Source organism: Aliihoeflea sp. PC F10.4, assembly GCF_054612275.1.
In genome coordinates this window covers 3,717,595-3,830,683 of the sequence record NZ_JBTSWH010000001.1, presented here as the reverse complement: position 1 = coordinate 3,830,683, position 113,089 = coordinate 3,717,595, and the positions used below count along the sequence as shown (strand labels likewise).

At 62.3% G+C, this 113,089-nt stretch carries 106 protein-coding genes, 2 tRNA genes and 2 pseudogenes (1 of these 110 cut by a window edge); 73 read left to right on the top strand and 37 right to left on the bottom strand.

Features of this window, described 5'->3' with window-relative positions:
• From ACX82Z_RS19190 to ACX82Z_RS19175, 4 genes and pseudogenes are all read left to right on the top strand, one after another.
• On the top strand, nt 1-1,428 hold the 3' portion of the coding sequence (locus ACX82Z_RS19190; RefSeq protein ID WP_459911889.1) for an ABC transporter ATP-binding protein. Its footprint begins 303 nt before the window's first position; the window shows 1,428 of its 1,731 coding nt (coding positions 304-1,731); its start codon lies off the left edge, out of view; its stop codon occupies nt 1,426-1,428.
• A complete protein-coding gene (gene dapB, locus ACX82Z_RS19185) occupies nt 1,425-2,240 on the top strand; it encodes a 4-hydroxy-tetrahydrodipicolinate reductase (RefSeq protein WP_459590633.1) in 816 nt (271 codons plus the stop codon). The genes ACX82Z_RS19190 and dapB overlap by 4 nt, the downstream gene beginning before the upstream one ends.
• Nucleotides 2,241-2,360: 120 nt before the next feature.
• Nucleotides 2,361-2,445 (top strand) — tRNA-Leu (locus tag ACX82Z_RS19180).
• Between the two features lie 123 nt (nt 2,446-2,568).
• A pseudogene (locus tag ACX82Z_RS19175) lies at nt 2,569-2,733 on the top strand (ester cyclase); the annotation flags it as partial.
• A 57-nt stretch (nt 2,734-2,790) separates the two neighbouring features.
• Here ACX82Z_RS19175 and ACX82Z_RS19170 read toward each other — a convergent pair.
• From ACX82Z_RS19170 to ACX82Z_RS19145, 6 genes and pseudogenes are all read right to left on the bottom strand, one after another.
• Entirely contained in the window at nt 2,791-3,450 is a 660-nt protein-coding gene (locus ACX82Z_RS19170) for a class I SAM-dependent methyltransferase (RefSeq protein WP_459590631.1), read from the bottom strand.
• Between the two features lie 10 nt (nt 3,451-3,460).
• The gene (locus ACX82Z_RS19165) at nt 3,461-4,123 is read right to left on the bottom strand and encodes an RluA family pseudouridine synthase (RefSeq protein ID WP_459590630.1); all 663 of its coding nucleotides are present in this window, start codon (nt 4,121-4,123) and stop codon (nt 3,461-3,463) included.
• A gap of 334 nt (nt 4,124-4,457) precedes the next feature.
• Nucleotides 4,458-4,772, bottom strand: coding sequence for a hypothetical protein (locus ACX82Z_RS19160; protein ID WP_459590629.1), 315 nt, complete (start codon nt 4,770-4,772; stop codon nt 4,458-4,460).
• A 154-nt stretch (nt 4,773-4,926) separates the two neighbouring features.
• A complete protein-coding gene (locus ACX82Z_RS19155; protein WP_459911887.1) occupies nt 4,927-6,018 on the bottom strand; it encodes an ATP-binding protein in 1,092 nt (363 codons plus the stop codon).
• A gap of 192 nt (nt 6,019-6,210) precedes the next feature.
• Nucleotides 6,211-6,963, bottom strand: a pseudogene (locus ACX82Z_RS19150) (PAS domain-containing protein); the annotation flags it as partial.
• A gap of 2 nt (nt 6,964-6,965) precedes the next feature.
• Nucleotides 6,966-8,462 carry an ATPase domain-containing protein gene (locus ACX82Z_RS19145; RefSeq protein ID WP_459590628.1) on the bottom strand — a complete coding sequence of 499 codons (1,497 nt, stop codon included), beginning with the start codon at nt 8,460-8,462 and terminating at the stop codon, nt 6,966-6,968.
• A gap of 491 nt (nt 8,463-8,953) precedes the next feature.
• Between ACX82Z_RS19145 and kdpF the strand changes: the two genes are divergently transcribed.
• From kdpF to ACX82Z_RS19110, 7 genes are all read left to right on the top strand, one after another.
• A complete protein-coding gene (gene kdpF, locus ACX82Z_RS19140; protein WP_459590626.1) occupies nt 8,954-9,043 on the top strand; it encodes a K(+)-transporting ATPase subunit F in 90 nt (29 codons plus the stop codon).
• Nucleotides 9,044-9,153: 110 nt separating this feature from the next.
• On the top strand, nt 9,154-11,226 hold the full coding sequence (gene kdpB, locus ACX82Z_RS19135) for a potassium-transporting ATPase subunit KdpB (RefSeq protein ID WP_459590625.1): 2,073 nt from the start codon (nt 9,154-9,156) through the stop codon (nt 11,224-11,226).
• 124 nt (nt 11,227-11,350) lie between these two features.
• Nucleotides 11,351-13,021: a potassium-transporting ATPase subunit KdpA gene (gene kdpA / locus ACX82Z_RS19130; RefSeq protein WP_459590623.1), complete on the top strand. Its 1,671-nt coding sequence runs from the start codon at nt 11,351-11,353 to the stop codon at nt 13,019-13,021.
• A gap of 17 nt (nt 13,022-13,038) precedes the next feature.
• The gene (locus tag ACX82Z_RS19125) at nt 13,039-13,593 is read left to right on the top strand and encodes a potassium-transporting ATPase subunit C (RefSeq protein ID WP_459590622.1); all 555 of its coding nucleotides are present in this window, start codon (nt 13,039-13,041) and stop codon (nt 13,591-13,593) included.
• A gap of 57 nt (nt 13,594-13,650) precedes the next feature.
• Nucleotides 13,651-16,353, top strand: a complete 2,703-nt coding sequence (locus ACX82Z_RS19120) for an ATP-binding protein (RefSeq protein ID WP_459590621.1) — start codon at nt 13,651-13,653, stop codon at nt 16,351-16,353.
• Nucleotides 16,350-17,057: a response regulator transcription factor gene (locus ACX82Z_RS19115; RefSeq protein WP_459590620.1), complete on the top strand. Its 708-nt coding sequence runs from the start codon at nt 16,350-16,352 to the stop codon at nt 17,055-17,057. Before ACX82Z_RS19120 ends, ACX82Z_RS19115 begins: the two co-directional genes overlap by 4 nt.
• Before the next feature lie 291 nt (nt 17,058-17,348).
• Complete coding sequence (locus ACX82Z_RS19110; protein WP_459590618.1) at nt 17,349-20,054, top strand: DUF2339 domain-containing protein; 2,706 nt, start codon at nt 17,349-17,351, stop codon at nt 20,052-20,054.
• Between the two features lie 27 nt (nt 20,055-20,081).
• Here ACX82Z_RS19110 and ACX82Z_RS19105 read toward each other — a convergent pair whose 3' ends face one another.
• Both ACX82Z_RS19105 and ACX82Z_RS19100 read right to left on the bottom strand, forming a co-directional pair.
• The gene (locus tag ACX82Z_RS19105) at nt 20,082-21,197 is read right to left on the bottom strand and encodes a Gfo/Idh/MocA family protein (protein ID WP_459590617.1); all 1,116 of its coding nucleotides are present in this window, start codon (nt 21,195-21,197) and stop codon (nt 20,082-20,084) included.
• A gap of 13 nt (nt 21,198-21,210) precedes the next feature.
• Nucleotides 21,211-21,915 (bottom strand): GntR family transcriptional regulator, encoded by a 705-nt coding sequence (locus tag ACX82Z_RS19100; RefSeq protein WP_459590616.1) that lies wholly within the window; start codon nt 21,913-21,915, stop codon nt 21,211-21,213.
• Between the two features lie 111 nt (nt 21,916-22,026).
• Here ACX82Z_RS19100 and ACX82Z_RS19095 point away from each other — a divergent pair, with 111 nt between their 5' ends.
• From ACX82Z_RS19095 to ACX82Z_RS19065, 7 genes are all read left to right on the top strand, one after another.
• A complete protein-coding gene (locus ACX82Z_RS19095) occupies nt 22,027-23,184 on the top strand; it encodes an LLM class flavin-dependent oxidoreductase (RefSeq protein WP_459590615.1) in 1,158 nt (385 codons plus the stop codon).
• Complete coding sequence (locus ACX82Z_RS19090; protein ID WP_459590614.1) at nt 23,184-24,077, top strand: aldo/keto reductase; 894 nt, start codon at nt 23,184-23,186, stop codon at nt 24,075-24,077. Before ACX82Z_RS19095 ends, ACX82Z_RS19090 begins: the two co-directional genes overlap by 1 nt.
• Nucleotides 24,078-24,088: 11 nt before the next feature.
• Nucleotides 24,089-24,595 (top strand): flavin reductase family protein, encoded by a 507-nt coding sequence (locus ACX82Z_RS19085; protein ID WP_459590613.1) that lies wholly within the window; start codon nt 24,089-24,091, stop codon nt 24,593-24,595.
• A gap of 232 nt (nt 24,596-24,827) precedes the next feature.
• Nucleotides 24,828-26,096 carry an ABC transporter substrate-binding protein gene (locus ACX82Z_RS19080; protein WP_459590612.1) on the top strand — a complete coding sequence of 423 codons (1,269 nt, stop codon included), beginning with the start codon at nt 24,828-24,830 and terminating at the stop codon, nt 26,094-26,096.
• An 84-nt stretch (nt 26,097-26,180) separates the two neighbouring features.
• Nucleotides 26,181-27,257 (top strand): ABC transporter ATP-binding protein, encoded by a 1,077-nt coding sequence (locus ACX82Z_RS19075; protein WP_459911885.1) that lies wholly within the window; start codon nt 26,181-26,183, stop codon nt 27,255-27,257.
• Nucleotides 27,258-27,266: 9 nt separating this feature from the next.
• Complete coding sequence (locus ACX82Z_RS19070) at nt 27,267-28,193, top strand: carbohydrate ABC transporter permease (RefSeq protein WP_459590611.1); 927 nt, start codon at nt 27,267-27,269, stop codon at nt 28,191-28,193.
• Nucleotides 28,194-28,198: 5 nt separating this feature from the next.
• Complete coding sequence (locus ACX82Z_RS19065; protein WP_459590610.1) at nt 28,199-29,059, top strand: carbohydrate ABC transporter permease; 861 nt, start codon at nt 28,199-28,201, stop codon at nt 29,057-29,059.
• A 15-nt stretch (nt 29,060-29,074) separates the two neighbouring features.
• Here the strand turns inward: ACX82Z_RS19065 and ACX82Z_RS19060 are convergent, their stop codons facing one another.
• Together ACX82Z_RS19060 and ACX82Z_RS19055 are read right to left on the bottom strand one after the other, a co-directional pair.
• Entirely contained in the window at nt 29,075-30,316 is a 1,242-nt protein-coding gene (locus tag ACX82Z_RS19060; protein ID WP_459590609.1) for an AGE family epimerase/isomerase, read from the bottom strand.
• Nucleotides 30,313-31,326 (bottom strand): LacI family transcriptional regulator, encoded by a 1,014-nt coding sequence (locus tag ACX82Z_RS19055; protein WP_459590608.1) that lies wholly within the window; start codon nt 31,324-31,326, stop codon nt 30,313-30,315. The genes ACX82Z_RS19060 and ACX82Z_RS19055 overlap by 4 nt, the downstream gene beginning before the upstream one ends.
• 219 nt (nt 31,327-31,545) lie before the next feature.
• On the opposite strand from ACX82Z_RS19055, the gene ACX82Z_RS19050 reads away from it, so the two are divergent.
• Genes ACX82Z_RS19050 through ACX82Z_RS19035 form a run of 4 tightly spaced genes read left to right on the top strand, consistent with a single transcriptional unit; the run spans nt 31,546 to nt 35,721 of the window.
• The gene (locus tag ACX82Z_RS19050; RefSeq protein ID WP_459590607.1) at nt 31,546-32,793 is read left to right on the top strand and encodes an ABC transporter substrate-binding protein; all 1,248 of its coding nucleotides are present in this window, start codon (nt 31,546-31,548) and stop codon (nt 32,791-32,793) included.
• Nucleotides 32,794-32,851: 58 nt separating this feature from the next.
• Nucleotides 32,852-33,757 (top strand): carbohydrate ABC transporter permease, encoded by a 906-nt coding sequence (locus ACX82Z_RS19045; protein WP_459590605.1) that lies wholly within the window; start codon nt 32,852-32,854, stop codon nt 33,755-33,757.
• Complete coding sequence (locus ACX82Z_RS19040) at nt 33,754-34,641, top strand: carbohydrate ABC transporter permease (protein WP_459590604.1); 888 nt, start codon at nt 33,754-33,756, stop codon at nt 34,639-34,641. The genes ACX82Z_RS19045 and ACX82Z_RS19040 overlap by 4 nt, the downstream gene beginning before the upstream one ends.
• A gap of 3 nt (nt 34,642-34,644) precedes the next feature.
• Nucleotides 34,645-35,721: an ABC transporter ATP-binding protein gene (locus ACX82Z_RS19035; protein WP_459590603.1), complete on the top strand. Its 1,077-nt coding sequence runs from the start codon at nt 34,645-34,647 to the stop codon at nt 35,719-35,721.
• Nucleotides 35,722-35,736: 15 nt separating this feature from the next.
• On the opposite strand, the gene ACX82Z_RS19030 is transcribed toward ACX82Z_RS19035, so the two are convergent.
• Complete coding sequence (locus ACX82Z_RS19030) at nt 35,737-36,135, bottom strand: winged helix-turn-helix transcriptional regulator (RefSeq protein WP_459590602.1); 399 nt, start codon at nt 36,133-36,135, stop codon at nt 35,737-35,739.
• Nucleotides 36,136-36,234: 99 nt separating this feature from the next.
• Here ACX82Z_RS19030 and ACX82Z_RS19025 point away from each other — a divergent pair, with 99 nt between their 5' ends.
• From ACX82Z_RS19025 to ACX82Z_RS19010, 4 genes are all read left to right on the top strand, one after another.
• A complete protein-coding gene (locus ACX82Z_RS19025; protein WP_459590601.1) occupies nt 36,235-37,170 on the top strand; it encodes an NmrA/HSCARG family protein in 936 nt (311 codons plus the stop codon).
• Nucleotides 37,171-37,308: 138 nt separating this feature from the next.
• Nucleotides 37,309-37,668, top strand: coding sequence for a hypothetical protein (locus ACX82Z_RS19020; protein WP_459590600.1), 360 nt, complete (start codon nt 37,309-37,311; stop codon nt 37,666-37,668).
• 69 nt (nt 37,669-37,737) lie between these two features.
• Complete coding sequence (locus ACX82Z_RS19015) at nt 37,738-38,226, top strand: copper chaperone PCu(A)C (protein ID WP_459590599.1); 489 nt, start codon at nt 37,738-37,740, stop codon at nt 38,224-38,226.
• The gene (locus ACX82Z_RS19010) at nt 38,198-38,833 is read left to right on the top strand and encodes an SCO family protein (RefSeq protein WP_459590598.1); all 636 of its coding nucleotides are present in this window, start codon (nt 38,198-38,200) and stop codon (nt 38,831-38,833) included. Before ACX82Z_RS19015 ends, ACX82Z_RS19010 begins: the two co-directional genes overlap by 29 nt.
• A gap of 37 nt (nt 38,834-38,870) precedes the next feature.
• Here the strand turns inward: ACX82Z_RS19010 and cueR are convergent, their stop codons facing one another.
• Nucleotides 38,871-39,272 (bottom strand): Cu(I)-responsive transcriptional regulator, encoded by a 402-nt coding sequence (gene cueR, locus ACX82Z_RS19005; protein WP_459590596.1) that lies wholly within the window; start codon nt 39,270-39,272, stop codon nt 38,871-38,873.
• Nucleotides 39,273-39,418: 146 nt separating this feature from the next.
• Between cueR and copM the strand changes: the two genes are divergently transcribed.
• Entirely contained in the window at nt 39,419-39,805 is a 387-nt protein-coding gene (gene copM, locus ACX82Z_RS19000; protein ID WP_459590595.1) for a CopM family metallochaperone, read from the top strand.
• Between the two features lie 33 nt (nt 39,806-39,838).
• Entirely contained in the window at nt 39,839-40,603 is a 765-nt protein-coding gene (locus ACX82Z_RS18995) for a MauE/DoxX family redox-associated membrane protein (RefSeq protein WP_459590594.1), read from the top strand.
• A 50-nt stretch (nt 40,604-40,653) separates the two neighbouring features.
• Here the strand turns inward: ACX82Z_RS18995 and ACX82Z_RS18990 are convergent, their stop codons facing one another.
• Nucleotides 40,654-42,972: a DNA translocase FtsK gene (locus ACX82Z_RS18990; RefSeq protein WP_459590593.1), complete on the bottom strand. Its 2,319-nt coding sequence runs from the start codon at nt 42,970-42,972 to the stop codon at nt 40,654-40,656.
• A 198-nt stretch (nt 42,973-43,170) separates the two neighbouring features.
• Between ACX82Z_RS18990 and minC the strand changes: the two genes are divergently transcribed.
• From minC to ACX82Z_RS18970, 4 genes are all read left to right on the top strand, one after another.
• Nucleotides 43,171-43,911 carry a septum site-determining protein MinC gene (gene minC, locus ACX82Z_RS18985; protein ID WP_459911884.1) on the top strand — a complete coding sequence of 247 codons (741 nt, stop codon included), beginning with the start codon at nt 43,171-43,173 and terminating at the stop codon, nt 43,909-43,911.
• Between the two features lie 112 nt (nt 43,912-44,023).
• Nucleotides 44,024-44,839 (top strand): septum site-determining protein MinD, encoded by an 816-nt coding sequence (gene minD, locus ACX82Z_RS18980; RefSeq protein WP_459590592.1) that lies wholly within the window; start codon nt 44,024-44,026, stop codon nt 44,837-44,839.
• Entirely contained in the window at nt 44,836-45,114 is a 279-nt protein-coding gene (gene minE / locus ACX82Z_RS18975) for a cell division topological specificity factor MinE (protein ID WP_459590591.1), read from the top strand. Before minD ends, minE begins: the two co-directional genes overlap by 4 nt.
• A 49-nt stretch (nt 45,115-45,163) precedes the next feature.
• Nucleotides 45,164-45,352, top strand: coding sequence for a hypothetical protein (locus tag ACX82Z_RS18970; protein WP_459590590.1), 189 nt, complete (start codon nt 45,164-45,166; stop codon nt 45,350-45,352).
• Nucleotides 45,353-45,391: 39 nt separating this feature from the next.
• Here the strand turns inward: ACX82Z_RS18970 and ACX82Z_RS18965 are convergent, their stop codons facing one another.
• Nucleotides 45,392-46,183, bottom strand: a complete 792-nt coding sequence (locus ACX82Z_RS18965) for a LysM peptidoglycan-binding domain-containing protein (protein WP_459590589.1) — start codon at nt 46,181-46,183, stop codon at nt 45,392-45,394.
• 160 nt (nt 46,184-46,343) lie between these two features.
• Here ACX82Z_RS18965 and ACX82Z_RS18960 point away from each other — a divergent pair, with 160 nt between their 5' ends.
• Together ACX82Z_RS18960 and ACX82Z_RS18955 are read left to right on the top strand one after the other, a co-directional pair.
• Nucleotides 46,344-47,735, top strand: coding sequence for a M20/M25/M40 family metallo-hydrolase (locus ACX82Z_RS18960; protein WP_459590588.1), 1,392 nt, complete (start codon nt 46,344-46,346; stop codon nt 47,733-47,735).
• A 61-nt stretch (nt 47,736-47,796) separates the two neighbouring features.
• Nucleotides 47,797-48,411 (top strand): ribonuclease D, encoded by a 615-nt coding sequence (locus tag ACX82Z_RS18955; RefSeq protein WP_459590587.1) that lies wholly within the window; start codon nt 47,797-47,799, stop codon nt 48,409-48,411.
• A gap of 35 nt (nt 48,412-48,446) precedes the next feature.
• On the opposite strand, the gene ACX82Z_RS18950 is transcribed toward ACX82Z_RS18955, so the two are convergent.
• From ACX82Z_RS18950 to ACX82Z_RS18935, 4 genes are all read right to left on the bottom strand, one after another.
• On the bottom strand, nt 48,447-49,553 hold the full coding sequence (locus tag ACX82Z_RS18950; protein WP_459590586.1) for an acyltransferase family protein: 1,107 nt from the start codon (nt 49,551-49,553) through the stop codon (nt 48,447-48,449).
• A 156-nt stretch (nt 49,554-49,709) separates the two neighbouring features.
• Nucleotides 49,710-50,396 carry a ribulose-phosphate 3-epimerase gene (rpe, locus tag ACX82Z_RS18945; RefSeq protein WP_459590585.1) on the bottom strand — a complete coding sequence of 229 codons (687 nt, stop codon included), beginning with the start codon at nt 50,394-50,396 and terminating at the stop codon, nt 49,710-49,712.
• A 49-nt stretch (nt 50,397-50,445) separates the two neighbouring features.
• Nucleotides 50,446-51,138, bottom strand: coding sequence for a GntR family transcriptional regulator (locus ACX82Z_RS18940; RefSeq protein WP_459590584.1), 693 nt, complete (start codon nt 51,136-51,138; stop codon nt 50,446-50,448).
• Nucleotides 51,135-52,502, bottom strand: a complete 1,368-nt coding sequence (locus ACX82Z_RS18935) for a formimidoylglutamate deiminase (RefSeq protein WP_459590583.1) — start codon at nt 52,500-52,502, stop codon at nt 51,135-51,137. The genes ACX82Z_RS18940 and ACX82Z_RS18935 overlap by 4 nt, the downstream gene beginning before the upstream one ends.
• A 76-nt stretch (nt 52,503-52,578) precedes the next feature.
• Between ACX82Z_RS18935 and hutI the strand changes: the two genes are divergently transcribed.
• From hutI to ACX82Z_RS18910, 5 genes are all read left to right on the top strand, one after another.
• Nucleotides 52,579-53,775, top strand: a complete 1,197-nt coding sequence (hutI, locus tag ACX82Z_RS18930) for an imidazolonepropionase (RefSeq protein ID WP_459590582.1) — start codon at nt 52,579-52,581, stop codon at nt 53,773-53,775.
• Nucleotides 53,772-55,307 carry a histidine ammonia-lyase gene (hutH, locus tag ACX82Z_RS18925; RefSeq protein ID WP_459590580.1) on the top strand — a complete coding sequence of 512 codons (1,536 nt, stop codon included), beginning with the start codon at nt 53,772-53,774 and terminating at the stop codon, nt 55,305-55,307. The genes hutI and hutH overlap by 4 nt, the downstream gene beginning before the upstream one ends.
• Complete coding sequence (gene hutG, locus ACX82Z_RS18920; RefSeq protein ID WP_459590579.1) at nt 55,304-56,095, top strand: N-formylglutamate deformylase; 792 nt, start codon at nt 55,304-55,306, stop codon at nt 56,093-56,095. Before hutH ends, hutG begins: the two co-directional genes overlap by 4 nt.
• Before the next feature lies 1 nt (nt 56,096).
• Entirely contained in the window at nt 56,097-57,770 is a 1,674-nt protein-coding gene (gene hutU / locus ACX82Z_RS18915) for a urocanate hydratase (RefSeq protein WP_459590578.1), read from the top strand.
• Nucleotides 57,771-57,841: 71 nt separating this feature from the next.
• A complete protein-coding gene (locus ACX82Z_RS18910; RefSeq protein WP_459590577.1) occupies nt 57,842-59,170 on the top strand; it encodes a YjiH family protein in 1,329 nt (442 codons plus the stop codon).
• Between the two features lie 67 nt (nt 59,171-59,237).
• Here the strand turns inward: ACX82Z_RS18910 and ACX82Z_RS18905 are convergent, their stop codons facing one another.
• A complete protein-coding gene (locus ACX82Z_RS18905; protein WP_459590576.1) occupies nt 59,238-60,755 on the bottom strand; it encodes a TadE/TadG family type IV pilus assembly protein in 1,518 nt (505 codons plus the stop codon).
• Nucleotides 60,756-60,882: 127 nt separating this feature from the next.
• A complete protein-coding gene (gene gndA, locus ACX82Z_RS18900) occupies nt 60,883-62,298 on the bottom strand; it encodes an NADP-dependent phosphogluconate dehydrogenase (protein ID WP_459590575.1) in 1,416 nt (471 codons plus the stop codon).
• 211 nt (nt 62,299-62,509) lie between these two features.
• On the opposite strand from gndA, the gene ACX82Z_RS18895 reads away from it, so the two are divergent.
• From ACX82Z_RS18895 to ACX82Z_RS18885, 3 genes are all read left to right on the top strand, one after another.
• Nucleotides 62,510-63,484, top strand: coding sequence for a complex I NDUFA9 subunit family protein (locus ACX82Z_RS18895; protein WP_459590574.1), 975 nt, complete (start codon nt 62,510-62,512; stop codon nt 63,482-63,484).
• A gap of 6 nt (nt 63,485-63,490) precedes the next feature.
• Nucleotides 63,491-64,258, top strand: coding sequence for a sulfite exporter TauE/SafE family protein (locus ACX82Z_RS18890; RefSeq protein ID WP_459590573.1), 768 nt, complete (start codon nt 63,491-63,493; stop codon nt 64,256-64,258).
• Nucleotides 64,259-64,408: 150 nt separating this feature from the next.
• Nucleotides 64,409-65,572, top strand: a complete 1,164-nt coding sequence (locus ACX82Z_RS18885; protein WP_459911883.1) for an MFS transporter — start codon at nt 64,409-64,411, stop codon at nt 65,570-65,572.
• On the opposite strand, the gene ACX82Z_RS18880 is transcribed toward ACX82Z_RS18885, so the two are convergent.
• Together ACX82Z_RS18880 and ACX82Z_RS18875 are read right to left on the bottom strand one after the other, a co-directional pair.
• The gene (locus ACX82Z_RS18880; protein WP_459590572.1) at nt 65,573-65,812 is read right to left on the bottom strand and encodes an Lrp/AsnC ligand binding domain-containing protein; all 240 of its coding nucleotides are present in this window, start codon (nt 65,810-65,812) and stop codon (nt 65,573-65,575) included.
• A 40-nt stretch (nt 65,813-65,852) separates the two neighbouring features.
• Nucleotides 65,853-66,683 carry an alpha/beta hydrolase gene (locus tag ACX82Z_RS18875; RefSeq protein ID WP_459590570.1) on the bottom strand — a complete coding sequence of 277 codons (831 nt, stop codon included), beginning with the start codon at nt 66,681-66,683 and terminating at the stop codon, nt 65,853-65,855.
• A gap of 132 nt (nt 66,684-66,815) precedes the next feature.
• Between ACX82Z_RS18875 and ACX82Z_RS18870 the strand changes: the two genes are divergently transcribed.
• The 16 genes from ACX82Z_RS18870 to ACX82Z_RS18795 all read left to right on the top strand — a co-directional run bounded on the left by ACX82Z_RS18870 (nt 66,816) and on the right by ACX82Z_RS18795 (nt 82,399).
• The gene (locus tag ACX82Z_RS18870) at nt 66,816-69,110 is read left to right on the top strand and encodes a bifunctional salicylyl-CoA 5-hydroxylase/oxidoreductase (RefSeq protein WP_459590569.1); all 2,295 of its coding nucleotides are present in this window, start codon (nt 66,816-66,818) and stop codon (nt 69,108-69,110) included.
• Nucleotides 69,110-69,859 carry an SDR family NAD(P)-dependent oxidoreductase gene (locus tag ACX82Z_RS18865; RefSeq protein WP_459590568.1) on the top strand — a complete coding sequence of 250 codons (750 nt, stop codon included), beginning with the start codon at nt 69,110-69,112 and terminating at the stop codon, nt 69,857-69,859. The genes ACX82Z_RS18870 and ACX82Z_RS18865 overlap by 1 nt, the downstream gene beginning before the upstream one ends.
• Nucleotides 69,853-70,329, top strand: coding sequence for a MarR family winged helix-turn-helix transcriptional regulator (locus ACX82Z_RS18860; protein WP_459590567.1), 477 nt, complete (start codon nt 69,853-69,855; stop codon nt 70,327-70,329). The genes ACX82Z_RS18865 and ACX82Z_RS18860 overlap by 7 nt, the downstream gene beginning before the upstream one ends.
• The gene (locus ACX82Z_RS18855) at nt 70,326-71,138 is read left to right on the top strand and encodes an enoyl-CoA hydratase family protein (protein ID WP_459590566.1); all 813 of its coding nucleotides are present in this window, start codon (nt 70,326-70,328) and stop codon (nt 71,136-71,138) included. Before ACX82Z_RS18860 ends, ACX82Z_RS18855 begins: the two co-directional genes overlap by 4 nt.
• Nucleotides 71,138-72,283 (top strand): acyl-CoA dehydrogenase family protein, encoded by a 1,146-nt coding sequence (locus ACX82Z_RS18850; protein ID WP_459590564.1) that lies wholly within the window; start codon nt 71,138-71,140, stop codon nt 72,281-72,283. The genes ACX82Z_RS18855 and ACX82Z_RS18850 overlap by 1 nt, the downstream gene beginning before the upstream one ends.
• Before the next feature lies 1 nt (nt 72,284).
• Nucleotides 72,285-73,904 (top strand): AMP-binding protein, encoded by a 1,620-nt coding sequence (locus ACX82Z_RS18845; RefSeq protein ID WP_459590563.1) that lies wholly within the window; start codon nt 72,285-72,287, stop codon nt 73,902-73,904.
• Nucleotides 73,901-75,097: a kynureninase gene (gene kynU / locus ACX82Z_RS18840; RefSeq protein ID WP_459590562.1), complete on the top strand. Its 1,197-nt coding sequence runs from the start codon at nt 73,901-73,903 to the stop codon at nt 75,095-75,097. Before ACX82Z_RS18845 ends, kynU begins: the two co-directional genes overlap by 4 nt.
• A gap of 50 nt (nt 75,098-75,147) precedes the next feature.
• Nucleotides 75,148-75,927 carry a tryptophan 2,3-dioxygenase gene (gene kynA, locus ACX82Z_RS18835; protein WP_459911881.1) on the top strand — a complete coding sequence of 260 codons (780 nt, stop codon included), beginning with the start codon at nt 75,148-75,150 and terminating at the stop codon, nt 75,925-75,927.
• Nucleotides 75,928-76,001: 74 nt separating this feature from the next.
• Nucleotides 76,002-77,138 (top strand): ABC transporter substrate-binding protein, encoded by a 1,137-nt coding sequence (locus ACX82Z_RS18830; RefSeq protein ID WP_459590561.1) that lies wholly within the window; start codon nt 76,002-76,004, stop codon nt 77,136-77,138.
• Nucleotides 77,139-77,209: 71 nt separating this feature from the next.
• On the top strand, nt 77,210-78,130 hold the full coding sequence (locus tag ACX82Z_RS18825; RefSeq protein ID WP_459590560.1) for a branched-chain amino acid ABC transporter permease: 921 nt from the start codon (nt 77,210-77,212) through the stop codon (nt 78,128-78,130).
• Nucleotides 78,131-78,135: 5 nt separating this feature from the next.
• Nucleotides 78,136-79,116, top strand: a complete 981-nt coding sequence (locus ACX82Z_RS18820; RefSeq protein ID WP_459590559.1) for a branched-chain amino acid ABC transporter permease — start codon at nt 78,136-78,138, stop codon at nt 79,114-79,116.
• Nucleotides 79,109-79,855, top strand: coding sequence for an ABC transporter ATP-binding protein (locus ACX82Z_RS18815; protein ID WP_459590558.1), 747 nt, complete (start codon nt 79,109-79,111; stop codon nt 79,853-79,855). Before ACX82Z_RS18820 ends, ACX82Z_RS18815 begins: the two co-directional genes overlap by 8 nt.
• Nucleotides 79,855-80,541, top strand: coding sequence for an ABC transporter ATP-binding protein (locus ACX82Z_RS18810; protein WP_459590557.1), 687 nt, complete (start codon nt 79,855-79,857; stop codon nt 80,539-80,541). The genes ACX82Z_RS18815 and ACX82Z_RS18810 overlap by 1 nt, the downstream gene beginning before the upstream one ends.
• Before the next feature lie 52 nt (nt 80,542-80,593).
• Entirely contained in the window at nt 80,594-80,989 is a 396-nt protein-coding gene (locus ACX82Z_RS18805) for a RidA family protein (RefSeq protein WP_459911879.1), read from the top strand.
• Between the two features lie 164 nt (nt 80,990-81,153).
• A complete protein-coding gene (locus ACX82Z_RS18800) occupies nt 81,154-81,900 on the top strand; it encodes a cytochrome c oxidase assembly protein (protein WP_459590556.1) in 747 nt (248 codons plus the stop codon).
• Between the two features lies 1 nt (nt 81,901).
• Nucleotides 81,902-82,399 carry a CopD family protein gene (locus ACX82Z_RS18795; protein WP_459590554.1) on the top strand — a complete coding sequence of 166 codons (498 nt, stop codon included), beginning with the start codon at nt 81,902-81,904 and terminating at the stop codon, nt 82,397-82,399.
• Here the strand turns inward: ACX82Z_RS18795 and ACX82Z_RS18790 are convergent.
• Complete coding sequence (locus ACX82Z_RS18790) at nt 82,377-82,877, bottom strand: DUF2231 domain-containing protein (RefSeq protein WP_459590553.1); 501 nt, start codon at nt 82,875-82,877, stop codon at nt 82,377-82,379. The genes ACX82Z_RS18795 and ACX82Z_RS18790 overlap by 23 nt on opposite strands.
• On the opposite strand from ACX82Z_RS18790, the gene coxB reads away from it, so the two are divergent.
• The 4 genes from coxB to bglA all read left to right on the top strand — a co-directional run bounded on the left by coxB (nt 82,791) and on the right by bglA (nt 88,291).
• Nucleotides 82,791-83,639 carry a cytochrome c oxidase subunit II gene (gene coxB / locus ACX82Z_RS18785; protein ID WP_459590552.1) on the top strand — a complete coding sequence of 283 codons (849 nt, stop codon included), beginning with the start codon at nt 82,791-82,793 and terminating at the stop codon, nt 83,637-83,639. The genes ACX82Z_RS18790 and coxB overlap by 87 nt on opposite strands.
• Nucleotides 83,636-86,158, top strand: a complete 2,523-nt coding sequence (gene ctaD / locus ACX82Z_RS18780) for a cytochrome c oxidase subunit I (RefSeq protein WP_459590551.1) — start codon at nt 83,636-83,638, stop codon at nt 86,156-86,158. Before coxB ends, ctaD begins: the two co-directional genes overlap by 4 nt.
• Nucleotides 86,155-86,520 (top strand): hypothetical protein, encoded by a 366-nt coding sequence (locus ACX82Z_RS18775; protein WP_459590550.1) that lies wholly within the window; start codon nt 86,155-86,157, stop codon nt 86,518-86,520. Before ctaD ends, ACX82Z_RS18775 begins: the two co-directional genes overlap by 4 nt.
• Nucleotides 86,521-86,617: 97 nt before the next feature.
• A complete protein-coding gene (gene bglA / locus ACX82Z_RS18770; protein ID WP_459590549.1) occupies nt 86,618-88,291 on the top strand; it encodes a beta-galactosidase BglA in 1,674 nt (557 codons plus the stop codon).
• On the opposite strand, the gene ACX82Z_RS18765 is transcribed toward bglA, so the two are convergent.
• The 4 genes from ACX82Z_RS18765 to ACX82Z_RS18750 are packed head-to-tail and all read right to left on the bottom strand — an operon-like array spanning nt 88,264 to nt 91,734.
• Nucleotides 88,264-89,112, bottom strand: a complete 849-nt coding sequence (locus tag ACX82Z_RS18765; protein WP_459590548.1) for a metal ABC transporter permease — start codon at nt 89,110-89,112, stop codon at nt 88,264-88,266. The two genes, bglA and ACX82Z_RS18765, sit on opposite strands and share 28 nt — an antisense overlap.
• A complete protein-coding gene (locus ACX82Z_RS18760; RefSeq protein WP_459590546.1) occupies nt 89,109-89,969 on the bottom strand; it encodes a metal ABC transporter permease in 861 nt (286 codons plus the stop codon). Before ACX82Z_RS18760 ends, ACX82Z_RS18765 begins: the two co-directional genes overlap by 4 nt.
• A complete protein-coding gene (locus ACX82Z_RS18755; RefSeq protein ID WP_459590545.1) occupies nt 89,966-90,853 on the bottom strand; it encodes a manganese/iron ABC transporter ATP-binding protein in 888 nt (295 codons plus the stop codon). Before ACX82Z_RS18755 ends, ACX82Z_RS18760 begins: the two co-directional genes overlap by 4 nt.
• Nucleotides 90,850-91,734: a metal ABC transporter substrate-binding protein gene (locus tag ACX82Z_RS18750; protein ID WP_459590544.1), complete on the bottom strand. Its 885-nt coding sequence runs from the start codon at nt 91,732-91,734 to the stop codon at nt 90,850-90,852. The genes ACX82Z_RS18755 and ACX82Z_RS18750 overlap by 4 nt, the downstream gene beginning before the upstream one ends.
• Before the next feature lie 151 nt (nt 91,735-91,885).
• Between ACX82Z_RS18750 and ACX82Z_RS18745 the strand changes: the two genes are divergently transcribed.
• Nucleotides 91,886-92,332: a Fur family transcriptional regulator gene (locus tag ACX82Z_RS18745; RefSeq protein WP_459590543.1), complete on the top strand. Its 447-nt coding sequence runs from the start codon at nt 91,886-91,888 to the stop codon at nt 92,330-92,332.
• Nucleotides 92,333-92,336: 4 nt separating this feature from the next.
• On the opposite strand, the gene ACX82Z_RS18740 is transcribed toward ACX82Z_RS18745, so the two are convergent.
• Genes ACX82Z_RS18740 through ACX82Z_RS18730 form a run of 3 tightly spaced genes read right to left on the bottom strand, consistent with a single transcriptional unit; the run spans nt 92,337 to nt 94,388 of the window.
• The gene (locus tag ACX82Z_RS18740; protein ID WP_459590542.1) at nt 92,337-92,735 is read right to left on the bottom strand and encodes a Fur family transcriptional regulator; all 399 of its coding nucleotides are present in this window, start codon (nt 92,733-92,735) and stop codon (nt 92,337-92,339) included.
• On the bottom strand, nt 92,732-93,538 hold the full coding sequence (locus ACX82Z_RS18735) for a metal ABC transporter permease (RefSeq protein WP_459911877.1): 807 nt from the start codon (nt 93,536-93,538) through the stop codon (nt 92,732-92,734). Before ACX82Z_RS18735 ends, ACX82Z_RS18740 begins: the two co-directional genes overlap by 4 nt.
• On the bottom strand, nt 93,531-94,388 hold the full coding sequence (locus ACX82Z_RS18730; RefSeq protein ID WP_459590541.1) for an ATP-binding cassette domain-containing protein: 858 nt from the start codon (nt 94,386-94,388) through the stop codon (nt 93,531-93,533). The genes ACX82Z_RS18735 and ACX82Z_RS18730 overlap by 8 nt, the downstream gene beginning before the upstream one ends.
• 106 nt (nt 94,389-94,494) lie before the next feature.
• Between ACX82Z_RS18730 and ACX82Z_RS18725 the strand changes: the two genes are divergently transcribed.
• A complete protein-coding gene (locus ACX82Z_RS18725) occupies nt 94,495-95,559 on the top strand; it encodes a zinc ABC transporter substrate-binding protein (protein WP_459590540.1) in 1,065 nt (354 codons plus the stop codon).
• Nucleotides 95,560-95,647: 88 nt separating this feature from the next.
• Here the strand turns inward: ACX82Z_RS18725 and ACX82Z_RS18720 are convergent, their stop codons facing one another.
• The 4 genes from ACX82Z_RS18720 to aroA form a co-directional block, all read right to left on the bottom strand.
• Nucleotides 95,648-95,845, bottom strand: coding sequence for a CsbD family protein (locus ACX82Z_RS18720; protein ID WP_459590539.1), 198 nt, complete (start codon nt 95,843-95,845; stop codon nt 95,648-95,650).
• A gap of 144 nt (nt 95,846-95,989) precedes the next feature.
• On the bottom strand, nt 95,990-97,693 hold the full coding sequence (gene rpsA, locus ACX82Z_RS18715) for a 30S ribosomal protein S1 (RefSeq protein WP_459590537.1): 1,704 nt from the start codon (nt 97,691-97,693) through the stop codon (nt 95,990-95,992).
• A gap of 196 nt (nt 97,694-97,889) precedes the next feature.
• The gene (gene cmk, locus ACX82Z_RS18710) at nt 97,890-98,537 is read right to left on the bottom strand and encodes a (d)CMP kinase (protein WP_459590536.1); all 648 of its coding nucleotides are present in this window, start codon (nt 98,535-98,537) and stop codon (nt 97,890-97,892) included.
• Entirely contained in the window at nt 98,534-99,874 is a 1,341-nt protein-coding gene (gene aroA / locus ACX82Z_RS18705; RefSeq protein ID WP_459590535.1) for a 3-phosphoshikimate 1-carboxyvinyltransferase, read from the bottom strand. Before aroA ends, cmk begins: the two co-directional genes overlap by 4 nt.
• 250 nt (nt 99,875-100,124) lie before the next feature.
• On the opposite strand from aroA, the gene ACX82Z_RS18700 reads away from it, so the two are divergent.
• The 3 genes from ACX82Z_RS18700 to ACX82Z_RS18690 all read left to right on the top strand — a co-directional run bounded on the left by ACX82Z_RS18700 (nt 100,125) and on the right by ACX82Z_RS18690 (nt 101,317).
• A complete protein-coding gene (locus ACX82Z_RS18700; RefSeq protein ID WP_459911875.1) occupies nt 100,125-100,502 on the top strand; it encodes a TIGR02300 family protein in 378 nt (125 codons plus the stop codon).
• A gap of 105 nt (nt 100,503-100,607) precedes the next feature.
• Nucleotides 100,608-100,683, top strand: a tRNA-Ala gene (locus ACX82Z_RS18695).
• A 274-nt stretch (nt 100,684-100,957) separates the two neighbouring features.
• Entirely contained in the window at nt 100,958-101,317 is a 360-nt protein-coding gene (locus ACX82Z_RS18690; RefSeq protein ID WP_459590534.1) for a septal ring lytic transglycosylase RlpA family protein, read from the top strand.
• On the opposite strand, the gene ACX82Z_RS18685 is transcribed toward ACX82Z_RS18690, so the two are convergent.
• Complete coding sequence (locus tag ACX82Z_RS18685; protein WP_459590532.1) at nt 101,310-102,587, bottom strand: putative bifunctional diguanylate cyclase/phosphodiesterase; 1,278 nt, start codon at nt 102,585-102,587, stop codon at nt 101,310-101,312. The two genes, ACX82Z_RS18690 and ACX82Z_RS18685, sit on opposite strands and share 8 nt — an antisense overlap.
• 206 nt (nt 102,588-102,793) lie before the next feature.
• On the opposite strand from ACX82Z_RS18685, the gene gshB reads away from it, so the two are divergent.
• Together gshB and ACX82Z_RS18675 are read left to right on the top strand one after the other, a co-directional pair.
• Nucleotides 102,794-103,735 (top strand): glutathione synthase, encoded by a 942-nt coding sequence (gshB, locus tag ACX82Z_RS18680; protein WP_459590531.1) that lies wholly within the window; start codon nt 102,794-102,796, stop codon nt 103,733-103,735.
• A 123-nt stretch (nt 103,736-103,858) separates the two neighbouring features.
• Nucleotides 103,859-105,391: a YifB family Mg chelatase-like AAA ATPase gene (locus tag ACX82Z_RS18675; protein WP_459590529.1), complete on the top strand. Its 1,533-nt coding sequence runs from the start codon at nt 103,859-103,861 to the stop codon at nt 105,389-105,391.
• Between the two features lie 516 nt (nt 105,392-105,907).
• Here ACX82Z_RS18675 and ACX82Z_RS18670 read toward each other — a convergent pair.
• Together ACX82Z_RS18670 and ACX82Z_RS18665 are read right to left on the bottom strand one after the other, a co-directional pair.
• Complete coding sequence (locus tag ACX82Z_RS18670) at nt 105,908-106,531, bottom strand: transglutaminase-like cysteine peptidase (RefSeq protein WP_459590528.1); 624 nt, start codon at nt 106,529-106,531, stop codon at nt 105,908-105,910.
• Nucleotides 106,532-106,823: 292 nt separating this feature from the next.
• Nucleotides 106,824-108,266 (bottom strand): aldehyde dehydrogenase family protein, encoded by a 1,443-nt coding sequence (locus tag ACX82Z_RS18665; protein WP_459590527.1) that lies wholly within the window; start codon nt 108,264-108,266, stop codon nt 106,824-106,826.
• Nucleotides 108,267-108,522: 256 nt separating this feature from the next.
• On the opposite strand from ACX82Z_RS18665, the gene ACX82Z_RS18660 reads away from it, so the two are divergent.
• From ACX82Z_RS18660 to ACX82Z_RS18645, 4 genes are all read left to right on the top strand, one after another.
• A complete protein-coding gene (locus tag ACX82Z_RS18660) occupies nt 108,523-109,626 on the top strand; it encodes an ABC transporter ATP-binding protein (RefSeq protein WP_459590526.1) in 1,104 nt (367 codons plus the stop codon).
• Between the two features lie 77 nt (nt 109,627-109,703).
• Entirely contained in the window at nt 109,704-110,810 is a 1,107-nt protein-coding gene (locus ACX82Z_RS18655; RefSeq protein WP_459590525.1) for an ABC transporter substrate-binding protein, read from the top strand.
• 79 nt (nt 110,811-110,889) lie between these two features.
• Nucleotides 110,890-112,167 (top strand): ABC transporter permease, encoded by a 1,278-nt coding sequence (locus ACX82Z_RS18650; protein ID WP_459590524.1) that lies wholly within the window; start codon nt 110,890-110,892, stop codon nt 112,165-112,167.
• Between the two features lie 10 nt (nt 112,168-112,177).
• The gene (locus tag ACX82Z_RS18645) at nt 112,178-113,029 is read left to right on the top strand and encodes an ABC transporter permease (protein ID WP_459590522.1); all 852 of its coding nucleotides are present in this window, start codon (nt 112,178-112,180) and stop codon (nt 113,027-113,029) included.
• The last annotated feature ends 60 nt before the right edge of the window (nt 113,030-113,089 follow it).

Below are 113,089 nucleotides of genomic sequence, written 5' to 3'. Positions count from 1 at the left end.
GCCGCGCAGATCAGCCAGAACGTCACCGGCATTCGCGACATGCTGTCGATTACGCTGACATCCATCGCGCGCGATGCGGTGTCGCTGATCGCGCTTGTCGGGGTCATGATCATGCAGGACCCGCTCCTGTCGATGATCGGGCTTCTGATCGGCCCGCCTTTGGTCTACTCGGTCAACTATCTGATGCGCCGCTTGCGCCGTGTCACACGTGAATCGGTCGAGGTGAATTCGCATCTGTTCGGCGCCATGCAGGAGACCGTACAGGGCATATCCATCGTCAAGGCATTCACGATGGAAGAGCAGCTTTCGGCCAAAATGGCCGATCTCGCCGCCTATGCGGAAAACCGCGCCAACCGGATCGCGCGCGTGTCCGAGCGCCTGACCCCGATCACCGAGATGCTGGCCGGCTTCGCCATCGCCGGCGTCATAGGCTATGCGGCCTATCGCGCCGCATCGGCCGGCCAGTCGCCCGGCTCCGTCTTCGCCTTCATCACGGCGCTGCTTCTGGCCTACGATCCGGCACGCCGTCTTGCGCGCGTTCAGGTCAATCTGGAGCGTTCGCTGGTCAATGCGCGCATGATCTACGAGCTTCTCGACATGGAACCGCCGCAGCGCGACGCGCCCGGCGCGGTGCCTCTCGATGTAGCTGCCGGCGGCATCGCGTTCCGTGATGTGTCCTTTTCCTATTCGCGGGAAAAGCCGGTTCTGCGCGATGTTTCTTTCGAGGCGGCGCCCGGCAAGGTGACGGCCATCGTCGGCTCCTCCGGTGCGGGCAAGTCGACGCTCGTCGCGCTCGTCCAGCGCTTTTACGATCTGGATTCGGGTCGCATCGAGATCGACGGGCAGGACATCGCCCACGTCACAAAATCGTCGCTACGCGCGAAGATCGCCTATGTCTCGCAACATCCCTACCTCTTCGAAGGCACGATCCGTGACAATATCCGCTACGGCCGCCCCGACGCCTCGGATGCGCAAATCGAGGAAGCCGCGCGGCTGGCCAACGCGCAGGATTTCATCGCCGGAACCGCAGCCGGCTACGACACGCTCGTGGGCGAAAACGGCGTTACCTTGTCTGGCGGCCAGCGCCAGCGCCTGTCGATCGCCCGCGCCATCGTGCGCAATGCGCCGATCCTTCTGCTCGACGAGGCAACCTCGGCGCTCGATAATGAATCTGAGGCACGCGTGCAGGAAGCGCTGGAGACGGTTATGAAGGGGCGCACGACCATCGTCATCGCGCACCGTCTGTCGACAGTCGTCAATGCGGACACGATCGTCGTGATGGAGGAAGGCCGCGTCGTCGAAAAGGGCGCGCACCGCGAACTGATCGCCGATGCTGCCGGGCTTTACGCGCGCTTCCATCGGCTTCAGGGCGAGCGCAGTCTCGAACTCGTCGACGATACGCACAAGGCCGGGGAGAAGCAGGCATGAGCGAGATGGGCGTGGTCGTGGTCGGCGCTGCCGGCCGGATGGGACAGGCGATCCTTCGCACCATAGTCGAAACGGATGGTGTCGTTGTCGTCGGCGCACTCGACCGGAAGGGCTCCGATCATATCGGACGGGATGCGGGCGAGATCGCCGGGCTCGGCTCAATCGGCGTTTCGATCACCGACGATCCGCTGCCGCTCTTCGCCAAGGCCGATGGCGTGATCGACTTCAGCAGCCCTGCGGCGAGCGTCGAATATGCCGGCTACGCCGCGCAGGCGCGCATCATCCACGTGATCGGCACGACCGGATGTTCGCCGCAGGACGATGCGGCGATCCTCGCTGCCGCCCGCCACGCCACCATCGTCAAGTCGGGCAATATGAGCCTTGGCGTCAATCTTCTCGCGGCGCTGGTCGAAGACGCCGCCCGGGCGCTTGCCGCATCCGATTTCGACATCGAAGTGCTGGAAATGCATCATCGCCATAAGGTCGACGCGCCGTCAGGAACCGCGCTTCTTCTGGGCGAGGCAGTAGCGAAAGGACGCGGCGTCGATCTTGCCGAAAACTCCGTGCGCGTACGTGACGGGCATATGGGCGCGCGCGAAGCCGGAACGATCGGTTTCGCAAGCTTGCGTGGCGGCTCGGTGGTCGGAGACCATTCGGTGATTCTCGCCGGCACAGGCGAGCGTGTGACGCTTTCCCATCAGGCGGAAGACCGCGCGATCTTCGCGCGCGGCGCGGTTCAGGCCGCGCTTTGGGCGCGCGAGAAGAAGCCCGGGCTTTACTCGATGCGAGATGTTCTGGGCCTTTCCCGCTAATTTGCCGGCGGTCCCCGTTTTGACGTTGACACGATACGCGTCCCCGCTTACATCGGCGGCGCGCTAGGAGACCTCTTGCCAATCCTCCAAGCGTTCGCGGGCGTGTTCCAACGCGCTCCGGCCCAGGTGGCGGAATTGGTAGACGCGCACGGTTCAGGTCCGTGTGCCGCGAGGCGTGGAGGTTCGAGTCCTCTCCTGGGCACCACCTTTCTGAAAGTGAATTATCCTTTATATTGCTGAAATAGCTGCCGTTTTCACTTCATCAGTTGATGGATGGGGTGGCTGAGAATCAGCCTGACTTCGGGTAACATTTTCGAGCGACAGGCAGTTTCTCGGCCTTCCAGTCGATGGTCAGCGCGTGTTGTTTGCCGAGCATGCCTTTTATGAATTCAGGTCGAACAAGATTGTGTCGGTCAGGTCGATTATCGACAAGGCTGCGATTGAAGCGCAGATCGGGAGCAGTTTGAACGCAAAACACCCGCCGCAGCCATAATCCGTCGCCGCGCCGGCCTGCCGACCCCGGTCCCGCATGTCCGTCATCATAGTGCGTTCAATGCTTACCGGTCTGTTGTATTGGCAAGACCGGCTGCACCTCGTTTGCAAGGTTGGCTTTGACGAAGACATCGTATCGGGTGCTTTTCCCCGCGATTTGATAGGACGGCCGAGGGAGCGAAGCCATTGCGTCGGCGCGCTGTGGCCATTTCAGAACAACGCGATTGCGCGCGCTCGAAATAGCAACGCGCATCAGTTCTTCAGCGTCTTCATCGACCCCGACGACTTCGCGGATCAGCCGCATTTCCTTCTTGACGAGTGCGGTGTTTTTGCGAGGTGGATGCATGGGATCGACGAGCACGACCTGGGGAGCGATTTCAGGGAGCAGGCTGCGTGCGTCACCATAGATCAGCGTCATGCGCCTAATCACCTCGGCCACCTTTCCCCCCACCGTGCTCGCGTGCTCCATCCCCTCGGCCAGAAGGCGGTGCATCGTCTGCGACCTTTCTATCAAGGTCACCTCCGCTCCGAGAGAAGCCAGCAAGAACGCATCCCTGCCAAGCCCGGCCGTTGCATCGACGATTTTGGGTGTTGAGCCGGCAGTCAGTCCCACCGCCTTTGCAAGAGGCTGGCGCCGGCCTTCACCCACGCGCAGCCGATGTCCGACCGAACCACCCACGAAATCGACAACAAGCGATGACAGGTCGAATTTTTGCATAAGCGCGCACTCAAAATGGAACCGGGGCCGAATAACTGACGTCAGAGCCGTTCGGATGCTGAAAGCTCAGTGTCTCGGCATGCAGGAGCAGACGGCTCGCCGCGTGCAGCGCTTCTCCTTGTGCATAGAGCTCATCGCCGAGGATCACATGTCCGATCGCCTTGAGATGGACGCGCAGTTGGTGGGTACGGCCGGTCACGGGGGTTAGCTGTAAGCGTGTGCTGTTGGGTCCATAGGAAAGAACACGCCACCTGGTCAGCGCCGGTTTGCCGTGCTGATGATCGACACGATGCCTGGGCTTTGCGTCAGGGTCTAATGCCAGCGGGAGATCGATGTCTCCCTGCGTTTCGGTCGGTCGCCCCCAAACCTCAGCAACATACGACTTACGGGTAGTCCGCGCTTCGAATTGTGCAGCCACCTTCGAGTGAGCATTCCGCGTGAGGGATGCCAGCACCACCCCGGATGTATCCTTGTCCAGACGATGAATAAGTTTGGCATGAGGAAATGCCTGCTGAACCCTTGAGGTCAGACTGTCGGCAAGCGCCGGATGCCGGCCGGGCACAGATAGAAGGCCACTCGGTTTGTCGAGGACCAACACATCGTCGTCGCGATGGAGGATGGAAAGGTAAGGATCCAGAGGCGGATGATAAACGGGATCGTCGCACATGCTCATGTCACCAGATAACACGGCTGCCGTTGGAAGTATCCGCTCTCGACCGGACTGGGCAAAAATGATCGCAGAACGTCGATGGACCGTACCATGCGGCACGATTTGCCGGATTGGTAGGCGTTGGGCCACACTCACGCCTTGGATGGGCTATGTCGGGTGCCGGACTTCCCTCACGCGATGAAACCGACGTTTTGGGCCTATTTACGAGCGTCTCAGATCGCTCAGGCGCGATGGATCGGTGCCAGACTGTAACTAAGAACAGGGTTCCGCAAGCGACACAAAAGCGCCCGCCACCTGACGGCAGCGGGCGCAATAGCTAGCGCTAATCAGTCATCGATTAGTTGCTGGTCAGGCCAGCGGCCTCACACTCGGCAAGCGTGATGACTTCGACGTCGACCACACCACTTGCACCTTCGGCAGTTTCAGGCCCTGCACCGGTTGCAGCGGCGGAATTGTCGACACCGACATTCGTATCCGTCAGCGGCTGGTCGGCAGGCGCGTTGCTGGAAGCCAATGTTTCGCAGTGAGTGGTTACGGCAGGCATGTCGGCATCCGACACTTCCTGCGAGCCAACCATCGTTTGCGCAAAGGCGACAGAACCAAACGACAGAGCGGCGGTCATCGCAATGGCGGCTGCAGATTTCTTGAACATGATAATCTCCGTTGTTGCACTGAGGTGAATTCTCAACGGATCGGAAACGACATGCGTTCCTGATTATCTTTTCTGGTTTCGACGGAACCAAAACGCACGTCGATGAGGTAATCAGCGTACTTGGCTCACTTCACTCATCTTCTGTGGGTGGCTTTCACCGGGATGTCACCATTTCGATCTGTGCCTCGAGCTGCTGCTGAGTGTAAGGCTTGCCGAGTCTTGGCAGATCGATCTCGGAACCGTCGGGAAGTTCCGCATATCCCGTCGCGAGGATTATGGGCAGATTTGGCCTTAGCTCTCGTGCAGCTTTCGCCAACTGCGCGCCGTTCATCCGGGGCATCGAAAAATCGGTGATCATCAAATCGAACACTTCGTTCTCGGCCAGATAACGTAGAGCCGCCTCCCCGGAATTAGCCTCCACGACCTCGTGTCCGAGATCTTCGAGCATATCGACGCTGCTCATCGCGATGAGCACATCGTCATCGACCATCAGTATGCGCAGCTTGGATGACAACGCCGGGGTCGGAGTGGCGGTCACAACTTCGGTGGATGCCGTAAGCTGCTTGGTGGTTTCGGGAAAGAACAGTTCGGCCGTCGTCCCGACGCCAACCTTGCTCGACAGTTTGAACTCTCCGCCCAATTGAACGACCAGTCCATGGATCATGGAAAGGCCGAGGCCCGTTCCCTTGCCCACGCCCTTGGTCGAGAAAAACGGTTCGGTCGCTTTTTCGAGCGTGGCGTTATCCATCCCATGGCCAGTGTCAGTTACCGACAATCGCACGAAGCGCTCGGCCATGTCGGCGTTTGACGGCGAATGCCCCGTGTCGACCTTGATGGAGAGACTTCCTCCCTCCGGCATTGCATCGCGCGCATTCACGACAAGGTTGAGAAGCGCAAGTTCAACCTGATTGATGTCGAGTTCGGCGTGCGCGCGCTCCGCTGACAGGTCGAATTTGAGTTCGATCATCGAGCCGGTCGTGCGCTCGATCAGCTGGGTCATATTGTAAACGAGTTCGCCAAGGTCGGTGACCGCCAGGCTGAGATCCTGACGTCGGGCAAAGGCTAAAAGACGTTGTGTGAGGGATGCGCCCCGTTGCGCGCCTTGCAAGGCCCCGTCGATCAACCTTATGGCGCGCGGGTCGGACGACAAATGTTTTTTCAGAAGGTCAAGGTTGCCCAGGACAGCCATCAGCAAATTGTTGAAGTCGTGAGCGACACCACCGGTCAATTGGCCGATCATTTCCATTTTCTGGGACTGACGAAGCTTTCCTTCGGCCGCTTCGCGTTGGGCTATCTGCTCCAGTGCGATGCTATGTGCCTTTTCAAGCTCTCTCGTGCGCTCGGCGACGCGGGCTTCGAGAGTCTCGTTTTCGAGCAGAAGTCGGCTCTCCGCAGCCTTTCGCGCAGTAATGTCCGCAGAGACGCCGACCATCCGCGTTCTTCCTCCCGAACGAACCAGACGCGCACGAATTTCGGCCCAGTGATGCGAGCCGTCCGGCCAGATCGTGCGATACTCGATCGCATAGTCTTCGCCTGTTTCGATAGTACGCCGTACAGAAGCTCGCATCCGATCACGATCATCTGGATGAACGCTGGACAGGAGATGGTCATAAGTGAACAATTGTTCGGACGAACGGCCGAAAGTCGCTTTGCAGGAGTCGGAAACACTGAGTTCCAGTCGCTCTACGTCCAGTTCCCACGAGCCGAGCCTGCCAGCGACCAGTGCGGTCGACAAACGCTCTCCACTTTCGCGCAACTCGTCCAGCGTTGTCCTGCTCTGGAACTGTCGGCGACGTCCCCTCAACGCCGTTTTGGCAACACTGAGGAAAGTGGTCGGATGAAAGGGACGTTCGACAAAAGTGACGTTTCCGAGCGTCTCGGATATTCGCGCGGCTGCGGGGTTCCGCTCGGGCCCGCCACCATGATTTGTCAAAATGATGAAAGTCAGGTCTGACCAGCTCGGCTGATTTTGCGCCCAATTTTGAAGCGAACGAAGATCGCTGGTTCGCAGCGTTTCTTCGGTGAGAACGACGAAAAGCACGTTGTCCGCAAGGCTTTCGACAAGGCCGAAAATGTCTTTAACCTGCTTGGACGTGACCGCGATTTCCTTGAGCAGGGAGGATGCTATTTCGGAATCGCGACCGACCGGTGCCAAAATTAACGCATGGGGATTGAGGACGGACCCTGGCATTGTCAGCGCGCCGCATTATCCAAAAGATTGTCGGTGCCTTTACCTACAAAAGTCGGGACGCCTCTCAAAACGCCCTGAAACTGTTCCAGGGGTTGGCCGACGGTCAGGCCGTTATCGCCGATGCTATACTCACGGATGGTATCTTCGTGGCGGCCCGCACGCTTCTTCACCACGGATATGGCGCGTCGCATTTTACCGATCGCTTCGAAGTAGCGAAGCAGGACGACGGTATCGGCAAGATAGGTTATGTCGACCGGCGATTTCATGTCGCCTACCAATCCATGCTGCGCGACCGTCAGTATCGTGGTCGCGCCCTGCCTGTTCAGAAACTGCAAAAGTTCATGCATGTGGAGGATCAGCGAATTTTCTTCCGGCATCGAAGCCTGATAGCCATTGAGGCTGTCGATCAAGACCATCTTGGCCTGGGTTTTGGAGACATGGTAGCGAACGCGGTGCGCAAACTCCCCGGGTGAAAGTTCGGCCGCATCGAGTTGTTCGATGTGGAGCATGCCGCGATCAATTTCGGCCGGAAGGTCGAAACCCATGGACTTCATGCGATCGAAGAGCAGTCCAAGCTCTTCGTCGAAAAGGAACATCGCGGCTTTTTCGCCGCGCGCTATAGCCGACATGATGAACTGTATGGCAATGAGCGACTTGCCCGCGCCTGCTGGTCCCAGAACAAGAGCACTCGTTCCCTGTTCGATGCCGCCGCCGAGCAATGCATCCAACTGTGCGACGCCGCTGCTCATCGTCCGACGATCGAAATCCGTGCGGTGTTCGAGCGCGATGAGACGCGGGTAGACCTCCACCCCGCCCGTCACGATCTTCATATCGTGATATCCGCCACGATAGGCCGTGCCACGATATTTCGTGATCCTCGCCCGACGGCGCTCTGAGCCATATTCGGGGGCCAGTTCCTCAAGATGAACGACGCCATGCACGACGCTGTGAACGGTCTTGTCGGCACTTTCCGCCGTCAAATCATCAAGCATGATGACAGTGCCGCCACTACGCGCAAAATAGTGTTTCAGCGCGAGGATTTGTCGTCGATACCGCAACGAGCCTTGGGCAAGCAGCCGTATTTCGGAAAGACTGTCGAGCACGATGCGCTTCGGTTTCACGCGCTCCACGGTCTCAAAGATCAGTCGCGTCGTCTCGCCCAGCTCCAGATCGGACGAGTACAGCAGGCTTTGCTGCTGGTCGGCGTTGAGCAGGCTTTCGGGCGGCACGACTTCAAAGACACTGATCAACGGACCGAGTTCCCAGCCATGCGAGGCCGCGCCAGCCCTGAGCTCATCTTCAGTTTCAGAAAGTGTTATATAAAGACCGGGCTCGCCGAGCTTTTCTCCCTCGATCAGAAAATTGAGGGCAATGGTCGTCTTGCCAGTTCCAGGGCTCCCTTCGAGCAGAAACACATGCCCTTCGGTCAGGCCACCACTTAAAATATCATCCAGGCCTTCAACGCCGGTTTTGGCACGTATCGTTTCAAGTTTCGTCATGCCATCACCTTGCACTGCAGCTTCCGTTTATCAAAGACGCCGGCAACTGTGAAATGGTGCATGCTCCATTCGGTGCCAGTGGTCGTACTGAAGTGCTTGAGTACAATGATTTGAGCCGGGAGGCAGCCCCCGACGGGCTGGATGTCTTCATTTTACCGAGATCGTTGCGGTGTCGCAGTGGGCGAAGCGCGGGTCCGGATGGTCCTGCATCTTCATTTTCCTGCCACCTCGCGGTAGGCACAACCATCGCAGCCACTGGCTCATATGCGATGCGCAAGAGCGCGTCGGGGCCTCTTCAACGACAGAAATTCCTATAGGATTTTTATTTCTTCGCCGCGCACTCTCTCTCGAACCTTTATGCGGTTCGAGACCATATTCCGGCAGCTTCTGAACGGCATGGCCTGTCGCCCGAAACGGGCGCTCCGCTTGCCTCAAGGGAAGCATCATCCGAAAGCGCCGCACTGCTTTCAGGCAACGATGAGGCCGGACACATGATCCTCGAATACATTCTGGGCGGGGCGGTGACGTTGTTCGTCACCGCCTATCTGACCTACGCGCTTTTGCAGCCCGAGCGATTCTGAATCGCCTGCGGCGCCCAACGCGATCCCTCAAAACCTGACCGCATTACGGCGCGCCTGATGACTGGCGTGTCGCAGTGATGCGTCATTCTGCCGAAAAGCTGGAGTCTCTTATGAGCCAGTCGAAATCCGCGAGCATCTTCGATGCGCGCATACTTGTCCCCGCGATCGGGGGCGCATTCCAAAAACTCTCACCTGCCGCGCTGGCGAAGAACCCCGTGATGTTCGTCGTCGCGGTGGTTTCCCTGCTGACGACAATTCTGTTTTTGAAAGACCTCGTAACCGGAGCGGACGGCCTTGGCTTTTCCTTCCAGATCATCCTGTGGCTTTGGTTCACGGTGCTGTTCGCCAATTTTGCCGAAGCCGTGGCCGAGGGCCGCGGCAAGGCGCAGGCAGAATCCCTGCGCAAGACACGCACGGAAACCGAGGCCAAGCTTCTGGCGGATGCCGCCCGCGACGACTTCAAAATCGTGCCAGGCAACAGCCTCAAACTCGGCGACGTCGTGCTCGTCGAGGCGAGAGACATCATCCCCTCCGACGGCGAGATCGTCGCGGGCGTCGCCTCGGTCAACGAAGCGGCGATCACCGGCGAATCCGCGCCCGTCATCCGCGAGTCTGGCGGTGACCGATCGGCTGTGACCGGCGGCACGCAGGTCCTGTCCGACTGGATCAAGGTGAAGATCACAGCCGCCCCCGGCTCGACCTTCATCGACCGGATGATCTCGCTGGTCGAAGGGGCCGAACGCCAGAAGACGCCGAACGAAATCGCGCTCAACGTGCTTCTCGCCGGCCTGACGCTGATATTCGTGCTGGCAACCGCCACCATTCCGGCTTTTGCCGCCTATGCGGACGGCTACATTCCGGTGGTCGTTCTGGTGGCGCTGTTCGTCACGCTCATCCCGACAACCATCGGCGCGCTCGTCTCGGCCATTGGCATCGCGGGCATGGATCGTCTCGTGCGTTTCAACGTGCTGGCCATGTCCGGCCGCGCCGTTGAGGCGGCGGGCGACGTCGACACGCTGCTTCTCGACAAGACCGGCACGATCACGCTCGGCAACCGCCAGGCGACGGAGTTCCTGCCGGTCAAGGGCGTCAGCGAAGAGGAACTGGCCGATGCGGCGCAGCTCGCCTCGCTGGCCGACGAAACGCCGGAAGGACGTTCCATCGTCGTTCTGGCGAAGGAGAAATACAACATTCGCGCCCGCGACATGGCCAGCATCCATGCGAGTTTCGTGCCGTTTACGGCGCAAAGCCGCATGAGCGGTGTCGATCTCGACGGTTCTTCAATCCGCAAGGGTGCAGTCGAGGCGGTGTTGAAGCATGTGGATCTTGCCACGGTCGCAACAGGTAGCCCCGGCACGGCGGCGCAAAGCGTGCGCGATCTTCAGGTCATCGCCGACGATGTCGCAAAGAAGGGCGGCACGCCGCTCGCCGTCGTGCGCGACGGGCAGCTTCTCGGCGTCATCTACCTGAAAGATATCGTCAAGGGCGGCATAAGCGAGCGTTTCGCCGAGCTTCGCCGCATGGGCATCCGCACGGTGATGATCACCGGCGACAACCCGATGACGGCGGCGGCCATCGCGGCCGAAGCGGGCGTCGACGATTTTCTCGCCGAGGCGACCCCGGAAAACAAGCTCTCGCTGATCCGCGAGGAGCAGGCCAAGGGCAAGCTCGTCGCCATGTGCGGCGACGGCACCAACGATGCGCCGGCGCTTGCGCAGGCCGATGTCGGCGTTGCGATGAACACGGGCACGGTTGCCGCGCGCGAGGCGGGCAACATGGTCGACCTCGACTCGGACCCGACCAAGCTCATCGAGATCGTTGAGATCGGCAAGCAGCTTCTGATGACGCGTGGCGCGCTGACGACCTTCTCCATCGCCAACGACGTGGCCAAGTATTTCGCGGTCCTGCCGGCGATGTTCGTCACGCTCTATCCGCCGCTTTCGGCACTGAACGTGATGGGCCTTTCGACGCCGCAAAGCGCGATCCTGTCGGCCATTATCTTCAACGCTCTGATCATCGTCGCGCTGATCCCGCTGGCGCTCCGGGGCGTCGCCTACAAGGCCGTCGGTGCCGACGCGCTCCTGCGCCGCAACCTCCTGATCTACGGCCTCGGCGGCCTGATCGTGCCGTTCATCGGCATCAAGATCATCGACGTCATCATCACCGCCCTCGGCCTTGCCTGAACGAAGGACACCAAACCATGACACTCGTCTTTTTCCTCCTCGGACTGGCGGTTTTCGGCCTTCTTCTGGTCCTGACCAACGCCGCCGACCGGACCTGACGCCCGCGCGATGACGGAGTAATCCAATGACTATTCAACCGATACTGTTTGTGCTCCTGATCGTGGGCGGCACGGCGCTTTTATCCTGGCCGCTTGGCCGATACATGAAATGGGCGATGGACCCGGCGGGAGGCGTCAATTTTGCTACCCGCGCATTCCAGGGCATCGGCGGCGCGCTGGCCGCCAAGGACCAGGACTGGAAGCGCTACATGGTTTCCATCCTGGTCTTCAACGTGGTCATGTTCACGCTGACCTTCGGCATCCTCGCCTTCCAGCAATATCTGCCGCTCAATCCCGACGGCAAGGAAGGGTTGAGCGCCGATCTGATCTTCAACACGGCTGCGTCCTTCACCACCAACACCAACCTCCAGCACTATTCGGGTGAGGTTTCGCTTTCCTACCTGTCGCAGCTCGGCGCACTGATGTGGCTCCAGTTCGTTTCGGCAGCCACCGGCATCGCGGCTCTTGCCGCGCTGGCGCGCGGTCTGGCCGGGCGCGGCTTCGGCAACTTCTTCGTCGACCTTCAGCGCGCAGCGTTCCTCGTGCTCCTGCCGCTGGCGCTCGTCTTTGCCGCACTTCTCGTCCTCGGCGGCGTGCCGATGACGTTCAACGGTGCGGCGGTCGCCACGACGCTCGAAGGCGCGCAGCAGATCATCGCGCGCGGACCGGTCGCCGCCTTCGTTACCATCAAGCAGCTCGGCACCAATGGCGGCGGCTTCTTCGGCCCGAATTCGACCCATCCGCTGGAAAACCCGACCTTCTGGACGAATATCGTCGAGATGGTCGCTATCCTCCTGATCCCGATGGCGTGCGTGTGGATGTTTGGCCGCATCATCGGGCGCATCAAGCACTCGGCGGTCATCTTCGCCGTCATGCTCGCCTTTCTTGCGGTCAAGATCACCGGCGCGGTGACATTCGAGACGGCTCCGACGCAGGCCTTCGCGAACCTGCCGATCGAGCAGAATGTCGGCAATCTTGAAGGCAAGGAACTGCGCTTCGGCGCAACCGGCGGTCCGCTCTGGTCCGTCCTGACGACCTCGACCTCCAACGGTTCGGTCGGCTCCATGCATGACAGCCTCAACCCGATGACCGGCATGATGCCGATGGTCGGCATGTGGCTCAACGCCACCTTCGGCGGCGTCGGCGTCGGCATGATCAACATGTTCCTCTACATCGTTGTCGGCGTTTTCATCGCCGGCATGATGATCGGCCGCACGCCCGAATATCTGGGCTGGCGCGTGGAGGCCAAGGAGGTGAAGTTGTCGCTCTTCGCGCTTCTGGCACACGGCCTCTTCATCCTCGGCGGTACGGCGATCTTCGCGGCGACGCCATGGGGCATCGACGCCCTGAACAATGCCGGGTCGCACGGCTTTTCGGAAATTCTCTACGAGTTCTCGTCGGCCGCAGCCAATAACGGTTCGGGTTTCGAGGGTCTCGGCGACAACACCGGTCCGTGGAACACCTTCACCGGCATCGTGATGCTGCTCGGACGCTTCATCCCGATCATCCTGCCGCTCGCCATCGTCGGCTCGCTCGCCTCCAAGCGGCGCAGCACCGAATCCTCCGGCACGCTCAGTGTCGAAGGCGGCACATTCGCCACCATGCTGGGTGCCACGGTCGTCGTGGTCGGCGCGCTGACCTTCTTCCCGGCAGCTACGCTCGGCCCGATCGCCGAACACCTGATGTTCCCGAATTAAAAGAGCTGGAGACAAAAATGCTGAACGCTCTTCTTGCAAGCCTGCGCATAACCGTCGCGACGATGGGTATCTGCGTCGTCGGCTACGCCACAGTGGTCTGGGCTTTTGCCCAGGCCGTCACCCCGGACACCGCCGAAGGCTCGCTGATCGTCGCCGAGGCCGGCACGGTCGTCGGCAGCCGCCAGATCGCCCAGGCCTTCACTCAGCCGGGTTATTTCTGGCCGCGTCCGTCTGCCGTCGATTATGACGGTGCGGGCGCTGGCGGCTCCAACTGGTCGCCGACCAGCCCGGACGTTGCGGCGCGCGGCGAGGATGTCGTCGCGACCTATGGCGCAACAGCGGACAACCCGCTCCCCGCCGATCTGGCGGCCGCATCGGGCGCGGGGCTCGATCCGCATATCTCCGAGGCCGGCGCGCTCTATCAAGTGCCCCGGATCGCCGAGGCGCGGGGTTTCAAGATCGGCGCAGTGGAGGATCTTGTCCGGCGCGAAGCCTCCGCTCCCGGCGGGTTTCTCGGACCTGACCGGATCGTCAACGTGCTGGAACTCAATCTGGCGCTCGACGCGTTATAAGGCGACAATGGCGGCGGGCCTCACACGGGGACGCCGCCCCTTCTTGTGAAACAGACCATGGCCAAGACCGATCACGCGAGCGATACCCGCCCCTCCCCGGACGCGCTCCTGGCGCGCGCCCAGCAGGAAACGCGTGGCCGCCTGAAGATTTTCCTCGGCGCGGCACCCGGCGTCGGCAAGACCTATGAGATGCTGATGTCCGGCCGGGCGCGCAAATCGGACGGCGTGGACGTCGTGATAGGCGTCGTCGAGACGCATGGCCGCCGCGAAACCGAGGGCCTGACCTTCGGCTTCGAGACCATCTCGCGCGCGAGGATCGCCTATAAAGGTCAGGACCTCGAGGAGATGGACCTCGACGCGCTCATCGCGCGCAAGCCGAGCCTCGCTCTCGTCGACGAACTTGCGCATACCAATGCGCCCGGCAGCCGCCATCCCAAGCGCTATCTCGATGTGCTCGAACTGCTCGACAACGGCATCGACGTCTATACGACGCTCAACGTCCAGCACATCGAAAGCCTCAACGATGTGGTGGCCCAGATCACGCGCATTCGCGTGCGCGAGACGGTGCCGGATTCCGTCATCGACCGGGCCGACGACATCGAGATCATCGACCTGACGCCGGACGACCTCATCAAGCGGCTGAGTGAGGGAAAGGTCTACCTGCCGAAGACGGCCAAACGCGCGATCCAGAACTATTTCTCGCCCGGCAATCTGACCGCCCTGCGCGAACTTGCCCTGCGGCGCACGGCCCAGCGCGTCGACGACCAGCTTGTCAGCCACATGCAGGCGCATGCCATTCGCGGGCCATGGGCGGCAGGCGAGCGCGTTCTCGTCTGCATCGATGAAGACCCGCGAGGCATCTCGCTGGTGCGCAGCGCGCGCCGGCAGGCCGACAGGTTGCGCGCGCCGTGGACCGCGCTTTACGTCGAACGTCCGCGCGCGGTGGACCTGACGGACGCGCAAAAGGACAATGTCGCCGCCGCCCTTCGCCTTGCCGAACAACTCGGCGGCGAAGCGACAACCATTCCCGGCGAGAACGTCGCCGGCGAAATCCTGCGTCATGCGACGGCGACCAACGTCACGCATATCGTCGTCGGGCGCAGCGACAAGCCGCGCTGGCGCGAACTTCTGCAAGGCTCGGTCGCGCACGATCTCATCCGCAATTCCGGCGATATCAGCGTTCACGTCATTTCCGGCACCGAGCGCAGCAACGCCGTCACTGCCCGCCGCATCAGCCTTGCCACACCGCGCCGCTTCAAAGTGCAGCCCTATCTTCTGAGTCTTGCCTATGTCGCCGTGGCATTCGGCTTCGGCAAGCTTCTGTCGCAGATACTCGATGTCCAGAACATCGCGCTCGCCTTCGTCATGGCCGTGCTCGCCTCGGCTGCGACAGCGGGTCTCTGGCCGGCGCTCTTCGGGTCGCTCGTTGCCGCTATGGTGTTCAACTTCTTCTTCCTCGACCCGCTCTACAACTTCACAATCCGCGACCCCGAAAGCGTCATCGCGTTCTTCTTCTTTCTCGGCGCGGCTGCGATCACCAGCAATCTGACGGCACGCGTTCACCGGCAGGCGTCGGCGGCCCGCCAACGCGCCCGGACCACGGAAGACCTTTATCTTTTTGCCAAGAAGCTGGCCGGCGCGACCACGCTCGACGACGTGTTGTGGACCACGGCCTACCAGATGGCGTCCATGCTCAAGCTTCGTGTTGTCCTGTTGTTGCCCGAAGAAGGCACCGTCGCGGTCCGCGCCGGCTATCCACCGGACGACACGCTGGTCGATGCCGATATCGCGGCTGCGCGCTGGGCATGGGAGCACAATCGTCCGGCCGGTCGCGGCGCGGACACGCTGCCGGGTGCAAAGCGCCTCTATCTGCCGCTCATCACGGGCAAGACGCCGGTCGGTATCGTCGGCCTCGACAACGACAGGGACGGCCCGCTCCTGACGCCGGTCCAGCAACGGCTGTTCGATGCGCTTGCCGATCAGGCAGCGGTGGCGATCGAGCGCATCCAACTCGTCGCCGATGTCGACAAGGCCAAGCGCGCAGCGGAAGCCGACAAGCTGCGCTCGGCGCTTTTGACGTCCATCTCGCACGATCTGAAGACGCCGCTCGCCGCCGTCATGGGCGCGGCCGGAACCCTCAAGGACTATGGAAGCGCGATGGATGCTGCCGATCGTGAAGACCTCCTGTCGACCATCGTCGACGAATCCGAGCGTCTCAATCGCTTCATCGCCAATCTGCTCGACATGACGCGCATCGAATCCGGCGCGACATCGCCGAATATGTCGCCCCAATATCTCGACGATGTCGTAGCGTCCGCCGCACGCCGCGCGGCAAAGATCATGTCCGCGCACAAACTATCGGTTTCGATCCCACCCGAACTGCCGACGGTGAAGATCGATCCGGTCCTCTTCGAACAGGTGATGTTCAATCTGTTCGACAATGCAGCCAAATATGCCGCTGAAGGGACGACGATCACGGTGCACGGGTGGCAGGATGGCGCGCGCGCCGTTGTCGAGGTTCTGGACGAGGGACCAGGCATTCCCCCGGAAGACCTGCAGCGGATATTCGACAGTTTCCATCGCGTGCGAAAGACCGATCAGGTCCGCGCGGGAACCGGGCTCGGCCTGGCGATCTGCAAGGGTTTCGTCGAAGCGATGGGCGGGACGATAACGGCGGGCAACCGCAGCGGGCGGCCAGGCGCAGTGTTTACGATCCGTGTGCCGCTCGCGGCGGAACCACGCAAGGATGACGCACCATGAACCAGTCATCGGTCAAAATCCTCATCGTTGATGACGAACCGCCGATCCGCAAGCTTCTTCGCGTGGGGCTGACCGCCGAAGGCTATTCTGTGATCGAAGCTTCGAATGCGAAAACCGCGATTGCCCTGATGGAAGCCGAACGCCCCGATCTCGTCCTACTCGATCTCGGCCTGCCCGACATGCAGGGCCATGACCTTCTCGCCCGATGGCGCGATGCAGCGATCGATCTGCCGATCGTCATCCTGTCGAGCCGTACCGATGAGGCAGGCATCGTCAAAGCGCTGGAACTGGGTGCGGACGACTATGTCACCAAGCCGTTCGGAACGCGCGAACTCGTCGCGCGCATTCGCGTGGCGCTGCGCCACCAGCTGCAGCAGCAAGGAGAGCGGGCGATCTTCCAGACCGGCGACCTTTCGGTCGATCTGGTCCGCCGCATCGTCAAGCTTGGCGAGAACGAGATCAAGCTGTCGCCGAAGGAATACGACATATTGCGCGTGCTCGTTCAGCATGCCGGCAAGGTCATCACCCACAGGCACCTTCTCGAACAGGTCTGGGGCGGCTCGACCGATGTTCAATATCTGCGCGTTTATGTTCGTCAGCTCCGCCAGAAGCTGGAGGCGAGTGCCGACGAACCGCACTACATCACGACGGAAACCGGCGTCGGCTATCGCCTGCGTGAGGCCGACCCGATCGCCAGCGAGTAATGGCAGCGCGCCGGAAGAATCGCGTGCAAGTCGCAAGATGACGCTCGTTGGTTTGGAAAACGGCACGATCGCCGCCGCCGATTTTCTCGAGCGGCGCCTGGAAGCGAGATTGATACCAGGATGACTTTCCAGCCTTCCCGTGACGTTGTTGGCCCGAGTGCCTCGTTCCGTTAACGCTCGGCGCGCTTGGCTCTCGCCCATTTCGACAGTTTGAACTACAAATCGGATCGTCCAGACAGATAGCGGTCGTCGTTTCGCGCGGTGTCGGCTCGAACGGTTAGGGGAACCGCGTTGGAACTTCTCATAATCATTGCCATCGGCGTGGCATTCTTCCTGCTGAACAAGCAGAACGCGCGCCTTCAGGCTCTGGAGCGCAGCATCGCATCGTTACGGCAGCAGGTTGCAACGTCGAATGCTGGAACGGCCACACAGACTGCACTGGTGGAAGTTGCCGATGCTCCCGCGAAGCCTGAGCCAAGCGCTCCGACTCTAAAAGAAGCGGTTTTTGCCGGCCCTTGGCAGTTGTCAACTTCGACGCCGTCGCTTCAGACGGAGCAGGCGACGCCGTCGTCACCGCCAGCCGACAAACTGAAAGCCGGCAAGCCGGATATCGAGACGGCGCTCGGCACACGCTGGGCAGTCTGGGTGGGTGGATTGGCCCTCGCGCTCGGCGGCATCTTTCTCGTGCGTTATTCGCTCGAAGCGGGCATTTTCGGCCCGGGCGTGCGGCTGACATTCGCTGCGCTTTTCGGCGTCATGCTGGCGGTTGCCGGCGAGTTTGCGCGCCGAAGAGGCTTTCAGGCACCGGTCGCGGGCGTAAATGGTGCGTATATACCTGCGATCCTCACGGCCGCCGCCGCCTTCACCTTGTTTGGCGCGGTCTATGCGGCGCATGCGCTTTACTGGTTCATCGGTCCCGCCACGACGTTTGTGCTGCTTGGCGCAGTCGCCATCGCGACGGTCGTCGTCGCGCTGGCACACGGGCAGGTGCTGGCAGGTCTCGGTCTGATCGGCTCCTATCTGACACCGATGCTCGTCTCGTCCGACGCGCCGAACCCATGGGTGCTCTTCGTCTATCTGGCCATCGTGCTCGCCGCGACGGTGAGCGTGGCTTCCATCCGGCGTTGGCATGCCCTTGCAGCAACAGCCTTTGCTGGTGCGGGTCTGTGGAGCATTGCCTATCTGCTGGTGATGTTCGAGCCGTCCGCGGGGCCGGTGGCATTCCTGCATCTGGTCGGACTGGCCGCGATCGCCGGCATCTGGCTGAGACGGGCCGACGATGAAGCACCGAACCGCCCCGATATGCCCTCGGTGATGGCGGGCGTGATGACCGGAATAGTGACGGCGCTGCTCGTTCGGGAACTCGCGGGACTGGTCTCAGCGCGCCTTCTGGCGACGACGCTTCTCGCGGCCATGGTCGGCATCGCCATGTGGCGTCCGCGCGCGATCGAGTTGCTTCATGCGGCGGGCGCGACCGCTATCCTCATTCAGGTTTGGGATTATCTCGACGGAAGCTTTTACATGCTTCTGGAGCGTGGAACGATCGCGCTCGATGGCGCGTGGCCGCTCACGGTCGGAATGATCTTCGCGCCCTATTCGGCGGCAATCGCCATCCTCGTCCTCATCGCAGGCGTCTTCATGGCCCGCAAATTGGCAGCCGAACGCGCCTTGCATGCTGCCGCATGGGCGTTCTGGGCTGCCGCCTTGCCGCTCGTCACCGTGGCTGCGACATGGGTTCTCGTCGGCAATCTCAATATCGACTGGCGTTTTGCACTCCTTGCCCTTGGTCTTGCCGGTGTTCTCGCAGCCAGTGCCGAACTGGTCGGCCGGGCTGAAGAACGGCCGCAGAGGGGTGGTTCTGCCGTTTCATTCCTGGCGGCGGGTGCCGCCGCCGCCTTCTGCCTGGCATTGCTTGCCGGTTTCGGTCCCGTGATGACCACGATCCTGACCGGGCTGGCAGCAGCCGTGCCGGCAGCCGCAACACGGCTGCGAAGCTGGCCAGTACTCGGCTGGCTCTCGGTTGGCATAGCCGCCGTGACGCTGGCGAGGATCGGCGTCGATCCCACGATCGCCGGTTCGCAATGGCTGTCCACGACACCGGTTCTCAATGCGCTGACGCCCGGCTATCTGCTTCCGGCGGCCGCGTTCGCCTATGCGGCATGGCAGCTCGCCCGAACTGCCGACGGCCGGGCTCGCCTTGCCATGGAAGCCTTTGGCGCATTGTTTGCCCTGCTCGGTGTCGCCATGCTCGTCCGCCACGCGATGAATGGCGGCGTGATCGACGCCAGTGAGCCGGCGCTGGCCGAGCAGGCGATCTACACGCTCATCATGATCGGCGGCGGCGGGATTCTTCTGGCGCTCGACCGGCGCGCGCCAAGCCCCGTCTTTCAGTGGGGATCGATCGCGCTCGGTATGCTGTCGTTGCTGTTCATCGTGTCGTCGCACCTGATCACGCTGAACCCGCTTTTCACCAACGCGTCGACCGGCTCGATTCCAGTCTTCAACCTGTTGCTGCTGGCTTACCTCATCCCGGCCGCCGCCATGGCGGCGCTCGCATGGCGTGCGCGCGACATTCGTCCCGACTGGTACGTTACTACCCTTGCCATAGGCGCATCGGCGCTGGCCTTCGCCTATGTCGGCTTTTCGGTCCGGCGCATCTTCCAGGGCGAGTTCATCGGAGCATGGAAAGGCATGGGCGAACTCGAAACCTACACGCATTCGGCGATCTGGCTGCTGCTCGGCGTCGCGCTGCTCGTCGCGGGGCTGCGGTTCGGATCGCGCACGCTTCGACTTGCATCCGCCGCACTGGTGGTGCTCGCCGTCGCCAAGGTGTTTCTCTACGATATGCGCCAGCTCGAAGGCGTGTTGAGGGCCCTGTCCTTCATGGGGTTGGGCGGCGTCCTGATAGGCATCGGGCTTTTCTATCAGCGGATGCTGGGAAAGGCCCCGGACTTGCGCCGGCCAGATGAAAGTGCCGGGGAAGCGAGCCCGTCCTGATCGGATTCTCGTTCGCCGGATCGTGACCTATTCTTTGCCGAACGCCGGGCCGTCGAGTGATACCGCCTTGCCCGTAATGGCCGATTGTTGCGCGGCAAGGCCCATTGCGACGGCCCACAGGCCGTCTTCGGCGGTCACCTCGACCGGACCCGTTCCCGCGATTGCGCGCGCAAAGCGCATGTGCTGGTAGAAGGTCGAGCCATTGTGGTCTCCTGCTTCCAGAAGTTGCGGATCGACCGGGATGGTGACGACGCGTGGCCCCTTCGACGCGCGGGGCGAGACAATCACCTGCGCGACGGGCGGCTCGCCCAGATGCTCCGGCCAGAACCTCGCTGGCCCGGGAACATGGCACTCGATTTTGCCAGCGGGACCGATGGCGCAGATTTCTTCTTGATAACGCGAGCCTTCGGCGAACATGCAAAGTTCCAGCATGGCGCGCGCACCGGAGGCGAAATCGACGATCACATAGGCGTTGTCCCAAATGTCGGCCGGCGCGCCTTCATAGGTCTCGCCCTTGTGATTGACCGCTTGCGAACCGGACGCCATGACCCGCACCGGGTCCGATTTGAGGATATGTCGCATCAGGTCGAAGAAGTGGCAGCATTTTTCGACGAGCGTACCGCCCGTGCGCCGGTTCGTCCGGTTCCAGTTTCCGACCTTCGTCAGGAAGGGGAAACGGTGTTCGCGAAGTGTGAGCATGCAGATGCCGCCGGTGGCCGCGTCGGCCTCTTCGATCAGCCGCGCGACCGGCGGCATGTAGCGATATTCCATCGCGACCCAAAGCGGCGCGGGGTAGTCGCGCCGAAGAATTGCCAGGTGGCCGATTTCATCCTTCGAGACAACGAGGGGTTTTTCGACGAGAACGGGAAGGGGGCGCATTCTGGCGATCGTTTCCAGTTGCGACATATGCATGTCGTTCGGGCTGGCGATCAACAGGCAGTTCACCTCGGGCAAAGCCAGAAGCGCCTCGATTGAGGCGACCATCTCTGCGTTTGGTGCTATCTGCGCGGCCCTGTCGCGCATCTCGCCGTCCGGCTCGAAGATCGCAACGACCTCGCCGCCGGGCACGAGTGCGATGTTGCGCAGATGCTCGCGCCCCATCATGCCGCAGCCGATCACGCCATATCGCGGGTTGTTCTGCATGTGTCGTCTCGTCCTATTTCAATCGGGTGACGTAGCGGGCGACGGCGTGGTCGAACCATGTTCGCGAGACTTCCGCGCGCCGCCCGACGGCGTCAACGCTGATGCGAAGCACGTGCGGGATCGGCGCACCTGGAGCAGGGCCGAAGTCCGGCGGCGACCAGTCGGGCACATGGTCGAGGCCGATCTGGTCCTCAGCCCGCGCGATCCAGAGATTCAGCCGTGTGCGATAGAAAAGGTAGAGGCTTTCCGAAAGGTCGGCGCGCGAGATCGCGGCGGCATAGTCGCCATCGAGCCAGATTTCCTCCACCGCCGCCGGCCTGTCGTTCAAAAAACGCAGACGCCGGATGCGGTGCCCCTCCGGCGATGTCCCGAAATCCGGCAAATCATCGGGCTTGGCCATTCGGTCCACCGATAGCACCTTCGCCGTCGGCAGGCCGCCGCCTTCGATCAACTCGATGCGGAACATGGCATAGATGCTGCGCGTGTCGGCAATCGCGCGCACATAATTCCCCGACCCCTGCACCCGCTCCAGAAGGCCGCGCTCCTCGACCTCGGCGAGTGCCTTTCTGAGCGTGCCGACGGCGACGCCAAGCTGTTCGGCCATGTCGCGCTCCGGCAAAAGCTTTTCTCCGTCGATCAGCCGGCCGGCGGCAATATCGCGGGCGAGAAGCTCGGCGATCTGGAGGAAGCGCGGCAGGCTGCCAATCGGGTCGGACATCGGACGAGGCGAAGCTTTCCGAAAATTGATACACTATTGCTTCACATATATTCATGGTGTAGTTCAAGAGGGCAATGGCTGAAATGTTTGAAGAAAAGGGAGCAGAGGTTCATGTCCGTCGTTCCGGTGCGATCGCAGGATCTCGACAGCGCGGAAGTGTCCTGGTTCTCGGCGCTTTGCTCTGACGATTATGCGCTGCTCGGCGTTCCGGACGGTTCGCTGCGCTCCAGTTTCGAACATTGCTCGAAAATCGCCCTGAAGGCGGAAGAGCTCGGGTTTCGCAATATATTGTGCCCGTCCTCCTATCAGGTCGGACAGGATACGCTCAGCTTCGTCGCGGGCTGTGCACCGCTGACGGATCGGATGAACTTTCTTGCGGCGATCCGCTGCGGCGAGATGCAGCCGATCATGCTCGCCCGCACGGTCGCGACGCTCGACCATATGCTCAAGGGCCGTCTGACGCTGAACGTCATCTCGTCCGATTTTCCCGGCGAAAAGGCCGACAGCGCATATCGCTACCGGCGCAGCCATGAAGTGGTGGAGATTCTTCGTCAGGCGTGGACGCGTGAGACGATCGACCATGACGGCGAAATCTATCAATTCAGCGGCGTGCCCACCGATCCCGCGCGCCCCTATCAGCAAAATGGCGGCCCGCTGCTTTATTTCGGCGGCTATTCACCCGACGCTCTCGAGCTTTGCGGGGCGCAATGCGACGTCTATCTGATGTGGCCCGAGCCGAAGGATATGCTGGCCGAGCGCATGCGCGCGGTGAACGAGCGCGCGGCAGCGCATGGGCGCGTCCTCGATTATGGTCTGCGCGTCCACGTGATCGTGCGCGACACCGAACAGGAGGCGCGCGACTATGCCGAGCATCTGGTCTCCGGGCTCGATGACGAATATGGCCGCCTGATCCGCGACCGTGCGCATGATTCCATTTCGCTCGGCGTTGCGCATCAGGCGCGGGCGCGCGAACTCGCCGACGAGTACGGCTATGTCGAGCCGCATCTCTGGACAGGTATCGGACGTGCGCGTTCGGGCTGCGGCGCGGCGATCGTCGGCTCGACGGATCAGGTTTTGTCGGAACTCGAAGTGTACCGGAACATGGGAATTCGCGCCTTCATCCTGTCCGGCTATCCGCATCTTGACGAGGCCGAGCATTTCGGCACCAAGGTCCTGCCGCAATTGAAGACATGTTCGCTGCCGCATGAATATGGTCGTGTGCCAGCCCAAGCGCCCGCAACACCGCTCGGAAACGGAGAGCGCCGCTGATGGAACGCGTATCGATCGCGCCCGATCTGTCATTCTCACGCCTCGTCTACGGCATGTGGCGGCTGGCCGATGATGAGGATACCTCGCCGGCCCATGTCGCCGCGAAGGTCGAGGCTTGTCTGGCACAGGGCATCACCACGATGGATCATGCCGACATCTATGGTGGCTATATCGGCGAAAAAATCTTCGGCGAGGCGTTGCGCCACGCGCCGGAGCTTCGCGACCGGATCGAGATCGTCACCAAATGCGACATCGTCGCGCCGATGGGCCGGCACAAGGGCGCGCGGGTCAAGCATTACGACACGTCCAAGGCGCATATCCGCGCTTCGGTCGAGCAGTCCTTGCGCGACATGAACGTCGAGCGCGTCGATCTTCTTTTGATCCACCGCCCCGACCCGCTGATGGATCATGTCGAAACGGGCGAGTTTCTCGACGAACTCGTCGCCTCCGGCAAGGTCCGGGCGGTCGGCGTTTCGAATTTCCGCCCGTGGGATTTCACGCTCCTGCAATCGGCGATGTCGCAAAAGCTCGTCGCCAACCAGATCGAAATCAGCCTCGTCGAACACCGTCCGTTCAACAATGGCGACCTCGCCTTCATCCAGGAGCGCGGCATCGTGCCGATGGCATGGTCACCGCTCGGCGGCGGTTCCCTCTTTGCCGGCGAACGAACGGATTTGATGCAGGCGATCGATCGCATCGCCAGGGAGCAGGGCGTAGACGAAGCTGCGGTTGCCGTCGCGTGGCTCTTGCGCCATCCCGCGCGCATTCTTCCCGTTCTGGGAACCAACCGTCCGGACCGGATCGCGCGCATTGGCGATGCTGCGAAGGTCGAGATCGACCGCCAGACATGGTTCGAACTCTATACCCTTGCCCTCGGTCACGAGGTGCCGTGATGCAGGTTGTCATGTCCCGACACGAAACGCTCTTCATTCCCGAACTCGCCAACCAGCGCAGCCTGCGGACGGCTCTGGGCAGTTTCACGACCGGCGTGGCCGTCGTCACCGCGGCGACCGGGAACGGGCCGATTGGCATGACCGCCAACAGTTTCGCATCCGTCTCGCTCGATCCGCCTCTGGTGCTGTGGTCGCCCGCCAAAAGCTCGCGCCGTCATGCACCCTTCGTTTCGGCCGAACACTATGCGATCCATGTGCTTGGGGCCGAGCAGCACGAGATCGGCGAACGTTTCGTGCGCCATGCCAACGATTTTTCGGGGCTGGACTGGACTGAAAACGAGGAAGGCGTTCCGGTAATCGCCGGCGCGCTCGCCCGTTTCGAATGCGCGCGCTGGACCGTGCACGATGGCGGCGATCATTCGATCGTCATCGGGCGCGTGCTGCGCGCGGCGCATCGGGAGGGGGAGCCCCTGTGCTTTTCGCGCGGCAGCTTCGGTCACTTCGCCGGCAGGAACTGACGCGAAGCAGGGTTTGCGGAGGAGGCGCATGACCCAGCGGAATGCAGGAAATCTGGCAAACGATGCCTTAGCATCGACGGGAGGAGGAATGGTTTGCTCGACTTTTCAGTGATCCGGCCCGGCGGATGCTTGCCAGCGCATCGCGCGCGCAACACTATGCGCGCAACGGCGACCCGGCCGCCTGCCGCCAACCAACAAGAGTGAACGCTCAATCGTGAGGAGGAACTTTCGGATGTTCGATATCAAGGCGGCTCTGGCTGCGACAACGGCTCTTGCCACGCTTTTCCTGACGCCAATGGCTGCATTTTCGCAAGATGGCGCGAATCTGCGCGTCTTCGTCGGTGCGCAGCAAAGGCCGGACCTGATGGAGCAGCTCTTCGACATGTATGAAGAGCAGAATCCCGGCGTGACCGTCGAACTTGAGACGGGCGGCGCGACGTCCGAGTTGCAGAGCAACTATCTGTCGACCGTGCTTTCGGCGCAGGATTCGGCGATCGACATCATGCTGATCGATGTCGTCAACCCGGCTCAGTACAAGGCGGCCGGCTGGCTCGAACCCTTGAACGAGCACATCGACGGCGATGTCGACACGTTCATGTCGCAATATCTGCCGGCCTATGCCGAGGCAGATGTCATCGACGGCGAACTCGTCGCACTGCCTGCCTTTGCCGACGCCATGATGCTTTTCTACCGCACGGACCTCTTCGAAGCGGCCGGCATCGAGCCGCCGACGACATGGGAAGAAGTCGAGACCGCCGCCGCCGCGATCAAGGGAACCGAAGGCAATGCCGACATTCAGGGCCTGTCCTTTCAGGCCCGCGCGATCGAAGGGGCGGTCTGCACCTTCCTGATGCCGTACTGGAGCCAGGGCGGAGAGCTGGAAGCCGGCAGCCGGCAGCCGCTCAACGAGGACTATGCGGTCAGCAGCTTCAACGTGTGGCTCGACATGGTCGAGAGCGGCACGTCGAAGGCGAATATCGCTGAAGTCGGTACCGACGACACGCGCCGCGAATTCCAGGCGGGCGATGTCGCAATGGCAGTGCTGTGGCCCTATGGCTGGGCGCATTTCCAGGGCGACGAATCGGAAGTCGTCGGCAAGGTCGGCGTCGCGACCCTGCCGACAACCGAAGGTGGGGAAAGCACGAGCTGCCTCGGCGGTTGGCAGTGGGCCGTTTCGGCCTTTTCGGAAAGCAAGGATGAGGCAGCGGGCCTCATCCAGTTTCTGGCGAGCGAGGAAGCCTCGAAATTCCTCGCCGTCGAGGGTTCGATGCTGCCGACGCGATCCGCGCTTTACGCAGATGCCGACGTGCTTGCCGCGAACGCATGGTTCGAGCAGGCGCTGCCCGTGATGGAAACAGCGCGCGCGCGTCCGACTTCGCCAAACTATCCGCGCGTGTCCGACACGATCCGCTCGCGCGTCAATGCCGTTCTGGCCGGGGCCGAGACGCCGGAGGCGGCGGTTTCGACCATGCAGGGTGAACTCGCACGCGCTCTGCGCTGATCCCAAGGGCGTCGGCACGGCCGCGACCGATGCGTCGCGGCCGGATTGTCGTCTTCGGCGGTCGAAGAAAATCGGGAGGCGGCTCTGGCCACAGTCAGTTTGAAAAAGCTCGGCAAGAGCTATGGTGTGGTCGATGTCGTCAAGGGCATCGACTGCGAGATCAGGGATGGCGAATTCGTGGTTCTCGTTGGACCTTCGGGTTGCGGCAAGTCCACGACGCTGCGGATGATCGCCGGGCTGGAGCCGATCTCGTCGGGCGAGGTGCATATCGGCGAGCGGCTGGTCAACGCGTTGCCTCCGCGCGCGCGCGACGTGGCGATGGTGTTTCAGGACTACGCGCTTTATCCGCACAAGACCGTCTACGAGAACATGGCGTTCAGCCTCAAGGTGCGCGGCACGCCGAAGCATGAAATCCGCCCGCTCGTCGAACAGGCGGCCGCAATGCTCGGTATCGAGGCGCTTCTGGAGCGGCGGCCGGGGCAATTGTCCGGTGGTCAGCGGCAGCGCGTGGCCATGGGTCGGGCGATCGTCCGCCGTCCCCAGGTGTTCTTGTTCGACGAGCCGCTTTCGAATCTGGACGCCAAGTTGCGCGGCCAAGTCCGGGCCGAGATCAAGAAGCTCCACCAGACCATCGGAACCACGACCGTCTACGTCACGCACGATCAGGTCGAGGCCATGACGATGGCCGATCGCATCGTCATCATGCGCGACGGATTGATCGAGCAGGACGGTACGCCCGACGAACTCTACAACCAGCCGGCCAGCACTTTCGTCGGCGGCTTCATCGGCGCGCCCGCGATGAATTTCGTCGATGTGACGATCGAGCATGGCGCTGCCCGTCTGGGTCCGGAAACGACGTTGCCGCTCGCGACCCGCTACGGATCGGTCGCTTCAAATCTTGAAGGTCGCCGCGCCGTATTGGGCATACGCCCCGAACATTTTCGTCCGGCAGAGCGCAGCACGGACAAGATCGGGGGGATCGTCCAGATCGTCGAGCCGCTCGGTTCCGATACATTGCTGCACATCGAAACCACTGGAGGAACAGTGACGGCGCGACTGCCGCCCGAAGCGCGGCCTTCTGTCGGAGAACGCGTGGAAATCGGCGTCGATATGGCCCGGACGCATCTTTTCGATGCGGAAACGGGCCGGGCGCTGGTCTAGGGGATGGCGATGGATGTGAACCATGCCCTGTCCGGCAAAGAACCGCAGCCAACCCGCTGGAGCCGGCTTCTCGACCCGGGCGACACGGCGCTCGCATTCGTGCTTCTGCTGCCGGCCGCGCTGCTTTTGTCGCTGGTCGTGCTCTATCCGATCGGACGCCTCGTCTATACGAGCTTCACCGATCTCGCCTTGACCTCGGGCGTGCCCGCATCCTTCGTCGGCATCGAGAACTATTTATGGATTCTGGATGACGACACGTTCTGGCAAACGACATTCAACACGATCCTGATCACCGTGATCACGGTGCCCGGCGCGCTTGTCGTGGGGCTGGGAATGGCGCTGCTCGCCAATCTGCCGTTCCGAATGAAATGGCCGGTCCGGCTGTCGCTGCTTATTCCCTGGGCGCTTCCCCTGTCCTTCGCGGGCCTGATCTTCGCCTGGTTCTTCCATTCCGAATATGGCGTCGTGAACGACACCTTGGGCCGGCTCGGCTTTGCCGGAATCATCTGGTTCAACTCCCCCGGTTGGGCGATGGCGGCCATCTGCCTGACGATCATCTGGAAGACCTCGTCCTTCATGGCGCTGATCATCCTCGCCGGCCTTCAGACGATCCCGCGTTCGCTCTACGAGGCAGCCGATGTCGATGGCGCGGGACGTTGGCGTCAGTTCGTCGAGATCACCTTGCCGCTCCTGAAACCGGCGATCGTCGTCGCGCTCATCTTCCGCACGATCACCGCGCTTCAGACTTTCGATATCCCCTATATGATGACGCGCGGGGGGCCGGGTTCGTCCACGGCGACACTCGCCATGTATATCCACCAGAACACCGTCTCGTTCCTCGATCTCGGTTATGGCTCCGCGCTGGCGGTCGTCATGTTCGCTATCTCGATGGTGTTCACCGCGCTTTATCTGCGCATGATCCGAACGCGAGGGTGACCGGCATGGCGAACGCTGTTTCCAACCGCCCCTTGCTCGGCTTCTCGTTGTCGGGACGGCCGTTGCGGGCCATCGCGGCTCTGGTACTTCTGGTCAACGGCCTGTTCCCGGCGATCTGGATCCTGCTGACCTCGCTGAAGAGCGAGCCGGAACTGACCCGCAGTCCGATCACCTATCTGCCTGAAAACCCGACAGTTCAGAACTATATCGTCGCGTTTTCGGACCAGCCGCTCCACCTGTTCCTGTTCAATTCCTTCATGGTAGCGACGCTCTCGACGATCGCCACGTTGTTCGTTTCCACGCTTGCCGCTTACGCCCTCGCGCGGCTCAATCTTCGATATCGCGATCTGATCCTGGCGGCGATCATCGGCATCTCGACATTTCCGCTGGTCACGCTGCTCGTGCCCCTTTTCGAGATCATGCGTGCGCTCGGCCTTCTCAACACGTGGGCGGCGCTCGTCATTCCGTACACCGTTCTGAGCCTGCCGGTATGTACGCTCGTGCTCGCCGCATTCTTCGAGGGCGTACCGAAGGATTTGGAAAACGCCGCGATGATCGACGGCTGCACGCGTGTCGGCGCGCTGTTCCGCGTCATCGTGCCCCTGTCGGCGCCCGGCGTGTTTACCGCCGCCATCCTCGCCTTCGTCAACGCATGGGACGAATTCCTCCTGGCGTTGTCCTTCAATTCCAACCCGGCTTTGCGAACCCTGCCGGTCGGCATCCAGCTTTATCAGGGCGAATTCAACTTCCCCTGGCCGGTGATTTCGGCGGCCTTGGTCGTCGGCATCGTGCCGCTCGCAATCCTGATTGTCCTGTTTCAGGAAAGGGTGGTTTCAGGCCTGATGACCGGCGGCGTGAAGGGCTGACCGTTAGAACGCAGCTTATGCCTGAAGCGTACGCAGGGCGGTAGGTGTCACAGAAAGGGTCGGCAAAAGCGGATAAAGCGCCGCCTGAAGCGAGTGATATATATCCGGTTTGCCGATGAATTGCGTGTCATCCGGAAGTCCGGCAGCATCGACCTCGGGCAGCCACGCACCGTTTTGCTTGTCGATGAACAGCCGTTCGGCTGCCTGCCAGAACATGAGGTAGTCATCCGACCGATCCTGTCCGGCCTTGATCATGGCCGCAGCCGCGCCGATCGCTTCCGTGACCGGCCACCAGTAGCGGTTGGGTCGAAGCGTTGCACCGGTCGAAGGATCGATCGTGTAGACGATGCCGGTTCGCTCGCGGTCCCAGCCGTCGGCCAGCGCACGGTCGTATAGATTGGACGCCCAGATCGTGAGCCTTGAATCCGATCCGCCCTCCATTTCGTTCAGTTGAAGTAGGAGGCGGGCAAGTTCGAACGAATGACCGGGCGTCGCGCCGCGCGGCCGGAACATCGGATTTCCTTCATAGTCGGAATCGACCTTCCATTTTGATGTGAAATGTTCGGGCAGTCGCCAGCCATTGGCGGCCCCGACCTCACCGATAAAGAACTCGAAAATGCCACGCGCCCGGGCAGCCAATTCCATGTCGCCCGTCGCCTCGGCGGCAGCCAGCAAGGCCTCGGACATATGCATGTTGGCATTCATGCCCCGGTAGTCCGAGAACGGTTGCCAGTTTCGCGAAAACTCTTCCTTCATGCGGCGGCGATCATGGTCCCAGAAATGTCGGTCGATGACGTCCAGCACATCGCCGATCAGCCTGTTGGCATCCGGATGCCCGGCCATTTTCGCGCTTGCGCCTGCCAGAAGCACGAATGCGTGGCCATAGGCCAGTTTCCTGTCGTCAGCGACGGTTCCGCCGGGCGCAAACGACCACACATAGCCGCCATGAACCGTATCCCGATGGTTGCGCCACAAGGTCGCCATGCCGTGGTCGATCATGTCGCCGGTATCTGCGAAGCCGGCCATGCGGGCCAGCGAGAAGGAATGGACCATGCGCGTCGTCGCGTGAAGTTCGCGCTCGGCGCCGGCGATCGGCTCGCCATGGAAATCCTGCGCATGAAATCCACCGGCACGATCGAGGCTGGGCCGGAAAAAGTCGATCTGGCGATTTGCGTCGGCAAGGAGATAGGCTTTGTGCGCCGCTGTGCCCCACCATGCGCCCGCATTCGGCATTGTCGGGTCGTTCGTCATGGTCATGAGGTTTCGCCGATGGAAGGTTCGATTTCGGGCACTGTTTGCAGATGGTTGAGCGTGTCGGCTCCCTCGCCCTTGATCGCGCGCAGGAGAAGATCGCCCATGCGTTCGCCCGCGCCGCTCAGGTCTTCGAAGATGCTCGTGATCCGGGGGCGGAACATCGCCGCTGTCCGCGAGGTGCTTTTCATGATCAGCGTGCAGTCGCCGGCGCGCCCTGAATCGGCACAGGCGGCACGAACCGCCAGCGCGCTCGTCTCACCCGGGCAGACCATGCCCTCCGGCAGGTCGCCCTGTGCGATCAACTGGCTGAAATACGCGTAGATGTCGTCCGCCGAACTGTCGAGCGTAACCGCTTCGACGATTTTGCCGACGACACCCGTTTCGGCGCAACCGCGCAGGAATCCCATGCGCAGATGCTGGGCGAACGTGAAGCGTGACGGCGGCGCGATGAGACCGGCGCGGCGCACGCCGGTTTCCGCGAGCCGTCTTACGGCCGCATGCGCAAAAGCGAAATTGTCGTAGTCGACATAAGGATGCGCCGTCGCCAGTTCCGTGCGCCCGTGCGAGACGAACGGGAAGTCCCGCTCCAAAAGAAGGCGCACACGCAGATCGTGCGGCTCCGTTCGGGAAATGATGACCCCGTCGGCCAGCCGGTTTCGCAAAATGTTCTCGATCTGCTCGACCGGTTCGCGGTCGGCAAAATTGGGCATGACGACCAGATGATAGGGTGTCGCGCGCAAAGATCGGGTCAGGCCGGCTATCAGCGAGGAACCGAAGCCGATGATTTCCTCATGCGGATTGAGGACGAGCGCGATCACATTGGTGCGCCCGGTTCGCAGCCTTTGGGCCGCGCGGTTCGGCAGATAGCCGATCTCGCGCGCCACGTTCGCCACGCGGCTGCGCGTTTCCGGTGCGATCTGCTGGTCGCCAGCCAGCGCGCGTGAAACCGTTGCCACGGCCAGACCCGTCATCGATGCCAGCGTCCGCAATGTCGGCCGTTCCTGCCTGATCATCCCATACCTTCATCCAGACGGTAGTCTGAAATTTAAAACGTTATAACAACCGCTTTGCATACGCCTTCCACGGCGCGGAGGCGATTTGATACAGGTTGAGACACGATTTTCAACAGATTTTGGCGTTAGCCGCGATCTCGTCGGGGATTGACACGAGCGATATTTGAAACGTTATAAATAGAAATCTGCGGGATGGTTCGCCCGCTCAGGGAGGATTTGATGAAAAAGTTTCTGATGGCCGGTACGGCCGTTTTCGCGATCGCCGCCGGAACGGCGCATGCGCAGGAGAGCGTCGAGGTTCTCCACTGGTGGACGGCAGGCGGCGAAGCTGCCGCCCTCAACGTCCTGAAGGAAGATCTCGCGGAAAAGGGCATCGGCTGGAACGATATGCCCGTAGCTGGCGGCTCCGGCGTTCAGGCGATGACGGCGCTGCGCGCCCGCGTGACGGCCGGAGACCCGCCGACCGCCGTTCAGATGCTCGGCTTCGACATTCGCGACTGGGCGGAAATGGGCGTTCTGGGAAATCTCGACGATCTTGCAGCCGAGCAGGGGTGGGACGGCGTCGTGCCGCCGGCTTTGCAGGAGTTTTCCAAATATGACGGGAGCTGGATCGCCGCCCCCGTCAACGTGCACTCGACCAACTGGCTCTGGATCAACAAGGCTGCGCTCGATGAGGCAGGCGGGCAGGAGCCGGAAAACATCGAGGACTTCTTCGCAATGCTCGACAATTTCCGCGAGCAAGGCATCACGCCGCTCGCGCATGGCGGCCAGCCCTGGCAGGACGGAACGCTCTGGGAATCCGTGGTGGTCTCGGTCGGCGGCCTGGATTTCTACAAATCGGCCGTTCTGGAAGCCGATCCCGAAGCACTCGGCGGTGAAACGATGCGCGAGGTGTTCGACACGATGTCGCGTCTGCGTGAATATTTCGACGACAGCTTCTCCGGCCGCGACTGGAACCTCGCTTCGGCCATGGTCATCGAGGGAACTGCCGGCGCGCAGCAGATGGGCGACTGGGCCAAGGGCGAATTCCTGCGGGCCGACCAGACGCCCGGCGAGGATTTCGTGTGTATCCGTTTTCCCGGAACGCAGGGCACCGTTCTGTTCAATTCGGATCAGTTCGTGATGTTCGAACTGGGTGACGGGGAAGAGCGCAACGCGCAGGTGGAAATGGCCTCGGCCGTCATGGACCCGGCTTTCCAGGTCGCCTTCAACACCGTCAAGGGCTCGGTGCCCGCGCGAACCGACATCGAGGACACCGAATTCGACGATTGCGGCAAGAAGGGCATGGCCGATCTCGCCGAGGCATCGTCGGGCGGCACGCTCGCAGGCTCGCTCGCCCACGGACATGGGCAGCCCTCAGCCGTGAAGGAAGCCGTGTTCGACGTGGTCACGCAGCACCTCAACGGACAGATCAGCACCGACGACGCGCTAACGCGCCTGCCGCAGGCAGTCGCCGCCGCGCAGTAAAAAACGAAGCGCGGGAGCGGACATCCATCCGCTCCTGCTCGCAAGACAGGCGCAACGCATGTCCGTTTTCTCGCCCGCATCACCCGGATTGACGCGCCGCCTGCAGGACTGGTTGCCACGCATGGTGCTGGCGCCGTCCTTCGCGCTGGTGCTTTTGTTCGTCTACGGCTTCATCGTGTGGACGGCGGTCATCTCGATGACCAATTCGCGCATCCTGCCGGTCTATAACTGGGCCGGATTCGATGCCTATCGCCGGCTTTTCGCACAGCCGAACTGGTATGTGGCGTTGGAAAACCTCGCCATTTTCGGCTCGCTCTACATCGTCGTCTGCATCGTGCTCGGACTGACGCTGGCGATCCTGCTCGACCAGAAAATCCGCATCGAAGGCTTTTTGCGTCCGATCTATCTTTATCCGATGGCGCTGTCCTTCGTCGTCACCGGCACCGCATGGAAGTGGTTCCTCAATCCCGGCATGGGCCTGCAGAACGCCATGCGTCAGCTTGGTTGGGAAAGCTTCACCTTCGACTGGCTCGTCAATCCGAACATGGCGATCTACACGGTTGCGATCGCCGGCATCTGGCAGGCATCCGGCTTCGTCATGGCGATGTTCCTGGCAGGCTTGCGTGGCATCGACAGTGAAATGCTGAAAGCGGCGACCGTCGACGGTGCATCGACATTCACCATCTATCGTCGGATCGTCATTCCGCTTTTGCGCCCCGCTTTTCTTTCCGCGATCGTCGTTCTGGCCCATATGGCCATCAAATCCTATGACCTTGTCATCGCGCTGACGGGCGGCGGTCCCGGCAATGCGACCGAGCTGCCATCGACGTTCATGTATTCCTACACGTTCACGCGCAGCCAGATGGCGGTGGGCTCGGCCTCGGCGATCATCATGCTGATGGGCATCGCCGCGATCATGGTTCCCTATCTCTACTCCGAACTGAAGGAGCGGGATCACCGATGAGCGCGACCGATACGGCCATCGCCACAGCTGGCGCGCCTTCGCGGGCAAGCCGCACCGTGATCTACGCGATCCTCCTCGTGTTCGCGGCGCTCTATCTTTTGCCGCTCTTCGTGATGCTGACCACATCGTTCAAGGATCTCGCCGAGGTGAGGGCCGGCAACATTCTGGCGTTGCCGGAGCAGCCAACCGCGCAGCCATGGCTGCGTGCCTGGGGCGAGGCGTGCATCGGCGTGACGTGCGAAGGCATCAAGGGGTATTTCTGGAATTCCATCAAGATGGTGGTTCCGGCGGTTCTTGTTTCGACGATCCTCGGCGCGCTCAACGGCTACATCCTCACCAAATGGCGCTTTCCGGGCCACAAGATCGTCTTCGGGCTGATGCTGTTCGCATGCTTCATCCCGTTCCAGGCGGTGCTGATCCCCATGGCGCGCGTTTTGGGAATGCTCGGCCTTTCCAACTCCACCGCAGGACTGGTGCTGGTGCATGTGGTCTACGGCATCGGCTTCACGACGCTGTTCTTCCGCAATTACTACGACGCCTTTCCGTCCGAACTGATCCATTCGGCCCAGATGGACGGAGCGGGGTTCTTCACCATCTTCCGCCGGATCATGCTGCCGTCCTCCGGGCCGATCATTGTCGTCACGGTGATCTATCAGTTCACGAATATCTGGAACGACTTCCTGTTCGGCGTCTCGTTCTCGTCGGGCGCGTCGGCGCCGATGACCGTCGCGCTCAACAATCTCGTCGCCTCGTCCACCGGGGTGAAGGAATACAATGTCGACATGGCCGCGGCGGTGATCGCCGCCCTTCCAACCCTCATCGTCTATATCGTTGCCGGGCGCTATTTCATGCGTGGCCTGATGGCAGGCGCGGTGAAAGGATAGCGCATGGCATTCATCGAACTCGAACAGGTCGAGCGTCAGGTCGGCTCGCTCAAAATCCTGAAGGGCGTCGACATCTCGCTCGACAAGGGCGGCTTTCTCGTACTGCTCGGCCCGTCGGGATGCGGCAAGTCGACCTTGCTCAACGCCATCGCGGGGTTGCAGCCGCTCACCGCCGGCGACGTCCGCATCGACGGGCACAGCGTCACCGGGCTGCACCCCTCGAAACGCGATATCGCGATGGTCTTCCAGTCCTACGCTCTTTATCCCAACATGACCGTGGCGCAGAACATCGCCTTTCCGCTGGAAATGGCGGGCACGGCGAAAGCGCAGCGCGACAGCGAGACGAAGGCCGTCGCGAAGACCTTGCAGATCGAGCATCTTCTCGAGCGCCGCCCCGCGCAATTGTCGGGCGGTCAGCGTCAACGTGTGGCGATGGCGCGCGCGCTGGTGCGCAAGCCGCGCCTTTTCCTGTTCGACGAGCCGCTTTCCAACCTCGACGCAAAGCTGCGCGTGGAAGTGCGCGCCGAGATCAAACGGCTGCATCAGGATACCGGCGCGACCATCATCTACGTGACCCACGACCAGATCGAGGCGATGACGCTTGCAACGCAGATCGTCGTCATGAAGGACGGAATCATCCAGCAGGCAGGCGCTCCGGCAGAAATCTACAACCGGCCCGCAAACATGTTCGTTGCCGATTTCATGGGTTCGCCGTCGATGAACATGATCGAAGGCACGGTGACACCAGATGGAAGAGGTCTCGTGCCAGACGCGGCACCGTCGCATGTGCTTCGCCTGCCTGCGCCTCTCGATGCGGGCCGACGGGTCGTTCTGGGCCTGCGGCCGGAAAATGTCGGCGGCGAAGGTGTCGGGCGCGAGGCGCAGCGGCTCGAACTGCCGGTCGAGATCGTCGAGCCGACCGGATCGGACGTTTTCTTATGGCTGAAACTCGGCGACATACAGCTTTCGGCCCGGCTTCCAGCGGCGGCGAAAGTCACGCCGGGGGATACGATCCCGATCTGGCTGGCATGGGAGACGGGCGTCGTTTTCGATGCCCAGTCCAAGGAGCGGATCGTCTGAGCGAGGTTTCAGCTTTCAGACAGTTCCCGATCTCCACTGCCCTTTGATGGCCGATTGATGTTCCCTGTCGGCGAAGTCGCGCCTGGCGGCTTCGATAGCCGCCTTGTTTACCGCCGCCCACTCCAAAATGCCGCGCGTGTGCGGTTCCAGCGAAGCGCCAAGTGGCGAAACCTCGTAGACGACCGCAACGGGAGACGTGCTGACGACCGATCGAAAGATCAGTCCGCTGGCCTCGAGCCTGCGCAGGCATTGCGTCAGCGCCTTTTGCGAAATGCCAAGGTGAGCGCGCTTGAGCGCGTTGAAGCGCGCCGGTCCGTCGCAGAGCGTGTTGAGGATCAGCAACGCCCATTTGTTCGTCAGTTCCTCGAGGACAGAGCGAATGAGTTCGAGATCCTCGATCTTTTGGATCGGCATGCAGAGATACTTTCGGTTACCTGGTGACATACCAGTGCGTTATTGCATGCAGGTATATTATTTATACTTATGTCGCTTTCAAGGATGAAGGAAAGCGATATGCCGGCAAGCGAACGCACACACGAAACGATTGGCGATATGGATAGGCGCGTGTTGGTTCTTGGTGGAACCGGGCAGCAGGGCGGCGCCGTCATTTGTGCCTTGAAGGCGCGCAACAGGCCCGTCCGCGCGATGGTCCGCAATCCCGATACGGCTGCGGCCAAAACCCTGGTGTCTCTCGGTGTAGAGGTCGTGCGTGGCGACCTCTCCGACCCAGCGTCTCTTCGTTTCGCCATGGCCGGCATGGCGGGTGTGTTCAGCATCCAGCCCAATTCCGGCAACCAAAATGCGCAGCTTACCGATGCCGAAGAGGTTCGTTACGGCAAGGCGGTCGCGGACATCGCCGTCGAAACCGGCGTCGACCAACTCGTCTACACGTCAGCGTCGATCATTCGTGGAGGTCCGACGGGCGTCGCCAATCTCGATTGCAAGCTGGAGATCGAGGACCACATACGCGCCCTGCCGATCTCGTCGACGATCGTCCGGCCGGCGACGTTCATGGAACTGCTCATGCTTCCCGCCTTCGGGCTGGCGCAACGCAATATGTCGTTTTTCCTGCAGCCGCATGAGGCGGCGGAGTTCATTGCCGTCGATGACATTGGCAACATCGTCGCCCAGATATTTGAAGATCGAACCCGCTTCGCCGGTCGGACGATCGAAATTGCAGGTGACGAAATCACTGGCGCGGACCTGCAACGCGAGATCAGTGCGACCGCCGGCAAGCCGATCGGCTATCAGCGCTTTCCGGAATCACTTCTGGGCAAGCACGAAGCTTTGCGCAAAACCACCCGGCTGTTCGGCGATGGTCGGGCGAAAGACAATGCGGACATGGCCGCCCTGACCGACGAATTCGGTCATCTCATGCGGTTCAGGGAGTGGCTGTCCAAAGCGGGTGGGCCGCTGGTGCGGGAGGCGCTTGCGGCCGGCGGAAATTAGAACGCTTCGCCAAAGTCGACGCCCGGCGTCAAATGCGCGCAACGGGTAAAGCCGCGTTCCAATGTCCTGCGGAGCCTGATATCGGTGACGCGGTTCGGAGGGCATTGCGTGCCGCTTTTCGTGGGACAGCGCTGGAAAATGAGGACCGCGATTTTCGCGGCCTTCATGCTGTTCGTCCAGTTGCTGGTCGGCGGTTTCGCGCTCGGGACGGCGGCCGCCGCGCCGCCGATGCTCGACATCTTCGGCAACCCGCTTTGTATCACCAGCGCGGATCACGATGGTGACGAGGACGGGAAAGGCCACACCGGCCTGCCTGATTGCTGCGCTCCCGGCTGCACGATGTTCGCGCCCGTCAAGTCCGCCGATCGCGCGCCGCTGGCGCTTTCGAATCCGCTTGAGGCTCCGGTCGCTTGCCGTCCCATGGCCGTTGCCATCGTCGGCCCGGCCGACGCCGAACACGAACCCGGCAATCCTCGTGCGCCGCCTTTGCACGCCTGACATCCGTTAGCCCATAATTGTCAGATTGCGCGCGATCTGCGGATCGCCCGCGTGCATGAGGAACTATCCATGTCATTCAATCTTCGTATTGCTGCTTGCATCGCAGCTCTTTTCCTTGCCGGCGCGCAAGGTGCCTTCGCCCACGGTTTCGAGGTCGGCGACATCGAGATCGCCCATCCCTGGTCTCGCGCGACGCCCGAGGGCGCACGTGTGGCGGCCGGATATATGGTCCTGAAGAACAACGGCTCGGAGGCCGACCGTCTCGTCACGATCACGAGCGAAATTTCAGGCCGCGCCGAAATCCACGAGATGAGCGTCAATGCCGAGGGCGTCATGACGATGCGCCCGCTCACCGAAGGGGTCGAAGTGCCTGCCGGCGGTGAAGTCGCTCTTGAGCCCGGCGGCTATCACATCATGTTCCTCGATCTCGAAAAGGGCCCCGTGGAGGGTGAAAAATTCTCCGGCACGCTGACCTTCGAAAAGGCCGGCGAGGTCGAGGTCGAATATGCCGTCGAGGCGATGGGCGGCAATGACGGTCATAGCGGCCATGGCAACTAAGATGCGCCGGCGCGGTCTTCTGGCCGCGATCGTCGCTCTGTCGGCTCTCCTGGGGCTGCTTCTTGCGGTGACGATCCATGTGCTCGTTTCGCCGCAGGGAGGCCCGGAGCCGGCGCAGGCGACAGTCGATATCGGCGGGCCGTTCGAACTTGCCACGCATGACGGCGGCACGCTGTCGAATGCGGATCTGGCCGGCGAGCCTTTTGCCGTGTTCTTCGGCTTCACCAACTGCCCGGACGTGTGTCCGACCACGCTTTGGGAAATGTCGGAGGCGCTTGACGAACTGGGCGAGGATGCCGATCGCCTGCGGGTTCTGTTCATCACGGTCGATCCTGAACGGGACACGCCCGAATTCATGGCGCGGTATCTCCAATCTTTCGATTCCCGGATCGTGGGACTGACGGGAAGCGAGGAAGAGATCGCGGAAATCGCCCGGTTGTACCGAGCCTATTTCGAGAAGGTTCCGACGGGCGACGACGACTATACGATGAACCACACTGCGCTCGTCTTCCTGATGAACGGGCGAGGTGAGTTCGCCGGCACGATCGCCTATGAGGAAGACCAGCAATCGCGCCTGGCGAAGTTGCAAAACCTGCTTCGAGGCTGATCTTCGCCGCCGAGGTCAAACGACTTCGGCGGCACATTCAACGCACCGGCTTGGCGGTCTCCAGGTCGGAGAGGATCGGACAATCGGGTCGGTCGTCGCCCGCGCAGCAATCGGCGAGCGTTTCGAGCGTATCGGCCATCTGTTTCAGCTTGTCGATCTTGCCGCGCAACTCGTCGATATGCGCTCTGGCGATCTGCTTCACGTCAGCGCTCTTGCGGCTTCGGTCCTGCCAAAGGCTGAGCAGTTCTTCGATCTCCGCAACGGAAAAGCCCAGATCGCGCGCGCGGCGGATGAAGCGCAGGACGTGAACATCGGACGCGCTGTAGTCGCGATATCCCGACGCCGTTCGCTCGACGGGCCGCATCAGGCCGGTCTGTTCGTAATAGCGGATCATCTTGGCCGAAACGCCGGACGCTTTCGAAGCATCGCCGATAATCATTGTGTTCTCCATTCGAGGCAGGGCGTCGCAAACGCCGCCGATCAGCCATACATAGATAAAAGTTCTTGACCTTCCAATGATGGGAAGGTGTAGGCCGTTGCAGCGATATGGCGACAGTGCCTGCATTCTTATCGAAGGAGCATTTCATGAAAGAACGAATTCGGATTGCGGCGATAGTCGTCCTTGCGGCGGGCGTCGGCCTGACGGGTGCGCAGGCGCAAATGGGCGGACATGGCGGCCACGGCACGCATTCCGCACCGGCTTCCGATGCGGCGGCCACGCCCGCGACCGAGGCTTACCGTGCCGCCAACAGCCGCATGCATGAAGACATGGCGGTCGAATTTTCCGGCGACGCGGATGTGGATTTCATGCGCGCGATGATCCCGCATCATCAAGGCGCGGTCGACATGGCGCGGATCGTTCTCGAACACGGCTCGGACCCTGAGGTCCGTGCGCTGGCGCAGGAGGTCATTTCCACGCAGGAGGCCGAAATCGCGATGATGGAAAACTGGCTCGCGCAACACGATCGTTAAGACGGTCACGAAACGAGCGGCAAGAATGGACATATGATAATGACGGCAACGAAACGGGCCGAACTTCACCGCATGGTGATGCCCGAACATATCTGCCCTTCGGGGCTGAAGGCGCTCGATCTTCTCAAGCGTGAGGGCTACGCGGTCGACGATCACGAACTGACCTCGCGCGCGGAGGTCGACGCCTTCAAGGAAAAGCATGACGTCAAAACGACGCCTCAGGTTTTCATAGGGGGGCAGCGGATCGGCGGTTATGACGATCTGCGCGTCCATCTGGGCAAGGATACGAAGGCCAAGGACGCGCCGACCTATACGCCGGTGATCGCGCTCTTCGCCATGGCCGTGCTGATGGCGCTGGCGGCGAGCTGGGCAGCCTTCGGAAGCATTCTTACGGTCGCCGCCGCCGAATGGTTCATCGCCATATCGATGTGTCTGTTGGCGCTTCAAAAACTAAAGGACGTGGAAGCCTTTTCCACGATGTTCCTCAACTACGACCTGCTGGCACGGCGCTGGGTCCGCTACGGCTATGTCTACCCGTTTGCCGAAGGGCTGGCAGGCGTTTTGATGATGTCCGGCGCGCTGATGTGGGTGTCGATTCCCGTCGCGCTCTTCATCGGCACGGTCGGTGCGGTTTCGGTGTTCAAGGCTGTCTATGTCGACAAGCGCGAATTGAAATGCGCCTGCGTAGGCGGCGACAGCAAGGTGCCGCTCGGCTTCGTCTCGCTGACGGAAAACCTGATGATGGTGGCCATGGCCCTTTGGATGCTCTTCAAGCCGATGGGCATCGGCCTCGGCTGATAGCAAGCTTCAAGACGAGGACGGCGGCGAAATCTCGCCGCCGTTTTTGTTTATTTGCCGATGAGGATTTCGCGCTTGCCGACATGGTTGGGTGCGCCGACAAGCCCTTCCTGCTCCATGCGCTCGACGAGCGATGCGGCCCGGTTGTAGCCGACACCGAGACGGCGCTGGATGTAGGATGTCGAGCACTTCTTGTCGCGCGTGACGACCTTGACCGCTTCGGAAAAGAGTGCGTCGCCGTCATCTGAATCCACGGACGTCATCTCGACGGCGTCGGTCTCGTCCGAGGCAATTTCGTCCTCGTCTTCCGTTACCGTTTCCAGATATTCGGGTGCCGCCTGCGTCTTCAGATGCGCGACGACCTTTTCGACCTCGGCATCCGAGACGAAGGGGCCATGAACACGCGCCAGACGCCCGCCGCCGGCCATGTGGAGCATGTCGCCCTGGCCGAGGAGCTGTTCGGCTCCCTGTTCGCCGAGAATGGTGCGGCTGTCGATCTTCGAGGTGACCTGAAAGGAAATGCGGGTCGGGAAGTTCGCCTTGATCGTGCCGGTGATGACGTCGACCGACGGACGCTGGGTCGCCATGATAAGGTGGATACCAGCGGCGCGTGCCATCTGCGCGAGGCGCTGGATCGCGCCCTCGATCTCCTTGCCGGCGACCATCATCAAATCGGCCATCTCATCGACGATGACGACGATGAACGGCATATGCGAGAGGTCGATCTCCCGCTCCTCGAAGGTCGGCTCGCCGGTTCCCTTCTCGAAGCCGGTCTGCACCTGCATGACGACTGTCTCGCCGGCCTCGCGGGCGCTTGCGGCGCGGGAGTTGTAGCCGTCTATGTTGCGCACGCCGAGCCGCGCCATCTTGCGATAGCGGTCCTCCATCTCGCGTACCGCCCATTTAAGCGCCGTCACGGCCTTGTGCGGGTCGGTGACGACGGGCGTCAAAAGGTGCGGGATGCCGTCATAGACGGACAGTTCCAGCATCTTCGGGTCGACCATGATGAGCCGGCATTCCTCCGGCTTCAGCCGGTAGAGCAGCGACAAGATCATGGTGTTGATGGCGACGGACTTGCCGGAGCCGGTCGTACCCGCGACGAGCAGATGCGGCATGCGGGCAAGATCGGCGATAATTGGTTCGCCGCCGATATCCTTGCCGAGGCAAAGTGCGAGCTTGGCCGTCGACCGGCCGAATTCGTCCGATTCGATCATGTCGCGGAAATAGACGGTCTCGCGTTCCTCGTTCGGCAGCTCGATGCCGATGACGTTGCGGCCGGGCACAACGGCCACGCGTGCCGAAACGGACGACATCGAGCGGGCAATATCGTCGGCGAGGTTGATGACGCGGCTCGACTTGACGCCTGGCGCAGGCTCAAATTCGTAGAGCGTGACGACGGGGCCAGGGCGCACATGGATGATCTCGCCCTTGACGCCGAAATCCTCCAGAACGCTTTCCAGAAGGTCGGCGTTCTGCTCCAGACGCTCCTGCGTCATGTAGAAGCCCTGCCCGGATGGCGGCAGTTGCAAAAGGTCCGGCGAGGGCAGTTCGTAACCGTCGATCGAGGCGGTTGTTGTCATAACCGCGCCTGCGGGAAGCGAGGGCATGGTGGGCCGATGGGCAGGTGCCATAACCGCGCGAGCGGGACGGGTAGGCTCGGGCGTGGCAACAGGCGCTGCCACCTGGATGACCGGCGTTACCGCCTCCCGGCTCGTCGGCGTGGCGCCCGCGCCGCAATCGATAACACGGTAGAGGTTCGAAACGTCGTCTGTCGTGGCAGGGGCGGGAGCCGGGGTGGCGACAACCGGATGCTTCGCCGGAACTGTGCTCGCCGCCGGCTTCGCAACAGGGCTTTTGATCGGCGCGTCGTCGTTCGGTACGATTCCAAGATCGAAGAAGGCGTGATCGGACAGATAGGCGATGGGGCCAACCGGAATTTGCGCTGCCGGCTGAGGCTCTGCGCGTGCGACGGGCTCGTCCAGCGCCTCGGCCAGCAATGAAGACAGCGCGATCACGTCCCAGTTTCCACCTGCGGCAATGGATTTCGCGACCGGCTGCTGCGCTGCCGGAGCATCGGCGGGAGAGGGTGCCGGCTGCGTATTCGCGGGCGTCAGCTCGATGGAGGCATCGACTTCAGGTGCTGCGGCCTGCTCGTCGCCCGGCCGCGTCGCAGGGCGATCGGGCGTGCGCGTGAAACGCACATTCGGAGCCATGAAGAAATGCTTTTCCCATTCGGGCTTCGGAGCGTCGGGCTGCTCGTGCGATGCGGTCGGCATGGGCGCGTCGGCGTCCTCCGGTCTTGCCGTCGAAACGGCGGTGTAGCGGGAAATCGGGATGATATTGGCGCGGGTGGGTCGCGGCGATGACATGCGGAAGACTCTCGGCTGGTTCGACCCAATTGATAGAAAGCCGTGGTTAACAGACCCTTTTTGAGCGAGCCGTTTTCCCATCCATCTTTTCGTCGTGGTCATCATGCAACGGCGGTGGACGAAACACCGTTCGGGCAAATGGTTAACGACTTGTTAACCATTTCGCGGCTAGCTGGGTGCAATAGAAAATTAACGATGATGATCAAATTGTTAACACAGTCCCGGCCGATCCGCCTCAAGGGTCGCTCCTTCCTCGCATTGGTCCTGACGCCCGAACTTCCTTTCGAGGACTGGCTGGCGCGTCTCGACGATCTGGCTGCCCGTTCGGCGGGGTTTTTCCTGCGTCGGCCGGTCGTGCTCGATGTCGCGGCACTGGAGATCGACAAGGGCGAACTGCGCCGTCTCGTCGATGAACTGGGCACGCGCAACGTGCGGATCATGGGCATCGAGGGCGCACGCGCTTCGCTGCTTGATTCGGCCTTGCCGCCGGCGATGACGGATGGCCGTCCGGCAGCCGATTTCGAGGCACCGGAAGAAAAGGCCGAGTCCGAGCAGCCGGAAGACGAGGCAGCCTCAGCGCCAATTCGTCACGAGCCGCAGGCGCGGCCCGTCGCCTCGCTCGTCGTCACCGAGCCGGTCCGGTCCGGCCAGTCGCTGATTTTTCCTGAAGGCGACGTCACCATCGTCGGTTCGGTAGCGTCGGGCGCGGAAGTGGTCGCGGGCGGCTCCATTCATGTCTACGGCACGCTGCGCGGGCGCGCGCTTGCCGGAACGATGGGCAATGGCGAGGCGCGCATCTTCTGCCGCAAGCTGGAAGCCGAACTGATCGCGATCGACGGCTTCTACAAGACCGCCGAGGACATGGAGCCGAACTGGCGCGGCAAGGCCGTCCAGATCTGGCTGGAAGGCGAGACGATCGAGATCGAGCCACTGGCGTGATCCACACTCGCGCAAGGCGCGCGATCTATCGGGATTCGAAAGTGCGCATGCACGGTGAATCGGGAATTGGAATGACATGGAAATGACGGGCGCGGGCGAACAGGAGAGGGAAATGGGCAAGGTAATCGTTGTCACATCTGGCAAGGGCGGCGTCGGCAAGACGACTTCCAGTGCCGCACTGGGCGCGGCGCTCGCCAAGAACGGCGCCAAGGTCGTGGTCGTCGATTTCGACGTCGGCCTTCGCAATCTCGACCTCGTCATGGGTGCCGAGCGCCGGGTCGTCTACGACCTCGTCAACGTCATCCAGGGCGACGCCAAGCTGACGCAGGCGCTGATCCGCGACAAGCGCGTGGAATCGCTCTATCTGCTGCCGGCCTCGCAGACACGCGACAAGGACAATCTGACGACCGAGGGCGTCGAGAAGGTCATTTCCGCACTGAAGAAAAACTTCGATTGGGTCATCTGCGACAGCCCGGCCGGCATCGAGCGCGGCGCGACCTTGGCCATGCGCCATGCCGACGTCGCCATCATCGTGACCAACCCCGAAGTCTCGTCGGTGCGCGATTCGGATCGCATCATCGGCCTTCTGGATTCCAAGACGCTGAAGGCCGAAAAGGGCGAGCGAGTCGAAAAGCATCTGCTGCTCACGCGCTACGATCCGTTGCGGGCCGAACGCGGCGACATGCTCAAGGTCGACGACGTCCTCGAAATCCTGTCGATCCCGCTGCTCGGCATCATCCCCGAGAGCATGGACGTCCTGCGCGCTTCGAACGTCGGCTCGCCGGTCACGCTCGCCGACGGCGACAGCGCGCCTGCTCGCGCTTATTTCGACGCCGTTCGCCGCCTGAATGGCGAGGAAATCCCTGTCACCGTTCCGGGCGAAAAGCGCGGCTTCCTGTCCCGGATGTTCGGGAGGAAGGCGGCATGAACCTTTTCAAATTTTTCACCCGCACGCCGGGCAATTCTGCGCCCGCCGCTCGCGAGCGGCTTCAGGTCCTGCTCGCCCATGAACGCGCCTCGACCGGCACGTCCGACCTCGTCAACGTCCTGCGCGACGAGATCATGGCCGTCATCGCCAAGCATATGCAGATCGACAGCGAGAAGGTGAACGTCAAGCTCGAGCGCGGCGAGAAGGTCTCGACGCTCGCGGTCGACGTCGAAATTCCGTTCGATGCGTCGAAGACGAAGAAAAAAGCGGCCTGAACCGGATTCGGGGCGCTGCAATCGCAATCGCAACTAGGAGCTTGACGCCATGACGAGACTCGAACTTCTGCAACGGCTGAAGGAACTCCAGCAGATGCCGAAATACGAGGCGCGCGACATCACCACCGTTTCGGCGATGCTGTCGCGCGACGCACTCGCGCGCCACATCGAGGTCTGCGAAATGGCGCTCCAGCCGCCGGCTCCCAGAGCGACTCCGGCGCAAAAGCCCGGCCACTGAAGGCACAGTTCGCCGGGCGCGGCTTTAAAGCGCCCGGTATCAATCAGCCTGCGATACGCGCCTCACGTCGATCGTCGTGCCCTGCTGGCAGATCGACATTTCGGCGATACGACCTTCCACGAAGATGCGGTCGCCAGGGCGAAAGCCGCGCAATTCGCCTGCCAGCGAATAGGTGCGTCCGTCATCCCCGCGCATCACGGGGCATTCCGCGCCTTGCCGCGTCAGCGTTCCGCTCATCTCGATCCGGCCCCGGTCGGGCTGTGGCGCAGGTCGGCGACCTGCCACTTCATAGGGTCGTGAGATAACGGCCCGCGCATTGCTGTCGCGCGATTCGAGTCCGAAATAGACTGCCGAACCCGGCCGCGCCCAGCGCGGCAGGTCGACGCTTGCCTCGACGTCGCCGCGCCGGTTGGCGCGCAGCGTCACGTCGCCATTGAGGCGATATGGGCCTTCGCCGATAAGCACGCGCACACGTTCGCCCGGACGAAAGCCCGATCCGTAGATCACCACCTGATCGTCGATGCGCCCGCGATATGTGTCGAGTTCTGCCGATACACGCGAGACCGGACCGGCGGTTGCGGGCAGGTAGATGGTCTGGCCGACGCGAAGAAAGCGCGCATCGACATCCGGGTTCAGCGCCTGCAATTCGCGCAGCGAGATATTGGCGGCGCGGGCGATCGACGACAGCGTGTCGCCGCTGCGCACCTGATAGCGCGAGACTTCGCGCTCGACCATGCGACCCTGCGCGCTGGCGGGCTCGATCAGGATCGTCGGTGCGATGACGGAAGCGGAAAGGGCGAGAGCAAGAAGAGAAGTGCGGAAACGGCGCATGGTGTTGTCCCTGAAAGGCGTGTTCGGCTGACAGATAGGGCAGTTTGGCTGAACGGCGCGTGAATGCGTGGCCTTGGCATCACGCAATTTGTCGCCAGCGGCTTCACCATGGCGCGCCATTGGACTAGACACGTGCCGAAAGAATTCGAAAGGCGCATTCATGACCGACATTTCCCCCGTCCTTGCCCGTCTCGACGCCGATCTCGACGCATCGATCGTTCGTCTGGCGGAACTCGTGAAAATCCCGTCCATCTCGACGGACCCGGACTACGACGCCGACTGCCGGCGCGCGGCCGAATGGCTGGTGGAGGATTTGAAGACGATCGGCTTCGACGCGTCGGTTCGCGACACGGAAGGTCATCCGATGGTCGTTGCCCATCACGATGGCCCGGCCGGCGAAAATGTCCCACACGTTCTTTTCTACGGTCATTATGATGTGCAGCCCGTCGACCCGCTCGATCTGTGGGATGCCGATCCGTTCGAAGCCAAGGTGATCGAACGCGACGGCGTGAAAGTGATCACGGGACGTGGCTCGGCCGACGACAAGGGCCAGTTGATGACCTTCGTGGAGGCCTGCCGCGCCTATAAGGCCGTTCACGGCGCGCTGCCTTGCAAGGTGTCGATCCTGTTCGAGGGCGAAGAAGAATCCGGCTCGCCTTCGCTGAAACCCTTCCTCGACACCAACGCCGACGAGCTAAAGGCTGATTTTGCGCTCGTCTGTGACACCGGCATGTGGGATGCCGAAACCCCGGCGATCTCGGTCGCATTGCGCGGTCTCGTCGGCGAGGAAATTACGGTCAAGGCGGCCGACTTCGATCTTCATTCGGGTCATTATGGCGGCGCTGCCGCGAACCCGATCCGCATCCTGTCGAAAATCCTGGCCGACATCCACGACGAGACTGGCCGTGTCACTATCCCCGGCTTTTACGATGGCGTCGAAGAGGTGCCGACGCAGATTCTGGAGTCCTGGAAGGGTCTCGGTCTGACGGCGGAAAGCTTCCTCGGACCGATCGGCCTTGCCGAACCTTCCGGCGAAAAGGGACGTGACATTCTCGAACTGATCTGGTCGCGGCCAACCGCCGAGTTCAATGGCATTCAGGGCGGCTATACCGGCAAGGGCTTCAAGACCGTGATTGCGGCCGAGGCTTCCGCAAAGGTCTCGTTCCGCCTTGTCGGCAAGCAGGACCCGGTTGCGATCCGCGACAACTTCCGCAAGTTCGTCGAAGAGCGGCTCCCGTCCGATTGTTCGGTCGAGTTCCATCCGCATGGCGGCTCGGGCGCGATCCAGCTTTCCTACGACGCGCCGTTCCTAGTAAAGGCGCAGACCGCGCTGACCGACGAGTGGCAAAAGCCAGCCGTCATGATCGCCATGGGCGGCTCGATCCCGATCGTCGGCGATTTCCAGTCGATGCTCGGCATGGAATCGCTGCTCGTCGGCTTCGGTCTCGACGACGACCGCATCCATTCCCCCAACGAGAAGTACAATCTGACGTCCTTCGCCAAGGGTCAGCGCAGCTGGGCGCGCATCCTCGACGCGCTGGCGGGCGCATGATGCCGAAAAGTGGTATCCGGTTTTTGGGCAACATCATGCGAAATGAGAAGGGGTAATCGCCATGAACGTACGTTTTCACAAAGGCGATCTGCCGGGCCTTTCCGCCTACACCGGTGATGTCGCGATCGACACTGAAACGCTCGGCCTCAACCCGCATCGCGACCGGCTATGTGTCGTCCAGCTTTCGCCGGGCGACGGCACGGCGGATGTGGTGCAGATCGCGGCTGGCCAGACCGATGCACCGAACATCAAGGCGCTCTTGGCCGACCGCACGAAGACGAAGCTCTTCCATTTCGGCCGCTTCGATATCGCGGTGCTCTATCATGCCTTCGGCGTGATGGCGGGGCCGGTCTTTTGCACCAAGATCGCCTCGCGCCTGACGCGCACCTACACGGACCGGCACGGGCTGAAGGATGTGTGCTCCGAGCTTTTGGGCGTCTCCCTGTCGAAGCAGCAGCAATCGTCCGATTGGGGCGCGGAGACGTTGACGCCGGAGCAATTGGACTATGCGGCATCCGACGTTCTCTACCTCCATGGCCTGCGTGACAAGCTGACGGAGCGACTGGTGCGTGAGAACCGGCTCGGCGAGGCGGAAGCGTGTTTCGGTTTCCTTCCGACCCGCGCCAAGCTGGACCTGATGGGTTGGGACGAGCAGGACATCTTCGCCCATAGCTAGAGCGATAAGGAAAAGGCGGCCTTGGGCCGCCTTTTTCATTCCGCCGGAACGATCGGCCTTTCGGTGACGCGCGGCCTGTCGATATGTGCCCAGTCGGGCCGCTCGAACAGGAAGCGGCCATAGCCGGTCCACTGGATGAGGCCATAGAGCACGACCGGTCCGGCGATGCCCGCGACTGTCACCAGCGCCGACATTGTGCCGATGTCGAGGCCAGTGCGCATCAGGATCGCGCGGGAAACCGCCATCGGCAGGAAAAAGGCGAGATAGATCACGATCGAATGCGCGCCGAGCCAGGAGAGCCAGCGGCTCCATGGACGCTCGGCGATAAGCGCCGCGACCGCCACGACCGCAAGCGCGCCGGCAAAGCCGAGCGCGAGCGAGATGAAGGGCAGTTCCGACAGGCCGTTAGTCGCGCCGGTTTCGCCGAGTTCCGCCGTGACGAGATGCATCAGATATGCCGGGGCATGGGTGAAGACCAGCCAGCCATTGATCGGCGCCCACACCGCGAGGATCGCCAGCGCCGCCAGCGGGCGGGCCTGCAGCCACGAAGCGATGCGGAAGATGTTGGTGGCAAACGCATAGCCGGCGAAGAAATAGACGTAACGCGAGGCGAACTCGTCGGCAAGCATCCAGCCGGTCTTGATCGGCAGGATCTCAAGCGCAGCTGCCGCAGCGAACACGAGAACGATCGGAACCGATTTCATCAGACGCGTGACGAGGAAGAAGATCGGCAGGATGTAGATGAACCACAGCGTGCCGAACGGTTCGACGAAAGAGATGAGATAATGCTGCGCGGTTCCGGCAACGCCGTCTTCCATCGCCATGCCGGGTGCCTTGAAGGCGAACTGGATCGTCAGCCACAGGACATAGAAATAGGCGAAATGCACGACCTTGCGGTCGAGATAGCGCATCCATGGCCGATCGATGACGAGGCCGAGGAAGAGGCCGGAAATAAGGAAGAAGTCCGGCATACGGAAGGGCCGGGCAAACTCGACCACGGCATGAAGCCAGCCCTGTCCGTCCATCGCGACGCCAACGCCGAGCGTCGAATGCATCATGACGACGAAAATGATGCAGATGCCCTTGGCAGCATCCACCCAGCCGACACGGCCGGCCCCGATTCCCTGATCGACTGACTGCACGGTACCCACCCTCGAAACGAGAAACCCCGAGCCCGCAAAATACGCGGATAAGTTGTCCGATGTGTTAACGGCCGGTTAAAACCAAATGTAAACCTTAACGAGACCTTGCCTGCAACGTGCGAATTCGATTCAAAGTTTCAGCGAGCGATTAACGCTTCAGACGATCAGCCCACGCGCGCCGTCGGATGCCTGTCGGATCGCATCGATGTTCTTGGCGTATGCTTCGGTCGTGCCGCCCTTGAAGACGGCCGAGCCGGCGACGAGCACGTTCGCTCCGGCTTTTGCCACCAGAGGCGCGGTTTCAGGTGTCACGCCACCGTCGATCTCGATATCGATGGGTCGATCACCGATCAGCGCTTTCACGCGGCGTACCTTTTCGACGACTGCCGGAATGAACGCCTGCCCGCCGAAGCCGGGATTGACGGTCATCAGGAGGACGAGGTCGAGACGGTCGAGCACGTATTCGATGACGCTTTCGGGCGTCGAGGGGTTGAGCGAGACGCCGGCCTTTTTGCCGAGATTACGGATCGCCTGCAACGAGCGGTCGAGATGCGGACCGGCCTCGGCATGCACTGTGATGATGTCGCAGCCGGCATCGGCGAACGCAGCGAGATAGGGATCGGCAGGCGTAATCATCAAATGGCAGTCGAACACCTTGTCGGTGCGATTTCGGATCGACTTGATGATCTGCGGACCGAAGGTGATGTTCGGCACGAAATGCCCGTCCATCACGTCGAGATGAATCCAATCCGCGCCCGCCGCGACGACGGCCTCGACCTCGTCGCCGAGCCGCGAGAAATCCGCCGACAGGACGGAAGGGGCGATGAGGGTAGGGCTGGTCACGGGGCAGGCTCCGGCGCGCGGGTTTCGTCGCGCTTCGCCTAGCGGCAAATCAGAGCTTTGTCACCATGCGATAGGCGGGGGGATGAACCATACGCACGAGGGTGATCGGCTTTTGCGCGAGCCATGTGACGCGCTCGCCGACGAAGGCCGGCGCGCCGGGTGCAATATCGAGATATTGCGCTTCCTCGCCGGCTATGTCGGCAAAGAAGGCGAATTCAGCATGGGTGAAGGGTGCGGTCTCGACCAGCCATTCGTTCGGGCCGATGGTCGCGAAATCAGCGGAGGCGGCCTCGGGCACGGTGTCGATGACGATATACCGGTCCTCGAACTGGAACGGTGCGCCATCGGCATAATGTAAAGCGCGCACATGGCGAAGTCGCGTTCCACCGGGCAAATGAAGCCGTTCGGCAATCGCGTTGGGCGCGGCGATCAGGTCGCTCGACAACAATCGGTAGCTGTAGACCTGTCCGGCAGCTTCCACCTCCTGCCGAACCAATGGAATCGCAAAGCGAGCCTCGCGCACGGGATGAAGCGCAACGCGCGTTCCCGCCTTGCGCCGACGCTCGACCAGACCCTGTTCGGCAAGCTCGCGCAAGGCGCGGTTGACCGTCGCGCGGGCCGCGCCGAACTCGCCCGCCAGCGCCTCCTCGCCGGGGATCAGCGCGCCGGGCAACCATACGCGGCTGGCGATGCGGCGCGAGATCTCGTCGCGGATGGTGCGGTAGGAAGAGCGTGCGGTCACAGACGATCCATGATCGAGGAAAGGCAAGCGCCATATCGCGCGGATATATCCTCGCGTGCGACGTGGCGTCCCTCCCTTACCATATGGCGGCCCGCCGACCAGACATCCGTGACCGCTTCGCGGCTGCCCGCGAACATCCATGCATCGAGGGTCAGATCGCTTTTCAGCCCGTGCAAACCGTCACGCGCGGGGTCGATGGCGACCATGTCGGCGAATTTGCCGGTTTCGATCGCGCCGGATGCGCGACCGAGCGCCTGCGCGCCGCCTGCAAGCGCGGCCCCGTAGAGCCGCCGCCCGACCGAACCGGAAGGCTCGGCGAGAACGACGCGGGCGCGGTCGCGAAGGCGCTGCGAATAATCGAGCTGGCGCAATTCGCCGATGGTGGAGATCGAGATGTTGGAATCGGAGCCGACGCCGAACCGACCGCCATGGCCAAGAAAGCGTTCGCCGTCGAAAATGCCGTCGCCCAGATTGGCTTCTGTGATGGGGCAAAGGCCAGCGACGGCGCCCGATGCGGCCAGTTTCTCCGTTTCGCCGGGTTCCATATGGGTGCAGTGAATCAGGCACCAGCGCTGATCGACGTCGTGATTTGCGAGGAGCCAGTCCATCGGGCGCGCGCCGAGAACGGCGATCGTTTCCTCGATTTCCGCTTCCTGCTCGGCGATGTGCATGTGGATCGGTCGGTCAGGTCGCAGTCGGGCAAGCTCGGCAAGGTCAGAGACCGGCACAGCGCGCAGCGAGTGTGGCGCAAGGCCGACGACCGTATCAGCGCGGCCCTTCGCCAATTCCTCGGAACGCGCCAGAAGCCTGACGAAACCGTCGAGCGAATTGGCGAAGCGAAGCTGCCCACCCTTGAGCGGCCTGCCGTCGACGCCGCCTTGCGCGTAATGAACGGGCAAGAGCGTCAGGCCGATGCCGGTTGTCCGGCTTGCCGCGACAATGCGTGCGGCAAGCTCGCCCGGATCGTCGTAAGCGCCACCGCCCTGCCGGTTGTGGAGATAGTGAAACTCGGCAACGGCCGAAAATCCGGCCTCCTGCATTTCCATGAAGGCGAAGGCGGCGATGGCCTCGATCTCGTCGGGCGAGAGGATGTCGAGGAAGCGGTACATAACCTCCCGCCATGTCCAGAAGGAATCGCGGCCGCTCGGGCCACGCCTCTCCGTCAGCCCGGCCATGGCGCGCTGGAATGTGTGGCTGTGAAGGTTCGAAAGCGCTGGCAGCAGCACCTTCACGCGCTCGTCTTCGCTTGCTGTCGAAGCGTCGGTTTCGACCGCGGAGATCTTGCCGTCGGCATCGATTTTGACGCGGACATTTTCGCGCCAGCCGTCTGGAAGGAGTGCGGTTTCAGCGAAGATGGCGGTCATGGCAAATCCCGATTGACACAATATGTCTATACATAATAGCGTAATCACCTATCGGATCAAGCGCCAGGCGGTGTCGATGAAAACGCTTCTGACGAATTTAACGCTCGCGACGATGGCCGAGGGCGGCGCGCCCTACGGCCTCGTCGAGGACGGCGCGGTGGCAATAAACGACGGACGCATCGTCTTTGCCGGCCGGGTGCAGGACTTTTCCGAAGAGTTCGACGAATACGAGACGCGCGACATGGAAGGCCGGCTCGTCACGCCGGCTTTGATCGATTGCCACACCCATCTCGTCTTCGGTGGAAACCGCGCGCGCGAATTCGAAATGCGCCTGGAAGGCGCGACCTATGAGGAGATCGCGCGAGCGGGCGGCGGCATCGTCTCGACCGTTTCGGCCACGCGCGGCCTTTCGCAACAGGAACTCGCGCGACAGGCGCTGCCGCGCCTCGATGCGATGATCGCCGAAGGCGTCGGCACCGTCGAGATCAAGTCTGGCTACGGCTTGAGCGTCGAGGACGAGTTGAAGATGCTGCGCGCCGCGCGCGAGCTTGGCCGGCTGCGCAAGGTGCGCGTGAAGACGAGCTACCTCGCTGCCCATGCCGTGCCGGTCGAGTACAAAGGCCGCTCGGACGCCTATATCGACGAGGTGGTGCTGCCCGGCATGAAAGAGGGTGCCGAAGAGGGCCTGATCGATGCCGTCGACGGGTTTTGCGAAGGCATCGCGTTTTCAACTGACCAGATCGCTCGTGTCTTCGATAAGGCGAAGGCGCTCGGGCTGGCGGTCAAACTCCACGCCGAGCAATTGTCGGACCTCGGCGGCGCGAAGCTCGCGGCGGAGCATGGCGCGCTCTCGGCAGATCATCTGGAATATCTGGGCGCGGACGGCATTGCCGCGATGGCCGCGTCCGGCACGGTGGCGGTGCTTCTGCCGGGTGCGTTCTATACGCTGCGGGAAAAGCAATATCCGCCGGTCGAAGCCCTGCGCTCAACCGGCGTTCGAATCGCTATTGCGACTGACTGCAATCCCGGTTCTTCGCCGCTCGCATCCCCGCTTTTGACCATGAACATGGCGGCGACTTTGTTTCGCCTGACGCCGGAAGAAGCGCTCGCCGGACTGACACGCAACGCGGCGCACGCGCTCGGGCTGGCGAGCGAGATCGGCACTGTGGAGCCCGGCAAGCGTGCCGAACTGGCGGTATGGGACGCCGCGCATCCGTCCGAACTTGCCTATCGCATCGGCTTCAATGCGCTCCGTGAAAGGATCGTCGGATGAACGTCATCCTGACACCGGGTTCCGTAACGCTCGACCAGCTTTACGAAATTTACTGGAATGACGCCGGGGCACGGCTCGATGATGCCAGCCGTCCGGGCATCGAGCGCGCCGCGAAGATCATCGCGGATATCGCCAGGGGCGATACGCCCGTCTACGGCATTAACACCGGTTTTGGGAAGCTCGCCTCGGTCAAGATCGCGGCGGGCGACGTCGCTACGCTCCAGCGCAATTTGATCCTGTCGCATTGCTGCGGTGTGGGTGCGCCCCTGCCGGGCGAAATCGTCCGGCTGATCATGGCCTTGAAGCTTGCCTCGCTGGGGCGCGGTGCATCGGGCGTGCAGCCGGCGACGGTCGAACTGATTGAGGCGATGCTGGACAAGGGCGTCGTCCCTGTCATCCCCGAGAAAGGCTCGGTCGGCGCGTCGGGCGACCTTGCACCGCTGGCGCATATGACCGCTGCAATGATCGGCGAGGGTGAGGCGTATTTCGCCGGCGAAAGGCTCGCCGGCGCGGAGGCGCTGAAGCGCGCCGGGCTTATGCCGATCACGCTCGCCGCCAAAGAAGGTCTGGCGCTGATCAACGGCACGCAGGTCTCGACCGCGCTTGCCTTGGCTGGACTGTTCAAGGCTCATCGAGCAGCGAACGCGGCGCTGATAACGGGCGCGCTTTCGACCGATGCGGCAATGGGGTCTTCCGCGCCGTTCCATCCTGAAATCCACGCCCTTCGCGGGCATCGAGGCCAGATCGACACGGCCTCTGCATTGTGGGCGCTTCTGGATGGCTCGCAAATCCGCGAAAGCCATCGCGAGGGCGACGAGCGCGTGCAGGACCCGTATTGCATCCGCTGCCAGCCGCAGGTCGACGGCGCGTGCCTCGACGTGTTGCGTCAGGCGGCAAAGACGCTGGTGATCGAGGCGAACGCCGTCACCGACAATCCGCTGGTGCTTTCGGACGGCTCGGTCGTCTCCGGCGGCAATTTCCATGCCGAGCCGGTGGCCTTCGCCGCCGACCAGATCGCGCTCGCGATCTGCGAGATCGGCGCGATTTCGCAGCGGCGCATCGCGCTTCTGGTCGATCCGGCGCTGTCGTTCGGCCTGCCTGCCTTTCTGGCGAAAAAGCCCGGACTGAATTCCGGCCTGATGATCGCGGAAGTCACCTCCGCCGCGCTGATGAGCGAGAACAAGCAGATGGCGCATCCGGCCTCGGTCGATTCGACGCCGACTTCCGCCAATCAGGAAGACCACGTCTCCATGGCCTGCCACGGCGCGCGCCGGTTGTTGGCAATGACCGACAACCTCGCCCATATCGTCGGCATCGAGGCGGTGACGGCTGCGCAGGGTGTCGAGTTTCGCGCCCCGCTGACGACATCGGCCGAACTGATGAAGGCGATGGGGGCGATCCGTGCCGTCGTGCCGTCTCTGGAGGTGGATCGCTATATGGCGAACGACCTCGAAGCTGCTGGTGAGTTGGTGCGCTCCGGCGCGCTCAATGCGAGCGTCGGTGCCGATATTCTGCCGGGGTTGGACGAATGAACCCCGTCGCCATCGAACAGGGCTCCTCGCCCGTCATCCTCGGCATGCCGCACACCGGCACGTATCTGCCCGAAGATGTGACGGCGACGCTGAATGACGAGGGCCTGCGCCTGCGCGACACGGACTGGCATATCGATCGCCTCTATGCGGGTCTTTTGCCGAATGCGACGGTGGTGAAAGCCAACTTCCATCGATACGTCATCGACGTCAACCGCGATCCGTCCGGCCAGAGCCTCTATCCCGGCCAGAACACGACGAGTTTGGTGCCGACGACCGATTTCGACAACCAGCCGATCTGGCAAGAAGAGCCGGACGCAGGCGAAATCGCGCGCCGCCTCCGGGACTGGCACGCGCCCTATCATGCGGCACTCGAAGCCGAGATCGCACGCGTAAAGAAATTGCACGGCGTCGCGATCCTCTACGACTGTCACTCGATCCGCTCGCACTGCCCGTTCCTGTTCGAGGGCGAACTGCCGGTGCTCAACATCGGCACGAATAATGGGGCGACCTCGGCGCCTGAATTTGCCGCCGATGTGGAAGCGGTCGCTGCCGCGTCCGGCCTGACATGGGTGGCGAATGGCCGCTTCAAGGGTGGCTGGACAACGCGGCATTATGGAAAGCCTCGAAGCGGTGTCCACGCGATCCAGATGGAGATTGCGCAGTCGGCCTATCTCGCTTCCGAAACCGAACCCTTCGCCTATGACGAGGCGCGCGCGGAACCCTTGCGCGCCGTCCTGAAATCTATTCTCGCTGGGCTCGAAGCCCGCGCTTTCACGCTGGGAGCCTGACATGACCAATCCACGTCACAATATTCGCGAAATCCGCAGCCCTCACGGCGCGGAGCTGAACGCGAAATACTGGACGACGGAAGCGCCGCTTCGCATGCTGATGAACAATCTCGACCCGGACGTGGCCGAGAACCCGAACGAGCTTGTCGTCTATGGCGGCATCGGGCGCGCGGCACGCACATGGGCGGATTTCGACACTATCGTCGCGAGCCTCAAGACGCTCGAGGAAGACCAGACGCTGCTCGTCCAATCCGGCAAGCCGGTCGGCGTCTTTCGTACCCACAAGGATGCGCCCCGCGTCCTGATCGCCAATTCCAACCTCGTGCCGCATTGGGCCGACTGGGACCATTTCAACCAGCTCGATAAGCTCGGCCTGATGATGTACGGCCAGATGACGGCCGGCTCGTGGATTTATATCGGCACGCAGGGCATCGTGCAGGGCACATACGAGACATTCGTGGAAGCCGGCCGCCAGCATTATGGCGGCGACCTGAAGGGCAAATGGATTCTGACCGGCGGGCTTGGCGGCATGGGCGGCGCGCAGCCGCTGGCGGCCGTCATGGCGGGCGCGTCGTGCCTCACCATCGAATGCGATGAGACCCGCATCGATTTTCGCCAGCGCACCCGATATGTCGACGAAAAGGCAACGAGCCTCGACGAGGCGCTCGAGATGATCGATCGCTGGACGAAGGCGGGCGAAGCCAAGTCGGTCGGCCTTCTGGGCAACGCAGCCGACATCGTGCCCGAACTTGTGCGACGCGGCGTGCGCCCCGACATCGTGACGGACCAGACCTCCGCGCATGATCCGCTCAACGGCTATTTGCCGAAGGGCTGGACGATCGAGGAGTGGAAGGCGAAACGCGAGAGCGATCCGAAAGCCGTCGAAAAAGCTGCACGCGCGTCGATGCGTGAGCATGTTGCCGCGATGGTCGCGTTCCACGAACAGGGAGTGCCGACGCTCGACTACGGCAACAATATCCGCCAGGTCGCCAAGGAAGAGGGCCTTGAAAACGCCTTCGCGTTCCCCGGTTTCGTACCGGCCTATATCCGTCCGCTCTTCTGTCGCGGCATCGGCCCGTTTCGCTGGGCGGCGCTTTCGGGCGACCCGGAAGATATCTACAAGACCGACGCCAAGGTGAAGGAAATCTTACCCGACAACGCGCATCTGCATCGCTGGCTCGACATGGCACGGGAGCGCATCGCGTTTCAGGGGCTGCCGGCGCGCATCTGCTGGGTCGGGCTTGGCGACCGCCACCGCCTTGGCCTCGCCTTCAACGAAATGGTGAAAAACGGCGAGCTGAAAGCGCCGGTCGTCATCGGCCGCGATCACCTTGATTCCGGGTCCGTCGCGTCGCCCAACCGCGAGACGGAAGCGATGAAGGACGGCTCAGATGCTGTGTCCGACTGGCCGCTTTTGAACGCGCTGCTCAACACCGCGTCCGGCGCGACATGGGTGTCGCTGCATCACGGAGGCGGCGTCGGCATGGGCTTTTCGCAGCATTCGGGCATGGTCGTCGTCGCGGACGGCACGGACGATGCGGCGCGGCGACTGGAGCGGGTGCTCTGGAACGATCCGGCGACCGGCGTCATGCGCCATGCGGATGCCGGCTACGACGAAGCGCTCGACTGCGCGCGCGAAAAAGGGCTCGACCTGCCCGGCATACTCGGCAAATAGCATCGCGAAACAAGCGGGGCGGCGCGGCAAGCGTCGCCCTTTTCTTTGCAACGAACATAAATGGGGAACAAATGAGCGAAACGAGCATCGGCAGCGATCGGGGATCGCGCGGCATGGCCGCATTCCGGCTGATCGTCTATTCGGCGATCGGCATCTTCTTTTTCTTCATACCGGTGACGATCAACGAGCGTTCGACACTGCTGATCGACCATGCCGCATCGGCCATCGCATCGAATTTCCGGCCCGTCGCCATCGTCTTCGTGACGGCGCTGATCGCCTATGGTGCACTGGCGCCGTTCATTTCCGGAAGCTGGAAGAAGAACCGCACCGAGATGGTGTTCTCGGCGTTGCGTGTTCTCGGTCTCATCCTGACGGTCATGTTTCTGGCCGGCGTGGGGCCGGCCGCGATCTTCGAGCCAGACATGCTGCCGTTCCTGTTCGACCGTCTCGTCATGTCGGTCGGCCTCATCGTGCCGATCGGCGCGCTGGCGCTCGGTTTCCTGATCGGCTACGGCCTGCTGGAACTCACCGGCGTGATCGTACAGCCGGTCATGCGCCCTGTCTGGCGCACACCCGGCTGGTCGGCCATCGACGCGGTCGCTTCCTTCGTCGGGTCCTATTCGCTGGCGCTGCTGATTACCGATCGGCTCTACAAGGAAGGTCGGTACACGACCCGCGAGGCGGCGATCATCGCAACCGGTTTCGCGACCGTTTCCGTCGCCTTCATGATCGTCGTAGCGCGCACGCTTGGCCTCATGGAGATGTGGAACTTCTACTTCTGGTCGACGCTGGTCATAACCTTCATCGTATCGGCCATCGTCGCTCGCCTGTGGCCCATCAGTTCGATGGAGCATGAGGGCGACCGCGATCAGCCCTTGCCAGAACGCCGCGGGCGCATCGCCGCCGCGATCGACGCCGGGCTTGAACAGGCCGCGCGTGCGCCGTCGCTGCTATCGTTGTTGAAGTCCAGCCTGATCGACGGTTTGCGCATGGCATCGCTGATCCTGCCCAGCATTATGGCGGTGGGACTTCTGGGGCTGCTCGCATCTAAATATACGCCGCTTTTCGACGTTCTGGGCCTGACGCTCTATCCGTTCACATGGCTCGTGCAACTTTCCGAGCCGATGCAGGCAGCAAGCGCGCTGTCGGCCGGGCTGGCAGAAATGTTCCTGCCGGCTGTGCTCCTGGCCGAAGCGGACGCGGCGACGCGCCTCATCGCCGGCATCGTATGTGTCAGCCAGATCCTGTTCCTGTCGGCGTCGATCCCCTGCGTCATGGCGACGACGATCCCGATCTCAATCTGGCAGCTTGTCGTGATCTGGTACGTGCGAACGGTCGCCTCGATCCTCCTGGCCGCGCCGGTGGCGTGGTTCGCGGTGTCGATGGGTTGGATCGCCTGACGGAAATGACAAGCGGCGCGGTGTTGTTCAAACACCGCGCCGCTTTGGTTAAAAGGGTTTGCGCTGATCAGCGCGCGAGACGCACGACCCGCAACGAGTTGCCGATGTCCTCGAAGGCAGCGAGCAGATCGTCGCTGCTAGACGCGTCGAAATAGTGAGTGGCCGGGTCGCTCGAGCAGCTTTCGAGCATGGATTTGGCCGATGCCTCCTCAACCATGAAGGCGACAGTGAATATCTCGATGCCCTGCGCCTTCATGTTACGGCAGATCGCCAGCGTATCAGCATCCGTGACTGCAACCTGAGCTTGGTTTAACACGCCGGTTTCTCGGTTCATCGCGCTGGCGTGAGTGCCGGCCGATCCTCCCGATGGCACAAAGCGCATTGTGTTTGCGCCGTCTGTCATCAGGACGGCCACCTTGCGCGGTCGCTGGTTCTTCGGGTCGTAGTCGGAAGGTCCCGTCAGCGGGTGACCCGGCGCCAGAGTGTTGTACCCCCAGATCAAGCCTGAAGGGATATAGGTCAGCGGCTCATACCACTCCTCGCGATTGGTGATCAGACCATCGATCGCGCTTTTGAGCGCCTGTTTGTTGCTGGTCAGTTCGACAATGGGCGTGACACACATGTGCCGTTCTGCGCGCGTCAGGATGCCCTCGAATTGGACGGTCGTCGGGTTTTTATTATGAAGACGATTGTCGCTTCCGATGCGAGATTTCACGCAGCCATGCCACGTAAAATGCGTATAGGTCGTTTTGGGTTCGCCGCCGCCTGTGCAATAATCGTAAGGCTCGACGTCGTAGGTTTCCTGACCACCCGGCGCACAGCCTCCACCGCACGTTTTGGGTTTCTCGACGCCATCGACATAGTAGGGACAGGAATAGGTTGGCTCGTTCCTGACACAACGCGTGCGCGTAGTGCGCCTCTCGCATGTTCGCGGTGGGGGATTTGACGTAGAGGACGTCGAATAGTCCGCCGCGACCTTCAACCATGGCGCACCACGATATTGTGTGCCGACATTTACATAGTCGGCATACGGAACAATGGCTATCCGCGCGGCTCCATCGGCCTCTTTCAGCAGTTCGTCGATGAGCTTCTTCGACGCGGTCCTGAGAACATCGATCCGACGCTTGCCGCCTACTGAATCAGACATCGAGAAGGTGTTGTCGAGAATGAGGGACACCTCGACTTGTCCGTTCACCGCCCGTTCGGCCAGCGCCGAGGCGCGCACGTTGAGCGTCTCGTAACCCGCAAGCGCCATGAAGGTCGTCGGGATCGTGCCGGACGCCGCAATATCCACGTCGTCGTCCGTGGATTTCAACTGGTCGAGGCGCACATGCTGGACGCGGTTGACGTTCTGGTTGCCGGCCAGAAAATCCGTCGCCAGACGCTCAAGCTTAGATTGGTCCTTTTCGCGGCTGGCGGCGAGCGACAGCGAGGTTGCGTCGACCATTTCCTGAAGATGCTTCTGGGCGGACAGATGGCGCGAATAGTCGATCGCCAGTCCCGCAGCCAGACACAGCGGTACGATGGCAACTCCGGCGAGGATGGCGAAATTGCCGGATCGCGACTGGACGAATTTTCGGAACATGGCAGGCCCCCGCCTTGAACATGGCTTGTACTGAGGGGCACTATGTCGGGCATGGACAGTAAAAGAGTGCTAACGCCGCGCTCTCAACTGTTGCGTCGGTTAAAGTACGGTTAAGCCGTCGCGAAAATTACGATCTGAGCCAGTCTCCGTGGTGTTCGCCCGAGCCGTCGATGCGCTCGAAGCCGTGCGCGCCGAAGAAGTCGCGCTGACCCTGGATGAGGTTGGCCGTGCCGCGTCCCTGCCGGAAAGCGTCGAAATAGGTGACGGCCGCGCCAAGTGCCGGAACGGGAAGACCGGCCTCGACCGCACGCGCGACAACCCGGCGCAAGGCGGGGCTCGCCTGCGACATGGTTTCCACGAAGGCCGGCAGAAGCAGGAGGTGGGCTGGGTCGGCGCTCGTCTCGTAGGCGCTCGCGATCTCGCTCAGGAACTGCGAGCGGATGATGCAGCCGGCTCGCCAGATGCGCGCGACCGTACCGAGCGGCACGTTCCAGCGGAACTCTGAGGAGGCTTCCTCCATGACGGCGAAGCCCTGCGCATAGGCGGCGACCTTGGCGCCGAGCAACGCCTGTTCCAGATCGGCGATGAAGGCGGCATCCACCTTGATCGACGGAGCAGCGGGTGCGCCATAGGTCTTTTCGGCCGACAGGCGCAAATCCTTTTCCGCGGAAAGGCTTCGCGCGGCGACGGCCGTTTCGATGGTCGTGGCGGGCACGCCCATCAATTGCGCCTCGACGGCGGCCCAGCGCCCGGTACCCTTTTGTCCCGCCTGATCGGCGATGACGTCGACCAGCGCCTTGCCGCTTGCAGCGTCCTGCGTGCGCAGGACGCTGGCGGTGATCTCGACGAGATAGGATTCGAGCGGGCCGGAATTCCAGCGCGCAAAGATGTCGGCGATTTCGGCCGGTGTCATGCCGGCACCGTCGCGCAGGATGCCGTAGATTTCGGCGATCATCTGCATGTCGGCATATTCGATGCCGTTGTGGATGGTCTTGACGAAATGACCGGCCCCGCCGGGCCCGAGCCACGCCGCGCATGGCTCGCCACGATAGCGCGCGGCGATGTCCTCGAGGATCGGCTGGATCTGGTTCCACGCCTCCTGCGCGCCGCCGACCATGATCGACGGCCCGTGCCGCGCGCCGTCTTCGCCGCCCGAAACGCCCATGCCAACGAAGGTAAGGCCCGAGCCCTCCAGTTCGCCGAAGCGGCGGATCGTGTCGCGGAAATTGGCGTTGCCGGCATCGATGATCATGTCGCCTGCGCTCAGATGCTCACGCAGCGCGGCGATCTGTTCATCGACGGCCTTGCCGGCCTGCACCATCAAGATGACGGGACGGGGCGGGCGGATCTGCTGAACGAATTCGGTGAGCGTGGTGCAGGGCACGATCCGTTCGCGCAGGTCGCCGGCATTTTCAAAGAACGCGCCCGTTTTTTCTGCCGTGCGGTTGTAGACGGCCACCGCGTGGCCTTTCTCGGCGATGTTGAGAGCAAGGTTCGACCCCATCGTGCCGAGTCCCAGAAGACCGATTTGCGCTTTGGCCATTGTCCATCCCTGACGATTTTTCTCGTTGCGCCGGTTGCGGCGGATCGCAATGTGTCGCGCTGGCAGCCCATCGCGTCAACTCACGCAGCGGCATGCCAGCCATGCAAGGCGAACAATGTTCGCCCGATCCTCGTTCCTGCGCCTCTTGACCCTTTGCCTTTCACGACAAAATGACTAAGAAAGCCGCGAAGATTTCACAGAGCAGGACGCGATGACCCCCGTCACCCAGATGCCTCCCCTCGTCACGATCATCGGCGGATCGGGCTTCGTCGGCCGCCATGTCGTTCGCGCCCTTGCCATGCGCGGCTACCGCATCCGCGTCGTCGCCCGCAATCCGAACACGGCGCATCATCTTCAGCCGCTCGGCAATGTCGGCCAGATCGTTCCGGTCCGGGGCAATCTGCGCGACCGTGCCTCGATCGACAGGGCGGTGCAGGGTGCCGACTGCGTGATCAATCTCGTCGGCATTCTCCATGAGGGCGGCAGGCAGACCTTCCAGGCCGTGCAGGCCTTCGGCGCGCGGGTCGCAGCGGAGGCGGCACGTGCCGTCGGCGCACGGTTCATCCAGATTTCGGCGATCGGGGCGGACCCGGATTCGCCGTCAGCCTATGCGCGCACGAAAGCCGAAGGCGAGGCGGCCGTGTTCGAGACGCTGCCCGACGCGATTGTCTTTCGCCCGTCAATCATCTTCGGGCCGGAGGACGGTTTTTTCAATCGTTTCGCCGCCATGGCGCGTCTTTCGCCGGCGCTGCCGATGATCGGCGGCGGCCACACGATGTTCCAGCCGGTCTATGTCGCGGACGTCGCCGAGGCGATCGCGCGCGCTGCCGACGGAAAGGTCGAGGGCGGCAAGATCTACGAACTGGGCGGGCCATCGAAACGGTCGTTCCGCGACTGCATGGCGTATATGCTCGAAGTGATCGGCCGCAAGCGGCTCTTCGTCTCTGTCCCGTGGCCGATTGCCGAGATTCAGGGATCGTTCCTCGGCATGCTGCCCAAGCCGCTCCTGACGCGCGATCAGGTCGATATGCTCAAGGTCGACAATGTCGTCTCGCCCAAGGCCGAAGCTGAAGGGCGCACGATCGAGGCGCTCGGCATCGAGCCGCAGGCGATCGAAGCCATTCTTCCGACCTATCTTTGGACGTATCGCGCCGCCGGCCAGTTCACCCGCCCGCAGGGCATGTAAGGCCGGTTGGACGCCGCTCTCGCCCTTCTGCCGGATGGTCTGGGCGTTGCGGCCGCGACCTTCCTCATCATTGCGAGCTTCTTCACCTCGGCGCTGACGGCATCGTTCGGCGTCGGCGGCGGGATCGCCATGCTGGCGTTGATGGGGGTGTTCCTGCCGGTTGCCGCGTTGATCCCCGTCCATGGCGCGGTGCAACTCGGATCGAACAGCGGCCGCGCCTGGCATCAGCGCGCGGCGATCCGCCACGACATCTTCCTGCCCTTCCTTGCCGGGTCTCTCGTCGGGGCGATCGTGGGCGCGTTCGTCGTGGTGCAATTGCCCGACGCGGTTATGAAGCTGGTGCTCGGCACCTTCATCATCGCGGTGACATGGACAAAGATACCCGGTCTGGAAAAACTCGGCCGCATCGGCCTTGCCGTCGGCAGCGCCGTGACCGCTCTTTTGACCATGATGGTCGGCGCGACGGGCATGTTGCTGGCCAGTGTCTTCGCGCAGGCCATACCCAACGATCGCAAGGGGCTGGTGGCGACGCAGGCTGCCGGCATGACGATCCAGCATCTTCTAAAGGTGGTGGTCTTCGGCCTTGCCGGATTCGCCTTTTCGGCGTGGCTGCCGCTGATCGCCGTGATGATCGTATCCGGCTATCTCGGCACGATCTATGGCAGCCGCTGGCTGGACCGGCTACCCGAAGAAAGCTTCCGGCGCTGGTTTCGTATCGGCTTGACGCTACTTGCGCTCGACCTCGTGCGGCAGGGCGTTTTCGCGATTGCCTGAGCTGGCTCGGTGCTTGAACGGCCGTGGCGCTGCCGTGACTGAGGCAGACCTTCTATCTCCAAGGGTAAGGAGGACATCTTCGTGGAACCCATTCCCGATCCAGATCGCGTGAGCCAGATCGATGGGCGCTATGCCTGGACGCGGCTCGTCATGTCCGTCCTGATCGCCACGATTGGTTCGGTCGGGATGTGGTCGGTCGTCGTCGTTCTGCCTGCTATCGAAGCCGAGTTCGGCACCATGCGGGCGCAGGCCTCGCTCCCATATACAATGACGATGGTCGGCTTCGCGTTCGGCAACGTTTTCATGGGTCGCTTCGTCGACCGCGCAGGCATATTGATGCCAGTCGTCGCATCGGCGCTTGCGCTTGCCATCGGTTATACGGCGGCCGCCGCAGCGCCATCGATCTGGGTCTTCGCCATCGTGCAGGCCATCATCGGCTTCGGCGCGTCAGCGACGTTCGGCCCGCTGATCGCCGATATTTCGCACTGGTTCGTCAAAAGGCGCGGCGTCGCGGTCGCAGCAGCAGCCAGCGGCAACTATTTTGCCGGCGCGATCTGGCCGCTCGTCATGCAGGCGGTGCTGCCCGATCTCGGCTGGCGAACGACCTATCTTATGATCGGCGCGTTCTGTGTCGTCACCATGCTGCCGCTCGCGTTCATGTTTCTTAAGGCGCGCGCGCCCGATCTAGGCTCCGGCGCGCATGCGAGCGTGCCGAAGCCAGTCCGCGCGATCGACCTGTCGCCACGCCAGCTTCAGATCCTGCTCTCCATCGCCGGGCTCGGTTGCTGCGTGGCGATGGCGATGCCGCAGGTCCATATCGTCGCTTATTGCGTCGATCTTGGTTTCGGTGTCGGTACGGGCGCGGAAATGCTGTCGCTGATGCTGATCGGCGGCGTCGTCAGTCGTCTGGCTTCCGGTTTTCTGGCAGACTATATCGGCGGCGTGAAGACGCTGCTTCTCGGCTCGTTCTTCCAGATGCTGGCGCTCGCCGCCTATATTCCGTTTGACGGCCTTGCCTCGCTTTACATCGTCTCTCTCGTGTTCGGTCTGTCGCAGGGTGGCATCGTGCCGAGCTACGCGCTGATCGTGCGCGAATATCTGCCCGCGCACGAGGCGGGACGGCGCGTCGGCTTCGTCATCATGGCAACGATTGTCGGCATGGCGCTTGGCGGCTGGATGTCGGGCTATATCTACGACCTGACGGGATCGTATCAGGCCGCGTTCATCAACGGTATCGCCTGGAACCTCATGAACGTCCTGATCATGGCCGCGATCCTGTGGCGCACGACACGGCTGCGACCCAGGACGGCTTGATCAGAACGCCTTGAATGTGAGCGTCGTCAGCGAGCGCACGATGCCCGGCACATTGGCGATGTTTTCGGCGACGAACTTGCCGATATCGTTCTTCTGCTCGTCGATATAGACCTTGAGCAGAAGGTCATAGTCGCCGCTGGTGGAGTAAAGCTCGGAGGCGATCTCGCGCTTGTAGAGTTCTTCGGCGACCTCGTAGGTCTTGCCGGGGACGCAGCGCACTTGCACGAAAACGGGTCTCATCGATTGCCTTTCCTGATGGCCGGAACGTCGTGCGTAACGCTCAATCTGTCAACAGGCATCGCGTCAGCGGATGGTCGGGATCGGCAAGACCGTCGATGATGTCGAAATGGTGCCGGTCGGGTTCCTCGTTGCAGGCCGTCGCCGCGCCGAGGCCGGTCCAGATATTGGCAAGCAGGGCGTTCTGGCGACGAAATTCGGCGCGCTCCGTACCACCGACCCAGCACGTTACCCGCGCACCGTCCGTCGGAGACAGGAGCGCCGGGCTCTCGGTTATCGCTTCGGCCTGATCGATCTTCAGGTCGGCGTTCATCGCGGTCTTCATCATCGGGCGTAGATCGTGGACGCCGGAAATGGAAACGGTGCGGGCGATGCGCGCACGGACTTCTTCGCGCAGAGGCGAGGTGATCGTGATCATGCGGGTCGCCAGATGCCCGCCCGCCGAATGGCCGGTCAGACGGATCGGCCCGTCGACTATCGACGCCGCCTTCTCGATCGCCACGCCGATTTCGGCCACGATGCCGGAAATGCGGATGTCGGGGCAAAGCGTATAGGACGGCATCGCAACGGCGTATCCGTGCGCGAGCGGGCCGGCTGCCAGATGGGACCAGAAACTCTTGTCGAGCTTCAGCCAGAAGCCGCCATGGATGAAGACGACGAGGCCCGAAACGTCCCGGTCGGGCAGGAAGAGGTCGAGCCGGTTGCGCTCGGCATCGCCATAGGTGACGTCGAGTTCGGCGCGGCCTGCCTCGACGCGCGCTTTGCGAAAGGCGGTTGCCGGTTCTACCCACAGGCCGGGCCAGCGATCCCCGCCGGCAATGTTCGCCCCGTTGGCATAGGCGTTGTCCCAGTCGCTCACCCGATGCGGCATCATGCGCTTTCTCCCCGAAGTCCGATCAATTCTTCAGCGTCCTGCAAATTATTTCAACCTTGAAATTTCATGCTTGAAACATATCCGGTTCGGTGCAATCCTCGGACAGATGACAGCAACGGGGAACGCGTGGCGATGAAGGTTGCAGTGCTCGGTGGAGGACCGGCGGGTCTCTATTTCGCGATCTCGATGAAGCTTCGGGACGCCGCGCACGATATCACGGTCTACGAGCGTAACAAGGCCGACGACACGTTCGGCTGGGGCGTCGTCCTTTCCGACGAGACGCTCGACCATCTGGCCGAAAACGACCCGAAAAGCGCCGCCGCCATCCGTGAACACTTCGCCTATTGGGACGATATCGCAGTCGTTCACAAAGGCGTGCGCACGCTTTCGACCGGGCACGGTTTCTGCGGGATCGGGCGGAAGAAGCTTTTGACACTATTGCAGGAGCGCGCGCGCGAACTCGGCGTCAATCTGGAATTTCAGCACGATATCGACGATCCGCGTCCCTTCATGGAAAGCCACGACATGGTGCTGGCTGCCGACGGGCTGAACTCGCGCTCGCGGGCGGCTTTCGCGGATCATTTCCAGCCGGATATCGACACGCGCAAGTGCAAGTTCGTATGGCTCGGCACGCACCAGAAATTCGACGACGCCTTCACCTTCATCTTCGAGAAAACGGAGCATGGCTGGGTGTGGGCGCATGCCTATCAGTTCGATCCCGATACGGCGACGTTCATCGTGGAATGCAGCCAGGAGACGTGGGATCGCTTCGGCTTCGGCGCGATGAGCCAGCAGGAGTCCATCGCGGTCTGCGAGAGGATTTTCGAAAAGCACCTCGGCGGCCATGCTCTGATGACCAACGCCAACCACATTCGCGGTTCGGCCTGGATCAACTTCCCCCGCGTGCTTTGCGAGCGCTGGTCGTACCAGAACCTCGCTTTGATGGGCGATGCTGCGGCGAGCGCGCATTTTTCGATCGGGTCCGGCACGAAGCTCGCGCTCGAAAGCGCGATCGCGATGGCCGACTATCTGCACTCCGAGCCGACGCTCGAACGCGCCTTCGAGAAATATGAGGATGCGCGGCGCACCGAAGTGCTCAAGCTGCAATCGGCGGCGCGCAATTCGCTCGAATGGTTCGAGGATGTCGAGCGCTATCTCGGTCTCGATCCGGTCCAGTTCAACTATTCGCTTTTGACGCGTTCGCAGCGCATCAGCCACGAAAACCTGCGCCTGCGCGACGAAAAATGGCTCGGCAGCGCCGAGGAATGGTTCCAGCAGCATGCGGGCGCGGCGGCGAACACCAACCGTCCGCCCATGCTGGCCCCGTTCAAGCTGCGCGGCATGGAATTGAAGAACCGCGTCGTGGTTTCGCCGATGGCGCAGTACAAGGCTGTCGACGGCACGCCGACCGACTGGCATTTCGTCCATTATGCCGAGCGCGCCAAGGGCGGCGCGGGGCTGGTCTATATCGAGATGACCTGCGTGTCGGCGGATGGGCGCATCACCCCTGGCTGCCCCGGCTTCTACGCTCCCGAGCATGAGACTGCGTGGACGCGGCTGGTCGATTTCGTTCATGCCGAGACCGAGGCGAAAATCTGTGCGCAGATCGGCCATGCGGGGCCTAAAGGCTCGACCCAACTCGGCTGGGAAGAAATGGACGCACCGCTGAAAGACGGCAACTGGCCGCTGCTGGCAGCGTCCGAAATTGCGTGGTCGCCGAAGAACCAGATGCCAAAGGCGATGGACCGCGCCGACATGGACCGCGTACGGGACGAGTTCGTCGCGTCGGTGGAAATGGCCGAACGGTGTGGCTTCGACATGATCGAACTGCATTTCGCCCATGGTTATCTCCTGTCCACCTTCATTTCGCCGCTGACGAACAAGCGCACCGACGAATATGGCGGCAGCCTCGAAAACCGCATGCGCTATCCACTGGAAATCTTTGCGGCGGTGCGTGCCGTCTGGCCGGAGGACAAGCCGATCTCGGTGCGCATCTCGGCCAATGACTGGGTCGGCGACGAGGGCGTGACGCCTGAAGAGGCGGTGAAGATCGCGAAGATTCTGCAGGAAGCGGGCGTCGATATCTGCGACGTCTCTGCCGGGCAGACCTCGAAACGCGCGCGGCCGGTTTATGGCCGCATGTTCCAGACGCCGTTCTCCGATCGTATCCGCAACGAGACGGGCATGGCGACGATGGCCGTCGGTAACATCTTCGAGCCGGACCACGTCAATTCGATCCTGATGGCCGGCCGGGCCGATCTCGTCTGCCTTGCACGTCCGCATCTTGCCGATCCCTATTGGACGCTTCACGCCGCCGCCAGCCTTGGCGACCGGCAGGAGAAATGGCCCGATCCGTATATTCCCGGCCGCGATCAGCTCTATCGCCTCGCCGAACGCGCGCAGGAACAGATGACGGGGAAAGTGTGATGGCGCACGCGCTTGTCACGGGCGGCGGAACCGGCGTCGGCAAGGCGATCGCGCTGGCTTTGGCGGGTGCCGGTCATCAGGTGACGATCTGCGGACGCCGGCAGGATGTTCTCGATGCAGCGGCGAAGGGACACGCGAATCTCCATGCGCTCGCCGCCGACGTAACCGATCACGCGGCGATCTCGGCGCTTTACGAAAAGGCGGAAGCGGCGCGCGGACCGTTCGACATCGTCGTTGCCAATGCGGGCGGCACGGAGAGTGCGCCGGCGCATCGTGTGAGCGTGCCGCAATGGCATGCGACGCTGGAGACGAACCTGACCGGCGCGTTCCTGACCGTGCAGCCGGCGCTTGCGCCGATGGCCAAACGTGGCGCTGGCCGCATCGTGTTCGTTGCTTCGACCGCGGGCCTCAAGGGCTACGCCTATGTCGCGCCCTATGTGGCCGCCAAACACGGCGTCGTAGGACTGATGCGCGCGCTGGCGGCGGAACTCGCCGGAAAGGGCGTGACAGTCAATGCCGTCTGCCCCGGTTTCGTCGAGACAGACATGCTGGCGCAGTCCGTCGCCAACATCGTCGAGAAGACAGGTCGCAGCGAGGCCGAAGCGCGCGCCGAACTCTCTTCGGTCAACCCGCAGGGCCGTTTCATCCAGCCGGACGAGGTCGCTGCCGCCGTGCTCTACCTTGTCGGCGAAGGCGCGCGCTCGATCACCGGACAGGCGATTTCGGTTTCGGGAGGCGAGACATGGTGAGTGCGCCGCTCGATACGGTCGACCGCCCGCTGGTGGCCAAGGAACGGCTTCGGCTGTGGATTCGGCTCCTGCGCACCTCACGCCTGATCGAAAACGAGCTTCGCGAGCGGCTGAAACGCGACTTTGACACGACGCTGCCGCGCTTCGACGTGATGGCAGCGCTCTATCGCCAGCCGGACGGCATGGCGATGAGCGACCTGTCGCGCTTTCTGCTCGTCTCGAATGGGAATGTCACCGGCATCGTCGAACGACTGGTGAAGGACGGGCTCGTCTCGCGCACCGCGCGCGAAGGCGACCGCCGGGCCTTCATCGTCAAGCTGACACCTGCCGGCAAGACGCGATTTCGTGACATGGCGGCCGCGCACGAGACATGGATCGAGGAATTTCTGGGCGACGTGGCGCATGGCGACGCGATACGCCTGTCGGCGACGCTGAAGGCGTTCCGCAGCAATTGGGAGGAAGCACATTGACGACAATGGCCGGCCTACAGCCGAAACATTTCCTGTGGCGCATGGAGGGCAATGTTGCGGTCATCCAGCTTGACCGGCCGGAGCGTAAGAATCCGCTTACGTTCGAATCCTATGCGGAATTGCGCGATACGTTTCGTGACCTTGTCTATGCCGACGATGTCGACGTCGTGGTGTTTTTGCCGAATGGCGGCAATTTCTGCTCGGGTGGGGACGTTCACGATATCATCGGCCCGCTGGTCGAGATGGACATGAAGGGCCTGCTCGCCTTCACCCGTATGACAGGCGATTTCGTCAAGGCGATGCTCGCCTGCGGCAAGCCGATCATCTCGGCGGTGGACGGCGTTGCGGTCGGCGCAGGGGCGATCATCACCATGGCGTCCGACATTCGCATCGCCACGCCCGAGGCGAAGACGGCTTTCCTCTTCACTCGCGTCGGTCTCGCCGGCTGCGACATGGGGGCGTGCGCGATGCTGCCACGCCTGATCGGGCAGGGTCGCGCCGCCGAACTTCTTTACACCGGCCGCTCGATGAGCGCCGAGGAAGGCGAGCGCTGGGGCTATTACAACCGGCTCGTCGCCGCAGATGCGCTGGAAGCCGATGCGATGAAGATCGCGAGCCAAATCGCGTCCGGCCCGACCTTCGCGCATGGCATCACAAAGACGCAGCTCAATCAGGAATGGTCGATGGGGCTTGAACAGGCGATCGAGGCTGAAGCGCAGGCGCAGGCGATCTGCATGCAGACGCAGGACTTTTCCCGCGCCTATCAAGCCTTCGTCGCCAAGCAGCGTCCGGTCTTCGAGGGGAATTGATGGTCGACCGCTCCTTCCTCAACTGGCCGTTTTTCGAAGACAAGCATCGCGAACATGCGGCGCGACTGGAAGACTGGTGCGCGGCAAATTTGCCCGTCGATCATTCGGACGTGGACGCGGCGTGCAAGTCACTGGTCGCGAAACTCGGTGAAGCGGGCTTCCTGAACGCCACCGCGGTCGATCCCGACGATCCGCAGCCGCTCGACGTGCGCATCTTGTGCATCACGCGCGAGACGCTGGCGCGGCACGATGGGCTTGCCGATTTCGCCTTCGCCATGCAAGGGCTGGGAACCGGTGCGATCAGCCTATTCGGCTCCGATGAGCAGAAGGAATGGCTGAGGAAGACGCGCAGTGGCAAGGCACTGTCGGCCTTTGCGCTGTCCGAGCCGCGCTCCGGGTCCGATGTCGCCAATATGGAAATGACGGCGACGCGAGACGGCGACGACTATGTTCTCGCCGGCGAGAAGACGTGGATTTCGAATGGCGGCATTGCCGATCTCTACTGCGTCTTCGCGCGTACCGGCGAGGCGCCGGGCGCGAAGGGCATTTCAGCTTTTCTGGTTCCCGCCGACACTCCTGGATTGAGCGTCGCCGAGCGGCTGGAAGTCATCGCACCCCATCCGCTGGCACGGCTGTCATTCGAGAATGTCCGCATTCCCGCATCCGCGTTGATCGGCAAGGCAGGCGATGGTTTCAAGATCGCCATGTCAGTGCTGGACGTGTTCCGCTCCACGGTCGGCGCGGCGGCGCTCGGTTTCGCGCGGCGCGCGCTTGATGAGACCACTGCGCGGGCCGGTTCGCGTCAATTGTTCGGCGCGCCGCTTTTCGATCTCCAAATGGTGCAGGGCCACATCGCCGACATGGCACTCGGGGTCGACGCTTCGGCTCTGCTCGTCTATCGCGCGGCCTGGACGAAGGATTCAGGCGCGCCGCGCGTGACGCGAGAGGCGGCGATGGCCAAGCTTTACGCGACGGACACCGCGCAACAGATCATCGATCAGGCGGTTCAGATTCATGGCGGGGACGGTGTGAAAAAGGGACATATCGTCGAAAGCCTCTACAGGGAAATCCGTGCATTGCGCATCTATGAGGGCGCGTCAGACGTCCAGAAGATCGTGATCGCGCGGCAGACAATGGGAGCATGACATGCTGGGGCCATCCGCCCACACCGACAGTTTCACGCGAGACAATCTTCCGCCATTCGACCAGTGGCCGCAGATCGACCTAGGCGCGTTCGAGTATCCGGATTATCTGAACGCCGCCGTCGAACTGACCGACCGCATGGTCGAAAGAGGCTTCGGCGATCGCACCGCGCTGATCGGCAACGGACGCCGGCGCACCTACAAGGAACTGTCGGATTGGACAAACCGCCTCGCCCACGCGCTGGTCGAGGATTACGGCGTTGAGCCGGGCAATCGCGTCCTGATCCGGTCGGCCAACAACCCAGCCATGGTCGCCTGCTGGCTTGCTGCGACGAAGGCTGGGGCGGTCGTCGTCAACACGATGCCGATGCTGCGTGCCGGCGAGCTGACGAAGATCGTCGATAAGGCTGAAGTCACGCTGGCGCTGTGCGATACGCGGCTGATGGACGAGATGGTGGCCTGTGCCAAGGAAAGCCGATTTCTGAAAAAGGTGATCGGCTTCGACGGCACGGCCAATCACGACGCCGAACTCGACCGCATCGCGCTCGACAAATCCGTGAAATTCGACGCTGTGAAAACCGGACGCGATGACGTGGCGCTGCTCGGCTTCACCTCGGGCACGACGGGCGTTCCCAAGGCGACGATGCATTTTCACCGGGATATCCTGATCATCGCGGACGCCTATGCGAAGGAAGTGCTCGGCGTGACGCCGGACGACGTGTTCGTCGGCTCGCCGCCGCTCGCCTTCACCTTCGGTCTTGGCGGGCTTGCCGTGTTTCCGCTGCGCTTTGGCGCGTCGGCTGCGCTTCTGGAAAGCGCGACGCCGCCCAACATGGTCGAGATTATTCAGAAATATGGCGGCACGATCACCTTCACCGCGCCGACCGCTTATCGGGCGATGATGAAGGCGATGGACGAAGGGGCTGACTTGTCGTCGCTGCGCGTCGCGGTCTCGGCAGGCGAAACGTTGCCCGGCCCCGTCTTCGAGGAATGGGTGAAGAAGACCGGCAAGCCGATCCTCGACGGAATCGGCGCGACGGAGATGTTGCATATCTTCATTTCGAACCGCTTCGATGACACGCATCCGGCGACCACAGGCCGGCCGCTCACCGGCTACGAGGCTAAGATCGTCGACGAGGACATGAACGAGGTGGAGCGCGGACAGATCGGGCGGCTCGCCGTTCGCGGCCCGGTCGGCTGCCGCTACATGGCAGACGACCGGCAGAAGGATTATGTCAGGGGCGGCTGGAACCTGACCGGAGATTCGTTCTGGCAGGACGAAGATGGCCGCTTTCACTTCGCCGCGCGCTCCGACGACATGATCGTATCGGCCGGCTACAACATCGCCGGACCGGAGGTCGAGGCGGCGCTTCTGTCCCATGACGACGTTCTGGAATGTGCGGTAATCGGCGTCATGGACGAGGGGCGCGGCGAGATTGTCGAGGCGCATGTGGTTCTGGCCGACGGCAGGGCCGGCGACGCGTTGATGATCAAGCGCTTGCAGGATCATGTAAAGGCAGCGATAGCGCCTTATAAATATCCCCGCTCGGTTAAGTTCACGACAGCCTTGCCGAAGACGGAAAGCGGCAAAATCCAGCGGTTCCGTCTGAAGGACGCTAAATGACCGACATCTTTTCCCGCACACGCGATCTGTTCCGCATTCCTGACGGGACGATCTATCTCGACGGAAATTCGCTCGGCGTGTTGCCGAAGGCGGTTGGCGCGCGCGTGCAGGAAACGATCGAGGCCGAGTGGGGCGACATGCTCATCACTGCCTGGAACAAGGCTGGCTGGATGGACATGCCTGCTCGCGTCGGTGACCGGATCGGCCGGCTGATCGGCGCGCCGTCCGGCTCGGTGACGATGGGTGACACGCTGTCAATCAAGGTCTATCAGGCGCTCGCTTCGGCCCTCGAGTTGAACCCGGATCGCAAGATCGTCTTGTCGGACAGCGGCAATTTCCCGACCGATCTTTATATGGCGCAGGGGCTGATCGCCTCGCTCGGCAAGGGGCACGAGCTGAAAATCGTCGCGCCCGAAGAGGTCGAGGCGCATATCGACGAGACCGTCGCCGCGCTGATGATCACCGAGGTCGACTATCGCACGGGCCGCCTGCACGACATGAAGCGTCTGACGCAAAAGGCGCATGAGGCTGGCGCGCTGGTTATCTGGGATTTGGCGCATTCGGCCGGTGCGTTGCCCGTCGATCTGGCGGGCGCGGATGCCGATTTCGCGGTCGGCTGCACCTATAAATACCTCAATGGCGGACCCGGCGCGCCCGCCTTCATCTATGTCGCGCTGCGTCTTGCGGAAAAGGTAAGACCGGCTTTGTCCGGCTGGATCGGGCACGAAGCGCCCTTCGCCTTCGATCTCGACTATCGACCCGGCAAGGGCGTCGAGCGCATGCGCGTCGGCACGCCGCCGATCCTCGCTTTGACCGCACTCGACGCCGCGCTCGACGCGTGGGACGTCGTGACGATGGATCAGGTTCGCGCGCGCTCCATCGAACTGTCGGAGCATTTCATCGCCGAGGTCGAGCGCCGCTGCCCGGAGCTTGAACTGGCATCTCCGCGCGATCCGCAAAAGCGCGGCAGCCAGGTCTCGTTCCGTTTTTCCGAGGGGTATGCCGCCATGCAGGCGCTGATCTCGAAGGGCGTGGTCGGCGATTTCCGCGCGCCGGATATCATGCGCTTCGGCTTCACACCGCTTTATCTGTCGAAGGCCGACGTGACGCGCGCAGCTGAAATCCTCGAAGACATCATGTCGAATAGGCTCTGGGACACGCCAGAATTCAAGGCGCGGAGCAAAGTGACGTGAGCGCGTCGCACAATACGCCAGAAGGCGCGGAAACGGATTTCTCGCAGAAGATGTCCTATTCGGACTATCTGCGCCTCGACACGATTCTCGACGCGCAAACGACATTGTCGAAATCGCCCGATGAGCTTCTCTTCATCATCCAACACCAGACGTCCGAGCTTTGGATGAAGCTTGCGGTCCACGAAATCCGCGCCGCAATGGACGCGATTTCGCGCGACGATCTTCAGCCGGCTTTCAAGGGGCTGACGCGCGTTGCCCGAATTTTCGAACAGTTGAACAGCGCGTGGGACGTTCTGCGCACCATGACGCCATCCGAATATACGCGCTTTCGCGACGATCTGGGGCAGTCCTCGGGCTTCCAATCCTGGCAATATCGCGCCATCGAATATCTGGCCGGAAATCGCAATCTCGCGATGTTGAAGCCGCATGAGCATTCGGGCGTCAGGACCACGCCGCTGGAGGCGATCCTCGAAAAGCCGAGCCTTTACGACGAGGCGATCCGGCTGCTCGCTTGCAACGGCTTCGATGTCGGCGGCGAGGATCGGCGCACGAACTGGCGCGACAAGCGGCCCGAAAGTGCTGCCGTCATGGAAGCATGGAAGGTGGTCTATCGCGATCCGGAACGCTGGTGGATGCTTTACGAACTGGCCGAGAAGCTCGTCGATTTCGAGGATTATTTCCGCCGCTGGCGCTTTAACCACGTCACCACGGTCGAGCGCATCGTCGGGCTGAAGCGGGGCACGGGCGGAACGGCCGGCGTCTCCTATCTGCGGCGCATGCTGGAGGTCGAACTTTTCCCGGAACTGTGGAAAGTTAGGACCGAATTATAAGAAATACGGCTGTACGGACCCGGGAAAGTCCGGCAGCGGTGGGAACTGACGAACAACCAATGGGAGTGTTGGAAATGAAGAGCATAATCAAAGCGACCGTCCTCGGTCTGGCAATGTCGGTTTCGGGTCTGGCCATGGCCGAGCCGGTGAAGATCGGCATGATCACCACCCTATCGGGCGGCGGCGCGGGCCTTGGCATCGACACGCGTGACGGCTTCATGCTGGCGATCGATCAGGCCGGCAACGACGAGATCGAGGTCGTCACCGAAGACGACGGGCAGCGGCCCGAACTCGCGGTCCAGATCGCCGACAAGATGATCCAGTCCGATCAGGTCGACATCTTGACCGGCATCGTGTGGTCGAACCTTGCCATGGCTGTGGTGCCGTCGGCGACAGCGCAGGGCAAGTTCTACGTTTCGACCAACGCCGCGCCGGCGGCTCTCGCGGGCGCGAATTGCCACCCGCTCTATTTCAACGCCGCCTATCAGAACGACAATCTTCACGAGGCGGCGGGCGAATACGCCAACGGCACCTACGAGAAAATGTTCATCATGGCGCCGAATTACCCGGCGGGCCAGGATTCGCTCACCGGCTTCAAGCGTTACTTCGAGGGTGAAGTCACCAACGAAGTCTATACGCAGGTCGGCCAGACCGACTACGCCGCCGAGATCGCGCAGATCCGCGATTCCGGTGCGGACGCCGTCTTCATGTTCCTGCCAGGCGGCATGGGCATCGCCTTCATGAAGCAATATGCGCAGTCGGGCGTGGATATTCCGGTCACCGGTCCGGGCTTCTCGTTCTCTCAGGACGTTCTGCCGGCCATTGGCGAGGCCGCGCTCGGCGTGAAAAATTCGGGCCAGTGGGCGCCCGACTTCGAAAACGAGGCGTCGGTGGCTTTCACCGCTGCGTTCCAGGAGGCATACGGCCGCCTGCCGTCGATCTACGCGGTTCAGGCCTATGACGCGGCGCAACTCATCCTCTCGGCTGCCGAAAAGGCCGACGTGAAGGACACCGAAGCCTTCGCCGCCGCGCTGATGGAAGCCGATATCCAGTCGCCGCGCGGCGATTTCTCGTTCAACACCAACCGTCATCCGATCCAGGACATCTACATGATGGAAGTGGTGGACAAGGACGGCACGCTCACCAACGCGACGCTTGAAAAAGTCTTCGACGACCATGGCGACGCCTATGCGGAGCAGTGCACCCAGTAAGGCAATCCGGCCCGCGCCGCTCAAATCGTGCGGGCCGACCCTTTCCGACCTCGGATACGCCAGAGGCCAATTTGTCCAGCGCACTTTTAATCGAGCAGCTTTTGAACGGGCTGCAACTCGGCGTCATGCTGTTTCTCATGGCTGCGGGCCTGACGCTCATCTTCGGCGTCATGGGTCTGATCAACCTCGCGCATGGCTCGCTCTACATGGTGGGTGCGTTCGCCTGCGCATGGGTCGCGGCGCAGACTGGTTCGTTCTGGATCGGCCTTGCGGCAAGCCTTGCCGCAGCTGCCGCTATGGGGGCGCTGGTCGAAATTCTCGTCATTCGGCGGCTCTATAAGCGCGACCATCTCGATCAGGTTCTGGCGACCTTCGCGCTGATCCTGATCTTTTCGGAAGGCACGCGCTATCTCTTCGGCTCGGTGCCGCTCTATCTAAACGTGCCGCCCGAGCTTGCCGGCTTCGTGGTCCTGCCGGGCGGCTCGCGCTATCAGCTTTATCGCCTCGCAATCATCGGCGTTGGCATCGCCGTAGCAATAAGCTTGTGGCTGCTCATATCCAAGACGCGTCTGGGCATGCGTATCCGCGCTGGCGAGTCCGACCGCGAGATGATCGGCGCGCTCGGTGTCGACATCCGCACGCTCTACACCATCGTCTTTGCGCTCGGCGCGGCACTGGCCGGCTTTGCAGGCGCGATGGTCGGCGCATTGCAATCGGTCCAGGTGGGCATGGGCGAGCCTGTGTTGATCCTCGCCTTCGTCGTCATCGTCATCGGCGGCATTGGGTCGATTAAGGGTGCGCTCGTTGGCGCAATCCTTGTCGGGCTGATTGACACGATGGGCCGCTTCCTCGTGCCACAGATATTTTCCCTGTTCATGGGCACGTCGCAGGCCGCGACGGCCGGTGCGGCGGTCGCCTCCATGCTGATCTACATCGTCATGGCCATCATTCTGGCGGTGCGCCCGCAGGGACTGTTTGCGGGGGCGAGATGATGCACATGACACGCGAAACATATGTGAATATCGCGCTCGCGCTGCTGCTGCTGGCAATTCCGTTTGCCGCGCTTCAATGGGGCTCGCCCTTTTACGTGACGCTTGCGACGCGCATGGCGATCCTGGCGCTGGCGGCGGTCGGGCTGAACCTTGCGCTCGGCCTCGGCGGGCTCGTCTCGTTCGGTCATGCCGCCTTCTTCGGCGTCGGCGGCTACGCGGCGGGCATCCTCGCCAGCCACGCCTTTTCCATGCAGCCGCTCAATCTCGGCTTCATGAGCGTGGCCGGCACCAATTCGATGCTCGTCATCTGGCTCGTCGCGGTTCTGGTCGCCGGCTTCGTCGCGTTGCTCATCGGCCTGATTTCGCTGCGTACGTCCGGCGTCTATTTCATCATGATCACGCTCGCCTTCGCGCAGATGACCTATTATTTCGCGATTTCCTGGCCTGCCTATGGCGGCGAGGACGGGCTGTCGATCCTGGTGCGCAACCAGTTCCCCGGCATCAATACGATGGTGCCGCTGTCCTTCTTCCTGCTGTGCTACGGCGTGCTGATCGCGGTCCTGATCCTGTTCGCGTTCATGCGTGGTTCCCGCTTCGGCGCGGCATTGCAGGCGGCACGGCAAAACGAGGTGCGCGTCGCCTCGGTCGGCATCGCGCCGTTCCGAATAAGGCTGGCCGCCTTCGTCCTGTCCGGCATGATCACGGCGCTGGCCGGCGCTCTTTATGCCGATTTGAACCGCTTCGTCAGCCCGTCGATGATGTCGTGGCACATGTCGGGCGAGTTCATCGTCCTGATCGTGCTCGGCGGCGTCGGACGTCTCTACGGGCCGGTGGCCGGCGCGATGCTTTTCGTCATGGTCGAGTTCCTGCTCGGCGGCTGGACGGATCGCTGGCAGTTCTTCCTCGGGCTCGGCCTTCTTGCAGTCGTTTTGTTCGCGCGGGGCGGCATCGTCGGCGCGCTGGCCGGAAAGGTGCGTCATGGCTGAGCCGGTTCTTTCGCTGACGAATGTCTACAAGAGTTTCGGCGCGCTGAAAGCGACGGAGAACGTTTCGCTCGATCTTTATCCGGGCGAAATCCATGCGCTGATCGGGCCGAACGGTGCGGGTAAGTCGACGCTGATCCACCAGATCGCTGGCACGCTGCGGCCGGATGCGGGCGAGATCAGCTTCCTCGGCGAGCGCATCGATGGCTTGAAGGTAGCGGAACGTGCCCGGCGCGGGCTTGGCCGCTCGTTTCAGGTGTCGTCCCTTGCGCCGGAGTTTTCGGCGCTGCGCAATGTGATGCTCGCGGTCCAGTCGGTTCAGGGATCGAGCTTCCGCTTCTTCAAGCCGGTGATGGGTGACAAATCGCTGGTCGATCCGGCGATGGCGGCGCTCGCGCGCGTCGGCTTGCAGGATCGGGCGCGCGTGCCGGCGGCGGAACTCTCACATGGTGAGCGACGCCAGCTCGAAATTGCCATTGCGCTCGCACTCGGCTCCAAGGCATTCCTGCTCGACGAACCGATGGCCGGCATGGGACCGGAAGGGTCGAAGGCGTTGACTGGCTTCCTGTCGGATCTTCGCCGCGAAGCGCCGATCCTTCTGGTCGAGCACGATATGGATGCGGTATTCGCGCTCGCTGACCGCATTTCAGTGCTGGTCTATGGCCGCGTGATCGCGTCGGGGACGGTGGACGAAATCCGCGGCGATCCCGAAGTGCGCCGCGCCTATCTGGGAGACGAATGATGAGCCTGCTCGAAGTCTCCGGCCTCGAAACCTTCTATGGCGCGAGCCAGGCGCTTTTCGGCGTCGAACTGGACGTTGCCGAGGGCGAGGTGGTGGCGCTGATGGGCCGCAACGGCATGGGCAAAACGACCACGATCCGCTCGATCATGGGCATGACCCCTGCGCGTTCGGGCACGGTCCGGTTCAAGGGAAATGCTATCGAGAAGCGCTCGCCGCACCGCATCGCGCGCCTCGGGCTGGGTCTCGTGCCGGAGGGGCGCCGCTGCTTCCCGAACCTGACCGTCGAGGAAAATCTCCTGGCGGCCGCAAGAAAAGGGCGCTGGAGCCTGAAGGCGATCCACGATCTTTTCCCCCGCCTTGCCGAACGGCGCGAGCAGATGGCCCGCACGCTTTCGGGCGGCGAGCAGCAGATGCTGGCCATCGGCCGCGCGCTGATGACCGATCCCGACCTCCTGATACTGGACGAGGCGACCGAAGGGCTCGCGCCGGTCATCCGTCACGATATCTGGGCCGTGATCCGCAAATTGAAGGACGAGGGCCAGTCGATCCTCGTCGTCGACAAGACGCTGGCCGAACTATTGCCGTCCGCCGACCGCTGCATCGTCCTTGAAAAGGGCGCGACCGTGTGGCGCGGGACGCCGGCCGAACTCACCCCCGACATTCAGGACCGCTATCTCGGCGTCTGAACATTCAGCCGGCAAAGAACCGGCGCGCAAGGAAACGACAATGACCGCTCCCATCCACGAAATCCTGCATCCGGCAAACTGGAAGAAGGCGTCCGGCTACGCCAACGGCGTCGCGGCGCGTGGACGCACCGTCTATGTCGGCGGCCAGATCGGGTGGACGGCAGATCAGGTCTTCGAGGAAAAGGACCTTGTCGGCCAGACGAGGCAGACATTGCAGAATATCGTCGACATTCTCGCGGAGGCCGGCGCCGGTCCGCAGCACCTGACACGCATGACGTGGTACATCACCGACAAGAGCGCTTATCTCGACAATTTGAAGGGGATAGGAGCAGCCTATCGCGAGGTGATCGGCCGCAATTTCCCGGCGATGGCGATGGTGCAGGTCGTCGCCCTGATCGAGGACGACGCGAAGGTCGAGATCGAGGCGACCGCCGTCGTCCCGGACTGATTTTCCGCGTAACCTGATGGAACCTGCGACAGGCAGGAACGTTCACGCAATGTGAACGCTGAGGGGAAGCGCGTGTACGATCGGATTTTCCATACGCTGGCTATGGCCGAACCCGCTATATTGGGCGCGGTGAAGAAAATCTCGACCGCTAAAGGCAGTCGGCCATGAACGCCTCTGCGATCCCCTATTGCGGACCTGCGCCGCTTCCGGCCGATCTTTGGATGACGTGGAATTTCGATCCGCTTCTGATCATCATCTTTGCGCTGATGGGCGGCGGAGCGCTGCTTGCCTCGCGCGCTCATCTCAGGGATGTTGCCCGCTCGCGATACGGGCTGGGTGCACTTGTAATTTTGCTGGTCGCCTTCGTCTCGCCGATCTGCGCGCTCTCGACGGCTCTGTTCTCTGCGCGCATCGCCCATCATCTGCTGCTTGTCGCCTTCGCCGCGCCGCTTCTGGCGCTGGCGATGCCGACGCGGTTTGCGCGACTGCCGGTCTCGCCGTTCTTCCTCGCCCATACCGTGCTGATGTGGGTCTGGCATGCGCCTGTGCCCTATGAATGGGCGCTGGCCTCGATGCCGGTCTACTGGGCAATGGAACTGACGTTGTTCTTTTCGGCATTCTTCATGTGGCAGGCGATTTTCGCCGCACGTCCCGGCCCGGCCCTGTCGGGTCTTCTCGGCTCGATCGTGCAGATGGGCATGCTTGGCGCGCTTTTGACCTTTGCAGGCAGGCCGCTTTACGAACCGCATCTGACGACGACGCTGCCCTATGGGCTGACGCCGCTTGCCGACCAGCAACTTGCGGGTCTTTTGATGTGGGTGCCTGCGGCGCTTCCCTATCTGCTGGTGGCCCTTCTTATCGCCTGGCGGCAGTTCGGCGAGGCTGAATCCTATTCCGGCCGGCCGCACTGAGATGGTGTGGCTGAAATTCATTCACATGGCCGCTATTTCGATCTGGTGCGCGGGGCTGATCTGCCTGCCGGGTCTCTACGCCCAGCGCCATGCAGTCGAGGGTGACGCGCTTTACCGGCTTCAGGGATTGGTGCGCTTCGCCTATGTCTCGATCATTTCGCCGGCCGCCTTCGTGTCGATCGGCTCGGGCATCGCTCTGATCTTCCTTCAGGCCACCTTTGTCGAATGGTTCTCAGTCAAGATGGCGTTCGTCGGCGTTTTGGTCGTGATTCATATCCTGACCGGCCTCGTCATCATCCGCCTGTTCGAGGACGGCGAAAGCTATCCGGGCTGGCGCTTCGTCGGCGTGACGATCGCAACGACGCTCGTCGTCTTCGCCATCCTCGTCGTGGTGCTGGCAAAGCCCCCACTCCATTGGGACTGGGTGCCGGTCGATTTCACGCGGCCGGGCGCTTTGCGCGATTTCGTCGCCGAATTCATTCCTTCGCTGTCACGATGAGGCCGACACCGTGATCGAAAACGAGCTTTCCGCCATGCCAGCCGGCCAGACCCGTGAAGATCGAAGCCAGCACCGAAAGGAGCAGGCCGTGCGGCAGGATCGCGGACGGCTCGATGAGGCGCAGCCCCCAGTTCGTGCCGGCGATCGCGAGCAACGTCATGGCGGCGACCGCGTGCGTCCAGCTTGCAACGCGCATGCGGATGCCCGGAACGAGGAGCAGTTCCAGCGTGCCGACGATGCCCGCCGCAACGCCGGTCGCGAAGGCGAAGCCCGCCGCCCAAACGCTGACGCGCACCCAGAACGGGTCACCCGACCACCAGTAGAAAATGTCGCAGCCGAGCACGGCGAAGACGAGCGCGATCGGGAAATGCACGCTCATGGCGTGGATCGGATGACCGGCGACGGCGACGGTGGAGGCGATCTCCTCCTCGGCCACTTCCTCGATGACGGGATTGCCCCGGTCGCGCGTCTCGCTCATGCAAAGTCCCTTGTTCCAGCCTCGACGGAGACGATCCTGCCTCGTTCCGCAAAACCGGATTCTAGAGCGCGCGCGCGCGCTGTCGAGTGGCGGATCGCTCCGCTTGTCGCGCTGACGCCGCTCGCCGCCTGTTCGGGCCCGCTCTCCACGCTCGATCCGGCAGGCCCCGCCGCTTCCAACATCGCGATCCTGTGGTGGATCATGTTCTGGGGCTCGGCGGTTTTGTTCGTCTTGGTCATGGGCCTTTTCGCCTGGGCCTTCTGGCGTCCGGGGGCGCTTGCGCGCTTTTCGCTCGGGCAGTGGGTCGTGGGCGGCGGGCTTATCATGCCGGTGATCGTCCTGATCGCGCTCGTCACGTCCGCTTTCGTGCTTGGCGAGCGATTGATCCCGAAGCCGATGGAGAACCAGCCGCTGCGCGTCCATGCGATGGCGCATCAGTGGAACTGGCAGTTCGGCTATGACGATGCCGAGGGACAGACGTTGCAACTGCACATTCCCGCCGGAACACCGGTCGACGTGGTGGTGACGACGTCCGACGTCATTCATTCCTTCTGGGTGCCGCGCCTTGCCGGCAAGATCGACGCCATTCCCGGTCATGAAAACGTTCTGCGGATCGAGGCCGACCGGCCCGGCACCTATCGCGGCGTGTGCGCCGAGTTCTGTGGCGATGGCCATACGCGCATGCGCTTTACCGTGATCGCGCACGAACCGGAACAATACGAGGCCGCACGCGCTGCCGCCATTGCGAGGGCCGGCCGATGAGCGAGCAACCGAAATCCAACGCCATTCGGCTCCATCGCGAACTGGATGAAATCTGGAAGACCGGGCCGGGCCTGCAGCGCCTTGCCGCCGTCAACCATACGATCCTCGGCAAGCGCTTCATGGTCGCTGCCTTCGTATTCTTCGCCATCGGCGGCATCTTGTCGATGCTGATCCGCGCGCAGCTTGCCACGCCGAACACCGCCTTCGTTGGGCCGGAAATCTACAACCAGATTTTCACCATGCACGGCACGGTGATGATGTTCCTCTTCGCGATCCCGATGTTCGAGGGCATGGCGATCTATTTCCTGCCCAAGCTTCTGGGCGCGCGCGACCTTGCCTTTCCACGCCTGACCGCGCTCGGCTTTTATTGCTACATCTTCGGCGGCTCGATCCTGATCGTGGCGATGCTGATGGGCGTCGCACCCGACAGCGGCTGGTTCATGTATACGCCGCTGTCGTCCTCGACGTATACGCCCGGCATCAATGCGGATGTCTGGCTGCTCGGCATCACCTTCGTCGAGATTTCGGCAATAGCGGCGGCTGTCGAGATTACCGTGACGATCCTGAAGATGCGCGCGCCGGGCATGTCGCTCAATCGCATGCCGATCATGGGCTGGTATCTGCTCGTCACGGCCGGGATGATGCTGGTCGGCTTCCCGCCGCTGATCCTCGGCTCGATCCTGCTCGAACTCGAACGCGCCTTCGATCTGCCCTTCTTCGACCCGACGCGCGGCGGCGATTCGCTTTTGTGGCAGCACCTGTTCTGGCTGTTCGGCCATCCGGAAGTCTACATCATCTTCCTGCCGGCGGCGGGCGCGATCTCGACCATCATTCCCGTCTTCGCCAGACAGGAACTGATGGGCTACCGCGCGATCGTCGTTGCGATCGTCGCGGTCGCATTCCTGTCCTTCGGCCTGTGGGTCCATCACATGTTCACGGTGGGCATTCCGCATCTGGCGCTGGCTTTCTTTTCGGCGGCGAGCGCGCTGGTCGCGATCCCGACGGCGGTGCAGATTTTCGCCTGGCTGGCAACGCTCGCGCATGGGCGCCCGCGTCTGGACGTGCCGATGCTCTACGTCTTCGGCTTCCTGTTCGTCTTCGTGCTGGGCGGGCTGACGGGCGTCATGCTCGCCATGGTGCCCTTCAACTGGCAGGTCCACGACAGCTATTTCGTCGTCGCGCATCTGCACTATGTGCTCGTCGGCGGCTTCATCTTCCCGATGCTCGCCGCCGCCTATTACTGGCTGCCGCACGTCACCGGACGGCTGACCATGCACCGGCTTTCCGTGCCGGCCTTCTGGCTGATCTTCGTCGGCTTCAACATGACGTTCTTCATGATGCACATGACGGGCCTGCGCGGCATGCCCAGACGCGTCCACACCTACCCGTCGGGCGTCGGCTGGGACTGGCTCAACCTCTTGTCGTCCGTCGGCGGGTTCATCCTTACAATGGGCTTTGCGCTGATCGTCATCGATATCGTCCTGCAGTTCCGCTACGGGAAACCCTACCGGCGCAATCCGTGGGGAGCGAAGACGCTCGAATGGGCGCAGCCCAATCCGCCGCCATCTTACAATTTCGCGGCTCTGCCGCTGGTCGAGCGCCGTGCGGACATGCTCGACCCGCATGCGATCGGCAACGAACTTGCCGCCGGACGAGGGTATCTCGGCTTTGCTCGCCATGGCTGGATGGAAACGCTCGGAGTCGACATGACGAGCGGCCGTCCGGACCAGACGATCATCCTGCCGAACTCGACCTTCCTGCCGCTTTGGACGGCGCTGACCATCGGCGCGTTCGTGCTGTGCCTCCTGTTCAAGCTTTACTGGTGGTCGCTTCTGCCACTGGCGCTCGTGCTGGTCCTGTGCCTGCGCTGGACCCATGCGACTGGCATGGAGCGCGATCACGGCGACCTGGACATCGGCAAGGGCACGTCCGTGCCGACGCATTACGAAGCGGACGGTCCGCCATCCTGGTGGGCGATGGTGTTCACGCTGATCTGCAACGGGACCTTGTTCGCCTCGCTGATCTTCGCCGTGTTCTTCCTGTGGCTCGTCGCGCCGGGTTGGCCGCCCGCCGAACTCGTCGAGACGGGATTGCTCCCGCCCGCGCTCGCCGCCATCGCGCTTCTCGGTGCAGCGCTCACGGCGCGCATGGCGGTTCAGGCCAATGCATCTGGCGGCGGCGCGTCCGTGCTGCTTATGGCGAGCGCCGGATCGCATGTTCTGGCGACCGGCCTCATCTTCTACCTGATCGCCACGGCGTTACCGGAGCCGACCAGCCACGCCTATGCGGCGACGGCCTTTTTTACGCTGTGCTACATCGCGCTTCATTCGGCGCTCGGCATCGTCTTTGCGCTGTTCGGCGTCTGGCGCATCCATATCGGTCGCGTATCGGCCCGCCGCAGCCTCGATCTGCGCATCGGCAAGCTCTGGCACGATTATACGGCGTTGACCGGCATCGTCGGCATCGCGCTCGTTCTCGTCATGCCGTTGATCGTCTCGGCTTCGGGAGGCGCGCAATGATGGCAGAGCGCGTTTCCGCGTGGCGTATCGTATGGATGATGGCCGGCTTTCTCGTTTGGGCAGTCGCCTTCGCTGCGCTCTATTCGGTGCTGTCCATCGGCTGCGCTTTTGGATGGGACGAGATTGCGGCAATCGGACCCATCTCACTGCAACGCGTGGTGCTTATAGCGCTTCTACTCGTCTCGCTCGGCGCGGGCTGGGCCGTGGTTCGTGTCTCGAATGCGCACCGCAAGGCGGCGGGCGGCGAGGGGCTGACGCTGAAGCCGTTCGTCGAAAGCGCGGCATGGCTGGCCGCCTGGGCCGCGCTCGCCTCCACGCTGTTTTCGCTTGGCCCGGTGCTTTTCCTCACCTCCTGCTACTGACGAACCGGCTTGCTATCAAAACTTCACATTTGTTAGCTCTCATGGCTCATCGCGCCCGACCGGGCAGAATCCTAGTCCCAGCCAACGGAAAACCGAGATGGATGACGTGAGAGCCACGCTCGCCCACCCCGTAACTGCGCCCAAAACGGTCGATGCCGAATGGTGGCGTGGCGCGGTGATCTACCAGATCTATCCGCGCTCCTTTCAGGATTCGAACGGCGACGGGATCGGCGATCTGGCCGGCATCGTGCGCCGCCTGCCGCATGTCGCTTCGCTCGGCGTCGATGCGATCTGGATTTCGCCGTTCTTCAAGTCGCCGCAGCGCGATTTCGGCTACGACATCGCCGATTATCGCGACGTCGACCCGATGTTCGGTACGCTGGAGGATTTCGACGCGCTGATTTCCGAGGCGCATCGACTGGGCCTGAAGGTCATGATCGACCTCGTCCTGTCGCACACCGCGTTCGAGCATCCCTGGTTCATCGAAAGCCGGGTAAACAAGACCAATCCGAAGGCCGACTGGTTCGTGTGGGCGGACCCGAAGCCGGACGGCTCGCCGCCCAACAACTGGCTGTCGATGTTCGGCGGTTCGGCCTGGCAATGGGATAGCCCGCGCCGGCAATATTACCTGCACAATTTCCTGTCCGAGCAGCCGGACCTGAATTTTCACAATGAGGAAGTTCAGACCGAACTTCTCGACATCGCCCGCTTCTGGCTTGACCGGGGCGTCGACGGATTCCGGCTCGACGTGATCAACTTCTTTTTTCACTCCAAGGGGCTGGAGGACAATCCGGCCTTGCCGGAGGATCAGCGTAACGATTCCATCGCGCCTTCCGTCAATCCGTATAATTATCAGGATCATCTCTACGACAAGAGCCAGCCGGAAAACCTCGATTTCCTGCGTCGATTCCGTGCGCTGCTCGATGAATATCCGGGTGTGACGACGGTCGGCGAGGTGGGCGACGCGCAGCGCGGGCTCGACATCGTCGCCGCCTACACGGCCGGCAACGAGCGCGTGCATATGTGCTACGCGTTCGACTTCCTCCAGCCTATGAAGATTTCGGCGCCGCGCGTGCGCCGCGTGCTCGAAGAATTCGAGACCGTCGCGCGCACAGGCTGGTCCTGCTGGGCTTTTTCCAATCATGACGTCATGCGCCACGCCTCGCGCTGGGGCGAATGGGAGATGGACCCCGTCGCCTACGTCAAGATCGTCTCGGCGCTGCTCTTTTCGCTGCGCGGCTCCGTTTGCCTTTATCAGGGCGAGGAACTGGGCCTGCCGGAAGCCGAACTCGCCTTCGAGGATTTGCGCGATCCCTACGGTATCCGCTTCTGGCCCGAATATCGCGGCCGTGACGGATGCCGCACGCCGATGGTGTGGGAGGAGGGCGACAACGCGTCCGGCTTTTCGGAGGGCGTTCCGTGGTTGCCGGTCTCACCCACGCATGGGCCTCTGTCTGTGTCTGCGCAGATCGGCCGGCCGGATTCCGTGCTTGAACATTATCGTCGGTTCCTGGCCTTCCGCCGCAACCATGTCGCGCTGATCAAGGGATCGATCACCTTCCTCGTCGCGGAAGGGGATGCGCTGGTGTTCGAGCGGCGCGATGCGGACGAGCGCCTGCTGTGCGCCTTCAATCTGGGTTGCGGCGAGGTTTCCTTTGCCGTCGACGACCTGAAACTCGTGCCGCTGGACGAGCACGGTTTCGTCGGCACCTATGAGACCGGCGAAATCAGGCTCGGGCCGTATCAGGCTTTCTTCGCCGAGATAGCCTGAACGGCGCGGCGGTCGCGGATTTGCGACCATGCGAACGAAGCGAGGAACAGCGAAGCCATGACCAGAACGATGGTCGGCGCTGGCGCTGAATCGATGAAGAACGACAGGTAGATTCCAAGCGCGGCTGAAAAAACCGCGACGCATGCCGAAACGATCATCATAGCGCGGAAGGTGCGCGTCATCAGGAACGCGATGGCTCCGGGAGCGATCAAAAACGCGATGGCGAGGATGATGCCGACTGCCTGCAAGCCGCCGACAATGGTCAGCGAAAGCATGGTCAAAAGCCCGTAATGCAGGAACCTCACCTTGAGGCCGACCGTGCGCGCGTGACCAGGGTCGAAGGAGAACAGCATCAGATCACGGCCGAAGACAATGAGCGCGAGCACCGTCGCGCCTGCAATGATGCCGGTTTCGCCAATATCGCGCCAGGTGATGCCGAGCACGTCGCCGAACAGGATATGGGAGAGGTGAACGCTCGTCTCGATCGCGACGAACATGACGAGGCCAAGCCCGAACATGCCCGAAAAGACGACCCCCATGGCGGTGTCTTCCTTGATGCGCGAATTGTCCTTCAAAAAGCCGGTGGCGATGGCGCACAGGAGCCCGGCGGCGAACGCCCCGAGCGCCAGTGGCAGGCCGGCGACGTAAGCGAGAACGATACCCGGCAGAACGGCATGGCTGATCGCGTCGCCCATCAACGACCAGCCCTTGAGGACGAGGTAGGGCGACAAAAGCCCCATCGGCAGCGCGACCAGCATCGAGATGACGAATGCCTGCTGCATGAAGGGAAACTGGAAAGGGGCGACGAGCGTCTCGATCATGCGTCGGCTTCCGAACTGGTGCGAGCAAGGCGTCGGATCGCGATCAATCCGTGCTTCGGCGCGAAGAGGAAGGCGGCGAGGAACACCAGCGTTTGCAACACGACGATCACGCCGCCCGTTGCGCCATCGAGATGAAAGCTCGCATAGGCTCCGATCAGGCTCGTCAGAGCGCCGATGGCGACCGAAATGACGATCAGGCGCGGGAAGCGGTCGGTCAGGAGGTAGGCCGTCGCGCCGGGCGTCACCACCATGGCGATGACAAGAAACGCGCCGACGGTCTGTAGCGCGGCGACGGTGGAGGCAGCGAGCAGCGTAAAGAAAACAACCTTGAGGACGTTCGGGCGCAGGCCGATGGAGCGCGCGTGGGTCTCGTCGAAGAAGACGACCATCAGGTCGCGCCATTTGGCGATGAGGATGGCGAGCGAGACGCCGGAGATGATGACGAGTTGCAGCGTGTCGGCCGGCGTGATGGCGAGAATGTTGCCAAGCACGATGGTCTGGATGTTCACCGAAACGGGCGACAGCGAGATCATGAAGAGGCCGAGGCCGAAGAATGAGGTGAAGATCAGTCCGATCACCGCGTCCTGCCGCAGCTTGGTCTGCGCCGACAGGAACAGCATCGCGGCGGCGGCCAGTCCTCCGGAAAGAAACGCCCCTGCCGCGAAAGGCAGGCCGAGCATGTAGGCTCCGGCAACGCCCGGTACGATGGAGTGCGAGAGCGCATCGCCGATCAGCGACCAGCCCTTGAGCATCAGATAGGCCGACAGGAACGCGCAGGTCGCCCCGACCAGAGCGCTGACCCACATCGCGTTGAAGATGTAGCTGTAGGTGAACGGCTCGATCAGCGTCTCGATCATGCGGCCGGCCCGCCTGTCTTTTTCGTCTCGTCGCCGTAAAGCACGAAGGGGCGCTCGTCGTCGGTGAGGACAGTGACGTGGCGCGCGTCCTCGTCGTCATGCAGATCTGCGCCGCCGAGCACGAAGTGGCGCAACACGCCGCCGAAGGCGCGTTCGAGATTGGCTCGCGTAAAGACTTCCTCCGTCAGCCCGGAGGCAAGGACGGTCCTGTTCAAAAGGATCGCCCGGTCGCAGAATTCCGGCACCGAACCGAGATTATGCGTGGAAACGAGCATCACGCGGCCCTCCTCGCGCAATTCCTGCAAGAGCTTGATGATGGCTTCTTCGGTCGTCACGTCGACGCCGGTGAACGGCTCGTCGAGCAAGATCAACCGCCCTTCCTGCGCGAGCGCGCGGGCGAGGAAGACGCGCTTCTTCTGGCCACCGGACAATTCGCCGATCTGCCGTTTGGCGTATGCAGTCATTCCAACCCGGGCGAGTGCCGCGTCGACCATTTCGCGGTCGCGTGCCGAGGCGATGCGCAGGAAACCCATATGGCCGTAGCGACCCATCATCACCACGTCCTCGACAAGGACGGGAAAATTCCAGTCGACTTCCTCCGACTGCGGAACATAGGCGATGACGTTGCGCTTGAGGGCTTTGCCCGCAGGCTCGCCAAACACGGTGACGGTGCCGCCGCCTGTGTTGACGAGACCCATGATCGACTTGAAGAGCGTCGACTTGCCCGAACCGTTGACGCCGACGAGCGCGGTGATCGTGCCGCGCGGAATGGCGAAGGAGGCGTCGTGCAGGGCCGTTTGCCCGTTGCGATAGGTGACGGTCACACCCTCGACGCTAAGACCCTGGGCGTCTGCCGCGACCGGTTTTCGGGCTTCGACATTCATTGCGAAAGGCCTTTTACTATCGTCTCCGTCGTCACGCGCAAAAGGTCGAGATAGGTCGGCACCGGGCCGTTACTCTCCGACAGCGAGTCGACATAGAGCACGCCGCCATAGGCCGCCCCCGTCTCGCGCGCGACCTGCTGGGCGGGTGCGGCCGAAACCGTACTTTCGGAAAAGACGGCAGGAATGGAGTTTTGCCGCACCGCGTCGATGACGCGGCGCACCTGCTGCGGCGTGCCTTGCGCGTCGGCATTGATCGGCCACAGATAAAGCTCCCGAAGGCCGAAATCGCGCGCGAGATAGGAGAACGCACCCTCGCTCGTCACCAGCCAGCGCCGCTCCTCCGGGATCGCGCCGATCTCAGCGCGCAGCGGCGCGACCGTGGTCTCGATCTCGGCCTTATACGCTTCGGCGTTAGCCCGGTAGGTCTCGGCATTGTCGGGGTCGTGCTCGGCGAAAGCGGCGGCGATGTTGTCGACATAGATCAGTGCGGCCGACGGCGACATCCATGCATGCGGGTTGGGCTGGCCTTCATAGGGGCCGTCACCGATGCTCATCGGCTCAACACCGTCCGAGACGGTGACGCCCGGCACGTCGGACAGATTTGCGAAAAAGCGTTCGAACCAAAGTTCCAGATTGAGACCGTTCCACAAGATCAGGTCGGCGTCCTGTGCGCGCACCAGATCGCGAGGCGTCGGCTGGTATTCGTGAATTTCCGCGCCGGGGCGGGTGATCGATTCGACCGTTGCCGCATCGCCCGCGACGTTGCGTGCCATGTCGGCGATGACGGTGAAGGTCGTCACCACCTTGAAGTCCTCGGTGCGGGCGGCGGTAGTGACAAGAACGAGGCCGGCGGCGATGGCGAGGCTGCGCAGAATTCGCATGGACAGGGAGCGCTCCGATGTTTCCGTTACCGCATACGTAGCGTCATGATGAGTGAACGTCAATGCAATTGCAAATCGTTTGCAACTAGAAGGCATCCAGTTGCGAAATCTGCACTTTGCATCGCATTCGCAACTGGCGCATAGTCCGGTCATGACTGAGACGACGCATACCCGCCCCGATTACGAAGCCGAATTGCGCAAGACCGGCGTACGCATCACGCGGCCGCGCAAGGTGATCCTGTCGATCCTGTCTGAGGCGGGCGACCATCCGGACGCGCTCGAAATCTTCAAGCGCGCGGTCGAGATCGATTCGGGGATTTCGCTGTCGACCGTCTACCGCACGATGAAGCTGCTCGAAGGCATCGGCGCGATCCATCGTCATGCCTTCGAAGGCGGCCCCTCACGCTTCGAGCCGGCCGGCGAGGAGCATCACGACCATCTGATCGACCTCGATACGGGCGACGTGATCGAATTCCATTCGGCCCGCATTGAGGAATTGCAGGAAGAGATCGCGCGCGAACTCGGCTACGACATCGTCCACCACCGGCTTGAGCTTTACGGGCGCAAGCGGCGGACAGGGAAGAGCAGATCCAGATAGCCGGCTAAGCGGCGAGACACGTCGCGCAGATGCCGCGAATCTCGATCGCCGTCTTGGTCGGCCTGAAGCCGTGCTCGCGCGACCATTCGCCAAGCCGCTTTTCGACCGTCTTGTCGGAAAACTCCTCCACCTGCCCGCATTTTTCGCAGATCGCGAAGGCGAGGCTGCCATGGTCGTGGCAATGCGGCCCGGCGCAGGCGACGAAGGAATTGATCGTTTCCAGCCGGTGGACGAGCCCGTAATCGGTCAGCTTGTCGAGCGCGCGATAAACCTGGAGCGGCGCGCGAAAGCCGCGATCGCGCAGCCGGTCGAGGATCGTATAGGCCGAAAGCGGCCCGTCAGCGGCGGCCAGTGTGCCGAAAACGAGTTCCTGGTTTTTCGTCAGGTCGTGATGGGCGGTCATGGCAGCGCTTTCGAGGATCGCGTTCCGAAGGATAACAAGCTTAGCAGAAAGATGGCGAGCGCGGCGACGACGATCGACGGGCCGGACGGTGTGTCGAAATGAAGCGAGCCGTAAAGCCCGCCGATCACGGCCGCAACGCCGATAGCCGAGGCGAGCACCGCCATCATCTCGGGCGTGGATGAAAACCGCCGGGCCGTGGCTGCTGGAATGATCAGCAGCGAGGTGATCAAAAGGACGCCGACGATTTTCATGGCAATGGCGATGACGAGCGCCATCAAAAGCATGAAGACGAACCGCGCACGCTCCGGCGCCATGCCTTCGGCTTCGGCGAGTTCCTCGTTGACAGTGGAGGCCAGAAGCGGCTTCCAGAGCCACGCCATGATGGCGAGGATGAGCGCGCCGCCGCCATAGACGAAAGCGATATCCGCGCGCGAAACGGCGAGAATGTCGCCGAACAGGAAGCCCATCAGATCGACGCGCACCCAACTCATGAACGCAACCATGACGAGGCCGAGCGCGAGCGTCGAATGCGACAGGATGCCGAGCAGCGCATCGGTGGAAAGTGCGCCGCGACGCTGGAGGAGGAGCAGCGCGATCGAGACCAGCGAGGCGACGAGGAAGACGCCCGCCATCAAATTGATCTGGAAGAGGAAGGCGAGCGCAACGCCGAGCAGCGCCGAATGCGCCATCGTGTCGCCGAAATAGGCCATGCGCCGCCACACGATGAAGCAGCCGAGCGGACCGACCATGAGCGCGACGCCGATGCCGGCAAGAAGCGCGCGGGTGAAGAAATCATCAAGCATGGCGGCCATCATGGCTGTGGTCGTGGGTATGCCCATGGTCGTGGTCATGATGCCCGTCATCGGGGTGGCAATGATCGGTCACGGAACCGTCCGTGTGCAGCACGCGCCCATCGGCCAGATGCGTATGATCGTGGCGATGACGGTAGATTCCGAGCGTTTCGGCCGCCCGCGCGCCGAAGAGTTGCAGATATTCGGGGCTTGCCGCGACCGTCTGCGGCGTTCCCCGGCAGCACACATGGCCGTTGAGGCAGATCACGGTGTCGGTGTCGGCCATGACGACATGAAGATCGTGCGAGATCAAAAGGATGCCGCAGCCCGTTTCGTCGCGGATTTTGGCGATGAGATCGTAAAGTGCCACCTCGCCGGAAAAGTCGACGCCCTGAACCGGCTCGTCGAGGACGAGCAGATCGGGCTTGCGCGCGATGGCGCGGGCGAGAAGGACGCGCTGGAATTCGCCGCCGGACAGTCCTTGCACCTGCACCTTGGCGAGGTGGGAAACGCCCGTCGCATCGAGCGCGGCATCGATTTGCGATGCCGTCGGCGATCCCGTCAGGCGCATCAGACGTTCGACCGACAGGGGAAGCGTCCAGTCGATGGCAAGCTTTTGCGGCACATATCCGACGGTCAGGCCGGCCTTGCGCGTCACCTTGCCCTCCTGAGGTTTCAGGATGCCGATGGCGGTCTTGGCTGTCGTGCTCTTGCCCGAGCCGTTCGGGCCGATCAGCGTGACGATTTCGCCGGCGCGCACGGCCATGTCGACGCCGCGCACCAGCCAGCGCCCGGCGCGGTGAACGCCCGCTCCGGTCATTTCCACGAGCGTCTCACCGGATGACTCGGGTCGTTTCAGCATCGCAGTGCTTTCAAAAAATCCAACTTTATGGCTTGCAACACGGATATAGCGGACGTTATAGCATTACGCAATTGATGTAATGTTATTACGGATTGGTGATCCTGCCATGGCGCGACTTCGCATTTTCCTTCTCTCCGCTACGGCTCTCGTCGGGTTTGGCTCGGCTCCGGCCAGCGCCCTCGATGGCGTGGTGGCTTCCATCAAGCCGGTGCATTCGCTGGTCGCCGCCGTCATGGAAGGCGTTGGTGAACCATCGCTGGTCGTGTCGGGTGCAGGATCGCCGCACACCTATTCGATGCGCCCGTCCGAGGCTCGGATGCTCGAAGGTGCATCCGTCGTTTTCTGGATCGGCCCGGACATGGAGATGTTCCTGCGAGGGCCGCTAGAGACGTTGGCAGGAAGCGCTGAAGTGGTCGAGCTCGGCGAAGCCGAAGGCATGACGCTGCTGCCTTATCGCGAGGGCGGCCCGTTCGAAAGCCATGAGCACGCGCATGATCATGAAGCCGGCGAGAGTGCACATGACCACGGCCATGAGCATGATCACAGTCACGATGATGACGCCGAGTCGCACGAGCATAGCCACGACCATTCCCATGAGGATGCGGGCAACGACCATGCACATGATCACGGTCACGACCATGATCACGGCTCGCATGACATGCATCTGTGGCTCGATCCCGAAAATGCGAAAGCGATGGTCGGTGAGATCGAAGCGGCCCTTTCGCGGGCCGATCCCAAAAATGCCGCGAGATATGCCGAGAATGCCGAAGCGACCATCTTGCGGCTGGATGAGTTGCTGGCCGATACGCGTTCCGAATTGGAGGCAGTCGAGAATCGCGGCTTCGTCGTGTTTCACGACGCCTATCAATATTACGAGAACCGGTTCGATTTTCCGGCAGCCGGATCGATCACCGTCAGCCCGGACGTCATGCCCGGCGCGCAGCGCATCGGCGAAATCCGCGATCGTATCCGAGAACTTAGCGTCTCCTGCGTCTTTTCCGAGCCGCAATTCGAACCACGACTCGTCTCCGTCGTCACCGAAGGGACGGATGCACGCTCTGGCGTGCTCGACCCGCTCGGAGCCGATCTTACGGACGGGCCGGACCTCTATTTCGAACTGATTGGCAATATGACGAATTCGGCGACATCCTGCCTCAACGGCGAAGACTGACGCCTGTAAACGAAAAAGGCTCCGCCGAAGCGGAGCCTTTCGCCGGACCGGAACCACCCGCTATGCGGGCGGCGGCCGTCAGAGCCAATCAGTGGCGCGCTGACCAGTCGTCGATCTCACGCTCGACCTCTTCCTGCGTCTTGCCGTAATGAGCCTGCAGCTTGCCCGCAAGTTCCTTGCGGTTGCCGCGGATCACGTCGAGATCGTCATTGGTGAGCTTGCCCCACTGCTTCTGGGCCTTGCCCTTGAACTGCTCCCAATTGCCTTCGATCTGATTCCAGTTCATCGCGAAATCCTTCCTCGTTCATATCGATGGACGGTTGCTCCGTCTTGAATAGGAAACGCGTCAGGCTCGCAGCAGGTTCCGCAATGAAAAACCCCGCCGGATCGCTCCGGCGGGGTCTTTGTCGTTTCAATGAAGCGCTGAGGCTTAGTTGTCGGTGTTCTGCTTCTTTAGCGCGGCGCCGAGAATGTCGCCGAGCGAAGCGCCCGAATCGGTCGAACCGTACTGGGCGACCGCTTCCTTCTCCTCGGCGATTTCCAGCGCCTTGATGGAGACGGTGAGGCGACGCGTCTTCTTGTCGAACTGCGTGACGCGGGCGTCGACCTTCTGGCCGACCGAGAAACGCTCTGGGCGCTGCTCGTCGCGGTCGCGGGACAGGTCGGCACGCTTGATGAAGCTTTCGATGTCGTGGTCGACGAGCTTCACATCGAGGCCGCCATCCTTGATGCCGGTGACTTCACAGGTGACGATCGCGCCCTTGCGCAGTTCGCCGGAAGCGGCGGCATCGCCGATCGCATCCTTGCCGAGCTGCTTGACGCCGAGCGAGATGCGCTCCTTCTCGATGTCGACATCGAGAACCTGCGCCTGAACCATGTCGCCGCGGTTGTACTCCTCGATGACCTGCTCGCCCGGACGCGTCCAGTCGAGGTCGGAGAGGTGAACCATGCCGTCGACATCGCCTTCGAGACCGATGAACAGGCCGAATTCGGTCTTGTTCTTGACCTCGCCTTCCACGACCGAGCCGGCCGGGTAGGTGCGGGCGAAGACTTCCCACGGATTTTCCAGCGTCTGCTTGAGGCCAAGCGAGATGCGGCGCTTCTGCGGGTCCACTTCGAGCACGACCACGTCGACTTCCTGCGTCGTCGACAGGATCTTGCCGGGGTGAACGTTCTTCTTGGTCCAGGACATTTCCGAAACGTGGATGAGGCCTTCGATGCCCGGCTCCAGCTCGACGAACGCGCCGTAATCGGTGATGTTCGTGACCTTGCCGGTGACGCGCTTGCCGATCGGGTAACGCGTGCCGATGCCCTCCCACGGATCCGCCTCGAGCTGCTTCATGCCGAGCGAGATACGGTGGGTTTCCTGGTTGATGCGGATGATCTGGACCTTGACGGTCTGGCCGATCGACAGGATTTCCGTCGGATGGTTGACGCGGCGCCAGGCCATGTCGGTGACGTGCAGCAGGCCGTCGATACCGCCGAGGTCGACGAACGCGCCGTAGTCGGTGATGTTCTTGACGACGCCCTCGACGACCTGACCCTCTTCGAGGTTCTGGACGATCTCGGAACGCTGCTCTGCACGGCTCTCTTCAAGAACGGTGCGGCGCGAAACGACGATGTTGCCTCGGCGCTTGTCCATCTTGAGGATTTCGAAGGGCTGCGGGTTGTGCATCAGCGGGGTGACGTCGCGGATCGGACGGATGTCGACTTGGGAGCGCGGCAGGAACGCCACGGCGCCGTCGAGATCGACCGTGAAGCCGCCCTTGACCTGATTGAAGATGATGCCTTCGACGCGCTCGCCGGCCTCGAACTTCGCTTCGAGCTTGACCCAGCTTTCCTCGCGGCGCGCCTTGTCGCGCGACAGCATGGCTTCGCCCAGCGCGTTTTCGATGCGCTCGACATAGACTTCGACCTCGTCGCCCGGCTTCAGCTGGCCATCCTTGGCCTTCGCGCCGAATTCCTTCAGCGGAACGCGGCCTTCGACCTTCAGGCCGACGTCGATGATGGCCATGTCTTTTTCGATGGCCGTGACGATGCCCTTGACGACCGAGCCTTCGGCGGAATGGTTCTCGGAGAAGGACTCTTCGAGAAGGCTGGCGAAATCGTCACGGGTTGGGTTTGCGTTTGACATTTAAGCTCCTGGAAGCTCGAGCCTTGGGCTGCGAGCGGCGCCGGGGTTGGTGTTGATGAAGGCCCCTGTCGCATCGATCCTTGCGGATCGAAAGTTCGGCGCAGGATGCGACGGGGCCGATTTCTGTTCGAAAAAGCTGAATGCCCGCGATCGCGACCGCTCAGGGGCGCGAAGCAGGCCGTCCGCTCTTCAGGACTTATGCCCGGGTGGCGAGCCGATCGTCGATCAGGGATTTCGCCGCCTGGAAGGCCGCTTCTATATCCATTTCCGTCGTATCGAGCAAGTGCGCGTCCTCGGCCGGCTTCAGCGGGGAATCGCTGCGGCCCATGTCGCGCGCGTCGCGGCGCGTGATGTCGGCAAGAACGTCGTCATAGGAAACCTCCGGCGCGTCCTGATGACGGCGCAGCGCACGCGCCTCGGGCGAGGCGGTGACGTAGAGCTTCACATCGGCGTCGGGGCACACGACCGTGCCGATGTCCCGTCCGTCGAGAACCGCGCCGGGCGGCGTCTGCGAAAATTCGCGCTGCTTGGCCACCAGCGCACGGCGCACCGAAGGCATGACCGCGACCCGCGAGGCCGCTTCGCCGACGCCATAGGCGTTGAGCCGGTTGCGGTCGAGCGCTTCGAAATCGAGATTGGCGGCCGCCTGTTCGGCCAGCGCCTCGTTGTCGAGCGACAGATCTTCCAGCAAAAGCGCAAGCGCGACGGCGCGGTAGGTCAGGCCGGTGTCGAGATGAAGCAGTCCGTAATGGTCTGCCAGCCGCCGCGCCAGCGTCCCCTTGCCGGAGGCGGCAGGACCGTCGATAGCGATGACGAGAGGGCGGCTTTCAGGTGTTTCGTTCATTCGATCTCCGCGCCGAGCGACGCCATCAGGTTCATGAATTCAGGAAAGCTGGTCGCGATCATCGCGCGGTCGTCGACCGTGACCGGTTTTTGCGCGGCAAAGCCCATGACGAGAAACGCCATGGCGATGCGATGGTCGAGATGCGTGGCGACGGTGCCGCCGCCGATGCCCTTGCCGCCGGGCGTGCCGGTGACGCGCAGGAAATCCTCGCCTTCGATACAGGAGACGCCGTTCGCCTTCAGCCCGTCGGCGGTCGCCGTCAGCCGGTCGCTCTCCTTGACGCGCAATTCGTCGAGGCCTTCCATCACCGTCTCGCCCTCGGCGAAGGATGCGGCGACGGCGAGCACCGGATATTCGTCGATCATGAAGGGAGCGCGCTCCGGCGGAACCGTGACGCCCTTCAGCTCTGAATGACGCACGCGCAGGTCGGCCACGTCTTCGCCGCCGGCATTGCGCCGGTTGAGAAGTTCGATCGAGCCGCCCATTTCGATCAGCGTGTCGATCAGCCCGGTGCGGGTCGGGTTCATCAGCATGTTCTCGATGGTGATGTCGGAGCCGGGCACGATCAGCGCGGCAACCAGCGGAAAGGCCGCCGAGGAGGGATCGCCCGGCACCTGGATCGTCTGGCCTGTCAGCTTCGGTTCGCCCTGAAGGCGGATATGGCGCACGCCCTCGGCGTCCGTTTCCACCTCGATCTGCGCCCCGAAGCCGGCGAGCATCTTTTCGGTATGGTCGCGCGTCATGACGGGTTCGATCACCGTCGTCACGCCCGGCACGTTGAGGCCGGCCAGAAGCACGGCGGATTTGACCTGCGCAGACGCCATCGGAACGCGATAGGTGATCGGCGCCGCACGCCCGGGACCGCGCAGCGTGATCGGCATACGCTCGCCATCGGCCATGTTGACGATCTGCGTGCCGAATTCGCGCAAGGGATCGAGAATGCGTTTCATCGGCCGCTTCGACAAAGACGCGTCGCCGATGAACGTGGTTTCCATGTCATAAGTGCCGACAAGTCCCATCGTCAGGCGCGCGCCGGTGCCGGCATTGCCGAAGTCGAGCGGGCCGGCGGCTTGAAGCAGCGCGCCGTTGCCGGTGCCGGAAACGATCCATTCGGCACCGTTTTTCTCGATGACCGCGCCCATGGCCTTCATCGCCTCGCCAGTGCGCAACACGTCCTCGCCCTCCAGAAGCCCGGTGATGCGGCTTTCGCCTGCCGCCAGCCCGCCGAACATCAAGGAGCGATGCGAGATCGACTTGTCGCCCGGCACGCGGACGGTTCCGTTGAGGGCGGCTCCGCTGCGAGCGGTCGCGGGTTTGGGTTCTGTGACGGCTGACATGGCGAAAACTTTGCGGGACAGGCGCTGCGGCGCGGAAGGTGGCGGAACACCGGCTTCCTAACATGCGTTTTTGCCCCGGTCATCCCCGACACGCCGTCCCGTGCGATCTGCGGTTGACATTGGCTTTGACAGTCGTTCATTCAATCGTTATGGGGACCGGCACTTTTCATCCCCCATACGACTGTCTCGCCCGCGCCGATTCTTTGAAGGTGGCTGCGGGGAGAAGCCCGAAGACACGATGAGGCTCACCGTGGCGAAAGCTGAACTTGGCACCAAGCGAATTTGCCCTGAAACGGGTCGTAAGTTCTACGACCTGAACAAGGACCCGATCGTCTCGCCCTATACGGGCCAGTCCTATCCGCGCTCCTATTTCGACAGCGGGTCCGTGATCGAGGAAGAAGAAGAGGTCGAGGAGCAGGAAGAGGAAGTCGTGGAGAGCGACGCCGACACCGTTTCGCTCGAAGATGCCGATGACGAGGCCAAGGGCGGCGATTCGTCGGACGACGATGACGATGTCGACCTCGACAATGACGATGATGACGACACCTTCCTTGCCGATGACGAAGACGAGGATGACGACGATCTCGACGACATCGTCGGGGTTGGCGACGACGACGACGACAACTGACGCTTGGGCGTCTGCGAAAGCATCGAGGCAGGCGCTTTTGGGCTTGCAATCGATCCGGGGCGGCGCTAGAAGCCGCCTCGCACCGGCCTTGGCAACAGGCCGGATGGGGCCATAGCTCAGCTGGGAGAGCGCCTGCATGGCATGCAGGAGGTCAGCGGTTCGATCCCGCTTGGCTCCACCAATTTTCCCTTATTTCACGGCAATTCTTTTTGCTCACGCCTCCGATTGGACGCGTGCATCGCGCGGCGCCGCTGAGGATTGCGAACCCTTTGGAATGGAATGGCGTCCGGGCCGGCTCCTTTTCCGCGCTCATCACCGCCGCAATTTACTGACCTGACAAGGGTCTATGTTTCCCGCGGACTCCAAACGTGTTCCATTTGGGGTTGTGCGACCCCATCGAGGTCTCATTCGCCCCCTACCCGCCACATTGATATCAACGGGTATGGATTTCTTGCATGACGGCACGTTTTATTCGCTCTTCCGGCATCGCGCTGGCCGGGGCAATCGCTTTCACCATTTCGATCGGCCACGCGAACGCGCAATGCGGCAGTGCTTCCTGGTATGCACTGACCTCGAAGACGGCTTCCGGCGAACGGATGAACCCCGAAGGCATGACTGCCGCGCATCGCAGCTTGCCGTTCGGATCGAAGATCAAGGTCGTCAACCAGCGCAATGGTTGGGAGGTCGTCGTGCGCATTAACGATCGCGGGCCGTTCACGAAAGGGCGCGTTCTCGACCTCTCGCGGGCGGCGGCAAACAAGCTCGGCTTCATCAATGCCGGCCACACCAAGATCTGCCTCGAAGGCGTCAGTTAAGCGGCTTCGGCGTCGCCGCGAGTTCGCCCGTCGCGGCAGCCGGGACGGCTCTACCGTAAAGATAGCCCTGGCCAAGCGCACAGCCGAATTCGTCGAGGCGCGCCGCTTGCGCTTCTTCTTCGATGCCTTCAGCTACCGCTTCCATTTCGAGGCCGATGCACATCGCCAAAATGGCCTTGACGATATGTTCCGACGCGCGGTCGCTTAAAAGGCTCGAAACGAAGCTTCGGTCGATCTTCAGCTTGTCGAAGGGAAACTCCCGCAACCGCCCGAGCGAGGACTGACCCGTGCCGAAATCGTCGAGCGCGATCCGTACGCCCGCATCCTTGAACTCAGTGATGATCGAGGCGGCGGTTTCCGGCATCGACATCAGTCCGGTTTCGGTGATCTCGATTTCCAGCCGACGGGGGTCGAAACCCACCCTATCGGCAATCGCGATCACCTCTCCGGCCGTCGACGCGTTGATGAGTTGGACGGATGACAAATTGAACGACAGGAAAAGCGGATCGGGCCAGTTGCGCGCTGTCTCTGCCGCCTTGAGAAGGATGAGCCTCGACAGGTCCGGCATGATGCCGCGCTCTTCGGCGATAGGAATGAAAGTAGCCGGCGAAATGACGCCAAGGTCTGGATCGCGCCATCGCGCAAGCGCCTCGAAGCCGAGGACGCGGCGCGTTTTGATCGAGACGATCGGCTGGAACCAGGGCTCGACTTCGCCATTCGAAACCGCGCGGCGCAATGCCTGCTCAATCCGCGTAACTGTCTGCGCGGCCTCGACGAGTTCGGGCGAATAGACGACGACCCGGTTTCGTCCCGACCGCCGCGCCTCGTAAAGCGCCGTTTCGGCCTTGGCGATCAGGTGAGGCGGCGTTTCACGCGCGTCGTCATAGATCGCCGAACCGACGCTCGCGGTCAGCCGGACTGTGCGCGCACCGATGTCGTAGGGTGCCGAAAGCACGTCGACCAGCGTGTAAGCCAGCCGTTCAGCCGCCTTTGCGCTGAAGACGAAGGGCGACAAGATCGTGAACTCGTCGGAACCGGTCCGCGTGACCGTCGATGCGTCATCGAGCGCGGCGCGAAGGCGCAGCGCGGCCTGTTTCAAAATTCCATCGCCGGCGCTTCGGCCATAAAGATCGTTGATCGGCTTGAAGCCGTCCAGATCAACGATGGCGATCGCAAAGGGCGCTGGATCGGCTTTGCGCTTGGCGATCAGGCGGATGATCTTGTCTTCGAGACGAAGCCGCGTGCCAAGCCCCGTCAGCGGATCGGTCATGATCCCCAGCGGCGCATCGGCTACCGATATTGTTTCGCTTGCGCTCCTCAAAGCTTCGCAGCCCTTTTCAATGATGCCGCGCACGCTTGCACAAAAAGCTTTCGCAAACGTGAGCGCCACCGAGTTGAGCGCGCGGATTGGCAATCGGATATGAAACCTCTAGATGGCGGTGACGACAGTTACCGCCCAGCCGGCCCGGAGCTTCCATGACCTTGAGAATCGCTTTCCAGATGGACCATGTCTCGACCGTTTCGATTGCGGGCGACACCACTTTCGCGCTGGCGCTGGAAGCGCAAAAGCGTGGCCATGCGCTGTTTCATTACACGCCTGATCGTCTTTCGATGCGAAACGGCAAAGTGACGGCGTATGCCGAGGAAATGCGCGTGGACGACGTGAAGGGCGCGCATTTCACGCTCGGTGAGCCGCAGCGTATGGATCTCGGCGAAATGGACGTGGTTCTCCTGCGCCAGGACCCGCCTTTCGACATGAACTACATCACCACGACGCATCTTCTCGAGCGCATCCACCCGAAGACGCTCGTGGTCAACGACCCTGCCTGGGTGCGCAACTCGCCTGAAAAGATTTTCGTTACCGAGTTCCCCGACCTGATGCCCGAAACGCTGATTACCAAGGATCCGCGCGAGGTCGACGCCTTCCGCAAGGAATATGGCGACATCATCGTCAAGCCGCTGTATGGAAATGGCGGCGCGGGTATCTTCATGCTGCAGGAGGGCGACCGAAACCTCGCCTCCCTGCTCGAAATGTTCGAGCAGATGTTCCGCGAGCCCTTCATCGTCCAACGCTATCTGAAGGAAGTCCGCAAGGGCGACAAGCGCATCATCCTGATCGACGGCGAGCCGGTCGGAGCGATCAACCGCGTGCCGGCCGAGCATGATTCGCGCTCCAACATGCATGTCGGCGGACGCGCCGAAGCGACCGAACTGACCGAGCGCGAGCGCGAGATATGTGCGCGGATCGGCCCGTCGCTGAAGGAGCGCGGCTTCATCCTCGTCGGCATCGACGTGATCGGCGACTACATGACCGAGATCAACGTAACCTCGCCTACGGGCGTTCGCGAGGTGAAGAAATTCGGCGGTGTCGATATCGCCGCGCGGTTCTGGGATGCGGTGGAGGTGAAGCGCAACTGAGACCGTTTGTTCCACCCCTGCAACCGGGTGCAACCAAGGCACAACCTTCGCGCTTTTTCGTTCACTTATTGTTCTTGATTTGATCTGATATTCATGCTTGTGTTTCCGCAAGGAGAGTGGGGCATGGTTTCAAGGGTGCGAACGATCGCCTTTCAGGGCATCGAAACGGTTCCGGTCGACGTTCAGGTCATGATCGCGCCGGGCAAGGTCGGTATGAATATCGTCGGCCTTGCCGACAAGGCGGTGGCCGAAAGCCGCGAGCGTGTGCAGGCCGCGCTGCATGCGTCGGGCCTGTCGATGCCGCCGAAAAAGGTGACGGTCAATCTGGCACCGGCCGATCTGCCGAAGGAGGGAAGCCACTATGACCTGCCGATCGCGCTCGGTCTGATGGCGGCGCTGGGCGCGATCCCTACGGATGCGCTCGACGGTTATGTCGTTCTCGGGGAGCTGTCGCTTGACGGCACGATCGCGCCGGTCGCTGGCGTTCTTCCGGCCGCGATGGGCGCAAACGGGAAGGGGCGCGGGCTCATCTGTCCGGCCGCTTGCGGATCGGAGGCGGCATGGGCCGGCGCCGATATCGACATCCTTGCGCCGCGCAGCCTGATCGCGATGGCGAACCACTTTCGCGGCACGCAGGTACTGAGCCGCCCCGAGCCGATGGTCGATCCGGCCCCAGCCGGCTTGCTCGATCTTGCCGACATCAAGGGACAGGAAAGCGCCAAGCGCGCGCTCGAAGTGGCGGCGGCCGGCGGGCATAATCTGCTGATGATCGGGCCACCCGGTTCGGGAAAATCGATGCTGGCGCAGCGCCTGCCTTCGATCCTGCCGCCGCTGGCGGCAAAGGAACTGCTCGAAGTCTCGATGATCGCCTCGATTGCAGGCGAACTTGCTGGTGGTAAATTGTCGGATCGGCGTCCGTTTCGCAGTCCCCACCACTCCGCGTCGATGGCGGCGATGGTCGGCGGCGGCCTTCGCGCGCGACCAGGAGAGGTTTCGCTCGCACATAACGGCGTGCTCTTTCTCGACGAGCTTCCGGAGTTCCAGCCGGCCGTGCTCGATTCACTTCGCCAACCGGTCGAGAACGGAGAAAGCGTGATCGCGCGCGCCAATCATCGTGTCTCCTACCCCGCCCGTATCCAACTCGTCGCGGCGATGAACCCGTGCCGATGCGGCATGGCGGGCGAACCGGGTCATCGCTGCGCACGCGGTCCGCGCTGTCAGTCCGATTATCAGGCGCGCATTTCAGGCCCGCTGCTCGACCGCATCGATCTGCGGATCGAGGTGCCGGCGGTCACCGCCGCCGATCTGATTGCGCCGGGCCGCGCTGAGACGAGCGAAACCGTTCGAACGCGTGTGGCGGCGGCGCGCGCGGTCCAGTCGCAGCGCTATGCCGCGCTCGAAATGCCGTCTTTCACGACCAATGCACTTTGCGGAGCCGCGATGATCGAGAAGGTCGCCACGCCGGATGCGGCGGGTGCGGCGCTGTTGCGGGATGCCAGCGAAAAGCTGAACCTGTCTGCACGCGCATATCACCGGGTTTTGAAGGTCGCGCGCACGCTCGCCGATCTCGACGGAAGCGAAGAGGTCGGCCGCATTCATCTGGCCGAGGCTATTTCGTACCGGATTGCAGGCGAACGGCTCGCCGCCGCCGCGTGATGCCGAAGTGGTACCCAGCTACGGGTTGATGGTGATCGGTGCCGTTAGAGCGGGTTTCGTTCTGATGCGAGGAGGGTTCGCGCATCCATGACGCTGTAGGATGACAATGAATCGTGCATTGGGCGAGATGAGTACGAGGGTTAGATAACGGTCCAGAGGGCAATTTTTCTGGCCGAGGGAATCAGCACCGCATCTTTCGGTCGGTCGAATCTGGCGCGTCCAGATACGACCTTCGCCCGGAGCACTCGACCTTCAGATTTCTCTCAGGTCAGTCGAAACAGTCCAGATGAATGGGTTCAGGCAAAAATTGGTCTTTTGCCGCCGTCGGCGATCTTTCGGGCGTGCTTATGAGCTTCGCGTGGCCGTCGCGCATTTTCTCAGGCGACAACGGAGGCTGCCTCCGGTGTCAAAACCGGTTGAGATGGCCAATTATGCTACCGCTCGAGGAACGGGCCAAGGATCGGAGAGGACGCTTGCGTACAAAGCTGAAGAGTTTTGGCCAACGTCGCCGGGCGGTCAGCGCAGCGCGCCGACCAGAAGGTTGCGGTCCTCGTGCAGTGTCACCCACCGGCCGGTGTGATTGCTCGCCTGACGCTTGAGAAACCGGTAATCCGTGTCCGTCCATGCGCGAATGTCGGGCTTCAGATTGTCGAGAATGAAGTCGCCGCGATCCGTGCGCAATGTCAGGACGGCGTGTCCCTCGCCATCGGCCTTGCGCAGAACGGTGATCAGGAGATTGGACAGCGGGATGCCGGCTTCGGCGAGCCGCTTGCGCTTTTCGAGCGCGTAGTCCTCGCAATCACCGACGCCCTTGACCGGATAGGCCCACCATTCCTCGCGACCGTAGATTTCGAGATCGCTTTTCGGTGTTACCGCCGCGTTCACCGCGCGATTGACCTTGTCGACCGCGCGCCAAATCGCCGGGGTCACCACGAGCGCGCCGCGATCGGCCGGGCGGATCGAGCACTCCTGAGGCAGGCGCTGGCAAAACTCGTAATGTCCGATCGGCTGCGAGGTCAGGCCGCCCGTCTTCATCGAGGGTGCGTGGGCTGGCATGGCCGCTGCAGCGGCTGCCTGAAAAAGCGCGCCCGCCAGTATCGCGCCCGCAAGCGCACGCCGGATGAGTGATGAACCGCCCATTCTCAAAACCCCGATTTCCGCACGTTGATCGTGTCGTTAAGGAAACGTTAAGGTTTGATATAAGTGGGTGTCAATTGACATGGGCGATATGAACAGGCCTGCGCGGGGCGTTGTGACAATCAGCACACACGAAACTGCCCGGAATCCGGGCAATAATTCGTTAACCATAAGTGCGAATTGATGTTTTTGGTAGTCGCTCCAAGCCCCCGTTCGGGTGCGTTTAACGAAAAACGCCGCGATCAGGTGCTGATCGCGGCGTCTCGGTTGTCTCGCTAATGCGGATGATCACGCATTATTGCGGCCAGCCGGCCACCGCCTTGACCTCAAGAAAGTCCTCCAGCCCGTATTTGCCGCCTTCACGGCCGATCCCGGATTGCTTGTAGCCGCCGAAGGGAGAGCCGGGCGCGCGCGACGTTCCGTTGATCTGGACCATACCGGCGCGCAAACGCTTTGCAACACGGCGGGCCTTTTCGGCGTCGCCGGTCTGCACGTAGCTCGACAGGCCGTAGGGCGTGTCGTTGGCGATCTCGACGGCTTCTTCTTCGCCATCGAAGGGGATCATGGCGAGCACCGGGCCGAAGACTTCCTCGCGTGCGATGGTCATCTCATTGGTGACGTCTGCGAAGACGGTCGGGCGAACGTAATAGCCGCGGTTAAAGCCCTCTGGGCGGCCCGGACCGCCGGCGACGAGCTTCGCGCCCTCTTTGATGGCGACATCGATCAGACCCTGCACCTTGTCGAACTGGGCTTGCGAGACGAGCGGGCCGATATGGCCGCCTTCCTCGGCTGGATTGCCGACCTTGACCTTGGTGCGGGTATGCTCGCCGGCGAGTTCCACGGCGCGGTCGTATACGGAACGCTCCACCAGCATGCGCGTCGGCGCATTGCAGGACTGGCCGGTATTCAGGAAACAGTGATCGAGCCCACGCGCAATCGCGGCCTCAAGATCGGAATCGGCGAAGACGATGTTGGGTGATTTGCCGCCGAGCTCCAGCGTTACGCGCTTGACCGTTTCGGCCGCTGCTTTGGTGACGGCGATGCCAGCGCGTGTCGAGCCGGTGAACGACATCATGTCGATATCGGGATGGCGCGACATGGCTTCGCCGACGGTCGGACCATCGCCATTGACCATGTTGAAGACGCCGACCGGAAGATCCGACGCCGCGACGATCTCGGCAAAGACGATGGACGAGAGCGGCGCGACCTCCGAAGGCTTGAGAATGACGGTGCAGCCGGCTGCGATCGCTGGCACGACCTTCAGCGTCACCTGGTTCATCGGCCAGTTCCAGGGCGTGATCAAGCCGACGACGCCGATCGGTTCATGCACGATGCGTTCCTGCGGGTTGCGCTCGTCGAGCGCGTGCTCGAATTCGAAAGTATTCAATGTCCGGATGAACGCCTTGATATGGCCGATGCCGGCGGCAGCCTGGCTTTCCATGGCAAGCGTCATCGGCGCGCCCATTTCGTCGGAAATCGCCTTGGCCATATCATCCATGCGGGCCTTGTAGGCTTCGAGCAGCCGGTCGAGCCAGGCGAGGCGCTCTTCCTTCGTCGTGACCGACCATGCGGGAAAGGCGCGCTTCGCGGCGGCAACCGCCAAATCCACATCTTCCTGCGAGCCGAGGGAAATGACCGCAAAGGGCTGTTCGTCGGCCGGATTGATCACCTCAAGTTCCTTCGGCTTCGCCGGCGCAGTCCATTTTCCGTCGATGTAAAATTCGGTCTTCCTCAGCATGGCCAATCGTCCTCTCAGCAAGCGTGTGAATCCTGCAGCCAGATATGGCGCGTCCATCTTGAAACCACAACCGCGTCAGTTCCTTGCAACTCGCGGGGTTGCGATGGTGCGGCGCACATAAACCGGCGCGGTGCATTGGGAAAAACCGTCGCGATGCACAAAAGCGGCTGTTGCAATTTGTTTTGAATTGGTGAAGCTTGGGTCAAAAGATGAGTGCCCGGTGGTCTATCCGGGCAACAGGGGAACAGTTCTGTCTATGGTGAGCGTCAGCATTGCTGCGGACGATCAAACTTTCGTTCGCTTTCATAACGTCCAGAAAAGCTATGACGGCGAAGTTCTGGTCGTGAAAAATCTCAATCTCGACATCGCTCGGGGCGAATTCCTGACGATGCTCGGGCCGTCCGGGTCCGGCAAGACGACCTGCCTGATGATGCTGGCTGGTTTCGAAAACGCGACCCATGGCGAGATACGCCTCAAGGGGCAGCGCATCGACAACGTGCCGCCGCACAAGCGCGACATCGGCATGGTCTTCCAGAATTACGCGCTCTTCCCGCATATGACGGTGGCCGAAAACCTCGCCTTTCCGTTGAAGGTGCGCGGGGTCGGCAAGGCCGAGATCGCTGACCGCGTCAAGAAGGCGCTCGACATGGTCAAGCTCGGCCATCTTGGTGGACGGATGCCCGCGCAACTTTCGGGCGGCCAGCAGCAGCGCGTGGCCGTCGCCCGCGCCCTCGTATTCGAGCCGACGCTGGTCTTGATGGATGAGCCGCTTGGTGCGCTCGACAAGAATTTGCGCGAGCAGATGCAGTACGAGATCAAGCATATCCACGAGAATCTGGGCGTTACCGTCGTCTATGTGACGCATGACCAGTCCGAAGCGCTGACCATGTCGAACCGCATCGCGGTTTTCGAAGATGGCGTGATCCAGCAGCTTGCTTCGCCGGCCGATCTTTACGAGCGGCCCGAAAACGCCTTCGTCGCCGCCTTCATCGGCGAGAACAATCGGCTGCCGGGAAAAATCGAGAGCGTGAACGGTCAGGATTGCGATGTGCGGCTCGATGACGGCTCGCTCGTCAGGGCGCTTCCGGTCAACGTTTCGGGGAAGGGCGATGCGACTACGCTCTCGCTTCGGCCCGAGCGCGTGCGCATCAATCCGGATAACGGCATCGACAACGCTTTCGACGCACGGGTCGAGGAACTGATTTATCTGGGCGACCACATACGCACGCGCGTCAATGTGTGCGGCAATGACGAATTCATCATCAAGGTGCCGAATTCCGACATGAAGGGCCGTCTCGCCGCGGGCGAGACGATCCGCGTTGGCTGGTCGGCACAGGATTGCCGGGCGCTCGACGCCTGACAAGACCGCCGGAAAGGCGGCAGACCGAAAAAAGCGCGCCGATGGTGCCATCGGCGACAAACAGAGGAGAACGTCGCATGAAGCTTACAAAGTTCAAGGTGATCGGCGCGGGAACCGCCGTCAGCCTTCTGGCGATCGGCGCCTATGCGCAGGATCCGGTCCAGCTCACCGTCGTCTCGTGGGGCGGCGCCTATTCGGAAAGCCAGCAGCGCGCCTATCTCGACCCCTATATGGAAGAGCATCCGAACGTGCGCATGGTCAACGATGACGGCTCGGCGAATGCGCTCGCCTCGCTGCGCGCGCAATCGCAGGCGAACAACGTGACGTGGGACCTCGTCGACATGCTGCCGTCGGACGCCCAGCTCGCCTGCGACGAGGGCATCATCATGCCCATCGACGCCGATGAATGGCTTGCACCCGCGCCGGACGGCACGGCCGCATCGGAAGACTTCCTGCCCGGCTCGATCGGCGAATGCTTCATTCCGCAGATCGTCTATTCGACCGTCATCGGCTACAACACCGAAATGTTCGATGAAGGCTCCGAGCCGCAGACGATCGACGACTTCTTCAACGTCGAGGATTTCCCCGGCCAGCGCGCCATCCAGGACCGTCCGGCCGGCAATCTCGAATGGGCGCTCTACGCCGATGGCGTGCCGATCGACGAAATCTACGAGACGCTGGAAACGCCGGAAGGCGTGGAGCGCGCCTTTGCCAAGCTCGACACGATCAAATCGAACCTGATCTTCTGGACGGAAGGCGCACAGGGACCGCAGCTTCTGGCCGACAAGGAAGTAGCGTTCGCGACCAGCTATAACGGTCGCCTCTTCGCCGCTGCGATCGACGAGGAACAGCCCTTCGAGATCATCTGGGACGGCCAGCTCGTCGAGTGGGACGGCTGGGTCGTGCCGGAAGGTACGCGGAATCTGGAAGCCGTGAAGGAGTTCATCTTCTGGGCGACGGACACCCAGCGCCTTGCCGATCAGGCGAAGTACATTTCCTACGGTCCGGCGCGCGAATCCTCGGCTCCGCTCGTCGGTCAGCATGAAGACAAGGGCATCGACATGGCGCCGCACATGCCGACCAACCCGGACAATTACGAGACGCCGATCGTCCTCAACAACGATTTCTGGACCGATTATGGCGACGAGCTGCGCGAGCGCTACGCCAACTGGATGCTCCAGTAGTCTCGATAACAGGACGGGCGTCGCAAGACGCCCGTCTGCTTCTTTCGCATACTGAAGGCCGCAAGGGCGAACCAGCTTCATGGCAAACGCAGCTTTGGCACCGTCGGGAAATCTCCCCGGCGAAAAGATGGTCACGGCGGACGGCGTGCCGCTCAAGACGGCTCTTGCCCGCGCAGAACGTCGGCGCAGACTGACGGCGTTCCTGCTGGTCGCGCCGCTGCTCGCATTCATCGTCATCACCTTCATCGTGCCGATCGGGCAGATGATGTGGCGCAGTGTCGATAACCCGGTCGTTGTCGCGACCTTGCCGCGAACCGTCGAGGCGCTCGCCGAGTGGGATGGCGAGGATTTGCCGTCCGAAGAGACCTACGCCGCGCTCGTCGCGGACCTTGCCGAAGCGCAGGAGAGCCGCACCATCGGCCAGCTTGCCATTCGCATGAACTATGAATTGTCGGGCGCGCGCAGCCTGTTCGCTGGCCTTGGCCGACGTGCCGACGACATGGAAGCGCCGTTCAGGGAGGCGGTGATCGACAACAACGACCGCTGGGGCGACACCGCGATCTGGCACATTCTGGAGCGTGAGGGTCGGCCTTACACCGCTGCCTATTACGTCTCAGCTGTCGACTTGCGCTACAACAGCGAGGGTGAGATCGAGCGCCAGGCAGCGAACCAGCGCATCTATGTCGCGCTCTTCCTGCGCACGCTGGCATTGTCGGTCGCGATCACATTCACGACGCTGCTGCTCGGCTACCCGATCGCGTTTCTCCTGGCTTCGCTGCCGATGCGCACGTCCAATCTCCTGATGATCTTCGTGCTCTTGCCGTTCTGGACGTCGCTTCTGGTCCGCACGACGGCGTGGATCGTGCTGTTGCAGCAGCAGGGCGTGATCAATGACATTCTCGTCTGGATGGGCCTCATATCCAACAATGGCCGGGTGTTGATGATCCATAACGCCTTCGGCACCATCGTTGCGATGACGCATATCCTGTTGCCGTTCATGGTGCTGCCGCTCTACTCCGTGATGAAGGGCATATCGCCGTCCTATATGCGCGCGGCGCGCTCGCTCGGTGCGAACAACTGGACCGCGTTCTGGAAGGTTTACATGCCGCTGACGGTGCCCGGCATCGGCGCGGGTGCGATCCTCGTCTTCATCATTTCCATCGGCTACTACATCACGCCCGCCCTTGTCGGCGGCCAGAGCGGGCAGATGATCTCGAACCTGATCGCGTTCCATATGCAAAATTCGCTGAACTGGGGTCTGGCGGCCGCGCTCGGAACGATCCTGCTGTTCGGCGTGCTGATCCTTTACTGGACCTACAGCCGCATCGTCGGCATCGACAAGGTCAAGCTGGGCTAGGACAAGAAACATGGCGCTCCCCACCTATGCCGGCCCGCTCGAACGCACGTGGTATTACGGCTTCCGCATCTTCTGCGGCCTGATCTTCTTCTTCCTGATGGCGCCGATCCTGGTGATCATCCCGCTGTCGTTCAACGTGCAGCCCTACTTCACCTATACGCGCGAGATGCTGACCCTCGATCCGGACGGGTTTTCGATGCGCTGGTACAACGCGTTCTGGAACTCGACCGCCTGGATGAACGCGATCCGCAATTCGCTGATCATCGGCGTTGCCTCGACACTGCTTGCGACCGCGCTCGGTACGCTTGCGGCGCTCGGGCTTTCGCGCCGCGAAATGCCGCTTCGCGGGCTGATCATGGGCCTTCTGATTTCACCGATGATCGTACCGCTGATCATCTCGGCCGCCGGCATGTTCTTCTTTTATTCGTCGGTCGGGCTTGCCGGGACGTTTCCGGGCGTCATCCTCGCCCATGCGGCGCTGGGAACGCCCTTCGTCATCATCACGGTGACGGCGACGCTCGTCGGCTTCGACCATTCGCTGACGCGAGCGGCGGCGGGGCTTGGGGCATCGCCCGCCACGACGTTTCGCAAGATCACCATGCCGCTGATCCTGCCGGGCGTCATTTCCGGCGCGCTCTTCGCCTTCATCACGTCCTTCGACGAGATCGTCATCGTGCTCTTCCTCGCCGGCGTCGAGCAGCGCACCATTCCGCGCGAGATGTGGTCGGGCATCCGCGAGTCGATCAGCCCGACGATCCTAGCCGTCGCGACGATCCTCGTCATGTTTTCGATCGCGCTTTTGACGACGATCGAGCTTCTGCGCCGCCGTTCAGAGCGTATGAGGGGCATGGCGCCACAGTAACCATAAAGAGAAGCCGCCGTGGGGAGGGGGATCCACGGCGGCCCTACTCTAAAGGTGCGG

Bases quoted from the DNA above. Each gene is read 5' to 3' on its own strand.
- dapB (WP_459590633.1), top strand. From the start codon at position 1,425: ATGAGCGAGATGGGCGTGGTCGTGGTCGGCGCTGCCGGCCGGATGGGA.
- ACX82Z_RS19170 (WP_459590631.1), bottom strand. From the start codon at position 3,450: ATGCAAAAATTCGACCTGTCATCGCTTGTTGTCGATTTCGTGGGTGGT.
- ACX82Z_RS19165 (WP_459590630.1), bottom strand. From the start codon at position 4,123: ATGAGCATGTGCGACGATCCCGTTTATCATCCGCCTCTGGATCCTTAC.
- ACX82Z_RS19160 (WP_459590629.1), bottom strand. From the start codon at position 4,772: ATGTTCAAGAAATCTGCAGCCGCCATTGCGATGACCGCCGCTCTGTCG.
- ACX82Z_RS19155 (WP_459911887.1), bottom strand. From the start codon at position 6,018: ATGGAAATGATCGGCCAATTGACCGGTGGTGTCGCTCACGACTTCAAC.
- ACX82Z_RS19145 (WP_459590628.1), bottom strand. From the start codon at position 8,462: ATGACGAAACTTGAAACGATACGTGCCAAAACCGGCGTTGAAGGCCTG.
- kdpF (WP_459590626.1), top strand. From the start codon at position 8,954: ATGATCCTCGAATACATTCTGGGCGGGGCGGTGACGTTGTTCGTCACC.
- kdpB (WP_459590625.1), top strand. From the start codon at position 9,154: ATGAGCCAGTCGAAATCCGCGAGCATCTTCGATGCGCGCATACTTGTC.
- kdpA (WP_459590623.1), top strand. From the start codon at position 11,351: ATGACTATTCAACCGATACTGTTTGTGCTCCTGATCGTGGGCGGCACG.
- ACX82Z_RS19125 (WP_459590622.1), top strand. From the start codon at position 13,039: ATGCTGAACGCTCTTCTTGCAAGCCTGCGCATAACCGTCGCGACGATG.
- ACX82Z_RS19120 (WP_459590621.1), top strand. From the start codon at position 13,651: ATGGCCAAGACCGATCACGCGAGCGATACCCGCCCCTCCCCGGACGCG.
- ACX82Z_RS19115 (WP_459590620.1), top strand. From the start codon at position 16,350: ATGAACCAGTCATCGGTCAAAATCCTCATCGTTGATGACGAACCGCCG.
- ACX82Z_RS19105 (WP_459590617.1), bottom strand. From the start codon at position 21,197: ATGCAGAACAACCCGCGATATGGCGTGATCGGCTGCGGCATGATGGGG.
- ACX82Z_RS19100 (WP_459590616.1), bottom strand. From the start codon at position 21,915: ATGTCCGACCCGATTGGCAGCCTGCCGCGCTTCCTCCAGATCGCCGAG.
- ACX82Z_RS19095 (WP_459590615.1), top strand. From the start codon at position 22,027: ATGTCCGTCGTTCCGGTGCGATCGCAGGATCTCGACAGCGCGGAAGTG.
- ACX82Z_RS19090 (WP_459590614.1), top strand. From the start codon at position 23,184: ATGGAACGCGTATCGATCGCGCCCGATCTGTCATTCTCACGCCTCGTC.
- ACX82Z_RS19085 (WP_459590613.1), top strand. From the start codon at position 24,089: ATGTCCCGACACGAAACGCTCTTCATTCCCGAACTCGCCAACCAGCGC.
- ACX82Z_RS19080 (WP_459590612.1), top strand. From the start codon at position 24,828: ATGTTCGATATCAAGGCGGCTCTGGCTGCGACAACGGCTCTTGCCACG.
- ACX82Z_RS19070 (WP_459590611.1), top strand. From the start codon at position 27,267: ATGGATGTGAACCATGCCCTGTCCGGCAAAGAACCGCAGCCAACCCGC.
- ACX82Z_RS19065 (WP_459590610.1), top strand. From the start codon at position 28,199: ATGGCGAACGCTGTTTCCAACCGCCCCTTGCTCGGCTTCTCGTTGTCG.
- ACX82Z_RS19060 (WP_459590609.1), bottom strand. From the start codon at position 30,316: ATGACCATGACGAACGACCCGACAATGCCGAATGCGGGCGCATGGTGG.
- ACX82Z_RS19055 (WP_459590608.1), bottom strand. From the start codon at position 31,326: ATGATCAGGCAGGAACGGCCGACATTGCGGACGCTGGCATCGATGACG.
- ACX82Z_RS19050 (WP_459590607.1), top strand. From the start codon at position 31,546: ATGAAAAAGTTTCTGATGGCCGGTACGGCCGTTTTCGCGATCGCCGCC.
- ACX82Z_RS19045 (WP_459590605.1), top strand. From the start codon at position 32,852: ATGTCCGTTTTCTCGCCCGCATCACCCGGATTGACGCGCCGCCTGCAG.
- ACX82Z_RS19040 (WP_459590604.1), top strand. From the start codon at position 33,754: ATGAGCGCGACCGATACGGCCATCGCCACAGCTGGCGCGCCTTCGCGG.
- ACX82Z_RS19035 (WP_459590603.1), top strand. From the start codon at position 34,645: ATGGCATTCATCGAACTCGAACAGGTCGAGCGTCAGGTCGGCTCGCTC.
- ACX82Z_RS19030 (WP_459590602.1), bottom strand. From the start codon at position 36,135: ATGCCGATCCAAAAGATCGAGGATCTCGAACTCATTCGCTCTGTCCTC.
- ACX82Z_RS19025 (WP_459590601.1), top strand. From the start codon at position 36,235: ATGCCGGCAAGCGAACGCACACACGAAACGATTGGCGATATGGATAGG.
- ACX82Z_RS19020 (WP_459590600.1), top strand. From the start codon at position 37,309: ATGAGGACCGCGATTTTCGCGGCCTTCATGCTGTTCGTCCAGTTGCTG.
- ACX82Z_RS19015 (WP_459590599.1), top strand. From the start codon at position 37,738: ATGTCATTCAATCTTCGTATTGCTGCTTGCATCGCAGCTCTTTTCCTT.
- ACX82Z_RS19010 (WP_459590598.1), top strand. From the start codon at position 38,198: ATGACGGTCATAGCGGCCATGGCAACTAAGATGCGCCGGCGCGGTCTT.
- cueR (WP_459590596.1), bottom strand. From the start codon at position 39,272: ATGATTATCGGCGATGCTTCGAAAGCGTCCGGCGTTTCGGCCAAGATG.
- copM (WP_459590595.1), top strand. From the start codon at position 39,419: ATGAAAGAACGAATTCGGATTGCGGCGATAGTCGTCCTTGCGGCGGGC.
- ACX82Z_RS18995 (WP_459590594.1), top strand. From the start codon at position 39,839: ATGATAATGACGGCAACGAAACGGGCCGAACTTCACCGCATGGTGATG.
- ACX82Z_RS18990 (WP_459590593.1), bottom strand. From the start codon at position 42,972: ATGTCATCGCCGCGACCCACCCGCGCCAATATCATCCCGATTTCCCGC.
- minC (WP_459911884.1), top strand. From the start codon at position 43,171: ATGATCAAATTGTTAACACAGTCCCGGCCGATCCGCCTCAAGGGTCGC.
- minD (WP_459590592.1), top strand. From the start codon at position 44,024: ATGGGCAAGGTAATCGTTGTCACATCTGGCAAGGGCGGCGTCGGCAAG.
- minE (WP_459590591.1), top strand. From the start codon at position 44,836: ATGAACCTTTTCAAATTTTTCACCCGCACGCCGGGCAATTCTGCGCCC.
- ACX82Z_RS18970 (WP_459590590.1), top strand. From the start codon at position 45,164: ATGACGAGACTCGAACTTCTGCAACGGCTGAAGGAACTCCAGCAGATG.
- ACX82Z_RS18965 (WP_459590589.1), bottom strand. From the start codon at position 46,183: ATGCGCCGTTTCCGCACTTCTCTTCTTGCTCTCGCCCTTTCCGCTTCC.
- ACX82Z_RS18960 (WP_459590588.1), top strand. From the start codon at position 46,344: ATGACCGACATTTCCCCCGTCCTTGCCCGTCTCGACGCCGATCTCGAC.
- ACX82Z_RS18955 (WP_459590587.1), top strand. From the start codon at position 47,797: ATGAACGTACGTTTTCACAAAGGCGATCTGCCGGGCCTTTCCGCCTAC.
- ACX82Z_RS18935 (WP_459590583.1), bottom strand. From the start codon at position 52,502: ATGACCGCCATCTTCGCTGAAACCGCACTCCTTCCAGACGGCTGGCGC.
- hutI (WP_459590582.1), top strand. From the start codon at position 52,579: ATGAAAACGCTTCTGACGAATTTAACGCTCGCGACGATGGCCGAGGGC.
- hutH (WP_459590580.1), top strand. From the start codon at position 53,772: ATGAACGTCATCCTGACACCGGGTTCCGTAACGCTCGACCAGCTTTAC.
- hutG (WP_459590579.1), top strand. From the start codon at position 55,304: ATGAACCCCGTCGCCATCGAACAGGGCTCCTCGCCCGTCATCCTCGGC.
- hutU (WP_459590578.1), top strand. From the start codon at position 56,097: ATGACCAATCCACGTCACAATATTCGCGAAATCCGCAGCCCTCACGGC.
- ACX82Z_RS18910 (WP_459590577.1), top strand. From the start codon at position 57,842: ATGAGCGAAACGAGCATCGGCAGCGATCGGGGATCGCGCGGCATGGCC.
- ACX82Z_RS18905 (WP_459590576.1), bottom strand. From the start codon at position 60,755: ATGTTCCGAAAATTCGTCCAGTCGCGATCCGGCAATTTCGCCATCCTC.
- gndA (WP_459590575.1), bottom strand. From the start codon at position 62,298: ATGGCCAAAGCGCAAATCGGTCTTCTGGGACTCGGCACGATGGGGTCG.
- ACX82Z_RS18895 (WP_459590574.1), top strand. From the start codon at position 62,510: ATGACCCCCGTCACCCAGATGCCTCCCCTCGTCACGATCATCGGCGGA.
- ACX82Z_RS18885 (WP_459911883.1), top strand. From the start codon at position 64,409: ATGTCCGTCCTGATCGCCACGATTGGTTCGGTCGGGATGTGGTCGGTC.
- ACX82Z_RS18880 (WP_459590572.1), bottom strand. From the start codon at position 65,812: ATGAGACCCGTTTTCGTGCAAGTGCGCTGCGTCCCCGGCAAGACCTAC.
- ACX82Z_RS18875 (WP_459590570.1), bottom strand. From the start codon at position 66,683: ATGATGCCGCATCGGGTGAGCGACTGGGACAACGCCTATGCCAACGGG.
- ACX82Z_RS18870 (WP_459590569.1), top strand. From the start codon at position 66,816: ATGAAGGTTGCAGTGCTCGGTGGAGGACCGGCGGGTCTCTATTTCGCG.
- ACX82Z_RS18865 (WP_459590568.1), top strand. From the start codon at position 69,110: ATGGCGCACGCGCTTGTCACGGGCGGCGGAACCGGCGTCGGCAAGGCG.
- ACX82Z_RS18860 (WP_459590567.1), top strand. From the start codon at position 69,853: ATGGTGAGTGCGCCGCTCGATACGGTCGACCGCCCGCTGGTGGCCAAG.
- ACX82Z_RS18850 (WP_459590564.1), top strand. From the start codon at position 71,138: ATGGTCGACCGCTCCTTCCTCAACTGGCCGTTTTTCGAAGACAAGCAT.
- ACX82Z_RS18845 (WP_459590563.1), top strand. From the start codon at position 72,285: ATGCTGGGGCCATCCGCCCACACCGACAGTTTCACGCGAGACAATCTT.
- kynU (WP_459590562.1), top strand. From the start codon at position 73,901: ATGACCGACATCTTTTCCCGCACACGCGATCTGTTCCGCATTCCTGAC.
- kynA (WP_459911881.1), top strand. From the start codon at position 75,148: ATGTCCTATTCGGACTATCTGCGCCTCGACACGATTCTCGACGCGCAA.
- ACX82Z_RS18830 (WP_459590561.1), top strand. From the start codon at position 76,002: ATGAAGAGCATAATCAAAGCGACCGTCCTCGGTCTGGCAATGTCGGTT.
- ACX82Z_RS18820 (WP_459590559.1), top strand. From the start codon at position 78,136: ATGACACGCGAAACATATGTGAATATCGCGCTCGCGCTGCTGCTGCTG.
- ACX82Z_RS18815 (WP_459590558.1), top strand. From the start codon at position 79,109: ATGGCTGAGCCGGTTCTTTCGCTGACGAATGTCTACAAGAGTTTCGGC.
- ACX82Z_RS18810 (WP_459590557.1), top strand. From the start codon at position 79,855: ATGAGCCTGCTCGAAGTCTCCGGCCTCGAAACCTTCTATGGCGCGAGC.
- ACX82Z_RS18800 (WP_459590556.1), top strand. From the start codon at position 81,154: ATGAACGCCTCTGCGATCCCCTATTGCGGACCTGCGCCGCTTCCGGCC.
- ACX82Z_RS18795 (WP_459590554.1), top strand. From the start codon at position 81,902: ATGGTGTGGCTGAAATTCATTCACATGGCCGCTATTTCGATCTGGTGC.
- coxB (WP_459590552.1), top strand. From the start codon at position 82,791: ATGACCGGCGACGGCGACGGTGGAGGCGATCTCCTCCTCGGCCACTTC.
- ACX82Z_RS18790 (WP_459590553.1), bottom strand. From the start codon at position 82,877: ATGAGCGAGACGCGCGACCGGGGCAATCCCGTCATCGAGGAAGTGGCC.
- ctaD (WP_459590551.1), top strand. From the start codon at position 83,636: ATGAGCGAGCAACCGAAATCCAACGCCATTCGGCTCCATCGCGAACTG.
- ACX82Z_RS18775 (WP_459590550.1), top strand. From the start codon at position 86,155: ATGATGGCAGAGCGCGTTTCCGCGTGGCGTATCGTATGGATGATGGCC.
- bglA (WP_459590549.1), top strand. From the start codon at position 86,618: ATGGATGACGTGAGAGCCACGCTCGCCCACCCCGTAACTGCGCCCAAA.
- ACX82Z_RS18765 (WP_459590548.1), bottom strand. From the start codon at position 89,112: ATGATCGAGACGCTCGTCGCCCCTTTCCAGTTTCCCTTCATGCAGCAG.
- ACX82Z_RS18760 (WP_459590546.1), bottom strand. From the start codon at position 89,969: ATGATCGAGACGCTGATCGAGCCGTTCACCTACAGCTACATCTTCAAC.
- ACX82Z_RS18755 (WP_459590545.1), bottom strand. From the start codon at position 90,853: ATGAATGTCGAAGCCCGAAAACCGGTCGCGGCAGACGCCCAGGGTCTT.
- ACX82Z_RS18750 (WP_459590544.1), bottom strand. From the start codon at position 91,734: ATGCGAATTCTGCGCAGCCTCGCCATCGCCGCCGGCCTCGTTCTTGTC.
- ACX82Z_RS18745 (WP_459590543.1), top strand. From the start codon at position 91,886: ATGACTGAGACGACGCATACCCGCCCCGATTACGAAGCCGAATTGCGC.
- ACX82Z_RS18740 (WP_459590542.1), bottom strand. From the start codon at position 92,735: ATGACCGCCCATCACGACCTGACGAAAAACCAGGAACTCGTTTTCGGC.
- ACX82Z_RS18735 (WP_459911877.1), bottom strand. From the start codon at position 93,538: ATGCTTGATGATTTCTTCACCCGCGCGCTTCTTGCCGGCATCGGCGTC.
- ACX82Z_RS18730 (WP_459590541.1), bottom strand. From the start codon at position 94,388: ATGCTGAAACGACCCGAGTCATCCGGTGAGACGCTCGTGGAAATGACC.
- ACX82Z_RS18725 (WP_459590540.1), top strand. From the start codon at position 94,495: ATGGCGCGACTTCGCATTTTCCTTCTCTCCGCTACGGCTCTCGTCGGG.
- ACX82Z_RS18720 (WP_459590539.1), bottom strand. From the start codon at position 95,845: ATGAACTGGAATCAGATCGAAGGCAATTGGGAGCAGTTCAAGGGCAAG.
- rpsA (WP_459590537.1), bottom strand. From the start codon at position 97,693: ATGTCAAACGCAAACCCAACCCGTGACGATTTCGCCAGCCTTCTCGAA.
- cmk (WP_459590536.1), bottom strand. From the start codon at position 98,537: ATGAACGAAACACCTGAAAGCCGCCCTCTCGTCATCGCTATCGACGGT.
- aroA (WP_459590535.1), bottom strand. From the start codon at position 99,874: ATGTCAGCCGTCACAGAACCCAAACCCGCGACCGCTCGCAGCGGAGCC.
- ACX82Z_RS18690 (WP_459590534.1), top strand. From the start codon at position 100,958: ATGACGGCACGTTTTATTCGCTCTTCCGGCATCGCGCTGGCCGGGGCA.
- ACX82Z_RS18685 (WP_459590532.1), bottom strand. From the start codon at position 102,587: ATGACCGATCCGCTGACGGGGCTTGGCACGCGGCTTCGTCTCGAAGAC.
- gshB (WP_459590531.1), top strand. From the start codon at position 102,794: ATGACCTTGAGAATCGCTTTCCAGATGGACCATGTCTCGACCGTTTCG.
- ACX82Z_RS18675 (WP_459590529.1), top strand. From the start codon at position 103,859: ATGGTTTCAAGGGTGCGAACGATCGCCTTTCAGGGCATCGAAACGGTT.
- ACX82Z_RS18670 (WP_459590528.1), bottom strand. From the start codon at position 106,531: ATGGGCGGTTCATCACTCATCCGGCGTGCGCTTGCGGGCGCGATACTG.
- ACX82Z_RS18665 (WP_459590527.1), bottom strand. From the start codon at position 108,266: ATGCTGAGGAAGACCGAATTTTACATCGACGGAAAATGGACTGCGCCG.
- ACX82Z_RS18660 (WP_459590526.1), top strand. From the start codon at position 108,523: ATGGTGAGCGTCAGCATTGCTGCGGACGATCAAACTTTCGTTCGCTTT.
- ACX82Z_RS18655 (WP_459590525.1), top strand. From the start codon at position 109,704: ATGAAGCTTACAAAGTTCAAGGTGATCGGCGCGGGAACCGCCGTCAGC.
- ACX82Z_RS18650 (WP_459590524.1), top strand. From the start codon at position 110,890: ATGGCAAACGCAGCTTTGGCACCGTCGGGAAATCTCCCCGGCGAAAAG.
- ACX82Z_RS18645 (WP_459590522.1), top strand. From the start codon at position 112,178: ATGGCGCTCCCCACCTATGCCGGCCCGCTCGAACGCACGTGGTATTAC.